Source organism: Nostoc sp. 'Lobaria pulmonaria (5183) cyanobiont' (assembly GCF_002949795.1).
In the GTDB taxonomy this organism is placed as follows: domain Bacteria; phylum Cyanobacteriota; class Cyanobacteriia; order Cyanobacteriales; family Nostocaceae; genus Nostoc.
This window is the reverse complement of record NZ_CP026692.1, coordinates 1941429-2056771: the sequence shown is the minus strand read 5'-3', so window position 1 is coordinate 2056771 and position 115343 is coordinate 1941429. Positions and strand designations below refer to the sequence as shown.

82 protein-coding genes and 2 pseudogenes (2 of these 84 cut by a window edge) are annotated in these 115343 nt (G+C 40.7%); 36 read left to right on the top strand and 48 right to left on the bottom strand.

Going from position 1 to position 115343, the window contains the following annotated elements; genetic code table 11:
* On the top strand, positions 1-143 hold the 3' portion of the coding sequence (locus tag NLP_RS08820) for a J domain-containing protein (protein ID WP_104906072.1). 559 nt of this gene lie to the left of the window's left edge; 143 of the gene's 702 nt are visible here — the last part of the coding sequence; its start codon lies beyond the left edge, outside the window; its stop codon occupies positions 141-143.
* 144 nt (positions 144-287) lie between these two features.
* On the top strand, positions 288-1160 hold the full coding sequence (locus NLP_RS08815) for a 6-carboxytetrahydropterin synthase (protein WP_104906071.1): 873 nt from the start codon (positions 288-290) through the stop codon (positions 1158-1160).
* Positions 1161-1220: 60 nt separating this feature from the next.
* Here the strand turns inward: NLP_RS08815 and NLP_RS08810 are convergent, their stop codons facing one another.
* The 3 genes from NLP_RS08810 to NLP_RS08800 are packed head-to-tail and all read right to left on the bottom strand — an operon-like array spanning position 1221 to position 3696.
* On the bottom strand, positions 1221-1778 hold the full coding sequence (locus tag NLP_RS08810; protein WP_104906070.1) for a Uma2 family endonuclease: 558 nt from the start codon (positions 1776-1778) through the stop codon (positions 1221-1223).
* A gap of 33 nt (positions 1779-1811) precedes the next feature.
* Positions 1812-2780: a PrsW family intramembrane metalloprotease gene (locus tag NLP_RS08805; RefSeq protein ID WP_104906069.1), complete on the bottom strand. Its 969-nt coding sequence runs from the start codon at positions 2778-2780 to the stop codon at positions 1812-1814.
* Complete coding sequence (locus tag NLP_RS08800) at positions 2773-3696, bottom strand: class I SAM-dependent methyltransferase (RefSeq protein WP_104906068.1); 924 nt, start codon at positions 3694-3696, stop codon at positions 2773-2775. Before NLP_RS08800 ends, NLP_RS08805 begins: the two co-directional genes overlap by 8 nt.
* 304 nt (positions 3697-4000) lie before the next feature.
* On the opposite strand from NLP_RS08800, the gene mscL reads away from it, so the two are divergent.
* Positions 4001-4432, top strand: coding sequence for a large conductance mechanosensitive channel protein MscL (gene mscL, locus NLP_RS08795; protein WP_104906067.1), 432 nt, complete (start codon positions 4001-4003; stop codon positions 4430-4432).
* 155 nt (positions 4433-4587) lie between these two features.
* On the opposite strand, the gene NLP_RS08790 is transcribed toward mscL, so the two are convergent.
* The gene (locus NLP_RS08790; RefSeq protein WP_104906066.1) at positions 4588-6264 is read right to left on the bottom strand and encodes a DUF3352 domain-containing protein; all 1677 of its coding nucleotides are present in this window, start codon (positions 6262-6264) and stop codon (positions 4588-4590) included.
* A 1091-nt stretch (positions 6265-7355) separates the two neighbouring features.
* Between NLP_RS08790 and NLP_RS08785 the strand changes: the two genes are divergently transcribed.
* The 3 genes from NLP_RS08785 (at position 7356) to NLP_RS08775 (ending at position 12605) form a co-directional block, all read left to right on the top strand.
* The gene (locus NLP_RS08785; RefSeq protein WP_104906065.1) at positions 7356-9977 is read left to right on the top strand and encodes a M1 family metallopeptidase; all 2622 of its coding nucleotides are present in this window, start codon (positions 7356-7358) and stop codon (positions 9975-9977) included.
* A gap of 500 nt (positions 9978-10477) precedes the next feature.
* Complete coding sequence (locus tag NLP_RS08780) at positions 10478-12202, top strand: ABC1 kinase family protein (RefSeq protein ID WP_104906064.1); 1725 nt, start codon at positions 10478-10480, stop codon at positions 12200-12202.
* A gap of 28 nt (positions 12203-12230) precedes the next feature.
* Positions 12231-12605: a hypothetical protein gene (locus tag NLP_RS08775; RefSeq protein WP_104906063.1), complete on the top strand. Its 375-nt coding sequence runs from the start codon at positions 12231-12233 to the stop codon at positions 12603-12605.
* A 58-nt stretch (positions 12606-12663) separates the two neighbouring features.
* Here NLP_RS08775 and NLP_RS08770 read toward each other — a convergent pair whose 3' ends face one another.
* From NLP_RS08770 to NLP_RS08735, 8 genes are all read right to left on the bottom strand, one after another.
* Positions 12664-13692, bottom strand: a complete 1029-nt coding sequence (locus tag NLP_RS08770) for an Npun_R2821/Npun_R2822 family protein (RefSeq protein ID WP_104906062.1) — start codon at positions 13690-13692, stop codon at positions 12664-12666.
* A gap of 16 nt (positions 13693-13708) precedes the next feature.
* The gene (locus NLP_RS08765; protein ID WP_104906061.1) at positions 13709-14599 is read right to left on the bottom strand and encodes an Npun_R2821/Npun_R2822 family protein; all 891 of its coding nucleotides are present in this window, start codon (positions 14597-14599) and stop codon (positions 13709-13711) included.
* Positions 14600-14602: 3 nt separating this feature from the next.
* On the bottom strand, positions 14603-15583 hold the full coding sequence (locus NLP_RS08760) for an Npun_R2821/Npun_R2822 family protein (RefSeq protein ID WP_104906060.1): 981 nt from the start codon (positions 15581-15583) through the stop codon (positions 14603-14605).
* Positions 15584-15586: 3 nt separating this feature from the next.
* Positions 15587-16546: a glycosyltransferase family 10 domain-containing protein gene (locus tag NLP_RS08755; RefSeq protein ID WP_104906059.1), complete on the bottom strand. Its 960-nt coding sequence runs from the start codon at positions 16544-16546 to the stop codon at positions 15587-15589.
* A gap of 28 nt (positions 16547-16574) precedes the next feature.
* Positions 16575-17807 carry a glycosyltransferase family 4 protein gene (locus NLP_RS08750; RefSeq protein WP_104906058.1) on the bottom strand — a complete coding sequence of 411 codons (1233 nt, stop codon included), beginning with the start codon at positions 17805-17807 and terminating at the stop codon, positions 16575-16577.
* Positions 17808-17874: 67 nt separating this feature from the next.
* The gene (locus NLP_RS08745; protein WP_104906057.1) at positions 17875-20115 is read right to left on the bottom strand and encodes an ATP-binding cassette domain-containing protein; all 2241 of its coding nucleotides are present in this window, start codon (positions 20113-20115) and stop codon (positions 17875-17877) included.
* 116 nt (positions 20116-20231) lie between these two features.
* The gene (locus NLP_RS08740) at positions 20232-21404 is read right to left on the bottom strand and encodes a glycosyltransferase family 4 protein (protein WP_104906056.1); all 1173 of its coding nucleotides are present in this window, start codon (positions 21402-21404) and stop codon (positions 20232-20234) included.
* Entirely contained in the window at positions 21401-22786 is a 1386-nt protein-coding gene (locus NLP_RS08735) for a glycosyltransferase (protein WP_104906055.1), read from the bottom strand. Before NLP_RS08735 ends, NLP_RS08740 begins: the two co-directional genes overlap by 4 nt.
* A gap of 415 nt (positions 22787-23201) precedes the next feature.
* Here NLP_RS08735 and gloB point away from each other — a divergent pair, with 415 nt between their 5' ends.
* From gloB to NLP_RS08715, 4 genes are all read left to right on the top strand, one after another.
* Complete coding sequence (gene gloB / locus NLP_RS08730; protein ID WP_104906054.1) at positions 23202-23975, top strand: hydroxyacylglutathione hydrolase; 774 nt, start codon at positions 23202-23204, stop codon at positions 23973-23975.
* 331 nt (positions 23976-24306) lie between these two features.
* Positions 24307-24765, top strand: a complete 459-nt coding sequence (gene rplI, locus NLP_RS08725) for a 50S ribosomal protein L9 (RefSeq protein WP_104909816.1) — start codon at positions 24307-24309, stop codon at positions 24763-24765.
* A 171-nt stretch (positions 24766-24936) separates the two neighbouring features.
* A complete protein-coding gene (gene dnaB / locus NLP_RS08720; protein ID WP_104906053.1) occupies positions 24937-26280 on the top strand; it encodes a replicative DNA helicase in 1344 nt (447 codons plus the stop codon).
* Positions 26281-26304: 24 nt separating this feature from the next.
* A complete protein-coding gene (locus NLP_RS08715) occupies positions 26305-26823 on the top strand; it encodes an alpha-ketoglutarate-dependent dioxygenase AlkB (protein ID WP_104906052.1) in 519 nt (172 codons plus the stop codon).
* A gap of 185 nt (positions 26824-27008) precedes the next feature.
* On the opposite strand, the gene NLP_RS08710 is transcribed toward NLP_RS08715, so the two are convergent.
* From NLP_RS08710 to NLP_RS08700, 3 genes are all read right to left on the bottom strand, one after another.
* The gene (locus NLP_RS08710) at positions 27009-27530 is read right to left on the bottom strand and encodes an FKBP-type peptidyl-prolyl cis-trans isomerase (RefSeq protein ID WP_199784785.1); all 522 of its coding nucleotides are present in this window, start codon (positions 27528-27530) and stop codon (positions 27009-27011) included.
* Between the two features lie 78 nt (positions 27531-27608).
* On the bottom strand, positions 27609-27932 hold the full coding sequence (locus NLP_RS08705) for a phasin family protein (RefSeq protein ID WP_104906051.1): 324 nt from the start codon (positions 27930-27932) through the stop codon (positions 27609-27611).
* Between the two features lie 327 nt (positions 27933-28259).
* Entirely contained in the window at positions 28260-28670 is a 411-nt protein-coding gene (locus NLP_RS08700) for a 2TM domain-containing protein (RefSeq protein ID WP_104906050.1), read from the bottom strand.
* Positions 28671-29203: 533 nt separating this feature from the next.
* Between NLP_RS08700 and NLP_RS08695 the strand changes: the two genes are divergently transcribed.
* Complete coding sequence (locus tag NLP_RS08695; protein ID WP_104906049.1) at positions 29204-30088, top strand: ParA family protein; 885 nt, start codon at positions 29204-29206, stop codon at positions 30086-30088.
* A gap of 421 nt (positions 30089-30509) precedes the next feature.
* On the top strand, positions 30510-33488 hold the full coding sequence (locus tag NLP_RS08690) for an EAL domain-containing protein (RefSeq protein ID WP_104906048.1): 2979 nt from the start codon (positions 30510-30512) through the stop codon (positions 33486-33488).
* A 74-nt stretch (positions 33489-33562) separates the two neighbouring features.
* Here NLP_RS08690 and NLP_RS08685 read toward each other — a convergent pair whose 3' ends face one another.
* Entirely contained in the window at positions 33563-34714 is a 1152-nt protein-coding gene (locus NLP_RS08685; RefSeq protein WP_104906047.1) for a histidine decarboxylase, read from the bottom strand.
* Between the two features lie 755 nt (positions 34715-35469).
* Positions 35470-38421 (bottom strand): isoleucine--tRNA ligase, encoded by a 2952-nt coding sequence (ileS, locus tag NLP_RS08680; protein ID WP_104909814.1) that lies wholly within the window; start codon positions 38419-38421, stop codon positions 35470-35472.
* Between the two features lie 808 nt (positions 38422-39229).
* On the opposite strand from ileS, the gene NLP_RS08675 reads away from it, so the two are divergent.
* From NLP_RS08675 to NLP_RS08655, 5 genes are all read left to right on the top strand, one after another.
* Positions 39230-40924 carry a multicopper oxidase family protein gene (locus NLP_RS08675; protein WP_234017254.1) on the top strand — a complete coding sequence of 565 codons (1695 nt, stop codon included), beginning with the start codon at positions 39230-39232 and terminating at the stop codon, positions 40922-40924.
* 404 nt (positions 40925-41328) lie between these two features.
* Positions 41329-41694, top strand: a complete 366-nt coding sequence (locus NLP_RS08670; protein ID WP_199784784.1) for a Lin0512 family protein — start codon at positions 41329-41331, stop codon at positions 41692-41694.
* A 509-nt stretch (positions 41695-42203) separates the two neighbouring features.
* Positions 42204-43562, top strand: a complete 1359-nt coding sequence (locus NLP_RS08665; RefSeq protein WP_104906044.1) for an aromatic ring-hydroxylating dioxygenase subunit alpha — start codon at positions 42204-42206, stop codon at positions 43560-43562.
* Positions 43563-43804: 242 nt separating this feature from the next.
* A complete protein-coding gene (locus NLP_RS08660; protein WP_104906043.1) occupies positions 43805-44143 on the top strand; it encodes a hypothetical protein in 339 nt (112 codons plus the stop codon).
* A gap of 855 nt (positions 44144-44998) precedes the next feature.
* Complete coding sequence (locus tag NLP_RS08655) at positions 44999-45931, top strand: polysaccharide deacetylase family protein (RefSeq protein WP_104906042.1); 933 nt, start codon at positions 44999-45001, stop codon at positions 45929-45931.
* Between the two features lie 212 nt (positions 45932-46143).
* Here the strand turns inward: NLP_RS08655 and NLP_RS08650 are convergent, their stop codons facing one another.
* Positions 46144-51522 (bottom strand): translocation/assembly module TamB domain-containing protein, encoded by a 5379-nt coding sequence (locus tag NLP_RS08650; protein ID WP_104906041.1) that lies wholly within the window; start codon positions 51520-51522, stop codon positions 46144-46146.
* A gap of 510 nt (positions 51523-52032) precedes the next feature.
* Positions 52033-52233, bottom strand: coding sequence for a hypothetical protein (locus NLP_RS08645; protein ID WP_104906040.1), 201 nt, complete (start codon positions 52231-52233; stop codon positions 52033-52035).
* Positions 52234-52866: 633 nt separating this feature from the next.
* Between NLP_RS08645 and NLP_RS08640 the strand changes: the two genes are divergently transcribed.
* On the top strand, positions 52867-54120 hold the full coding sequence (locus tag NLP_RS08640) for a DUF4912 domain-containing protein (protein ID WP_104906039.1): 1254 nt from the start codon (positions 52867-52869) through the stop codon (positions 54118-54120).
* Between the two features lie 84 nt (positions 54121-54204).
* On the top strand, positions 54205-55131 hold the full coding sequence (locus tag NLP_RS08635; RefSeq protein ID WP_104906038.1) for a phosphodiester glycosidase family protein: 927 nt from the start codon (positions 54205-54207) through the stop codon (positions 55129-55131).
* 167 nt (positions 55132-55298) lie between these two features.
* Here the strand turns inward: NLP_RS08635 and crtR are convergent, their stop codons facing one another.
* On the bottom strand, positions 55299-56360 hold the full coding sequence (crtR, locus tag NLP_RS08630; protein WP_104906037.1) for a beta-carotene hydroxylase: 1062 nt from the start codon (positions 56358-56360) through the stop codon (positions 55299-55301).
* Between the two features lie 985 nt (positions 56361-57345).
* Between crtR and NLP_RS08625 the strand changes: the two genes are divergently transcribed.
* Entirely contained in the window at positions 57346-57768 is a 423-nt protein-coding gene (locus NLP_RS08625) for a lysozyme inhibitor LprI family protein (protein WP_104906036.1), read from the top strand.
* A gap of 463 nt (positions 57769-58231) precedes the next feature.
* On the opposite strand, the gene NLP_RS08620 is transcribed toward NLP_RS08625, so the two are convergent.
* From NLP_RS08620 to NLP_RS08585, 8 genes and pseudogenes are all read right to left on the bottom strand, one after another.
* Positions 58232-58939: an actin-binding WH2 domain-containing protein gene (locus tag NLP_RS08620; protein WP_104906035.1), complete on the bottom strand. Its 708-nt coding sequence runs from the start codon at positions 58937-58939 to the stop codon at positions 58232-58234.
* A gap of 42 nt (positions 58940-58981) precedes the next feature.
* On the bottom strand, positions 58982-59686 hold the full coding sequence (locus NLP_RS08615) for an actin-binding WH2 domain-containing protein (RefSeq protein ID WP_104906034.1): 705 nt from the start codon (positions 59684-59686) through the stop codon (positions 58982-58984).
* A gap of 29 nt (positions 59687-59715) precedes the next feature.
* On the bottom strand, positions 59716-61257 hold the full coding sequence (locus NLP_RS08610; protein WP_104906033.1) for an FAD-dependent oxidoreductase: 1542 nt from the start codon (positions 61255-61257) through the stop codon (positions 59716-59718).
* Positions 61258-61515: 258 nt separating this feature from the next.
* Complete coding sequence (locus tag NLP_RS08605) at positions 61516-63543, bottom strand: pentapeptide repeat-containing protein (RefSeq protein WP_104906032.1); 2028 nt, start codon at positions 63541-63543, stop codon at positions 61516-61518.
* Between the two features lie 75 nt (positions 63544-63618).
* A complete protein-coding gene (locus NLP_RS08600; protein ID WP_234017253.1) occupies positions 63619-63843 on the bottom strand; it encodes a hypothetical protein in 225 nt (74 codons plus the stop codon).
* 157 nt (positions 63844-64000) lie between these two features.
* Positions 64001-64158 (bottom strand): annotated as a pseudogene (locus NLP_RS08595) (IS4-like element ISSysp3 family transposase); the annotation flags it as partial.
* A gap of 83 nt (positions 64159-64241) precedes the next feature.
* On the bottom strand, positions 64242-64670 hold the full coding sequence (locus NLP_RS08590) for a hypothetical protein (protein ID WP_104906030.1): 429 nt from the start codon (positions 64668-64670) through the stop codon (positions 64242-64244).
* Positions 64667-65521, bottom strand: coding sequence for an FAD-binding domain-containing protein (locus NLP_RS08585; protein ID WP_104906029.1), 855 nt, complete (start codon positions 65519-65521; stop codon positions 64667-64669). Before NLP_RS08585 ends, NLP_RS08590 begins: the two co-directional genes overlap by 4 nt.
* Before the next feature lie 242 nt (positions 65522-65763).
* Here NLP_RS08585 and NLP_RS08580 point away from each other — a divergent pair, with 242 nt between their 5' ends.
* From NLP_RS08580 to NLP_RS08560, 5 genes are all read left to right on the top strand, one after another.
* On the top strand, positions 65764-67548 hold the full coding sequence (locus tag NLP_RS08580) for a serine/threonine protein kinase (RefSeq protein ID WP_104906028.1): 1785 nt from the start codon (positions 65764-65766) through the stop codon (positions 67546-67548).
* Between the two features lie 176 nt (positions 67549-67724).
* Entirely contained in the window at positions 67725-68204 is a 480-nt protein-coding gene (gene bcp / locus NLP_RS08575; protein ID WP_104909813.1) for a thioredoxin-dependent thiol peroxidase, read from the top strand.
* 191 nt (positions 68205-68395) lie between these two features.
* A complete protein-coding gene (locus NLP_RS35765; RefSeq protein WP_325034728.1) occupies positions 68396-68734 on the top strand; it encodes a hypothetical protein in 339 nt (112 codons plus the stop codon).
* 565 nt (positions 68735-69299) lie between these two features.
* Entirely contained in the window at positions 69300-69926 is a 627-nt protein-coding gene (locus tag NLP_RS08565; protein WP_104906027.1) for a type I restriction endonuclease, read from the top strand.
* 3 nt (positions 69927-69929) lie between these two features.
* Positions 69930-71087 (top strand): cysteine desulfurase family protein, encoded by a 1158-nt coding sequence (locus NLP_RS08560; protein ID WP_104906026.1) that lies wholly within the window; start codon positions 69930-69932, stop codon positions 71085-71087.
* A 42-nt stretch (positions 71088-71129) separates the two neighbouring features.
* Here NLP_RS08560 and NLP_RS08555 read toward each other — a convergent pair whose 3' ends face one another.
* Both NLP_RS08555 and NLP_RS08550 read right to left on the bottom strand, forming a co-directional pair.
* Positions 71130-72911, bottom strand: a complete 1782-nt coding sequence (locus NLP_RS08555; RefSeq protein ID WP_104906025.1) for a GmrSD restriction endonuclease domain-containing protein — start codon at positions 72909-72911, stop codon at positions 71130-71132.
* Positions 72912-73019: 108 nt separating this feature from the next.
* Positions 73020-73979, bottom strand: coding sequence for a 1-aminocyclopropane-1-carboxylate deaminase/D-cysteine desulfhydrase (locus tag NLP_RS08550; protein WP_104906024.1), 960 nt, complete (start codon positions 73977-73979; stop codon positions 73020-73022).
* Positions 73980-74199: 220 nt separating this feature from the next.
* Between NLP_RS08550 and NLP_RS08545 the strand changes: the two genes are divergently transcribed.
* The 3 genes from NLP_RS08545 to NLP_RS08535 all read left to right on the top strand — a co-directional run bounded on the left by NLP_RS08545 (position 74200) and on the right by NLP_RS08535 (position 78457).
* Complete coding sequence (locus tag NLP_RS08545; protein WP_104906023.1) at positions 74200-75930, top strand: diflavin flavoprotein; 1731 nt, start codon at positions 74200-74202, stop codon at positions 75928-75930.
* Positions 75931-76047: 117 nt separating this feature from the next.
* Positions 76048-76569 carry a phosphate-starvation-inducible PsiE family protein gene (locus NLP_RS08540; protein ID WP_104906022.1) on the top strand — a complete coding sequence of 174 codons (522 nt, stop codon included), beginning with the start codon at positions 76048-76050 and terminating at the stop codon, positions 76567-76569.
* 151 nt (positions 76570-76720) lie between these two features.
* A complete protein-coding gene (locus NLP_RS08535; protein WP_104906021.1) occupies positions 76721-78457 on the top strand; it encodes a diflavin flavoprotein in 1737 nt (578 codons plus the stop codon).
* Between the two features lie 716 nt (positions 78458-79173).
* Here the strand turns inward: NLP_RS08535 and NLP_RS08530 are convergent.
* The 8 genes from NLP_RS08530 to NLP_RS08495 form a co-directional block, all read right to left on the bottom strand.
* Positions 79174-80295, bottom strand: coding sequence for a hypothetical protein (locus NLP_RS08530; protein ID WP_104906020.1), 1122 nt, complete (start codon positions 80293-80295; stop codon positions 79174-79176).
* 8 nt (positions 80296-80303) lie between these two features.
* Positions 80304-81386, bottom strand: coding sequence for a hypothetical protein (locus NLP_RS08525; RefSeq protein ID WP_104906019.1), 1083 nt, complete (start codon positions 81384-81386; stop codon positions 80304-80306).
* Positions 81387-81416: 30 nt separating this feature from the next.
* Positions 81417-82568, bottom strand: coding sequence for a hypothetical protein (locus NLP_RS08520; RefSeq protein ID WP_104906018.1), 1152 nt, complete (start codon positions 82566-82568; stop codon positions 81417-81419).
* Between the two features lie 605 nt (positions 82569-83173).
* Complete coding sequence (locus NLP_RS08515; RefSeq protein ID WP_104906017.1) at positions 83174-84481, bottom strand: CO2 hydration protein; 1308 nt, start codon at positions 84479-84481, stop codon at positions 83174-83176.
* A 102-nt stretch (positions 84482-84583) separates the two neighbouring features.
* Entirely contained in the window at positions 84584-86080 is a 1497-nt protein-coding gene (locus NLP_RS08510) for an NADH-quinone oxidoreductase subunit M (RefSeq protein ID WP_104906016.1), read from the bottom strand.
* 221 nt (positions 86081-86301) lie between these two features.
* Complete coding sequence (locus NLP_RS08505) at positions 86302-87015, bottom strand: carbonic anhydrase (protein ID WP_104906015.1); 714 nt, start codon at positions 87013-87015, stop codon at positions 86302-86304.
* Between the two features lie 51 nt (positions 87016-87066).
* Positions 87067-88944 (bottom strand): NAD(P)H-quinone oxidoreductase subunit F, encoded by a 1878-nt coding sequence (locus NLP_RS08500; RefSeq protein WP_104906014.1) that lies wholly within the window; start codon positions 88942-88944, stop codon positions 87067-87069.
* A gap of 370 nt (positions 88945-89314) precedes the next feature.
* Positions 89315-89500: a hypothetical protein gene (locus NLP_RS08495; RefSeq protein WP_104906013.1), complete on the bottom strand. Its 186-nt coding sequence runs from the start codon at positions 89498-89500 to the stop codon at positions 89315-89317.
* 84 nt (positions 89501-89584) lie between these two features.
* On the opposite strand from NLP_RS08495, the gene NLP_RS08490 reads away from it, so the two are divergent.
* Positions 89585-90019, top strand: coding sequence for a Uma2 family endonuclease (locus tag NLP_RS08490; protein ID WP_234017252.1), 435 nt, complete (start codon positions 89585-89587; stop codon positions 90017-90019).
* 854 nt (positions 90020-90873) lie between these two features.
* Complete coding sequence (locus tag NLP_RS08480; protein WP_104906011.1) at positions 90874-91194, top strand: hypothetical protein; 321 nt, start codon at positions 90874-90876, stop codon at positions 91192-91194.
* A 72-nt stretch (positions 91195-91266) separates the two neighbouring features.
* On the opposite strand, the gene NLP_RS08475 is transcribed toward NLP_RS08480, so the two are convergent.
* The 10 genes from NLP_RS08475 to NLP_RS08425 form a co-directional block, all read right to left on the bottom strand.
* Positions 91267-91590: a DUF2103 domain-containing protein gene (locus tag NLP_RS08475; protein ID WP_104906010.1), complete on the bottom strand. Its 324-nt coding sequence runs from the start codon at positions 91588-91590 to the stop codon at positions 91267-91269.
* 5 nt (positions 91591-91595) lie between these two features.
* Positions 91596-91922, bottom strand: coding sequence for an ATP-dependent Clp protease adapter ClpS (gene clpS, locus NLP_RS08470; RefSeq protein ID WP_094348337.1), 327 nt, complete (start codon positions 91920-91922; stop codon positions 91596-91598).
* 349 nt (positions 91923-92271) lie between these two features.
* Positions 92272-94302 (bottom strand): FAD-dependent oxidoreductase, encoded by a 2031-nt coding sequence (locus NLP_RS08465; RefSeq protein ID WP_104906009.1) that lies wholly within the window; start codon positions 94300-94302, stop codon positions 92272-92274.
* A gap of 473 nt (positions 94303-94775) precedes the next feature.
* The gene (locus tag NLP_RS08460) at positions 94776-97925 is read right to left on the bottom strand and encodes a beta strand repeat-containing protein (protein ID WP_104906008.1); all 3150 of its coding nucleotides are present in this window, start codon (positions 97923-97925) and stop codon (positions 94776-94778) included.
* Between the two features lie 1072 nt (positions 97926-98997).
* Positions 98998-103185, bottom strand: a complete 4188-nt coding sequence (locus NLP_RS34785; protein WP_234017251.1) for a DUF4912 domain-containing protein — start codon at positions 103183-103185, stop codon at positions 98998-99000.
* A 391-nt stretch (positions 103186-103576) separates the two neighbouring features.
* Entirely contained in the window at positions 103577-104683 is a 1107-nt protein-coding gene (locus NLP_RS08440; RefSeq protein ID WP_104909811.1) for a precorrin-8X methylmutase, read from the bottom strand.
* A gap of 127 nt (positions 104684-104810) precedes the next feature.
* Entirely contained in the window at positions 104811-104942 is a 132-nt protein-coding gene (locus NLP_RS35495; protein ID WP_267894911.1) for a hypothetical protein, read from the bottom strand.
* 38 nt (positions 104943-104980) lie between these two features.
* Positions 104981-105604, bottom strand: a complete 624-nt coding sequence (locus NLP_RS08435; RefSeq protein WP_104906007.1) for a hypothetical protein — start codon at positions 105602-105604, stop codon at positions 104981-104983.
* 3 nt (positions 105605-105607) lie between these two features.
* Entirely contained in the window at positions 105608-105955 is a 348-nt protein-coding gene (locus tag NLP_RS08430) for an STAS-like domain-containing protein (protein ID WP_104906006.1), read from the bottom strand.
* A 16-nt stretch (positions 105956-105971) separates the two neighbouring features.
* Positions 105972-106883 carry an ATP-binding protein gene (locus NLP_RS08425; protein WP_199784783.1) on the bottom strand — a complete coding sequence of 304 codons (912 nt, stop codon included), beginning with the start codon at positions 106881-106883 and terminating at the stop codon, positions 105972-105974.
* A gap of 300 nt (positions 106884-107183) precedes the next feature.
* Between NLP_RS08425 and NLP_RS08420 the strand changes: the two genes are divergently transcribed.
* The 6 genes and pseudogenes from NLP_RS08420 to NLP_RS08395 all read left to right on the top strand — a co-directional run.
* On the top strand, positions 107184-109091 hold the full coding sequence (locus NLP_RS08420) for a heavy metal translocating P-type ATPase (protein WP_104906005.1): 1908 nt from the start codon (positions 107184-107186) through the stop codon (positions 109089-109091).
* A gap of 77 nt (positions 109092-109168) precedes the next feature.
* A pseudogene (locus tag NLP_RS08415) lies at positions 109169-109259 on the top strand (IS1 family transposase); the annotation flags it as partial.
* 53 nt (positions 109260-109312) lie between these two features.
* Positions 109313-110173: a 16S rRNA (cytidine(1402)-2'-O)-methyltransferase gene (gene rsmI / locus NLP_RS08410; protein WP_104906004.1), complete on the top strand. Its 861-nt coding sequence runs from the start codon at positions 109313-109315 to the stop codon at positions 110171-110173.
* A 389-nt stretch (positions 110174-110562) separates the two neighbouring features.
* Positions 110563-110844, top strand: a complete 282-nt coding sequence (locus NLP_RS08405; RefSeq protein WP_104906003.1) for a GlsB/YeaQ/YmgE family stress response membrane protein — start codon at positions 110563-110565, stop codon at positions 110842-110844.
* A gap of 59 nt (positions 110845-110903) precedes the next feature.
* Complete coding sequence (locus NLP_RS08400) at positions 110904-111815, top strand: hypothetical protein (protein WP_104906002.1); 912 nt, start codon at positions 110904-110906, stop codon at positions 111813-111815.
* Positions 111816-112533: 718 nt separating this feature from the next.
* Positions 112534-115343 carry the 5' portion of a response regulator gene (locus tag NLP_RS08395; protein WP_104906001.1) on the top strand. It continues 832 nt past the right edge of the window, so only the first 2810 of its 3642 coding nucleotides appear in the window; the start codon lies at positions 112534-112536; the stop codon falls past the right edge of the window.

The window sequence follows — 115343 nt, the reverse complement described above, 5'->3', positions numbered from 1 at the left end:
ACAGCCTCGATCAAGTAGCAGATGGACTCGATGAATTAGGTTATTTTCCTTTGAACTACGATGAGCGTTATTTACACACAGGTCATGAACTATTCCGCATAGCTACGAGATTGCACTGTGAGGCACAAGTATCTGTTACATAGTTAGATTGGGTATCGGGCATTAGGCATGGGTCAATTTCGGTGAATGTCAAAGGACTAATGACTAATGACTAATGACTTAGGAATTAGTTTATGCTGGAAACAGAAAAAGATTAAGAAATTTTAATTTCTGCTCATAGTGTACTCATGCAATGCATTGTTAATCGCCGCGCCCAGTTTTCAGCAAGTCATCGTTATTGGTTGCCAGAACTAAGTGAAGCCGAGAATATAGAGAAATTTGGTGCTGGTACTAGATTTCCGGGACACGGACATAACTATGTTTTATTCATCTCCCTAGCCGGGGAATTGGATGAATATGGCATGGTGCTGAACTTGTCTAATGTGAAACACGTAATCAAACGGGAAGTTACCAGTGAATTGGATTTCTCTTATCTCAACGATGTGTGGGCAGAATTTCAACAAACTCTGCCCACAACTGAGAATATTGCACGGATTATTTGGCATCGGCTAGCACCTCATTTGCCTCTAGTCCGCGTGCAGTTATTTGAACATCCTGAACTTTGGGCAGATTATATGGGAAACGCAATGGAAGCCTACCTCACCATCAGTACTCACTTTAGCGCCGCCCATCGGCTAGCTCACCCTAACCTCAGTAACGAAGAAAACACTGAGATTTATGGTAAATGCGCTCGTCCCAACGGTCACGGACACAACTACCATCTAGAAGTCACTGTCAAAGGGAAAATTGACCCACGTACTGGCATGATCATTGATTTAGGTGCCCTAAATCAAGTGGTAGAAGATTATGTGGTAGAACCATTCGATCACACCTTTTTAAACAAAGATATTCCCTATTTTGCCGAAGTTGTACCCACTGCTGAAAATATCGCACTTTACATTAGTAATTTACTGCGATCGCCTATTGAAGAATTGGCAGCTAAACTTTACAAAGTAAAACTGATTGAAAGTCCTAATAACTCCTGCGAAATCTACTGTACGGAGTCTGAATCAGATTCAGTCAGCGCAACCGTGAATCAGCCAGTATTAGCACGAGTTTAGCCAATTGAAAATTAGGCATAGGACATAGGGAATTTATATCATCCCCATGCCCATGCCCAGCTAGAAAAGTTTACTGACTAAGCAATTAAAACCTGGTAGCAAAGGACTTGTCAGTTCATCTTGATTAAATAAAGTAGCTGCTAACTTTAATGCAGCCTGTTCGCATCGATAAACCTTAACTTTCTTCTGTATAGAGTCGCAAATCCAATATTCTTGAACCCCTTGCACTGAGTACAGCTTTAGCTTTGTTTCCTTGTGACGTTTCTCATTTTTTTCGCCGGGAGATAAAACCTCTACTACTAACTCCGGTGCGCCCGTAAGATGTCCAGCTTCATCTAGTAAGTTTTTTAAGCGTTCATGACTTGCCAATACCACATCAGGGATCACATTGTCAGAATCTGAGAAAATAATTCCAGGTGCGATCGCAGCCTGACCTAAACCAGTTTCATCTGACCAAATCTTAAGAACTGTAGCAATATTGACGCAGCTGGTTTGATGATCCCAGTTAGGCGCTTTAGTCACAAATAGTTTTCCATCAATAATCTCATAGCGATTTCTGCGATCGCCAGCAAATAGCTCTAGGTCAGCAGTCGTCCAACGCACTAGAGTTGTTTGCATAGAAACATCCTAGCTTTTTCTTAAATGATACTTTTAAAAATACCGACGGCGGGCAGAATGTCGCAAATAGCGATAAATGCCCCAGGCTAAAACTCCGAAAAAGAGATTTAGTAAAAATTGACTAACTATTAACCACAAAATATCAGTGTCAAAAAGCTTCGACGGACTCAAAGGACTAATAGTCCTGACTAAGAGAAACAGCCCGAAAATAGCATTTCCACCCAGCACAAGGGCAAACAGCACTAAACTTCTCTGCCAGTAACGGCGCTGGGCTGTACGGCCTGAAATCAGGGTAATTACAGGTTTACCTTGCACTTTTCGCAGTAATTGTTCCAGTCGCCAAAACATCCACAACAAAAACGGGAACAAGCCATAACTTAGGAAACGTAGGGGTAATGAGTAACCCCAAGCAATAGATAGGATATTAACTAGGGCATGACAGATTACAGAATTTAGCCAAGCCCTAAAAATAAACTTCTTGTCTCGATTTAAGCGATTTGTAGAGGAAATATAGATTCCTAAAGCATATCCCCAAGGCGCAGAGAACATAGCATGGGCTGGCGTACCGATAGTACGTTCAAAAATTGATGCTGTACCGTGGAAAAAGTAAATCCAGTTCTCTTCGGCAGTGAATCCAAGGGAAACGGCGATCGTGAACAGGAAAACCGTAGAGTGAAGTAATCGATACTTATGTTGCAGATAGTAGGTTGGGACAACAACCGCAGCTAACTTGCAGCCTTCTTCGATTGGGCCTATTTCCACAAGCTGCCGCAAGCCTGTACCAAGAAGCGATCGCTTAATCTGATGCCAGTTTACAAAAGAGCTCGCTACATTTTCAAAATCCGATTCGAGTCTAAGGGTTAAAAAACCAGATATTGCCCCAATGATAAAGAACATCAGTAACTTTAACAGAGGTGGGGCAAATGGCATCCGACAGTAGTAGTAGCCTAGCAGCAGCAAGGGTGGTATTGCTGCCCACAACACTAGAGATAAATTAGCCACTCACCTGAGCGATCGCTGTACGGTGACGGTGGGTATTGTTGGTAATAGTGGGAGTTTGGAAACCCGCCTCAACAATAGCTTGCTCAATGTCCAAAGCAAAATATTCATCTAAATAAGGTTCAGTACTTTTGAGCAAAGTCAAAATGTAGGCGGGCATTTTCTTGTAAACTTCAGATTTAGGATTCATATCCATGATTGCCAAATAGCCACCCGGACGCAACACGCGCCGCATTTCAGCTAAAATTTGTCGGGTTGCTGATTGGGGTAATTCGTGGCACATCAGGAAAATGGAAACTAAATCAAAAGAGGCATCAGGTAATCCGGTAGATTCCGCTTGGGCATGAAGCCAGTTAATTTTAGCTTGACGTTGCCCAGCGCGGTAATTAGCAACAGCTAAAAAGTAGGGAGATAAGTCTAAGCCTGTAATTTTGGCATGAGGATAAACTGCTTGTAGGGCAAAACTACTCAAGCCAACACTACATCCTACATCTAAGATGTCTTGCGGCTCATTGGGGATTTGAGTTTTCAGGATATTGTGGTAACTTTGGCGGAGCATCGGATCGCCTTGCGCTTCTTCAGCACTCTGCCAAATCTTAGCGTGGACAGCGTAAGCAGCAGGCTCTACCTCAAAAGCGGCTTGCCAACTGAGATTTCCGGTTTCGTAGGCATGGAATGAGGTGACGTAGTAATTAGGGTAGGAAAGCTGAGGATTTTGTACTTGAGCTAAATCGGCTTTCCAATCAAGGGCTTGTAGTGTTTCAACTTCTTGCGTCCAAGGCACACCAATTCTCTCGGCACGTTTAATCATCATTTGTCTAGCTTGATGCTTGGCTAGGTTAGCTAAAGGCTGGATTGCCAGTATGCCATTTACCAAACGAGAAGCTAAACCAGGATTAGTGTTTACAGCAGCGGTCATAAATCAGTTTGCATTTAACAGCCTTTTCTACTTATGACATACTTGCTGGACGGCAGTCTAGAAATGAATTGAATTGTATAACGGCAGTCTGCCTCCTTTGGCTTGCCCTAAGCAACAAATATTACAGAAGGTTGACATTTGGAGAGCAGCAAAGTTCTGAGAAAATGAGAATTATGCTGTTTACATTTTGGAATTTTATTCAAGACTGGTAAAATTTTGATACTTAGCAACATTTGTCTCAACAGGGATAGCAAAAAGCTGAGTGCCATCTATAGACAGTAAGTTAAGCTTATTGGAGTCAAATATGGCCAGAGCAAGAAGAAGAGCAAGTGGCTTTTTAAAAGATTTTCAAGATTTTGCCCTTAAAGGCAATGTAGTTGACTTGGCGATCGCTGTCATCATTGGTGGTGCTTTTGGCAAGATTGTCACTTCCTTTGTTGAAGATGTGATCATGCCATTGATTAATCCCTTGGTTAGTTTTGCTGGCAAAGACTGGAGAACAATCACCATTAGTCCAGGAATCAAGATTGGTGAGTTTCTTGGCGCAATAGTTGACTTTGTAATCATTGCCTTAGTTTTATTTGTAGCAATTCGAGCCTTACAAAAATTCAAGAGACAAGAAGAAGTCGCCGATGAACCTCTGCCAGATCCTAACCTTGTAGCCCAAGAAAGATTGACTGGCGCGTTGGATAGACTCAACCAAACCTTGGAAACTCGGAATAATCAAGTTTTGTAAGTGGGGAGTGGGGGGATGAGGGAAAAATCAATTCAAAATTCAAAATTCAAAATTGAAGAAAAAGACTGGGGGAGATGTAGCTTTAACTTCCCGTAGGGTGGGAGATGAGGAAGTGAGGGAGAAATATTCAATCCCCATACCCCATGCCCAATGCCCTACTTTGCAGTAGGCTTGAGAGCTAACAACATTTCTAATTCACTAGTAGATTTATCAGGACTAATAGCGGTAAAACCAATACCACGAATGGAATTCAGGATGGTGATGGTATCGGCGTTAGACGATACAAAACTATTGATCAAAGGCACAGTTTTAGTTTTATCCATATCTAGATAGAAATAGCCGCCGTTGGGCTTTTGCAAAGAACCAGTCACGGCTTTGAAAGCGTCGCTAGTGTCGAGAGATGGATTTTTGCGATCGCTAACAACCTCAGCAATTGGGCCACCAAGAGCTACAAATACAGTATCTTGATCTAGCCAACCATGTGCCAATAAAGCTCCTTGTCGGGGAATTTGCCATTCAGTTACGTCTTTACCACCGATATTTCTGTTGGCGACGTTGATTTGTTGGGTTTTGGCAAGGGTATCCAATTTTGTTAAGGTGGCTTCGGCAGTTTTGCGATCGCTAGTATCAAATACTAAAGCACCTCCAAAACCAACATTCGCTAACACTCCTTGATTTGATGGAATCGCACCAAAGGCGAATTCTCCATTCATCCAGCCAAAAATATCCTTATCTAAGTCTAGATTGGCGAATTTCAGTTGTCCTCGCGCTTGTTCGAGAGCTTGCTTCATTTCTGGATAATCTTTTGACTGCTCTACCAGCACTTCCCAACCACGGCTGATACCATTTCCGCTAATCAGAGCAAAGGTATCAGCAGGAAATTGCCCGACTATATTCCCAGGACTTGATTGATACTGAAATTTATTTAATTGTGGATCTAAATTAGCGATCGCTTTTACCCGCACTCCCGCATCATCAACACCAACACCCGCTACCACAGATTTTATCTGCTTGAGTTGTGTCAGGGTTTGTGGGGGTAACTGCTTTGCCTGCGGATTTACAGCGGTTAATTGCTGTATCATACTGGCATAGTCTGGTACATAAATTTGGGCGAGGCTGTTTTTAACATCCACTCCTTTAAGAATGCTGCTAGCACCTTGTTTACTGGCAAAAGAAGACTGTCCCTTAAACGTATCAATTGCTTTTTCTACAGCTTGCTTTTCGGGGGCTAATACCAACTGACTATCATTTAAAACTACGCTATACGTCGGCTTGCCATTTTGTGTAGTTTCGACAATTTTTTGACCTTGATAGTCAGATTCCTGTAATTTCACTCCTTTTTGTGACTTCAATTTGTTAGCAAAATTCAAGGCGCTGAGTTTGTCCTTGATTCCCACCACTATCAGGATATTTGATTCCTGCTGTAAATTTGTTGGTACATTAGGTGCCCCAGAGGGTACTTTTAACTGTGCTGGTTTTACAGGATTTGGTGGCAATACAGCAATCATCACACCACCAGCCCAAGGCTTTATGTCTTTTTCATAAGAAACGTTACTGTCACTGAACATTTGCTGATTGAAATCTTCCAGACCTTTTGCCACTAACTTTTGTGCTTCTGGAGTGCCAAACTGCTGTAATTTTGCCCAGGTTCGAGAGTCAGTAGTAATATAAGTTGCCATCAGTGCTGTTGAAGGTACTACTTTAGCACTGCCTAGAGCGTCTGAACTACCTCCTGATGGGCCTTTAAAGTACGTATAAGCCGCTATACTTCCGGCGACAACGACAGCAGCACCAACAGCAGGAATGAGAAATTTTGATTTACTTTCAGGCATTTTATTATCCTCTTTTGCTCAGATTGTCACCGAGATTTATACAAGTGTCACTGTAGAGTTTTCGGATTTATTAGTAATTTCCGCTAATCCATCGCTACTGGAGTTTAGACTAACCCATGACCAAAGGATTTAGCAGCACACTCGTTGACAAACTGCACATCTACCTCCTACTTGCTGAAAATTATTGCTTTTGATATGCATCATTAATTGGATCTTAATCAGAAATCTTCTCAGTTAAATATGATATTCAATCAGCAAATATCCAACTTAAAAGTGATTTTTCACTACAAATGGTGTTTCTACAAATGAAATACATAGCAATTCTATCTGATTTGTAAAAATTGCAAGGTCAAGATTCCTGACTTCTCTAAAAAGTTGGGAATCTCGTTGTTTACGAATGATTTAAGATTGCTATAGCACTTGGATCTCGCAGTCCATCTATGCAGCAAACAAGCTCGCAATTGCCGATTTTCAAAGGAGTTAAGAGGATTTGAGAAGTGCAACATCAATCTACAAGCGTTCCCTGCGATCGACTTTTACGGACACTAGCCAGTATGGGAGTTTTTACGGAGACAGAAATCGGTTATTGTACTCTCACACAAGTGGTATGCTGCATTTAGTTTCAACTCCAGTTGGTATTTACTGATAAAATTAGTAATCTTACAAATTAGCGGTCTAAAATTACTCTCAAAAATACTTCAACCAGATGAGGAGCGAATTTGCAAATGATATGCTGTTGATTTTAAACAAAATAGCGTGTTCAGCAGCAAGCTATCCTAAAGTTATAAAAATAATTAGGAGTATTTGTACTTAATGAGAATCTATCGAGGTGCAAGAGACTCTTGACTCAATGCCAAAAAAGTGCAAAACATCAGAAAAAGTAAATGTGGCAGGGATATGGAAAAAAGCCAAGGATCGGTAGCCGATCTTCGGAAGTTCGGGTGAGATTAATTTTAATCCCCTAATCCCAAAGGGGAGTTCTCACCTCCATAATGCCCTGTTGATTTGGGAAATACATCAAATACCGCTATTTTTCTTAACTACATCCAACCCAGCCAGACTTTTCAGGATTACAAGGTCAGTAAGCATCAATGTCGCAGTCTTATTTTGATACAGATAATAACGGACACAAACCTTTTGAGTTACCGGGAGCAAGACCACACTACAACCCCGATCGCCCCGGACAGGTAGAGCATATTTTCCTCGATCTCAGCTTGGATATTCCCAAGCAAAGCTATCAGGGCAGTTGTAGCATTAGCCTCTTGCCAATCCGTAATGGTATTGATCGTTTGACTTTGGATGCTGTCAACCTAAATATCGAGTCTGTGCAGGTGGACGAAGTGCCACAAAATTTTGACTATGACGGGGAACAGCTTTCCATCGAACTTTCTCAGGCAACCCAGATTGGTCAACGCTTGCTGATTGCGATCGCCTACTCGGTGACAAAACCGCAACGCGGTATTTATTTTATTCAACCAGATAAGCACTACCCAAACAAACCTACTCAAGTTTGGACTCAGGGAGAAGACGAAGACTCTCGCTTTTGGTTTCCCTGCTTTGACTATCCAGGACAACTGTCTACTTCGGAAATTCGTGTCCGCGTTCCTAACCCTCTCGTGGCGATTTCCAACGGTGAATTGATTAACACCACAGAAGATGGTGATTACAAAATCTACCATTGGTCACAGCAACAAGTTCATCCTACCTATTTAATGACTTTGGCAATAGGTGACTTTGCCGAAATTCAGGATGAGTGGAATGGTAAACCAGTTACCTACTACGTAGAAAAGGGACGGGAGGAAGATGCTAAACGCAGCATGGAAAAAACTCCCCGAATGATCGAATTTTTGAGCCAAAAGTATGGTTATCCATATCCTTTTCCGAAATACGCCCAAGTTTGCGTCGATGACTTCATCTTTGGCGGTATGGAAAATACCTCCACAACACTGTTAACAGACAGATGTTTACTGGATGAACGCGCCGTCTTAGATAACCGCAACACTGAAGCTTTAGTCGTCCACGAACTCGCGCACCAGTGGTTTGGCGATTTGGTGGTGATTAAGCATTGGTCTCATGCTTGGATTAAAGAAGGGATGGCTTCTTACTCTGAGGTGATGTGGACAGAACAGGAATATAGTCTAGAAGAAGCAGCTTACTATCGTTTATTGGAAGCTCGTCGTTACTTAAGCGAAGATAGCAGCCGTTATCGCCGTCCAATGGTAACGCACGTTTACCGCGAAGCTATTGAACTTTACGATCGCCACATCTACGAAAAAGGATCTTGTGTCTATCACATGATTCGCGCGCAATTGGGAGATGAATTATTTTGGCAGGCAATCCAAACATTTGTCCAAGAGAATGCTCATAAAACTGTAGAAACAGTAGACTTACTCAGGGCAATTGAAAAGGCAACCGGACGTAATCTTTTGTTCCTCTTTGACCAATATGTTTATCGTGGCGGTCATCCCGATTTTAAAGTAGCTTACTCTTGGGATGGGGATGCTAATTTAGCAAAAATTACAGTAACTCAAACCCAAGCTGCTGAAGATAAAAATGGCAGTAAAGATTTGTTTGATTTGAAAATACCTATTGGTTTTGGCTATACCCAGCAGGAAGAAGTCAGGAGTAATGGAAAACTCAGCACTTCCTTCTCAGCACTCAAAACTTTCACCGTCCGGGTGAATGAACGCGAACAAAGCTTCTACTTTCCCCTAGAAAATAAGCCCCAATTTATTAGCTTTGATGTTGGAAATAATTACTTAAAAACTGTAGCTTTGGAATATCCAATCGCGGAGTTAAAAGCACAGTTAGAATTCGATCCCGACCCGATTTCGCGTAGTTATGCAGCAGCAGCTTTGGCGAAAAAAGATGGGTTAGAAGCTATCATTGCACTGTCTGCATCGCTAAAAAATGACCCATTGTGGGGTGTGCGTGTGGAAGTGGCAAAACAACTAGCCCAAATCAATTTAGATCAAGCCTTTGATGGCTTAATTGCTGGGTTAAAAGATAAAAATGCTTATGTGCGACGATCTGTAGTGGAAGCATTTACTCAATTCAAAACTGCTGAAAGCTATAAAGTTGTCAGAGGGCTGTTGCAAAAAGGCGATCCCAGTTATTACGTGGAAGCAGCAGCTTCTCGTGTTATCGGGGCGATCGGATCGGCAAACTTGGAGGAAAAACCCAAGGAAGACAAGGTATTAAAGCTGCTGAAATCTGTTTTAGAAGAAAAGGCAGGTTGGAATGAAGTCGTGCGGAGTGGGGCAGTTGCTGGTTTAGCTGAATTCAAAACCTCAGAAGCAGCTTTAAATCTGCTAATCGAATACACCAAACTCGGTGTACCACAACCACTACGTTTAGCCACAATTCGCGCTTTAGGAAAGATTTCTGTAGGTCAAAGTCCGGCTAATTTGGAACGGATTTTAGAAAAATTAACAGAACTAGCCAAAGAAACCTTCTTTTTAACTCAAGTAGCCGTAGCCGCAGCATTAGGACAAATGGAAACACCCAAAGCAGTGGGGATTTTGCGATCGCTAGCTGAACAAACAGCTGATGGGCGTGTACGTCGCTCTGCTGAAGAAGAAATTTCCAAGGTACAAAAGAACATTGGTTCAGAAAAAACCCTGCGTCAATTGCGTGAAGATTTCGACCAACTCAAACAACAAAACCAGGAATTGAGAAGCCGTTTAGAAAACTTGGAGGCCAAATCTAAATAGCACTACATGACAATTAAAAGCAGGTAATTGGTAATTGTGGCAAAGCTATTAACAATTACCAAGGTTTTAGCTGATACTGTAATTTTATTGTGGACAGATAAAATATTTTATTTTCCACTGAAATCACAGGTATAAATAAACATAGTACCAAGATCCCCGAATTCTAAGAGAATTCGGGGATCTTTATGTTGTAAGCGGTTACTGAGTTTCAATTTGCATATATAGGTACATGTTTATATCTATATAAATTAAAGTTAAGAAAAGATAAAATCATCTAAAAGTTGGATAAGTAGTTGTAGTTTTATAAAGTATAATTAAGAAAAAGATAAACAAATCTAGGCAGTAATATAGGCTAAAATCGCTTCGAACACTATCCCCAAAGGGTAGAGTTCTAGTTGTTTTAGATAAAAGACTACCGCAATCCTGAACTTGCAACTAACTTGTGAGTCAGGAGAAAAACAATCATTGTAAATTTTTCAGTTGAAGAGGCAAAAAAAGGCGTGGGTCAGTATCAACCTGCTCAACTAAAACTCTATAATCCAGATGCGATCGCTCGCTACTATAGTTACCGTCCTTGGCTAGCCTGGGGACGACTGCTGAGAATCATCTTCTCCTTTGCAGGATTTATACTCAGTCTGAAGTGGGACGAGTGGCAAGATCGAGTTGAGCAGAACAAGGTTAAACGAGCTATCCAGTTGCGAGAACTGCTCACCCGCCTTGGTCCGACTTTTATTAAAGTTGGTCAAGCCCTCTCCACTAGGCCTGACCTGATACGCAAAGATTTCTTAGAAGAACTGATAAAGTTACAAGATCAGTTACCACCTTTCGATAATGCGATCGCTTACCAGATTATCGAAAGCGAACTAGGCCGTCCAATTCACGAAAGTTTTAGCGAACTATCACCTAATCCAGTTGCTGCTGCTAGCTTGGGTCAAGTTTACCGGGGTCGTCTGGTTAGCGGCGAAGAAGTCGCCGTAAAGGTGCAACGCCCCAACTTACACCCGGTAATTACACGTGACCTATATTTGATGCGTTGGGCAGCAGGTTGGCTAGCTCCTTGGTTGCCTTTAAATCTCGGTCACGACCTAACTTTAATTGTGGATGAGTTTGGCATAAAATTATTTGAAGAAATTGACTATATTAATGAAGGTCGCAACGCCGAAAAATTTGCTAGCAACTTTCACAACGACCTACAAGTAAAAGTTCCAGGTATTTACTGGCGTTACACCAATACACACGTTTTAACCCTGGAATGGATTGACGGCTTTAAGCTGACGGATACTCAACGCATTCGCGCAGCAGGTTTAGACCCAGAAGCGATCATCCAAATTGGCGTGACATCAGGATTGCAACAGCTTTTAGAATATGGCTTCTTCCATGCTGACCCTCATCCTGGCAATTTGTTTGCTGTGCCCGATGGTCGTATGGCTTATATTGACTTCGGCATGATGGATCAGTTGGAAGAAAGCACCAAAGAAACACTGGTAGATGCGCTAGTGCATTTGGTGAATAAAGACTATACCGACTTAGCCGAAGACTTTGTAAAATTAGGGTTTCTGACTCCAGATACGAATATTTGCCCGATAGTGCCAGCATTAGAAGCGGTGCTAGGAAACGCTATTGGCAAAAATGTCAAGGATTTTAACTTCAAAACTATTACCGATGAATTTTCGGAACTGATGTACGAATATCCTTTCCGAGTCCCGGCAAAGTTTGCCTTGATTATTCGTTCCCTAGTTACCCAAGAAGGTATTGCCCTTAGCCTCAACCCCAATTTCAAAATTGTTGAAGTGGGTTATCCCTATATAGCGCGGCGGTTGCTGACAGGAGAAGCGCCGGAATTACGGCGACGATTATTGAATGTGCTGTTCAAAGATGGTAAATTTCAGTGGCAACGGTTAGAGAATTTGATTGCGATCGCTCGTAGTGATAACAACTTTGATGTATTGCCCACAGCTCAGATGGGGTTCCAATACTTAATGTCCGAAGAAGGCAAGTTTCTCCGGCGACAGTTGGTGCTTGCTCTCACCGAAGATGACCGCCTGCACACCGAAGATGTGCAACGCTTGTGGAACCTGGTTAAAGATGACTTAAAACCGGATCGTTTATTAAATATAGCGATCGGGATTTTAACAGAGTTATCCAGAGAAGGTGCAGCCGCTATCCTGCCAAAAGCGACATTACTTGGGTCTTTTGCTGAGAACCAGTCAACAAATAAAAAGTAAAAAATCTTTAATAGAAATTGGAGTTTTAATGTACTATTTTCCTCTGCAACCGCCTTATTTTCTTTTACTTGTTGGCTTTTTGACTGCATTAACATCTGGTTTAGCATTATCTGGCACTTTGAAAGTAATTGTGCAGAACTGGCCAAGCGAACGAGCCGAAAATACTCAGCCACGTTCCTCACTGAAACAATTACTTGTACCATTTATCGGCATAACAGGCGGTACTTGTCTATTTATGTCTTCAGGTTTAGAGATATTTGGCTTTCCCTCATCCTTGGCTTTGGGAGTCGGTCTACCAATTAGTCTGTTTACTTGTTTGCTAGTTTGGTTGCAGTTGGGAAGTATGATGACCTTTATAGAACGCGAAGGTATGCAATCTTTAGATTTAGATTCTTTTTCTTAAGAAAGAGTAGGAAATTAATAATTTAAAATTCAAGAGAGTCTGAACCTCTCTTGAATGTCTATTGAGCAATTCTATGCTTGAAGTTGCGATACTTCAGCTTAATATTGTTTATTTTTTGTTGAATAAAGCTACTAGTGGACTTTTGCAGAAGTGTTAGCTTGCTGGGGCGCTTAAAGCTTTGAGGACGTTTTTCAGGTGATTTTAAATAACGATAATATAAGAAAACATCGCGGTAAGCAATATCAACATCTTCACCCCCACAAAGCCTCGTAAAAGCTGAAGAAGATACACTCATATAGTGTAAATATGTCAATTTCTGCCCTTGGTCATAAAGAATATTATCTACAACATCAAATTTAGAAGTCCAATGGCAACCAGTAGCTTTATCATGATAGGCGTAATTGTAGTAAGAAATTCCACTACGTAAAACTAAATAGTTGAGAACTGTTTGATCGGAATCTGCCCATGCGAGTGCATCAGCTTCACCTGCTTCTAAGTTTGCTAATAGATTTGCTAATTTAGCATCGTTCAAAACACCCTTTTTAGAAGCAAACCAACCAGAACAAAAAATTTGATTCCTAATATCTTCTATAGAAAAAATCTCTGCTAGCTTATCTTCTGTCCAGTTGAAAATATAATTTAAATCGGATCTATATTGAAAGTCATTCGTAATCCAATCATATTCATCTAACTTTTGATAAACATCATCGAGTGATTTCATCAATAAGGTATCTCCATCAAAGAAGATAAACTTGTCAAATGGGCCATCTAGACAGCAAAGTTTTCGATGTCTTTCTATGCGAAAATTCTCTGGCAAACCATATTCTCGCCATAGCTTTAACGCCCTTGGGTGAGCTTTCCAGATACGAGAGCCAAATTCTTCCCAGTAGGCTATAGAATCAGAATTTTCAAATAAAGTAACATTATTTCTAGATGCAATTTCTGCTTTTACTTTCTCTAGCTGGTCATTATATGGAATTACACAAACAGGAATTTTTCTACCAGCATTAGCTTCTATGCTGTTGAGCAAAGCAACTAGTTGATCGTAGACAACATCATTCGCTAAGGTGTAAATACCATCTATCATTGGGATACTCCTAATATTAAGTACGGGCAGAAACAAAGGGAAATAAACGGCGAGTCAGTTTTGGAATAAAGGCAAATTTACCCTCATGAAGATAGCGATAGTGTTCCCACAATTGCCAATAGGGACTACCAGTTTTCATCCGCGTACCAGCCCAGTGAAGATATTTTAGTCGTTGTCCTCGGTCATAGAGTGCGTAATCTTGCTGTTTAAAATTTTGCGAACCTGCCCAACTACCAGGCCCTCCCCCAGGAATTTTAACGAGATTTCCACGTTTAGAAATTAGTTTGAGAACAAGATAATTTAAAATTGGTTGGTCTGTAACTCCTTCAGAAAAATCGAAATATTCGCGATTTGCTGCACACTCGCGTAAAGCTTCATCCATTTGCTGTTCGGTAATAATTCCTTTTCTCGAAGCCCAAAAACCACTGTTGAAAACATCTTGAAGTTGGGCATCGGAAAAAATTTGCTGCTCTTTCACAAATGGGGAAAAAATATTTCGCAGCTTGTCATTAGCATGATGGTAATCACAGCAGAAGAAATCAACTTCTGATAGTTTGTCCAAATTGTCGGCAATTTTTTCAAAAACGACAATATCCGTATCAATATAAATAAATTCATCTAAAGGCCCAAACCACGCCACCAGTTTACGCATTTTGTTGGGTAAGGCGAGGAAATCTCGGTCAAAAATTTCTCCGATGCGTTTGGTAAAGGTATCAATAAGTTCTAAATCTGGGAAAATTTGGACGTTATGTAAGGTAGCAAGCTGTTCTGCTACCTTATGGTAATTGTCATTAAAAGGTATTAGATAAACGGTAACTTCTGGATCATAGTAACGGATGCTATTGAGGAGAGCAATAGCATTATCGATAACGCGGTCATTGGCAACTATATAAATACCCCGGCTCATAAATTATCCTTGGTTAATTAACTTAAATTTTCGCAAAGCTCTTGTAAGTAAATTTGCTACTGGAGCGTCATTATAATTTTTAGGAGGATTGTTAAATACTGGACGCTTTTCTGGTTCGTGTAAGTAACGATAATAGAGAAATAAATCTCGATAGGGAAACTGAATATTTTCTCCCGCACAGACTGCGTGATTAATATTAGGAGGAATACCAATGTAATGGAGATAAGTTAGTCGATTACCGCGATCATAAAGAATATTTTCTCGTTCCTCGAAGTGTTTAGAGCTAGCAGAACATCCTGTTTTTTCATTATCTGGCAGTTGGCAAGCAAAGTTATAAATAGAAAGATTAGACCTCATTACCATGTAGTTGATTAATGGTTGTTCACCAGCACCACCATACAAAATTTCTGACTCACCATTTTGTAAATGTGATATTAGCCAATCTCTTTTTTTTGATTCAAATAATCCTTGTTTTGCGCCATAAAAACCTGAGCAAAATATTTCATAATCAATGCGTTTTTGCTCAAAAACTTTTAGTAATTTGGGAGAATTAATATTATATATTTTACTAACGTCTTTAAATTGGAAATCGTAGACCACAAAATCATAACTATCTAGCTTTTCAAACACTCCTGCGAGTGAGTTCATCACCAAGGTGTCTGCATCTAAATAGATAAACTTCTCGAATGGCCCATCAAAAGCGCAAAAACGACGGTGAGCGCCATAAAGACGAGATTTACTCCGATTCAATCGTTCTGGGGCTGCTGCGAGCATAAATTGATCCCAGCGGTTGATTGATTCTTGGTCATCGTAAAGAAATACATTCGGGCGTTTAGCTATTTCGTCAGCAATCCGTTGTGTCCGATCGTCGAAAGGATAGATACAAACAGGAGTTTCTGGGCCTAAGATAACATCAATACTGTTGAGCAAAGCCACCAGTTGATCGAAAACATAATCATTGCCAAGGGTACAAATACCATTCATAATTTATGAGTGTTGATCGACAAAGTTTGATAACCAGTTAAGCAGGTTTAATTTGTGTAAAATGATTTGACGTGCTTCTGCGATCGCATCTTTGGCAGCATACCAAGCATCAGGTGTAGCTGTCACTTCTTGGATGTAGGCAATGCCTTTTTCATCTAAACTGGGCAACCGCAAAAAACTACCCGGTGGCAATAATTTATCAGCAGCCGGTCCACCATAGTAAATTGGTAAACACCAAGCAAGTAAACTATCCCAAAGTTTCTCACTCACATACCAATTATTATCAGCATAGTTTTCAATTGCCAGATTGTAATAGTATGGTGCCATGCCATACCATTTGTTGCTTAGTTCTCCCGAACTGTTCGCCCATTCTGGTAAGTTACGCCCATACAAATCAAATTTCATGCCACTAGATTGCAAAGATTGTAAAAAATCTAAACGCTGGCGATGGTTGGCTGTGCGGCTAATTCCCGAAGTAATCCAACTACATGGGGCTACTTTTGGAGGCGGTGGCATTTCATTTAAATCTTGAAATGAATTTGAGTGATACCAAATAGCAGGCATATAGTCAGGAATGGGAGCAAAATCATCGGGGCCAGAAACGTAGCCGCAATACTTCTGGGCTTCTTGATAATTATGATTAGTTATTTTTACAACCTCATCTAAAGGTGGTTCTCTGAGCAAATAAATAATCCGCTCTTTGTTGACACCACGCAGTAGAGATTCAACATTTACTACTGGTTTTTGTTGCTGTTTGCGAAAACTATCTAACCAAGATTTTTGTGGCGATGCTTGAGGAAAATCAAATTGATAGAGCAACATAAAATCTGGCTTTTTTGCCATTTTCAACATTTGGATTTTGTTCCAAACACCAAAGTAGTGCGGAGTTTGTTGCCATAACCAATCTTTGTTTTTAGCAAGACCTGAATAGCTGCTAATCATGCCAACAGTTTTAATAGTCATAAATCGTATTTATTCGGTTATTTTTCAGTTAATTTTTGTACCATTCCCCTAAAATTGGTGGATGCCGATCTTCTTCTACGTAGCTTAATATTTTGGTAATTCTATTCTCCCAAGAAAATTGCTGGGCAAAATCTATACTAGCTGCATAACCCTCTATTTTTCTGGGATAAGTTTCTAAAGTATGTTGAATAGATTGGGCAAGTTTATGAGGATTATCTGGTGTACACCAACTGGCAATCAAAGGTGATGTTTTGAATTCCATTAAAGGTGGAATCTCAGTTGCAACGATAGGAGTGCCAGCAGCCATGTACTGAAAAAACTTAACTGGGTTCGTGAAATCTGCTGATTTTCCAGCGCAGTGAGGATGAACCAAAATATCAGCTGCTTGAAACAAGCTGACTAATCGTTCTCGTGGAAGTATCCAGCCTAAGAATTTAACGTTTTCGACATTTTTATCTCTGGCTATTTGTTGATATGCTTGTACTTGTGCTTCTGTTCCTCCTGTGATGATAAACTGAATTTCTGGTAATTCTTTAGCAGAATCAATTAACAGATCGACTCCTTTGAAAGGATACAAAGCGCCTGAATAAACAACTAAATGCTTACGTCCATTTATCAGCAATTCTTGCCGCCACTTTTCGGCTTCTTGGGGCTGTCTGATTGAAAATGATTGATTGAATCCGTTATGTAGCCAAACTACTTTTTCCGGTGGCATTCCATTTTCTATTAGGCTTTGCCGGATGGGTTCTGACTGAGTTATGGCTATTTGAAAATAGGGACTGTGGACAATTTCTTGCTCAAATGTTCGGTCTTGAAAGTAGTGACGTTCATAGATTGTAGGAACTTTATTTTTGACTGCGGCTTTAACAAAGTTCCAATCTCGTGTGTGGACAACTTTAGTATGAGGTAGGATGTGAACTGGTAAATAATATTTAGTTACTACTGTACTGGAGTTAGTAAATTTACCACCGATTCGATCAATAGGCCAAGGCATTGGCAATGCCGCAACTTTGAGCTTTTCTTGCACATCGTAAAATTCGATAAATTCTCTGCCGGGCTTTTTGGGTTGATAAGGATAAATTAACGATAGTAGATTAATAGAATAATTTTTTTTATCTTGATAAATTAAAACTGAGGAATAGCCTAAGTTAGCTGCTGCGTTGGCACAAAGAACATCATGAATTTCGTGTGCTGTGTCCGGCTTTAATGATAACTCTCCGGTGTAAAAAATATATTGGTTTTTCTTTGAAGAATTTATCATTTTTTTGGGGATGATATGTTTTTCAAGATTTTAGTAGAAGTACTTTTGTTCCTAAGATTAACTAAAATTAAACTTTATTTTCAAAAAGCTTTAATACATCTAATAGGTAAATAGCATATTGATAAGATTCTGCTATTAATAGATTTTGTTTTTGGGGTTCGGATTCTAATTTATCGGCTAGTAAGCGCAGAGAGCTAATCAGAGGATAGAGACGCGTGCGAAACTCATCCGAAATATGACTAAAGTTTTGATACTGGTTATTTTCATCTTGATTTTGGTCTATATCTGACGATAACTGCCAGTTAATTTTCAGGTTAACCACATCGCTGAAGAGATCGATGGCGTTGAGAACTCTTAAGGCTGAGTTGTATGATTGATCAATTAATTCCTGCCGCTCTTGGGAATTGTCTACTAGATCGTCAACTAATAGTCCGAGGAAACCAATCATTGAATTAAGCCTTGTACGCAGTTCGTGAGAAATGCGGTTAAAGCTAGGATTAGTTTTGGTGGAAATTTCAGTCTGAGCGGCAAATTGCATTGAGTAGAGGCGTGAGTAGTAACCCCCTTTTTGTAAAAGTGTTTCATGGGTTCCCACTTCTACCACCTGTCCTTGATCTAATACGGCAATTTGATCGGCTTTTTGGACTGTGGAAAGGCGGTGAGCAATTACCAGGGTTGTGCGATCGCGACTTAAGTCGTCGAGTGCAGCTTGTACTAAACGTTCGGAAACGGTATCTAAAGCGCTGGTGGCTTCATCTAAAATCAAAATTTCTGGATTTTGCAGGAGGGCGCGAGCGATCGCTAATCTTTGCCTTTGTCCACCAGACAACATGACGCCGCGATCGCCAATTTGACTGTCGAATCCTTGAGGTAATTTATCAATAAATTCATAAGCATTTGCTCGTTTTGCTGCTGAGATAATTTCATCTTCAGTAGCTTCAGGTCTTCCATAAGCAATGTTATTTCGCACCGAGTCATTAAAAAGAAATGTATCTTGACTGACAATTCCCATGTGTGATCTCAGAGATTTGATATCAAAATCACGCAGGTCTCTGCCATCGATAGAGATACTACCAGATTTCGGATCGTAAAATCTCGGTAAGAGGTCAGCCAAGGTGGACTTACCTGCACCAGAACCACCTACCAAAGCGAGAGTTGTAGCACGGGGTAAAAATAAATTTACATCTTTGAGTACTAACTTTTCATGACTGGGGTAGGCAAAGGAAAGTAAATTAAAGCGTATTCCTTCTTTTAATTCTGTGTAGATAACATTACCGTTTTTCATAAACGGCTTGCGATCGCGACTTAAAAACTCACTCACTATTTCTACGCTAGTAGCACTATTGGCAAAGCTACTACGAAGACTATTTAACTGAGAGACCAAAGGCAGCAGTCGCAGTAATACTAATAAATATGTCAGTAGTACCGTTGAAATGAAAGAAATCTGGTTAGCAAAGAAAGTTTTACTTAAGAATACAATCATAAGTAAGGCTATAACTCCCATCACCTCACTTATCGGACCGATCGCTTGTGAGTTTACCTGAGATTCAAAATCTGCTTTTTCGCGATCGCGGATTAATTTAGTAATTTTTTGATATTCTCTGTCTTCATTGGCAGTTGACTTTACCAAACGAATTCCATTCAATGTTTCTAAAACACTGATGGAATAAGATGTAGACATTTCTGATAGTTGTTGACCAAATGCTTTCGCTCTACTAATTGTGTATTGATTGATTAATGTTATAAAACCCAATAAAATTGTGGCTGCGATTGTTAGCTGCCAAGAAATTGCTAATAATAAACCAACGAAAACTAAAATTGTAATTATTAAAATAATTAAATTGATAATACTCCCGATAGCGCTAGAAGTGCGGGCAGTTTCCGAACCAAGGCGATTAATAATATCGCCTACTTTCGTTTTTGAATAATAGTCTATATCAATATCTAGCAATAACTCTAAGCTAGCTTCGCGAATATCCGCATTTAATTTTCGAGTGAAAATACTCGATGTTAAAATACTAAAATAACTAGATAAGTTTTTTAATAAAATTATAAATATAATTGTTCCAGCCATTCCCAAATTCCGATAATTTTCGGGAAGATTATCAAATGGAAACATCACAGCTTTGAGAATCGGAGGAAAACCAGTTAAATTTACTGGTTGTCCGACAATTCTCAAAATTACTGGCACAATCAAAGTCACACCGACACCATTAAATAAAGCACCAGAAAATCCTAACAGCATCGTTAGGATAATTAAACCTGGATAGGGTTTGGCGAATCTTAGGATTAGTTGACCTTTAGACATTGGTTTTTATCATCATGATTTACTTATTGTTAACATAATTTATAAATTAATTAATGCTTTTGCTAATTGTTTTAGTTGCTGAATATCAATTTTTCCCTAATTAATCAATCTATTGCTTATAAATGGGCAATTACTGACTCCATAGTAGATGCCATTTTCTCTACGCTATATTTTTCTAAACATCTATTTCTCGCTTTTTTACCTACTTCGTTAGCTGTTTCTAAATCCTGAAATATTAATTTTATTTGTTCTGCAATTTGTTCTGGAGAAGCTGGATCAACTAAATAACCAACTTCATCTAAAATTTCGGGAATATCTCCTACTCGTGTTGCTAAAACTGGCTTTGCCATTGCCATACCATCCATGAGTTTAATCGGAAATTGTGCCCTTGCTACAGATGTATCTCGTTGAGGAACTACTACAATATGGGCCGCAGCCACGACTTCCGGCATTTGTTCTATTGACGTTTGAGGCAGCATAATAATCCACTGTCCCCAGCGCTCAATCAACTGTTCATCATAGTTATCGTAAGGATTACCACCAACAATCACTAGCCTGAAGTCGGATTCTTGTAACTGGTCAAGTGCTATTAAAACATCCTCTAGACCCTTGTGCGGTCGGGGCGCACCAGGGAACATGAGAACGCGGTATTCAGCTAAACCATATTTTTGGCGACTGATTTGCGGATCGTACTTTTGGGGATCAAACAAGCAAGTATCTTTGCCATTGGGTATATAAATACCACCAAAACGATTCAGCAAAAATTGAGTATCTGCTGTAATAGCGTCGGCATGATTGATCAATGACTCCATCCACTTTAAGTAAAGTGGATGGTCTGGATTCCTTAAAGCACCTTCTTTTTTTAGAAGTTCTCTAGCTAGCTGTTTCAAATTAGGGCGATACTGCCACTCATCGCCGCCATACCAACTTAATTCCCAATCATCAATATCTAAAATCACTGGTCTATGGCTGCGGATTTTGTTAATTAAAGCTACACCATAGCTTGTGGGTTTTGGTTTAACAGCGCAGATAATATCTCCATCTATCTTATTTAAAATTTGCCTGACAGAACCGAACAATTGTGGATAATTGCAGCCTGGTAGACAGAAGATTGCTAAATCAGATGGTGGCTCTGGATAAATATTTTTTCCAAATAAAAATCCTAATACTTCTACTTCATAATTTAATTTTTTAAAAATTTGACTTAGCAAATATGCTCTGTCAATTCCACCTTTAGAAAAGTTAGGTGTGAGGATTGAAACCTTTAATTTTTTATTTTGTTTATTCATAATAAATTAGGTGTCAGTCCATCAATATACAAAGTTTTTTGAGGAATTTTTAAGATTTCCTGGTAAAGTGTCAACATCTCTGAAGCAACAGTATCCATTGTACGTACTAGCTGGATACCTTGACGTAATTTAGCTAATAAATCGGCGTCTTTGGCTAAAGTGGCGATCGCTTCAGCCCATGCTTGGACATCTTTTGCTGGAACTAACCAACCATCGATGCCGTGACGGACTAACTCAGCAATTCCTCCTAAATTTGAACCGAGTACGGGAATACCCATAGCTTGTGCTTCTAAAGCAACTATGGGCCCAGTTTCTAACCACTGCGACGGTATTGCTAAAATATCGAAACCTGCTAATGCCTCTGGTACTGCTTCGCGTGAAAGTGGTTCAGCAATGCGAATCCGGCGATCGCTGCTCGCGATCGCCATAACTTTATCACGATTGGCAGCACCGTATTTTCCCGGATGAGTAGCATGAATAATTAACTCTACAGATAGATCATTCGGTAAACTATGTACCGCTTCTACTAAAACTTGTACCCCTTTAGTTTCTTGCCAGCGACCCAAAAAGCCGATTTTTAATGTATTTTGTGGTTTGTTTGGTGTTACTTCGCGTTTGAAAGTGTTAGCAACACCTTGCCGAGATACAGTAAGTTTTTCGGGAGGAACGTTGTTTGCAACAAAAGCATTGTATTGCCAATTACTCGTTACAACAATGCGATCGGCTAGTTTTACTAATTGCATTAAATTGCGTCTATGTTGAGACACTAGAGTAGGAATGCCAAGAGTTTTACCAAGTAGGCGTAGCTTAAAACTTTTAGAGGTAAGTAATTTTGTTTCTGCTGCTACCCCAACATCCAAGGGAGCTCGGCTTAAAGTCTTGAGCATCCAAGGTGCTACTTGCTTTGGTACTCCCAAACATTGACTACAATTAACAGAGTCAATCAGCCCATCGCAAGGTTCTTTGTCCCAGCGCATCATCGTACCACGCAGACATATAGGCTCAGGTATGTGAACGGTGACTACAGTAGCCATCCCTAACTGGCGGGCGAGAGCAAGATGATGTAAACCGCAGTCAAATCGCCATGAATGTTGATGGTATACGTCGGCTCGATTGTTTTCTAGCCAATTAGCAAAAGTTTTAAAGCCTCCGTGGGGTAGCTGTTTGTGTACCTGTATCTTACTGGGGTTAGGAAAAACAGGATAACGATAAACTGAGATGCCATTGTGTTCGTAGGTATCTTCCTCTGTACCTTGTTGAGGAGCAGCAACAATACTTTCGAATCCATGTACTTGTAAGCCATGCAGTAGTGAATCTAAGTATACTTCAACACCGCCTGATGAATCTGGAAAATACCAGCTAGTTGTATGGATTAGCTTCATCTATGAACCTGCAAAGAAAAAATTGGAAAGCTCATTTTTTTACCATAATTGATTGTTCTATTTTTCATTATTAACATCTATCTTTTATAAATAACCCGAAGTGAATCTATAAACTTTTGTACTAATTAGTAAGTATGTACAAATAAAAAATTTTCGATTACTGATTTTGGGTTTTGAGTAAATAAGACAATTTCGGGCAAAAATAACAGAATAAATCTAACTTAGCTTTTACACTTCCTCCCAGAGAAATTTTACTGATATGCCAAGATCATAATTTATAGTTACTTAGCATACTTTTAAGTATTATTACGGTTGTATACTATCATAGTATTTATGGACTTTCTCAACCTTTTCTCACTGATTTAAGATTGCTGATAGATTCCAAAGTATTTACTGGAAAGGGAGATATTAAGTAATGCAAGTAATCAGGCTTGAGGCACTCTCAGATAATTACATATTTTTGCTAGTAGATCGCCAGCAACAAATTGCTGCTGTTGTCGATCCAGCAGAGGCTGAACCAGTACTAAAGCAACTTGCACAGTTAAAAGCTGAGTTGGTAGCGATTTTCAACACACACCACCACAATGACCATGTAGGCGGCAATCTGCAATTAATAGAACACTTCCCGCAACTAACAGTCTACGGTGGTGTCGAAGATCGCGGGCGAATTCCGGGACAGCAGGTGTTTTTGGAACAAGGCGATCGCGTCCAGTTTGCAGGCCGCATAGCTGAAGTTATTTTTGTTCCCGGACATACCCGCGCTCACATCGCTTACTACTTTCCCCCCGAAAAATCTGGTGAGACAGGCGATTTATTTTGCGGCGATACCTTATTTTCTGGCGGTTGCGGTCGCTTGTTTGAAGGAACACCAACTCAAATGGTAGACTCTTTAACCAAACTGCGCTCTTTACCAGATGATACGCGTATCTGGTGTGCCCACGAATACACTTTAGGAAATCTACAATTTGCCCTAACTGTGGATGGCGACAATGCGGACTTACAAAAACGCTTCAATGAAGTGAAAAACGATCGTAGTCGAGGAGAAGCTACTATCCCCTCCCTGCTGGGAATGGAAAAGCGAACCAATCCCTTTTTACGTTGGGATCAGCCATCATTACAATCAACCGTTAAGGGTAGCGATGGAGTGCAAACTTTTGCGCGGATACGGGAAATGAAAAATAACTTTTAGGTATTGGGCATTGGGGATTGATTATTCTCCTCTGCTCCCTTATCCTCCATTCCTCCAACTTTCTAGCGCTAATAGTTGCGATCGCACCCTTCCTTTCGCTAGGATCTGTAAGCTTTAGGGTATGGGCAAAGCTACTTGGGACAATATACTCATTTCAGGAGTTCTAAGTTCTGAAAAAACACTTGTTATTCAGGACTCTTTACTCAGCAAGGGCTAAACGCCCCGTTGGCGCAGCCTCTCGTAGAGAAGAAAGCTAACAGCACTGTTTTAGTAAGCTATGCTGCCCAAACCCACCCAAATTAATCAGATTTTACAGGAAAAACGAAAAACGATGGCGAAACGCGTGCAGTTAGTTTTAAATCAGGATATCAGCAAGCTGGGAAAATCTGGCGACTTAGTGGAAGTAGCTCCTGGCTACGCTCGTAACTATCTGATTCCCCAGAAATTAGCAACCAATGCCACTCCTGGTATTCTCAAGCAAGTAGAACGCCGTCGCGAGCAAGAGCGTCAACGGCAATTAGAACTCAGACAACAAGCTCTTGAGCAAAAAGAATCTTTGGAAAAAGTTGCCAGCTTGACAATTGCCAAGCCAGTTGGTGAAAACGAAGCAATTTTCGGTACTATCACCACCCAAGATGTTGTAGATGCAATTAAGGCAGCCACCGGTCAAGAAATCGATCGGCGTGGAATTACCATCCCCGATATTAACCACCTTGGTACTTATCAAGCCGAAATTAAGCTGCATTCGGAAGTAGCGGCGCAAGTCGATATTCAAGTAGTCGCTAGCTAACTCAGTAGAGGGACAAAGGGACGCAAAGATGTGGGGGATGAGGATGAGGGAGCAAGGGAAGTAAAAGTGAATAACTCCTAACTCCTGTACAGACGCGATTAATCGCGTCTCTAATCCTACACAGACGCGATTAATCGCGTCTCTAGCAAAATCTCAAAACTAAAATCGTTTATGGCTGAAGAATTGAGTTTTCAAGGGCTAGGTAGCGATCGCCTCCCACCACAAAATATTGAGGCGGAAGAAGCGATTTTGGGGGGTATTTTGCTAGATCCAGAAGCGATTAGTCGAGTTAGCGATCGCCTCCTTCCCGAAGCTTTTTACATTAGCGCTCACAAAAATATTTATCAAGCAGCTGTGAGGCTCCACGCCCAAGGTAAACCCACAGACTTACTCTCAGTCACCAGTTGGCTGACTGACCATGAAATGCTATCCCGCATTGGTGGTAGAAATAAATTAGCAACTCTGGTAGACCGTACAGTGTCAGCCGTGAATATTGACGCCTTAGCAGGGTTAGTCATGGAAAAATACCTGCGGCGACAGTTAATTAAAGCTGGTAATGAAATTGTACATCTTGGTTACGAAACAGAAACCGAGTTACCACAAGTTTTAGATCAGGCAGAACAGAAAGTTTTCGCCGTTACTCAAGAACGTCCCCAATCGGGTTTAGTTCACATTTCTGATACTCTAATTAATAATTTCCAGGATATTGAAGATAGAAATCAAGGTATTGCCTTACCTGGGATTCCCTGCGGATTTTACGATTTAGATGCCATGACCAGCGGCTTTCAGCGTTCTGATTTGATTATTATCGCGGGCCGCCCATCAATGGGGAAAACCGCATTTTGCTTAAACCTTGCTCATAATATCGCCGCTTCTTATAAATTACCAGTTGCTTTTTTCAGCTTGGAAATGTCTAAAGAGCAACTCACACAACGTTTATTAGCTAGTGAAGCGCAAATTGAAAGTAGTTATTTGCGAACTGGCCGCCTCAGTCAAACACAGTGGGAACCTTTAAGTCGTGCTATTGGTATCCTTTCTGAGATGCCAATTTATATTGACGATACGCCGAATATTACAGTTACACAAATGCGTAGTCAGTCAAGAAGACTGCAAGCTGAAATAGGAACTGAATTAGGATTAATTGTAATAGATTACCTGCAATTGATGGAAGGAGCAGGTGATAATCGTGTACAAGAATTATCAAAAATTACGCGTCAACTCAAAGGTTTAGCGCGTGAATTATCTGTACCAGTAATTGCTTTATCTCAGTTGAGTCGAGGGGTGGAAGCACGCACTAACAAACGCCCGATGTTATCTGATTTGAGAGAAAGCGGAAGTATTGAACAAGACGCCGATTTAGTAATAATGTTATACCGCGATGAATACTACTCTCCCGATACTCCCGATCGCGGCATTGCAGAAGTAATTATAGCTAAACACCGCAATGGGCCTACAGGTACTGCGAAACTTTTGTTCAATCCTCAGTTTACAAAGTTTCAAAATTTAAAAATTTAGTCAGACCAAATAATTATTTGAGCAATGAATGAGCTTGATTTACTCATTAATGATGTATTTTTGCCGAATAGTCATTCTCTATTTAATAGTCTTGTATCCATAATTAACTGGGATGAGCGTATACGGGCACGAAAAACAGCTAGTTTTGGTTCACCATATAACTACTCAAATATTTCTTACGATTCATCTCCAATGCTGAATGAGTTACTTCCTATTATTGATAGGCTTGAAAAGCACTTTGGGTTTCGACCAAACAATTGTTTAGTCAATTATTACACAAATGGTAACTCAACAATGGGATTTCACTCCGATTCAATTGATGAACTCATGGGCGATACTGGTATCTCTATTATTTCGTTAGGGGCTGAAAGAATAATTACATTTCAGAATAAACAAGACAAAACTATTGAACATAGTTACTTACTCAAAAGTGGTTCTCTACTTTTTATGCCTCAGAAGACACAGCAATACTGGAAGCATGGAATTCTCAAGCAACCAGAAACATTCGGGCGTATCAGTTTGACGTTTAGGTTGTTGGTTTAGTCGCGGCAGTCCGATCAAAGTTACAGATACTTTTTCTCATATTTTCTAGCTATACTTCTGTCCCATCTGTACTGTGAAATACCTAATTTATCTGATAGGGCATTGGGCATTCAGAACAGAGAGAATAGAAACTTATTTTAATAGTTCCTTCTTGTTCCCAGTACCCAATCCCTAGTCCCTGGTTTTTACTTAACTCCCAGCAATTCCACTTCAAAAATTAGAGTTGCATTGGGTGGAATCACGCCACCAGCACCACGAGCGCCATAACCCAATTCAGATGGGATGATTAACTTACGAAGACCGCCTACTTTCATAGTGCTAAGTCCTTCATCCCAACCTTTGATTACCTGTCCAGCACCGATTTTAAAGCTAAAGGGTTGGCCGCGATCGCGTGAACTATCAAACTTAGTACCATCTTCTAGAGTGCCCACATAGTGAACTTCAACCGTTTGTCCAGGTTTGGGAGTCGCTCCAGTCCCCTCTTTTAACTCCACATACTTTAATCCAGAGGGAGTGGTTACGGCATTAGCATCAGACATAGTATTACTCGCAATTAAGATATTGTTTTCAGTTACAGTTGTGGACGCTGGCGGCGTTTGGGTTAACTCGGCAGCAATAGCAGTATTCTGTTTACTGCTTACTTGCCCTACAACCAAAAGCACAATACACACCAGCATGAAAGCCACGCTGAGGAAAATTGGTTTCAAAATCAGTTCTCCTTACTTAAGTATCCTGGCAAAAAGATTACCAACAGGACACATTTAGTTTAAATCAGAAAGGGCATTTTAACGCCAAAGCTTATTTTCTAAATCGCGTAATTGACGCTCTAAACGGTCAATTCTACCCCTTAATTCGTCCACTTCCGACTGGCGAGCCACCCCCAAATCCTGCATCATATTTCGCATTTGCCGTTGCATTTGGACATCCAAGTTTCCCTGTTCCGACTTTAACTGCTGGGCAATATCATCTATTACTGCCTTGGCTTGCTCAGGATTGAGCTTACCGTCTTTAACTAAATCATCGCTGACTTGCCGCAGTTTTTCTGCGACTATAGACGTTGTGCCAAGACCCACCATCATTAGCTGTTGCAACCAGTTGTTGTTGTCCATACTCCCTTCCTCTTACTTATTAACCAGCCGACCCTTGCTCCTGAGTTTAGGCAATCAAGCTTCTTAAAGCGTAGTTATTCTAGCCTACAGCTCTATTTTGGCAAATTCGCAAGCACAAGGATAAGGATCAAAGGGCGTGATTATACAACTCCTCAAGTTTAAGGTTGCCCAAATTTATCTATTTTGCGATGTCACAGGCAATTCCCTATAAATTGCAAAGCTCACACTCACCCCTTGCGGTGAATGTGAGCAGTTCATGGGAAGATTTTATCTAGAAGGAGGCACAAATTAAGATAACAGCGATCGCTGAATATCCAGAATTTATAGTTAAATTTGTGTGCGCCATTTCTGAAAAGCGATCTCGTAATCCTCTGATTTACTCTGATAAACACTCCACCAATGAAAAAATAGTCCTAATCCCCATCCTAATATTGGGAAAATAGCCCAAAAATAATTAGGACTAGTGATTAAATTTAAGAGAATGAGGAATAAATTCACCGCTAAGAAAGAAACAAAGTGTGTCCAGAAGGCTCTGCGTCGGAAAGTATTAAATGTGTGTTGTAAACGTTCCTCTTCTTGTTGAGCCAACCACTTTTGTTCAGTTGTTTCCAAAATATTAGAAGAAATACTTAACTCAGATGCCATTTCTAAAAGCTGTTCTCGTGAAAATTCACCTTCCTGTTTGCGAGTGAGTGCTTTTTGCAAGATTTGTTGGACATCTTCTGAATTGTAAGTCATTTTAATTACCTTATAAGTTTGTGTGTAAATGCGCCTTTGATTTCACGAAATTATCGATTGGCTTCGTTCAATTCAATTAGCAAATGCATCCACATTTTGCGCCCAATACTTAGTGATATTCACAACAGTATTATTTTCTCACAATTGATTTAGGGCTACTGTATTTGTCAATACCTCTATAATTGCTTTGATAAGAGCGATCGCTGTTACGGCATTAAGCCAAAGATTATTAGCAAAAAGATGCATTATGCGGTATAGGAGGCTGGTAGACCTATTCCAGGTAAACACCCAACTACATTTTGCTGCCTCAATCGAGTAAACATCGCTGAAATCACTCTTTTGAATGTCCGAAAATATTAAATTTAATGGAAGATTTAAAATATCAGCAGAAGTGTACGCTACCTAGTAGTCTGTCAAGTTTGATTTGATCGGTTCGTAGTTTGTGCTTTAACGCTAACTACAAACAATCTGCACCCCTCAATTATTTCTTGACAGACCAGTACATGGGAATGCGTCAATAGAGGACTCAATCAATGGGATATGTAATTGCTACTGCCAATATGAAAGGTGGTGTTGGTAAAACCACCCTCACCGTCAACTTAGCTACTTGTTTAGCTAAAAATCATGGCAAGCGGGTGCTTGTCCTTGATTTAGATAGCCAAATTAGCGCCACACTCAGTTTGATGTCGCCTTTAGATTTTGCCAAACTTCGTAAACAAAGTAAGACATTTAGGTATCTGATAGACGAAGTTATCAATCCAAACCCACAAGCAAAACTTACAATTCAGGATATCATTCAATCCCAGGTTTGTAATCTTCCCGGACTAGATTTATTACCAGGAGATATTGATTTATATGATGAATTTGTTGTTTCAGAAATGCTGCATCAGCAAGCAACTGCTTTGGGCGAACAGGACTTTGAAACGATTTGGAATCGCTTTGAAAGGGTCTTAATTAATAACATCTTAAAGCCAGTACGTCAAGAATATGATTTTATCCTTCTCGATTGCGCCCCTGGCTATAATCTATTAACTCGTAGCGCTTTAGCTGCCAGTGATTTCTACATACTTCCTGCGAAACCAGAACCTTTATCTGTAGTGGGTATTCAACTCCTAGAAAGGCGGATTGCCCAATTAAAAGATAGTCACGGACATGAAACCAAGATAGATATAAAAATGCTAGGAATTGTATTTAGTATGTCCAGCGCTAACCTGCTCACTGGCAGATATTATAAACAAGTAATGCACCGCGTTGTAGAAGATTTTGGTGTCGAAAAAATTTGTAAGGTACAAATACCAGTTGATGTCAACGTTGCTAAGGCTGTTGATAGTTTTGTGCCAGCTGTTTTAATTGCTTCCCAATCAGCAGGTTCAAAGGCTTTCTTGCAATTAACTCAGGAGTTGTTGCAAAAGCTATAGCTCTAGTTAATCATTGATGAACAACATGATTTCTGATTTATTAAATTAGAGATATGAACGTAAAGACGTAGTATTCCTACGTCTTTACAAGGGTTTCAAGCAATGAATAATTTATTTATGGAAATTTCTATGTCTATTAAATAGGTCGCAAATCTGAACCTTTCAATTTTTACAAAGGTCTGAAGAAAGAGAATTTATACTTACTCGGCGAGAAACAAGCTACATGGAATAAATCTCAAATCCCCAATTAAAATTCTCTATTCAAGAAAACTCTTTAGGCATGAGGTCAATCTAAAATCCGAAATCCACAATTTAGTAACAAATAAGTCATCTTTTCTTAAAGTTCAGCAGTTATACGGAAGCTATAATTGGTGAGATTCAGCTATTGAGTGAAAAGGTCAGTAAATCTCACTAAGAAACAATGGTTAGTAACGATTCTGCGCGGGCACAGAACAATCAGCACTTGCTAATGCGCCTACCACGGACTCTGAGTTATCTTGAAACTTGGGGCTTCGGGTTAACTGGTCATGTTGGATGGATTGGTACTGCCCCTATCATTCATGCAGCGTTAGGGCCGAAAGCTATCTTAGTTTGGTTTTTTGGCACGATTATTTCCTTTTTGCTTAACTTGCAGGTACAAAGTCTAGGTAGGCATTGGTCAGATGTCGCTGGAGGAACACCAAACTATACCACAAGGCTATTAAAGAACTTTCCTGGCTTAGGCCGTTACCTAGCATTAGGATACTTTTTTAGCTGGGCAGCAGCACCAGCACTGTATGCGATTATTCTCACTGACTTAATTAAAGCCAATTTTCAAACATTAGGTATTTCTTGTCCAGAAACTTTCTTAAAAGTCTTATTTACAGCGATTCCATTTATTTTAGCGTTCAGTGGCACCCGTGCTTTGGCACTCCTGCATTTATTTTTTGTATTCCCAGCGATTTTCTTACTGTTATTGTTTTGTATTCAAGGCGTATTATGGTTAGCCTTCTCATCTGCTAATTTTAATTTTCTCCTAACTAGTACACATAGCGTGAGCTTCCAAGAATGGGCAAGGTGCTTTTTTCTAGCTAGTTATTCAATTTATGCTTGTGAAACCACTTCTTCTTTTGTTGCTGATAGTCGCCACCCAGATAAAACTTTAAAGTTTTTAACCGTAGCTGCTTGGTTAATTCCTCCGGTGTTTCTAGGTGGTTCTTGGGTATTAATGTGTTCTACTCAAAATCCTACAACACGTGATAATGTTTTCTTAAATCTACTAGCGGCTTCTAAGCCTTTTTGGGGTGAATCTGCCTCTTTTCTAGTAACACTTCTGATTACTATATCTTGCCTTCTAAGTTCTGCTACAGCAGTTTCTAACTCTCCTCGGATATTATACCAGCTTGCCTTAGACAGACAGCTTTCTCCTATATTTGCATTATTTTCCCGTCAAGGTGTCCTTGGCCCTGCTATTTTAGTTACCTTTCTACTGAGTTTACTTTGTCTCAATTTGGGAAATGTATCTCAACTTGTCACAGTAGCAGGCACCTGTTATCTCATGTCCATTATGGGGATACATCTGGGATTATGGGTGTGTCGGGGCAAACCATACGTGTTATGGCCTTGGTGGTCACTTGGTTTTTTCTTGTTAGAAGCAGTAGTTCTAATAGTGGGAGGTTTAGCTTGCAATTGGAGATATTTCTTAGTGGGATTATTATTACCCATTATTTTGACGATTGGAGATTTAGTGCTACGTCGGTTAAGATTTGCGCCATTATACCCAAATTGGTGGACACAGCGTTACGATACTAAGTCTAGTAGAAATAATCCAGATTTTGTAGTATTACAAGTGATTGTTTTAGTATCATTAATTTGTATTACTGCCACAATCAGTTGGGTTCTTCGCGATTTTTTAGATAGACATTCTAATAATCCTCAAAATTCTTTCCTAGCAATTTTATTAGTGACGCTTTCTTTTACAGGGGTTGCGATCGCTTGCTGGACAACCTTACCACAAATTATTGCTATTGATGAAGCACGCAAACAAGCAAAAAACCTATTTGTTAAACGTCAAGAAGCACAAGAACAATTACTGCACAACAGTCTTCACGATGGACTAACTGGATTACCTAATCAACGATTATTTCTGGAGCGGGTGCAGCAGGCAATAGAACAGGCTAAACAGCAAAATAATTATTTATTTGCCGTACTTTTCTTAGACCTAGACCGCTTTAAAGTTGTTAATGACAGCCTGGGACATCTACTAGGAAATCAACTTTTGATTGCAATTTCTCATCGGCTAAAGTCAGTTCTGCGAGGCGAAAACATAGTTGCCCGTTTTGGCGGAGATGAGTTCACAATCTTAATTCAGGAAATTGAGGATATCAACACCGCCAAACAGGTCGCCGAGCGAATTAAAAAGGTGCTAGCTTTGCCATTTCAATTAAATGAGCATCGAGTGTTTACTAATGTTAGTATTGGTATCGCTTTAAGTGGAGCAGATTATGAGCAAGCAGCGCAGATTCTACGCGATGCCGATGTGGCAATGTATTCTGCCAAATCACATGGTAAGGGACGTTATGAGGTTTTTGACCCAAAGATGCACGAGCGTGCAGATTTGCTCTTAGAGTTAGAAACTGCTCTGCGAAATGCGCTGCTCAAGCAAGAAGAATTTCGCCTTAATTACCAGCCAATTGTTTCACTGACAACTGGCAAAATTATTGGATTTGAGGCACTAATACGTTGGTATCATCCAGAACGAGGACTTATTTCTCCTCAAGATTTTATTCCCCTGGCTGAGGAAACTGGAATGATTGTTAGTATCGGGCGATGGGTGCTTTATGAAGCCTGTTACCAAATGCACAAATGGCATAAACAATTTCCTAGCTCACAACATCTAACAATTAGCGTAAATTTTTCTGGTAAACAAATTACGCAACCTGATGTGTTTAAACAGGTTAAACATATTTTGCAGCAAACTGAACTGGAGCCATGCTATTTGAAATTGGAAATAACTGAAACCTTATTGATTGATAATTTTGAATTAGCTACCACTGTGCTTTCTCAGTTAACAGCGCTGAATGTCGAGATGCACATGGATGATTTTGGGACTGGCTATTCATCCTTGAGTTATCTACATCGTCTACCAATCAAAACCATTAAGATTGACCGCTCTTTTGTCACCCGTCTAGATAGTCGAGAAGAAAATTTAGAAATTATTCAAGCGATTGTGACATTAGGCCATAATTTAAATATGTCTGTAACAGCAGAAGGCATAGAAACTGTAGATCAATTAGCACAATTGAAGGCTTTAGAATGTGATTATGGGCAAGGGTATTTTTTCTTACCACCTATGGAACGGGCAGAAGTAGAAATACTCCTTGCTGCTAACTTGTGCGGAAAAAACTTTTTAAAAAGATAAAATCTTGAGAGCAAATTCTGTTTAAAGAAACACCTTGTTAAACTGGGTGATTAATTTCACTTGACAATCTATTTTTAGTATAGTGCTGAGTGTAGCTGAAAATTATCTACGTTATCAAGCAACCCTTCTTCTAACAAAAGTTCGTTGACAAAAGTATCAATTTTGTGCCGATCGATATTTTGCATGACTATAATGTGTACCCAATTTTCAAAAATCGCTAACTGCCACTTTTTAATTAATCTTTGAGAAGGTTTTTGAAACACTACGGTATTGGAAAATTTATTGAGCATACATGGATATTCTCTGATTTTAAGTTGTTGGAAAAGATATTGGGCATTATCTATACAGGTCTTTGCTTCTTTCGCTAATCCATCATAACCTCTTGTTTGCATTGCATACCAGAGAATCAGAGGGGTATGACCGTTTCTAGAACCAAGAATTGTTGTATCTGATGAACCAATATATTCAATTGCTGTTTCAACTTTTATTACCCATTTTTTCTTGGTTAAAACTACACCGCAAGGCAAGGGAGAACCAATGAATTTAGCGGAAATAGCTATACTATCTATGGGTTTTTGAAAGTTAACTTGCGGAGCGCCATCTAGAAAGGGTAATATTAATCCTGAAAGGGCAGCATCACAATGAATGTAGTAATCTTTAATCTGATTGCGCTCTAAAATTTCGATAACTTTGTCTAAGTTATCAATTGCACCTTTAACAGTAGTCCCAATATTTAAATTGACGATCGCAGGATAATTACGATTTTCGCTAATGAGTTTTTCAAAATGTTCATAATTCATCTCTCCATTAATTTGTGAGTTAACAATATTATGTTGGATGCGGAATAGTTTTGCTGCTTTTGGTATGGAGTAATGAGAGTCTTGTGATGAGTAAAGAATGCCATCAGGGTAGATTTCTCTTGCTAAGAATATTCCATATAAATTACCTTCAGTTCCGCCAGCAGTAACATAACCCCAAAACTCATTTTCTGGAATTTTATAGAGGTGAGCAAAAAAAGATAATACTTCTTGCTCAAATTTACGAGAATGGAGACCAAAATCTGGTTCAATATATGGATCTCCAGCATTATTTAACAGAAAATTGAAAAATTTAGCGATCGCACTGTAATCACAACTTAAATTATATGGATATCCTGCATGAAACTGCGATCGCTGTTCTATTTGCAGCAAAAAATCAGCCAATTCATTAACAATTTTATTTGACATATCTCTGCATCTCTTAAATTTTGATTGAGTTAATGGATGTTTTAAACGAAATCACACGTATTAATCCATACCTTCATTTTTTATTAATAATCTTCCCTTCAGCTTTTTAATATGAAGATAATACAGGGAAAACACTGATAAATATTCAGTAATAATACCCATTTTTTTGTTGCCAAAGTATATTACACTTAGAACTTCTGTTCTGTATGAAATAACCATAATGCGTATTACATAAAATATTTTTCAGCCGGTGACTGCAACCTGATTTAATCAGATATTTAATATTGTGCTATTTACGTAATTTCTAGGACAGACTCGCCTATCCAAACGAAGTCCGCTTATACAGACTTCATCAAGCTAAAAAGGTATTTCTATTAATTAAATATGTATTAGCGCTCTTTCATCACTCTCAGAAAATAATAATCGAAGCAGAAAACTGAAACTATTACTAAATCAAGATTTGAGGCTTTATTTTCTAATATAAATTCCAAAATGCAGATAAAACTTGGAAAGTGGAGTTTCGTAAGCCTTACAGCGATTGCTTTATCCAAGAGTAATGGAAGAGGGTTAGGGACTTCCAAAAAAAATACTCAACTACTTATTGTGGGGTGGGCGTCTCTCCCGCCCATAACCAAAGGCGGGCATCTTGCCCGCCTTTGAAGTAGTAGTAACTTATTTGTTGGAAGTCCCTAAGTGCATTTAGCCTTCTGTAGGTTAGTGATTTATAGTCTGCTAGCACCGTAAGATTTTTGCTTTTAGAACTCTCCAGCTAAGGCTGCAACACACCGTTCGCAAATTAAGGGATGTTCTGCTGATTCTCCCACATGAATAGAGTAGTTCCAACAGCGATCGCATTTTTGCCCATCTGCCTTCACCACACCAATTCCCCAGTCTTCTGTCTGTGCTGTATATTCTAATCCTTGCAATCCTTGAGCAGAATCTAATAATTCCACTTGGGAAGTCAGCAATAAATATCGCAGTTCGTCAATCCCGTTACCCTTAACAGGGTTAAAGGCTTTGATAGCATCACCTAATTGTTTGTCAGGTATATGAATCAAAGCTTTCGCCTCCAGGGAAGAACCAATGAGTTTTTCGATTCTGGCTTGTTCCAACACCTTATTAACATCGGTGCGGAGTTGTCGCAGCGCTGACCAAAATTCCGCTAAATCTGAATTACGCCATTTTTCCTCAACCTGTATCCAACCAGCTTCAAACACTGATTTGTAAGGTGTTTTGTAAGGGAGATATTGCCAGATATCTTCGGCAGTATGAGATAACACTGGTGCGATCGCTCGTGCTAAATTATCTATTACTATCTTCAGCACTGTTTGACAACTGCGACGCCGGAAGGCATCTTTTGCACTGATGTAAAGCCTATCTTTGGCCACATCTAAATAAAAGTTGGATAAATCCACCACGCAGAAATTCTGCACTGTTTGGAAAAAGCGGAAGAATTGGAAATTCTCAAAGGCTTCAGTGACTTCCTCAAATACTTCGGTGATGCGGTGCAGCATATAACGGTCAAGTTCTGGCAATTCCTCAAAAGGAACTGCATCTTTTTCCGGGTCAAAATCATCCAAGCTACCCAACAAAAACCGCGCCGTATTGCGAATTTTCCCTCTAACATCATTCATTTGCTTAATGATGTTTTTGCCAATGCGGACATCGCCGGAGTAGTCAACCGATGATACCCACAATCGCAATACATCTGCACCGTAGGGCGGTTCTACTTTTTGATTTTTTCCGCCTTCAATGATTGTATTTGGATCGATCGTATTTCCTTCTGACTTACTCATCTTTCGGCCTTGTTCGTCCAAAGTGAAGCCGTGAGTTAAAACAGTTTTGTAAGGCGCAATGTCATTTACTGCTACGCTGGTAAGCAAGCTGGATTGAAACCAACCGCGATGTTGGTCAGAACCTTCCAAATAGATATCAGCAGGGTAGCGTAATTCTGGACGCTGTTGGACGACAGCTGCCCAAGATGACCCAGAATCAAACCATACATCCATTGTGTCTGTACCCCTGCGGTAAGACTTGCCATTATTACGATAGGATTCGGGTAATAACTCCTCAACTGATAATTCCCACCAAGCATCGGAACCAATTTCAGCGATGATTCCTTGGACGTGGTTGATAATTTCTTCATTCAGCAGTGGTTCTCCCGTGGCTTCGTCGTAGAAAACGGGAATCGGTACACCCCAAGCACGTTGACGGGAGATACACCAATCAGAACGTTCCGCCACCATTGGCGTAATCCGATTTTCACCTTGGGCTGGAATCCATTTTACCGTTGCGATCGCCTTTAGCGCTTCTTCTCTAAAACCCTCCACGGAAGCAAACCATTGTTCCGTGGCGCGGAAAATTGTCGGCTTCTTCGTCCGCCAATCATAAGGGTACTTGTGGGGGTATGGTTCTTCCTTCAACAAAGAACCAGCCGTACTTAAGGCATCAATCACCGCCTGATTCCCATCACCCAGCACATTCAACCCAGCAAATTGTCCCGCTTCTTCGGTAAAGTTGCCATTGTCATCCACTGGTGCAAGGATGGGCAAACCGTAGCGCTGACCAACAATGTAATCTTCTTGACCATGACCGGGAGCAGTATGTACCAATCCAGTACCCGATTCAGTAGTGATGTAATCACCGCCGACAACAATCGGACTTTCGCGGTCATATAGAGGATGACGATAAGTAGTATGTTCTAAATCATTCCCTTTGAACGTGGCTTTTACAGTTAACTCAACTCCTAACGTTGAAGATAAACGTTCGACTAAATCAGCAGCAACAATGAGATAGCGGAACCTCACCCCCTCAGTCCCCCTCTCCGTTAACAAAGAGGGGGAAGCTACTTCCTCACTCCCCCTCCCTGCTTGCGGGGAGGGGGTTTGGGGGTGAGGTTCCACTTCTACCACTGCATAATTTAAATCTGCATTTACCGCCACAGCCAAATTCCCCGGAATTGTCCAAGGTGTAGTCGTCCAGATAGCCACACCTAAATCTGACTGATATTCAGCCAACAGTGGTTTTACAACTTCCGCCAAACTTGTAACTGCAAAAGCTGCATAGATACTACGGGAAACATGACCTTCAGGATATTCCAACTCAGCTTCAGCTAAAGCGGTATGAGAACTAGGACTCCAGTGAACCGGCTTCAAACCGCGATAGATGTAGCCTTTTAAGAACATTTGACCAAACACGCCAATTTGAGCCGCTTCATAAGCCGGCTTCAGAGTTAGATAAGGGTTATCCCAATCACCCCAAATACCGTAGCGTTTAAAATTGTTGCGCTGGTCGTTTACCGTCGCTAGACTAAATTCTTTCGCTTTCTGTCGCAGTTGTAAAGACGTTAAATTTTGTCGTTCTGCTGATTTCATGTTCTGCAAAACTTTCAACTCAATTGGCAATCCGTGACAATCCCAACCAGGGACGTAGCGAACTTTACGCCCTTGTAACATTTGGTAGCGATTAATAATATCTTTGAGAATTTTATTTAAGGCATGACCGATATGGAGTGAGCCATTAGCGTAGGGAGGCCCATCGTGCAGTATAAATAATTCGCCGGGGTTATTTTCAAAGAGGCGATCGTAAATTTTATTTTCTTCCCAAAATTTTTGGATTTCTGGCTCACGCTTGATAGCGTTTGCCCGCATATCAAAGTTAGTCTTGGGTAGGTTTACAGTATCTTTGTAACTTCCTGATTCGGTCACAGTCTCATGCCTAAAATTAGGTGTGCAGGTTTTATCAATTATAGAAGATGGCATAAAAACCAAAATATGCTACTTTACCTTTTTCCAAGAGAAAGCTCCTGCCATAATCTATTGATTTGGCGGCGATAGGGCAGTCGCTTCAAATCGGCATACCTTGCATTTAGCTGCAACGCTTTTAGGCGATTAGGGGACTAATCAGCAATTTTGCGGAGGTTGAGAGTTAATCAACACAAAGTAGTATACTTCTCTGGGTTCGCCTATTACCTATCCAAAGATTTCGTTTTATTAGAAGAACATTCCCTAAGAAAAGGTCAACTATAGGACTTACGCATTGACACAAAATACATAGTAAGGCTTTAAAAACCACATCTGTCGTAGGGGCACAGCAATGCTGTGCCCCTACAGCGCGGGTTTACTGATCATCAAAGAACAATTAATAAAGGCTGAAACGACCTATTTTCGTGAAACATACTATGATTAATTTGTACAGTGCGTAAGTCCTAAACTATTGCAAAAAATAAATCATTTTTTTTGAGTTCTAAATAAGTTATTTATGTTTTAGGTGTAATTCACGGAATTTTATTTAAGTACACTGAAAATTATTCCTAGTAAAAAACTAGACATAAACAACATTTTTTAATTGGATCTCCACCAGCTTACTATCAATAAGAATTTTTGAAGGAGTAAATTAATTATGACTAGCAAGTTGTTGCTAAGTAAGTGGAGGCGAAACTTCAAACTGTATCTCCCCTTTGTATTTATTGTAACACTACTGGCTGGAATCATCTTTTCCAAATTGAGTTTAACTATGGCTGCTGATTCGCGGCTAGATCCAAGAACTCAACCGAAGTTCATCAATTCGCTGCCGTCTCTAGGGAGAATAGATGCTACAAAGGGTGGTCACTTCGATGTAGAGATGGGAGAAACTAAGCAATGGCTTGGACTATATAGCAGTCCTGGTGCAGATGGCATATATGGTACAAAGGATGATGCACGCTTGAATACAACAGTTTGGGGGTATGGCTTAAGAGGGCAAAAGGCTGTTACTTACCCAGGTTCCACATTCGTGACACGAAAAGACGTACCGATTGAAGTGCTGTGGGACAACAAACTACCCAAAACCGGACATATTTTTCCAGTAGACAAAAGCATTATTTCAAAATCGGTTGAAAACGCTCTCCAAAAAGGGCTTGTACCTACAGTGACACATCTGCATGGTGGTCATACTGAGTGGACTAGCGACGGATATTCCGAAGCTTGGTTTACTCAAGATTTTTCCCAAACCGGACCCAGTTGGGTTAAAAAGAACTATAGTTATGCAAATGACAACAGGCGGGCAGCGACACTTTTATATCACGACCACATTCTCAGTAACAATCGTTTAAGTCTATACGCTGGTCTTATAGGCTTCTATTTGCTGAGGGATAACAACGAAATTAATTTAATTAATCGCAACATTTTGCCTAGTGGCGACCACGAGAAAGAACTCATCATCCAGGATCGAGATTTCACTGCCAAGGGTCAGCTTTATTACCCACCTGGTTCAAATTATCCAGATGCTCCATATCCAAGTGTAGTGCCAAATTTCTACGGTAATTTCATCCTAGTAAATGGCATGGCATGGCCAAAGCTGGCGGTTGAACCGAGAAAGTACCGTTTACGCTTGGCAAACGGTTCAAATTCGCGCTTTTACAATCTGAATTTCAACGACTCAAAGGAAAAGTTTTACGAAATCGGCACTGAGCAAGGCTTATTAGAAAAACCAGTCGCACTTGACAATTTAGTTCTGGCTCCAGGTGAACGCGCTGATGTGATTGTTGATTTCACTGGCGATGCGGGAAAAGAGTTCATCATCAGAAATTTCGATGATAAAGCTGATTCTGAGCTTACAGGTCAGATAATCAAGATTGCGGTCGAGCAACCCCTTTCAAATGTTCCAAATGCGATAGTTGATACTAATGAAAGTGATGGACTGACAACACAGTTGCTACCTAATAAGATTACACCTCCTGCTCAAACCGGACAAACTCGGCAACTGGTTCTTTTTGAAAATACGGATGAATATGGTCGCAAGCTCCTAGAGCAAGGTACATTGGCAGACGGCTCATTGCGCTATGACGAGCCAATTACTGAGAAACCAAAACTCGGCACAACTGAAGTTTGGGAATTATACAACACGACACAGGAGCCACACCCCATTCACTTGCACTTGGTTTCCTTCCTGATTCTAAATCGACAGAATTTTGCTGGCAGTGCAATCCCAGTTATTAAAGACCCTCGCAAGACTAAGCTATTTCTACAAAGCGCTGGGCTAATCGGCAATCCTGAGCCTCCACCACTTTATGAGAAAGGTTGGAAAGACACTGTAGTTGTTTACCCAGGTGAAGTTGTTCGCATCATTGCCACTTTCGACAAACCAGGGTATTATCTCTGGCACTGTCACATTTTGGAACACGAAGACTTCGATATGATGCGACGCTTTGAAGTTGTGGCAACTCCCTAGTACCGCAAGGCGGAAGTCAAAAATCAAAAGGTTTGTGAATTAAGCTTTTCAGACATTTTGGATGGTATGTTTATTTACGCCGTGCTGTATTAGTGGTCTGTCCCATTAATTCTGAGAATTAAGAGAACGAACCGCAAAGACGCAAAGAGCGCGAAGTTAAGAGGTAAAGAAGAGAAATTTAAAACTGATTTACCTATCAAAACTTTTGGGACAGACCATTAGTAGTTTGCCAATCTAGAATTGCTGGGTGAGGGGAGCAGGGGGTAGGGTGTATGGAACTGGAGAAAGTCTCACTACACCCCACAGCTTCTGACTTTTCCACATACCGTGAAAAGTCAGGTTTAGTCCCCTTTGCTTGCAATCAAAAGATAAAGTGAAAGGTGCAGGATTTATTGGAGGTAGTAATGGCGCGTAAACGCTTGATTATCGAGATGGGGATGGGAATAGATCAGCATGGACAAGAACCGACAGTAGCAGCATCTAGGGCAGTACGGAATGCGATCGCTCACAATGCCTTACCTGGTGTTTGGGAAGTTGCAGGTTTAAGTCACCCCAATCAAATGATTATAGAGGTTCAAGTAGCAGTGCCCTATCCAGAACAAGTTAGGGAAGAAGAGGTACTCGCTGTACTACCATTTGGGCGCAAAACTCTCACCGTAGAATCTGGAGGGATGGTAGTTCAAGGGCGGGCGATTCCTGAACTCAACGATAAAAATGACGAAATGTTGATTGCGATCGCTGCTGTTACAGTTCTAATCGAAGATGAGTAGCTGAGGTAATTCCTCTAGAAACAGCAAGTTATAGAAAAGTTATTAAGTTATTCGCCCGCCGACTTAATTTGTGTAGGGGCGATTTTTAATTGTCAAGTATATTTGCTGATTACTTGATCAAAAAGCCTCATTTCTTTATAAAAATACCTGTTTACTTTCTCAAAATACTTAAATGCTTTCTCAAAATGACCTTTGACTTATTCAAACCCCAGTTTGCTTTCTCATTTGGGTGTTTTCCGCAAGCAAAATGAGCTTTGACTTACTCAAACCCCAGTTTGCTTTCTCATTTGGGTGTTTTCCGCAAGCAAAATGAGCTTTGACTTACTCAAACCCCAGTTTGCTTTCTCATTTGGGTGTTTTCCGCAAGCAAAACGAGCTTTGACTTACTCAAAATGCTTGAATGCTTTCTCATGGTTAATTTTTGAAGTTTCACTCTAGAAATGTTCTATCTCTGGGACTAAAAATTTTCTAATCCAAAAGTATAAAATAATAGAAACCTGGAGAAAACTATGTCATTAGAAACAGAGACACTACAGGCGACACCACCAACTTCTACTTTTGAGAAACTTGAGGATAAGCAAGAATTTGACTGGAGGCAATGCTGGTATCCCGTCACCTTTGTAAAAGACTTGCCTGCCAATCGCCCTCATGGCTTTTCCTTGTACGATGAACCTTTGGTTTTATTCAAAAACAAAGATGGACAATTTATCTGTTTAGCAGATCGTTGTCCTCACCGTACAGCTAAACTTTCTGATGGACAAATTATTGACGGCAAAATTGAGTGCTTATATCACGGTTGGCAGTTTGGCAGCGATGGTCAATGTCTGCACATTCCCCAATTAGCAACAGATGCAAAAATTCCAGTCAATGCTTGTGTGCCATCCTTTAAGGTTGTGGAACGCCAAGGTATGATTTGGGTATGGGCTGGCGAAAAAGAAACTGCTGTTGATGAAATTATTCCAATTTTGCCAGATTTAGATAAGTCAGGATTTGTGTGTGCAGACTTTATATTGGATCTGCCTTATGACCAAACATATCTAGTAGAAAACGTCATCGATCCTGCTCATGTTGCTATTAGCCATAGTGGCACTAGAGGGGGTGGTAATCGGAAAAATGCCCAACCGCTAGAAATGGAAGTGCTAGAGAATTCGGTTCAGGGGGTTAAAGGCAGGTGGCGGGGAGCTAACAAATCAAATGAAGCCTGGAAGTATATTGATTTTGTTGCTCCAAGTCTTGTGCTAAACACTGCTTATATTGAAAAAAAAGATTGGACATTTGGACTAGCTTTGTATTCGATTCCTTTAGGTAAAGGGCGATGCCGTCTTTTAGCTAGAGGTTATCGTAATTTCATGACTTGGGGAGTCAAGCTGAGGCCGCGCTGGCTCGATCACTTAAATACGAACAAAATATTAGAGCAGGATTTGCCTCTGATTGCAGGACAACAGGCAGAAATTGAGCGCTTGGGAAGAAGTCTCAAAGAATTATATTTGCCGTTGAAAACATCTGACACATTAGTGATTGAGTACCGCAAGTGGCTAGATAAATTTGGATCGTCTTTGCCTTTTTATCACGGCTATTCCACGTGGAAAAATGTTGAGAATGACGAATTGAATTCAAAGCCGGTTTTGCTAGACAGATTTTCGCGACACACACTTATTTGTAGTTCTTGCAATCGAGCTTATCAGGTGACAAATAGGGTCAAACAAGGTTGTATAGGGGTAGCGATCGCTCTAGCTGCTGTAGCAATACTTGCAGATGATTATAGAATCAGAATCGCAGCAATATCAGTTTCCATAGCAGCAATTGTCATGTCTGTTATGGCTCATACACTCAAAACTCACTTTCAGCACTCTTACACTCGTCATTAAAATAGCTACTGGGAACATTTTGTAGTAAGCACTAAAGTGCTTACTACAAATTTTTCATTACTAGCTTAGAGATTGTACCGATACATGTGTAGTAAGTTTGCTCACCTTAAACGATTTGCTCAAACCTCAAGTCTTGTTAAGTCACAATCGAGTTAATGGCTTTGCGCTAAAGTAAAAATATTGGGATAAAAATCTCTGGCAGTAAGTTCAATAGACCAATAATCTTTACCACTGCGGCGATCATGTCTCAAGAACATAACGAATCACTCCAAATTCAGGAGATCACCAAACTCAAACCGAAACACTTTGCTGATTTAGTCAGATCGGCACAATTGGTTTTCGACCCTACAGCCGGAGTTTCGGGAAGAACTATCACAGTTGACTGGGAACAATTTGGAATTCCCCGTGAAGTAGCGGACAATCTCAAATCACTTGGTCAGCACTACCAGTATGCATCTCCTCACATCCCTGTTGAAGACATTTGGAGTAAATTAACTCCAGAAACTCGTATTTGGTTCGTTAAAAATAAAGATCGGTTGTGGCAGCTTGAAGAAGCTTTCCCAGCCCTTGACGAAGATTGAAGAAGGCAGAAAGAGAGTAAGAGGTTGGAATTTAGATAAGACTTCTATACGAGACCGAAGATTTTAGTGAAGGACTTTAAACTCTTCCTCCCTCTGCTCACAGCAGGAGACAGAGAGTAGCATTCCGCCTATCTTCTCCCTTCTGCCTCTCTCTACAAGGATAAGCAAAAACTGCGATCGCAAGCAAATAGCGAATATTGACATTACTAGTTGCAAAGTCCTTAACTCTATTGGTCAACGACTACTTAGCATTTCTCCAGGTTACGGTTATACTGCAATACGCTTGGGTTAAGGCTAAAACTCTTTATCAAAGTCAACTTTTTTAACGAACCGCAGAGGCGCAGAGAAGCCAGTGCGCCCTTGCGGTTCCCCGACTTAAAGCAACTGGCGCGAAACAGAGAGAAGAGAAAAAATGCTTAACTGAACTGTATTGGGTTATACTGTTATCATTGCTGTCTCTACTGGTCAGCTAAATCTACTGAGTATTATTTTATTCAGTTTAAGAATCGTAGCAAATTAGTACAGATTAAATTGAGACATCCTTTAGCTGGAATGTTTCAAGGTATTTTATTGTTTTCTTTTTTCTTTCAGCAAGAGATATATTAATTACAACAGGCTAGTACCGCAAGGCGGAAGTCAAAAGTAAAAAGTAAAAAGTAAAAAGTATTATGGAATAAGCTATTTAGGGCTTTTCAATGGTCTGCTTATTTACGCCGTTCTGTACTAGGAGTAATATCAAGTCTGGGTAATTACAGTTTAATAAGTAATTAAGCAGACATGATGAGATAAGGGATGGTAACATCAGGGAGAAACCAATCTCCAATAACCAATAACTAATATTTGAGGAGATTTAATGTGTCTAGCCGGAAATTATCTTTGTTACTAAAACTAATAATTATTATATTGGTTACTGGTGCTAGTAGTTTAGGTATCAGCTTGCTTTTAACCACAAGCGGATTTGAGCATTTGTTGGGAATTATCAAGCCAAAAAGCGAGAGTGCTAAAGCGAGTCATAACAAACTGATGAGTGCAGATGCACAGAATATAAGTCCAGTCAAAAACCAGATGAATGAAGTGCCAAAGGCATTTCAGGGAACAATCGTTTATCAAGGGAAACTAAAAGCAGATGAGAAAGTTATTGCCCTAACTTTTGATGATGGCCCCGGCCCCAAAAATACGGCACAGATTTTAGAAATTTTGAAGAAAAATGATGTAAAAGCCACATTCTTCATGATCGGGCAAATGGTGAAATATTTTCCCCAAGTTGCCAAGCAAGTGGCTGCTGATGGTCACGTAATTGGTAATCACACATGGCATCATTGGTATCGCCACATGGACTTAGCTACTGCGGCTAGTGAAATCGATCGTACAGCAGAAATCATCTACAAGACTACTGGAGAGAAAACTACTTTATTTCGTCCTCCTGGGGGCTTTCTGAATAATGGACTAGCCGAATATGCCAAAAACGAGAAATACGCTGTCATGATGTGGTCAGAAGAATCGGGAGATGCTCAACGTCGTTCGCCTCAAGTTCCAGGACTAGTCAAAAATGTGCTGAAATATGCAAAACCCGGTGCAATTGTATTGATGCACGATGGCGGGGGCAACCGTTCCAAATCTGTCAAGGCTTTACCAGAAATGATCGCAGCTTTAAAGGCCCAAGGCTATAGATTTGTGACAATTCCCCAACTACTAGAAATACAAGCCCAAGAAAAAAGTGTGGAAACAGCAGCATCATCTGTGGTAACAAATCAAGAACATCCAAACCAACAGCTTAATCATCAGTGATATCCTGTCCAGGTAATTAGTTAGTTTATTGGCCAGCAATGCGATGTGTCGGCTAACAATGCAATTGTTTCGACTAATACCAATTCAATTAATGATTGCAATACATCCTTCGGTAAAGACGCGATTCATCGCGTCTCTACAAATGATCTATTTGTCGTTTCAAATTGGTATAACAATGCGATTGTTTCGACTGACAATGCCAATGCACCAATCTAAAATCGGGTTTCATACTCAACTTGGAGTTGATTTTCATCCCCCAAATCAGTTGAGCCTCGCATCAGAATTTCGTCATTGACTCGATAGAGGACATTGTAACGGAAAGATTCATCGCTAGAAAGAGCGCGTGATAAAGAGGCAGAGAAATTTTTACTAATATCAAACACACCTTCCGCTGATAAATTAAGAATTGAAGCTCTTGATGTTTTTGATTCTTCATTAGTAATAGATGGAGTCGGAAATATCCGAAATTCACTGAAACCAACAGCCTGTCCGATCGCAGTGATAGTTCCTTGTAAACCACCTAAAATGGTAGAACTAGCGAAATTAGTCAGCCCTTGGCCTGCATCTGCTTGACCGAAAGAACCCAGAATTGAGCCACCCAGCAAAGCAACTATTTCTCCCTTACTACGGCTAGGTTCGCTCGTCAGTTCTAGATTCTCACCCAATTTACTAGCTGGCCCGTCCACCCTAGCTTGAACGGTAACACTACGTAGAGTCCCAAAGTTGTTTACAGAAACATCGCTGACTTCAGAAGACAATGGTGATTCTAAAGTTTGAGTGTTCCTTGCTGATGCTTCTGGTACAATTGCCGTCAGTCGGACATCCAAAGTCGGGTCAAGTCCAAGACTAGGAATAAACCGCGCAGTTTGTTCATAGCCCCGCGCCAAGGTGAACTGAGTGGAAAATAAGCTCAGTCCTCCTCCTGTCAAACGAATGACTCCTTCAGGAAGCGGTTTAGCTAATGTACCATTAATGGTCAAGTCACCTTTAGCGTCAAACCTCAATAGGGGCTGACTCAATGCCGCTCCTCCTGGTACAAAGCTGAGTAGGGACTGAGTTGTAACCCGAATATCTTTGCCTAAAATCAACTTTAAATCTGCAAACTCTACAGGTAAATTGGGTGGAGTTGCGGCGCTAGTGCTTCCATCCACTGTAACTACTGGGTTAGCGTTATTCTCTGCTGTCGGTGTGACATTAGGGTTAACCTCTTGTCTATCTAGATTTATGACCTTAGTATTAGCATCTGCTGTAGCTGCTGATTTTTTAGCAGTAGTAGGCGATTTGCCAATAATTACCTGACCATTACTCAGTTGAATCTCTCCACCAATTACAGGTTTTAAGGCTGTACCGCGAATCACGACATCGCCACCAACACCACCTTCATACAGTCCTGCAAGCTTAAAATTGAGTTTGTCTGCTATTGATACTGTCAGGGGATTCGCTGCGGCTTGTTGAGCATCAAAAATTGGCAAGATGCCTGATGCAGTTACTTGCCCTTGATTGTAATTACCTTGGATATTTTCAACGCTTATCGTTCTACCATTAAATAGTGCTGTTCCTGTGACATTCGTTAAAGGATCGGATAAGGCTTGAGCGCGAAAAGTTGCATTATTAAGTGTGGCGTTGCCGTTGATAACTGGTTCGTTTAAAGTACCTCGAACATTTAAATCTACTTTTCCTTGACCGTCTACCCAAGCGACTTGATTATTGGTAAGCAGATTTAAGAGTGCCAATCCTTCATTTTGCACATTGGCGTTGATGCTGATTTGATTGCTATCCGGTTGCACTTTGGCAAAAGGCAAAGGAGCTGGTACGCTACCTGTAACGGCAACTGGCTGCGTTCCTGTTACTAGTAAGGTACTATCAAAATTCAAGCGAGCTTTGTTGTAATCAAAGTTCACCTGTCCTGTTTGTACGGGTTGTTTATTAAGGGTCGCATTCGCTAGCGCCACTTTCCCTTGAACTCTGGGGTCTTGCAAACTACCTGCTAAAGTGGCATCAGCATTTACATTACCAGTGATATCTACGGGGTATTTTTCGATAAAAGGTTCTAAAAGTGATAAGGGCAGACTGGCTACATTCAATTTTCCAGATAGTTGCTCAGTTCCTAACTGTCCTGAAAACGCCACCAGTCCTTGATTTATCCCCACACTCAAGGGCGAAAGGGTGACGATACCATCGGCAAAAGTGCCTTGAGCAACGACTTGATTGATGGAATAATTACCCCATTGCCAGTTAGCACCTTGGAAATTAAAGCCAACATTCAACCCAGATTTTAACGAGCCATTGGCTGTAATTGCTCCGCTTAAAGCACCTGTTAATTCTGCAAGGCTGGGCAAAGATGGTGTTTGTTTTGTTTCAGCTTGCTGTTTTTTGGCGATCGCTGCTGTAATATTCGAGAAATATGCTAACTGTGTTTTCAAATCTGCATCGGGCAAGCTGATAGACTCAGTTGGAAGCGCTTCTGCTCCAGCTAAGGTTGGAGGTTGTAATCCAGTACCAAGGTCTTGAAAATCGAAGATATTAAACGCTTGTAAAAGTCTCTGGATTTTGGCTTGGGCAAAATTAGCTTGGAATTGAAATTGCGGGTCATTCCCTGTTTGCACATTACCACTAAGGGCGATGTTGCTATCGCCAATCCGTAATTGACCATTAGCCAAGCTAGCCGTACCATCGGCATAATTGATGCTGCCGCGAAATTCATCGGCTGCAACTCTGGCAACACGAGGCCCTGCGATCGCCACGTCTCCCGCTATGGCATAATTATTCAGATTGACAACTAAATTACCCGATAATTGCCCCGCCAGTGGTTTCAATTGATTGTTAGGTAAAAAGCCACCAACAAGAGCGATGGGAAACTGTTGGGCGTTGATGAGCAAGTTATCTCCCTCTGTTCTACCTGTGGTGACAGCCTCATCGCGTTTAACTAAAAATGAAGTTGGACGATAATCTGCACCTAAATTAAGGGCAATCCGATCTTGTTTCCCAGCTAATCGCAGACTTCCCCCTTGTCCCCCTTGAAAATTCACGTTTCCGGTTAGAAGTGGGTCAAACGCCAAGTTACTCACATTGAAATTCCGCAACCGGATATTCCCATTAGCTTGCGGTACATCTGGAGTACCTGTAACTTTTCCATTAAAATCCAGTCGCCCTGCTATTGCTACGTCACCAGGAACTTTAAAGCCAGTATTTTGTAAGTTGAAATTCTGCGCCAGTACATTTAAATCAAATCCGGCAATTTGGGGTGCGCCAGTTGGGGGAGACTGAATAGCGATCGCACCATTAGCACTCAATCCTGAGGTACTTGCGTTTTCAACTATAATCTGCTGTCCATTCCACTGAAATTGTGCAGTCAGCGGTTTTGCCAGCTGCGCTACTCCTTGGGGAAGGCTGATTTCTCCGGCGGCGCGAATATCTGCAAGCTGGAAAGATTGGGTTGTGCCTGCTAACTGAATATTACTATTCAGCCGTCCTCGCAGTTGTGGTGAGAAACGGCTGAGTTGAATTTGAGAAGTCTTCACAGATCCTTGCCAGCGTTGTTGTGCAATTTCACCTTTGGCCCTGATTGTCCCACCTGCCACGTTCACAACCGCATCGGGAAAGACGATATTTTCTCCTTGTTTGGTAACAACAATTCGTCCGGTGGTGGGATAGGTGGCACTAGGCGCTTGCACCCGTGCTACTGTTTGCAGATTGCTGAGAGTGCCGGAAATATCGGCATTTGCCGAGACATTCCCAATGGTGATCGAGGGTGAGGAATTGTAGGCTTTAGCGATCGCATCTCCTGGTATATTTTTTGCTTGCACAATCAACGCCACCCTACCTTGAGGTGCAAGCTGAACTCGTCCGCTAGCTGTGACTTGCCCTCCCACATCTGGATTTGCTTGAGAGCGAGAAACATTAACGTTTAACGGTGTTCCCAGAGAACCAGAAATTTTAGCGTTCGCAGATATACTACCAACATTAATGGGAGTGGAAATACCGTAACCTTGAGCGATCGCATTTCCTGGGATACCTTGAGCTTGAATATCTACGCCTACCTGACCTTGGGGAGCGAGTTGAATTTGACCATTGGCTGTGATTTTCCCCCCGACTGGTGGCGTTACCTGAACATTAGAAACATCAAGTTTCAAGGGCTGTTTGCGAAGTGAGCCAGAAATTTGGGCTTTTGCTGAAACATTGCCAACTGCGATCGGTAGAGTAACGCCATAGCTGCGTGCTAGTATATCTCCTGATATCCCATCAACTTGAGCATTAAATATTACCCCATCTTTGGTTCCCAGATTAGCTTGACCGCCGCCTGTAATTTGACCACCAGCTGCGGGGACTATTTTCAGATTGGAGACAGTAAGTTGAGACGCAGTTTGAGATGCATTCAAGCGGAAATCAGTATTGACAGTTTTAAATTGAACGCGGTCAACTTGAATCGGTTTTGTATTATTTACTGTACCACTGACGACGGGTTGCTGAAGTGCGCCTAGTATTTTAACATTTGCTTGAATTTCGCCACTAGCTGGGACTGACGAATTTACTTTCAGGGTATCTAAGATATTTTTCGCACTAACTGGTTTGATCTGAGCAGAGACATTAAAACCTGTTTGAGTATTAATTGTTCCATTAGCCAGAATGGGAACTTTGCCAAAGTTCGTACTCAGATTATCTAAAGTAACTGTCTGACCCTGAAATAGAAATTTCCCATTAAAATTAGAAATCGGTTGAGGAATATTTTGAATTTTAGCGGTGATTTGATTAGCTGTAGCTGTTCCCGTAATTGCGATGTCTGATAGTTTGGGTGGAATCTGAACTCCTAAATCAGCATTTAAATACCCAGCTTGCAGAGCGATCGGTAATTGAATTAATCTAGCGATCTCAGATGCTTGTAAATTTTGTGCTGAAAGTTGGAGGTTAGTTTGTTGAGCTTTTAGTTGGGTTTCGCCAACGATTTTAACAGCGCCTCCCCTGATGAGTTGAGTATTGAAGTCATAACCGATCCTTTGATTTCCATCTGAAAATCGGGCAATACCACCAACTTGATCTAATATTACTGAGCCTTTCGGTTTAGTTGGTGCAGTGAATGGCATCAACTCTATATTGCCATCTTGAATTTGAAGTGACTGCAACTCAGTTTGAATAAAACCTTTTCCTTCCCCAGCCTTAACTTGGGCTGTCACCCAACGACCATCTTTATCCTGTTGAACATAGACATTGGGTTGAACTAAAGTGACATCTAATACCAGTTTTCGGCTAAGAAGGAGTTGCAACGGCGAGAACTGCACCTCTAAAGCTTTTGCGACCACCTGATCTTGATCGCTGGCAGTTGCTGGTATCGATAAAGAGCTAAATCTCAGACTAGAAAGCGAAAAACGTTCAACGTTGCCAACTTTTACTGAACGCCCCAGTAATTGCTCAAGATTTTGCTGCACTAACGGTGCTAAATCTTTGTATACATAGTTTCTAGCCCACCAAGCACCAACTATAATTCCAATTAGCAAAACCCCACCCAGAGCCAAACTGGTACGTCCTAAAAGCAGGAGCCACAGACGACGATTAGATGGTTTTTGATTGTTTTCTGAATTTGGCGATCGCGTCATGATTGTTACCAATACCAGTACTTTTTTCTGGAGTGAGGCGAGAGACAGGTTAGTTGCAGTTGTATAACCAAGTTACAAAATATGGTTTCACAATATCATGACTTACGCAAGAACTTTGTGGCAAGCTGCTTCTATTTTTTAGGAGAGGCTGCGCCAAGAAGACGCATTTGCAGTGCATCTATGTTGTTTTATGATTTTGTGTAATTCCTCAATCTATTTCGATTAATAATTTGTTGATTATCAGATATTATTTTTGTTGGTTTTTAGATTTTGAAACTTTGCTGGTATTAGGAAAATTATTTATAACTTCCTAAATTTGAACAGTGTTTATTTTAAGGAAATTCTATAATCATTTAAATTGATATCTTTGAGATATATTTTATTTACTTAATATCGTTTCTTTGTGAAGTTGCATATATTTACCCCATAGCAACAAATTACTAACAAGATTCCCGACTTCTCTAAAAAGTCGGAAATCTGAGCTTTTCTATTTCTCCTTTGCAAACCCAATCAATCATTATCAGCTGGGTCGTCAATCATTTCCGGTACTAAAGCTGGGTTACTTCTACGTTCTTGTGGTGATTGCTCTCGAATAACATCGTCTATTCTCGCAGGGTGTTTGATTTTGTCCAGTACCTCTGGACTTAATTGTGATGGATCACCTTCTGGATTAGACTTTTCAGCTTGACTAGGAACTGTTTCCTTATTCATAACTATTTCCCTAAACCCTAATTATATGCCAAGCTTAAGTTCTTCTATGGTGGGCTACACACTATCTTGGGACTTAATTTCACATAACGGTAGGTGAGAAAGGCGATCGCTCAACGAAACAGAATAAAGGTGTCAGTCGCCAGAATTCAGAATGAATTTTGAACGAAAGAGCGGATAGCGCAGCCTAAAGCCTTCTCTGTCTCCCGCTCCGCTCCTGAATTGTGGTTTTTGGCTAACCCAGAGAGCTATGTCATGAAAGCTTGATATTATTGCCATTGCTCAACACTGAAATCAAGACAAATGTTATGAAATCATGACAATTAGATCCCAGAAGGGCTGATAAATTCGTGAAACAGGCAAAAACCTACTTCTTACCCCTTGATCCCTAGATATGCTTAGTGGTTAATATAGACTTAACAAACAGAAATCCTCCGATCCCAAAGAAATGCTGATTTCGGCATTATAAGGAATTGAAAGGATATTGGCTCGATTTAAAAACAGATTAAAAAACTTAAAAACTGGGCAAAACCAGGAGTCAGGAATAAGAAATTCATCTGGAATGGATGAGATTTTATATAGCATTCTTTAACCAGGGGAAATCATTTACCGCTTAAACTACTGGAGGCCAAATTAATGGCAAAAGAACGCCCGCCACTAGAGGAGATGACCTTACGCCAACTACGCAAAGTTGCTAGCGAATATAGCATCTCTCGCTATAGCAGAATGCGTAAATCACAACTGTTGACATCAATACAAGAAGTCCAGCGTAGCAAAAACTTACTCAGTCCATCTCGTTCATTGGAGGCACAAGAAACCGTGGAAGCTGCAAAGTTTGAATTAGGTCAGGAAGATCGTACTGGCGGATCTTTGGCTGACGTTGATGAAGGACTGGCAGATTTGCCCTCTGGCTATGGTGAAAGCCGGATTGTACTTTTACCGCGCGATCCTCAATGGGCTTACACTTACTGGGATATTCCCAATGAACACAAAGAGGAACTGCGTCGGCAAGGCGGACAACAACTGGCACTACGGATTTATGATGTCACCGACATCGATATCGAATATCAAAGCCCACATAGCATTCAAGAATATCCTGCTGATGAACTAGCTAGAGAATGGTATCTACCAGTGCCAGTTAGCGATCGCGATTATACGATCGATATTGGCTATCGTGCTGCTGATGGTCGCTGGTTAGTACTAGCTCGTTCTAGTAGAGTACACATTCCTCCCGTCTATCCTTCTGACTGGATTGAGGATGTCCTCATCACTGTAAATTTTGAAGAAGATTTACGTGGCACAACTCAGTACGAACTAGTTCCTCCTGCCAAGAAAGTTGCAGCTACCGCCAATGGCAATGCTGTTGTAAATGGCAACGGCAACCCTATCTACGACGAAATCTTTGGTTTAGCGGAATCTGCCGAAGCACAAAGGGTTGCTGGTTCTATCTTCGGCTCCCAACAAGGTGCAGTGCGTCCTGAACAAGCCATTAGCTCCTACATTTTCCCATCTGGTGTCGGTCTGTGGGCAACTCCCACTATGTCTGGCTTAACCGCTTCCGGTGCAGGAATGTCAGGTGTTGGCTTCTCGGCTTCTGCCGTACCAGTGCGTCCGCGCCAGTTCTGGTTAATTGCCGATGCTGAGTTGATAGTCTACGGTGCAACTGAACCCGATGCTACCGTAACCATTGGTGGCCGTCAAATTCAGCTAAACCCAGATGGAACATTCCGCTTCCAGATGTCCTTCCAGGATGGTTTAATTGACTACCCAATTTTGGCTGTAGCTGCTGATGGTGAGCAAACCCGGTCAATTCAGATGAAATTTAATCGTGAGACACCATCTCGGAATACTAACACCAAAGAAGAAGCTGTCTTAGAATGGTTCTCTTAAGTTTTGGCTCTGAGATTGACTCCAGACTGAAATTTTAAATTATTCCCCGCTATAGTAATTCTGTAGCGGTTTTTTTATATTATTATGTCTACAAAAAAAATATTTTTGTTATTTATCTTGATAATCAGTGCAAGCTTATTATCAGGTTGCCAAAAGATAGAAGCAAATTTAGTCCCAAAAGCGTCTAAAAGTTGCCCTGGCAAAGATGCCAACTTCAGTATTGATTTTTTTAGAACCAATAATCAAGGTAAAAAAAATTCCAAAGGTATTAACAATGTGATTATTTTTAATCCCAAATCACCAGATTTAGATTTCAAAGTTAATGTTGGTCTATCTCATAAACTTTACGCGAAAGATAGTAGAGGTAAACTACGTAAAGAATATGTAGCAAAACAGTTTCATGAACTCATCGCTGATGAAAATGCCAAGTTAAACGGACAGCTACCTATTGCCGCAATTAATGCCGACTATATAGATACTGATGATAAACCACAAGGCTTAAATATTTCTCGTGGCGTAGAGTATTCAGGAGCATTTAAAAATAAACGTTCTTCCTTTGGGATATCAGGAGGTACACCCCAGCAGCGACAGGCTACTATTCAAGCTGGCAGAAGAGAAAACGATATTCTCAATTACAATTTAGTGGGCGGTAATGGCAGATTTTATCGTCAGGGTAAGTTTAAAGATATTTGTGAAGATTTGGGAGAATTTGCTTGTAAAAATGCAACTAATCGCTCTCTGGCAGCTATCACTAATCAAGGCTATGTAATTTTATTAGTTAATGACTTGAAAGCTAATTCAGATATTGAATTATCTCAACTTAATCGAGAGTTAATGCCAGATATGTTTGATAATGTCTTGGAAGGTATTGCTAGCAATAACTGTTTAGGTAAGATTCAAGAAGGGATTTTATTTGATGGAGGTATGTCTCCAGGATTGTATTACAACCAGAAAACTTATGTAGAAAACCTTGGGCCGATTGGTTCAGTTTTTTTAATTTACAAAAAATAAAAATAGTTATATTCCCACAGTTACTGCACCCCTCCCTGATGCTTTCGCGAGGTGGGGTGATTCGGGTTTAATAAGTCATTAAGCGGATCTGATATAATTACCCAGACTTAATATTATTGATTATTTACAAATGACCAAGAACTAATGACTAATTCACGAGTTAATGCTTATTTACGACTTTGTGATTCATCGGAAATTTTAGTTTTTTGATGAGAAAAGCGAATTCCTACAAAAATATCGTAAATAAACTCTAAAAAGTCTTTTTTTTGTAGTAATCCTGAAGTTTGATAACAGCCTTTTTCATCTAACAAAGGCTTCATTAGATAATATGTAGACTGATATTTGTACCAGGGAATACAAGTCCATAAATGATGAATTAAATGGTAGTTCTGACCTAAAATCAGGATGTTAAGAATTGGGCTGGGGTATACACGAGCATTTTTCCAGCGATCGCGTTCAACAAAGGGACGATGGGGCAAATAATCAAAAAATAAGCCTAATATTAATCCCACTATACCAGAAGGTACAACCCAAAAATTGAGAACGTACATTAAAAAATGATATTGAACTGAGATATAAACAATGGCAACAACAATTAAGCGGCTAATTAACCATTCCCATAGCTCATATTTGCGCCACAGTCGCCGTCGAAAGAAAAATACCTCGTGAGACAAGAATCGAAATGCAATCAGCCACAGTGGGCCACCTGTAGAAACAAAATGATCTGGATCGTCTTTGGGATGGTTGACATGAGCATGATGCTGCAAATGTACTCGTGTAAATACTGGGAAAACGAACCCTAGCATCAAGGCGCTACCATGCCCTAGCATGGCATTAATGACTCGATTGCGGTGGGCAGATTGGTGACAAGCATCATGAATTACTGTTCCAGCACAATGCAAAGCAATAGTGTTAAAACTAAAACACAGCCAGTCTGGCCATTGCCAAAGCCAGTAACCACAATGAGATGACACCAGTACTGTCACGGATGCAAAAAACAGTAGTAGTGTAGGATTGAAATCACCGGGAGGCGCTAACAATTCCTTTGGTGGAACTTTCAGTAGTTTATGTGTTTCTGAAGTTACCGTTATTACTTCTGTATCTACTACGTCTTTAAAGATGACTTCCAAGTTGTTGCCATTTAGCTTTTTATAGTCATCAACGGCTGGGTCGATGATGATTAGGCTTTTGTCCGGGATGTCAAAAAAATTAGGATCTAAAGAGGTCATAATTTTCCTGGTCTTGATTCGTTGATAAAATGGGTTTGAAATCCCAAACTCAGCCAGCACAGAATAGATTTCTTGCCCCGATTAGAGAGATGAAAAGATTGAAAATTTAGCCAATACTCTTCTCTATTCAAATTAGGTATGGACTGTAAGAGATAGGGAATATAAAAAATTTTGAATTCCTTGCTAAACTACACACATAAACAAAATATTTGATTTTTCATTTTGGTAATTAGTCCTGTTACTCATAATGCCAGCCACAACGGCATACATAGATTTTGGTTTGATATCGACATTTAGCGATTTGCCCAGGCAATGTTTTTTCCAATGTGCTGAAATTGTGCTTTGTTATTGCTTTTGTAAAAAATAATTTTCAACAATATAAAGAATACAGTTATTTTAACGATCGACGCAAGAGTTTTGTCGGAATTTGACGTATAATAAAAATCTTTTAGACATAGATATCACACTTTTAACAAAAATGCATATTTTATTTGCTTAAATAAAGAAATCATCTTTTTCCTAACCGATGCAATAAGTATATATACTTGCGATCGCTTGCCCCCTTTTAATTCCGTGCAGTTGCTTGCTGTCTTCTTCTTTTAACCAAAACTCCATTACGGGAGCGTACTGGTAGCCAGAATAGAGAAAACTTAGTACAGCTAACCCTGAAGTTCGTAGCGAATGGACTCAAACAAACTTTGCGCTCCTCTGCGCTATACTCTGCGTCCCTCTGCGTTTAAACTCAAACCCTCAATTGGTCACGAATTTACGAAACTGTGTACTTAGCGCGAACCATAACACCTACAGCAGAATTCAGAATTCAGGAGTAAAACACTTTTTATATCTGGGTAACAGACGAATCGTTGTATACTTCACTTTCCTTGAAATCTGCTGTATTTTTGGAGCATACCAGTTCCTAATCTGATAGTGAGTTCGACACTACCTAAAATATTAGATTTCTATACTTAACAATAAAGGTTTTGCTATGCGTCAATTATTACTAGTTTTGTCCAGTATACTAACTCTCAGCAGTTTAAATACCTCCGCCATGACAATAGCAGACACAACGCCTGATTTATCTGAGATGCGCTTAGTTCAAAAGCTCAACTGCAATAATCCTCAAACTCAAGCAGCAATTAATGAATGTACGAAGTTATCTTATCAGAATGCAGATAAAAAACTAAATCAAGTTTATCAACAATTGATATCTACATTAGAAAGCCCTAGAAAACAGAAATTGATTGCTGCACAGCTAGCATGGATAAAATTTCGAGATAATAATTGTGAGTTTGAGAGAAGCAAATATGAGGGCGGAAGTATTGCCTCTAGCATTTATTCTGGTTGTTTGGAAAATACTACAAAACTGCGTACCCAACAATTACAAGAATATCTCAAAACTGACCCTTAAGCCTGAAGTAGGGGCGCACAGATGTTATTGATGTAAATTAAGCTGAAAGGCAGTCTAAAAGGAGCTTTTAGAGATTAGTAGGAACTTACGCAAAAAACCTCTCTAACTCTTATTCCTCTGTGTTCTCTGCGTTTTCTGTGGTTTGATTTTCCGTTACCTGTGCGTAAGTCCTGATTAGATTTCTTGCATGAATCAAAAGCCCTCACCCTAAATCCCTCTCCCAAGCTTGGGAGAGGGACTTTAAAATTGGCTCCCCTTCTCCCAATTTTGCCAGAAGGGGTGCGGGTATGTAGCAAGAACCGATAGGGTGGGCAAATTTTGCATTTGTGCAAAGGTTAAAACTCTTTGTCAAAGCCAATTTTTTTAACGAACCGCAGAGGCGCAGAGAACACAGAGAAAAGGAAAAAATCCTTAACTGAACTGTATTGAGATATAAAGTGTGTTTTACTCCTGAATTCTGAGATTAGCGCAAACCTAAAATTTCGGAAATCGCCGCTACAATATCCAAATAAAAGTTGCCTTTGACTGCTCGAAATAATTCAAATTTAGAGTCAGGGGCACCAAAAAACGGTCTGAGAAACCATCCTAACTGCATACCAACAAAGGCATAAAGCAATAACCAGGATCTTAAAATAGTGGTGCGGGTTTTTTTGCCAACTTCATCTTGTTCAGAAAGTAATTGCATTCCTTCATAAAGGAATTTCACGCCAAATATGCCTGTAATGCCAAAAATAAATACATTCAGCAGTTTAAAAAATTGATAAGAATCGGGTGTAGTAATCAGAAAAAATAGCGTAACTGGTGCCAAGCTAAATAAAAGTACGCTAATCACTGATACAGATGTGAGTAATACAACGAAATGCTGTAAAATACTGCTCCGAGAACCAAACAAAACATTGAAAAAGAACAAAGTCGGGAAACAAATAATCAGTGTGATTAAATAGAATACCGGAAGCTTAATAGCACCCGATAATGCCTGTGCCCAACTGTGGGATGCACCGATAATTGCTCCATAAAGGGCAAAAAATATAGAACTAGATACAAACAAAGAACTGATTTTATTTTGTAATCGCACTCCCTGACGAATTTCTTCTAAGAATGATTGGCGATCGCGCAGTAAATTAACCAAAACAGCAAATTGTTTAATTCCGCGATTTTGCTTTTCCGGCATAATTTTATAGGTTGTATATTTTCTGGAATTACTAATGAATAATTAACGGAATCCAAAGAGATAGCTAATAGATTTAATGACGCTTAAATAGAAATTACCTTCTCTTTCACGGAATAGTTCAAAAGCAGAACCAGGTGTGCCAAAAAACGGTCTGAGAGTCCATCCTAACTGACTGCCTACGAAAGCGTAAAGAAATAGCCAAAATTGTAAAATTTTCTGGCGTGTTTTGCTACCTTCATTATCTTGTTCTAAAACTAAACTCGTGGCTTGATATAAAGACGAAACACCAATAAATCCAGTTATGGCAAAGATAAAGACATTTAACAAAATTAGAAATTGGTAATTATTGGTAGTAATCAAGAAAAACAGTGTGATTGGGGCAAAGCTAAATAAAAGTACGCTAGTGACTGAAACCGCAGTTAAAACTAATGCTAAATGCTGTGCAAAAGTCCGCTTGGAACCAAAAATAATGTTGGCAAAGAACAACGTCGGGATACAAATCAAAAGTGTGATTAGATAAAGGGCTGGGAGTTTAATGGCGGAAGATATAGCTTGCATCCAGCTATGGTATGCACCAATGATTCCGCCATAAGCAGCGATAAATAAGGAACTGCAAACTAGCAAAGAAATTATTTTATTTGGTAATCTCGTACCTTGACGAACTTCCTCTAGAAATCCTTGGCGATCGCGCAGGAATCCAATCAGCACTGCAAAGTATTTGATTCCTGAAGATTTCCGTTCAATCATGTTATCCTCACACCGATATTATTCTAAGTTTAATCTGAGTAATCACCGCCAGAACCATACTTCCAAGCATCAATCAAACGATGCCAATAATATTGTTGTTCGTTCGGTTGATTGTTAATCCATGTTTCTAGCATTGGACTTAGCAAAAGCAAGGCAGTGTATACACCTAAATTACTGTAATGTAACATCCAATCTAACAAACTTGCCAAACCTACTTGCGGAATTATCTTGGCAACTAATGCAGGATGATAGAAACCAGTTTTTAACAGTGTTTGCGTTAGTGCCGAAAACTGCACTATATCTTGTAAAAATGGTTTTAACACTGGTGTACCCAACTGTTGCATTTCTTGAAATACTGCTGAGAGTAATTGGTTAATTTGATCTGGGGCAATTTTCTGATTTACACCAACACTCATCGCCCTTTGAAACAACCAGGTAACAGTCAAACTTGGCTGATAAGGTTGCAGCAGTGTTAACGCTTTTGCAGATAATTGTTCTGTTTCTAGCGCTTCATAAATGCCATAAGTTAAACGCTTCAGGTGACGCACCATTGCCCCAAAACCACCAAAACTCAAGGGAGATTGACTACCACTGCTGTCTCCGGCTGGTAGAATGCGACTCCAAGGGGTTTTTAGCGGACTTTGGCGATAGGTGGGAAAGAAACCAAATAGTGCCCGTTGAAATTTCAGGTTGCTCAATTCCACTCCCTGATATTCTGGTAAAAGACGCAGATATTCCTCAAATAGAGCTTCTAAACTCAAACGTTGGGGATGTGCATCCATGTAGGTAAATAAGTAAGTGGTTCTCCCATCCCTGGCTGGGAAGGCTTCCCAGAAGTACTGGCATTGATTCTGCAAAGATGTGAATGATAATAACAAGTCGCCTGAGTTATTTTCTGGAAAACCTTGGGCGCAACTTCCCACAACCAAGCATAAAGCGTCTGGTTTTTTGCCTTGGCGTGCTTGTTGGGTTATGGGTGAAAAATGTCCCATCGCGTCGATTAATAAGCGAGTTTTGAATTGCTTATTTACCATCACCCCGTCGGGATGAACCACTGCTTCGGTAAAGGGTGTATTTTCTAACAACTTTCCCCCAACGGCGAGAAATCGGGTTTTCAAGGTAGCTAGTAGATAAACTGGATCTACGCCAATATTCAAAACATCCTCGACCCAAACTTCTGTACCGCCAGCAAAACTAACTCGTGCTGGGTTATATTGAGTGGCGATCGCACTTGCTAATTCTTTCTCAGTCAGCAAGTTCAATTCCACAAACACATCTAATTCTTTGCGAGAAATATTCCATTCTTGTTCTCTCCCTCGCAAAATACTCCGTTCCATCAATGCTACCCGCAGTCCCTTTACCGCTAAGGCGCAACCAATTAAAATGCCTAAAGTGCCACCGCAGATAAGCACATCGAAATCTACAACACCTAAAGGCTGTTGACTTTCTTTAACTAACGTTGGGATAGGTGCGGTGTTTTCGCGCACAGATGTGAGGATGCGATCGCCTTGGCGCAACCCTCCGAAAACATCGCCGGGTAATTGGGAAAGAATTTCTTCAGTTAAAGACATTTTGGAAAAACTTAACTCTACATTCCAAAACTACCTGAGAATGAAGAAAGTAGATATGATCATGGTCAGATAAATCGTAATTAGAACAGGACTGACGCAAGAGAGATCCCCCCTAACCCCCCTTAAAAAGGAGGGAACCGAAATCAAAGTCCCCCTTAAAAAGGGGGATTTAGGGGGATCTAAAACGTTTTGCTACCGACCAAAGAACTTTTAAAATATCCTCTTAAGGATTTTTTATTCAAAAGACCTCACGTTAAATTATCCTAAACCGAATAGTTTAGAAATCGCAGGCAATAATTTATTAGTCGCTTCAACTAGAGAAGCAACAGCAGGTAAGCCGGTAAATATTCCCTTCAACATGGTGATTGCAGTTTTCGCCGTCTTTTGCTTAGTGGATTCTTGAGGATTTTTACCCGCTTCTGCCAAAGTGTTCACCTGTTCTAGCGCTTCGGCTTTGTCTTCTTCTGGCAAATATGTGGATTGGATGATTGCATCTTGCAACTGCGACAATAATTCTTTGATTCCTGGTTTATCGGCATCTGGCGCATCAGGTAACTGATTGAGGGCAATACTCACGTTACCGCTAATGTTTCCTAGATTAGCAATAGAATTATTGCCAGCGATACCGCTAACATTACTGCTACCTTGAATATTGATGCCACTGATATCAGACATGATGGTATTTCCTTGTGTATTAAATTTAGGCTGCTGGAATGCAGTTTGTATCGTAGTTACTAACTGACTAATGTAATTATCTTTTTCTACCAGCAATAATTGCTGACTCTGCGATAAAGTTTTGAGTTGATTATAATCATCAAAATATTCGGCACTCAGTTGAGATTTATCGCTACTGGGTGCGGTTTTGGCTCTGAGCAAGATTTTATCATCGCCGCGTTTCTCCATTGCCACGATTTCTAACTCGGCTTCGGGATGGTTTTCCGCAAGGTTTTTGAAAGCTATGGCAACAGCGCGGGGGTCAACGCCTTGATTATGGTAAAGGTCGAGGGTATCAAAAATTGGCTTGATAAAGTCGGCAAAATCCCCGTCCTCGAATACGTCTTGTTTATTATCAGGTTTGCGGAGAGGGTCAGGGTCTTCTTTTGTGGGTAAACGCATAAAGACATATTCACACCTCACCCCATGCAATTTAGTTGTATTTGTAATGCCCCAATCTTCAATGTAGGCGCCGGTAAGGGTTGCACCTGTTAAATCTGTGCCGTCTAGTTGGGTTTGCTTCAGCTTTGCTCTTGACAAATCGGCATCTTGCAAGTTGGCTTCACTGAGATCGATGCCGATAAAACTGGCATCTGCTAGGTTAGCTTTTTTTAAGTTGATACCCCGCAGGTTTTCACGGTCAAATTTTGTATCTTGTCCCTGTCCTGTAACCAGCAGTTGACGTACTTGTGAGTTTTGAAGATAAGTTGAACCAGGACGAACACGGTCAAGCATTTTGGCTTGATGCCAACGGCTACAGATAAGAATAGTGTTTCGGAAATCTGTACTTTTGAGTGTGGCTTGGGTGAAATCAGCATTGGTTAAATTAGCGCCACGAAAACTTGTACCTCCTGTAGCAGCAAAGGCGATCGCGATATTGCGAATTAAGGAGTGTTTTTGATCTCCTTTCATGGCTCGCCAGCTGATGTAGATACTAAATAACGTTCCGGCTCCGGCTACGGCTACGGCTACGGCTACGGCTACGGCGAAGGCTCCGGCTCCGGCTCCGGCGAAGGCTACGGCGAAGGCTCCGGCTACGGCTACGGCGAAGGCTACGGCGAAGGCTACGGCGAAGGCTCCGGCTCCGGCGAAGGCTCCGGCTCCGGCTCCGGCTCCGGCTCCGGCTCCGGCTCCGGCTCCGGCTACGGCGAAGGCTCCGGCTCCGGCTCCGGCTCCGGCTACGGCTACGGCGAAGGCTACGGCGAAGGCTCCTAAACCAGCTATTATTCCTTGGCGAATCGTGATGACGAAAAAGACAATCAATGTGATTAGAGTAACCCAGGCTGCAATTTGGATCTCACGGGATGAGTTAAATATCTGCAACACCAAGTAACCATTGACAGCCCATAAATATCCTGACAGTCCTGACAATAAGAATGAGATAATAACTAAACCAATTGCCCAACGCCGTTGCAGTCCTGCTTTGGCGTGACTGAAGTTTGCCCCTATCAGGTTAGCGTTAGTGAAGTTTGCCCCTCGGATATCGGCATAGCTAAAGTTTGCACCCGCAAGGTCTTGTCTACCTTTGAAGTTGCGTCCTCGGAGATTTTGACCGGAGTAGTCTTCAGCCATGTTGCACTTTATAGAAGTGAGCAAATTTTACTACACGCTCACCCCTGTACATTTAGGAATGGTTAGATATATTTATTAGTTGAGGTTCAAAGGTGCAACTTCGAGGATAAAAGCCGCAACTTCGAGGTTTAGAAGGTCATTGTTGAGCCTTAGAAGGTCAACGTCGAGCCTTAGAAGATCAATATCGAGGATAAAAGGTGCAATTTCGAGGATTAAAGGCGCAACTTCGAGGTTTAGAAGGTCAATATCGAGCCTTAGAAGGTCAACGTCGAGCTTCAGAAGGTCAATATCGAGCATCAAAGACTCATTTCTTGCCCTTTTATATTAAAACGCGATGTGCGACTTCATATTCTGACCTCTCTCCTTTTCAGCTATGGTGCATACACAAATCTGAAATAGCTTACTCACTTGGTTTTTCGCGTCAGTTTTACCCCACCCTAACCCTCCCCTTATAAAGCTACGATGTACACACAAGTTCGCCCAGAGCGAGTTTCCAGCCAAAAAAGGTGGATTCAAACTGCTCAAGTCCGCGACTCAAAGTAGTACGGGAGGTTTTTGAGACTTGTAACCAGACCAGCCACCAAGCCCTTGCATAATCCAAGTAGCCCAATGCATCGGGGGGATTAAGGGCGTAAATCCAGGGTTTGCGCTTCATTACCAAGATGTGTGTACACCGTAGCCCAAATTAGGAGAGGGATTTAGGGTGAGGGCTTTTGATAAACATAATTTTGAGCCACTTTCCAGTAGCGCGAAAAGCGTTTTAAGTCAATATAGCCGTCATAGTCAAAAAATGGTTCTACCTGTAACACTTCCACTGCTATAGAACGCTCCATTTGATTACAGATATCATCAAATCGGGGGCTGGGACTATCGGCTGTGACAACTAAATTGGCATCATGTTCTTGAGCAAAAGCTAAAATTTCTTGTGCTACATTGCCACGACGAATAACAACAGGTAACTCTAGCAAACATTCGTAGATAAAAGTCAGACGTTTAAGACTCAATTGCCATTCCTCTATCAAAGCCTCATCCCAAACCCAGATAGCTGGGGCATCGGGATATTTTTGCAATGTGGGATTATTTGGACTGAGGCAATCTCCATGTACCCAAACAATTGGTTTATTCATTTTTTACTTTTCTTTCCACGTTGCCAACTTTGGCTATTGGCTTGTTTGCTAAATTCGCCTTTGGGAAAAAGTCGCTGTTCTAATTCTTCATAACTGCCTTCAAAATCACAATGACCGTAAAGGGGACATTTCTGACAATAAATACTTTTGGTGTAGCGTTCTAAGTTTTCACGGTTGAAAAAATACGGTTTCTGACTAAAAGTGCTAGTAACCCACTGCCATGACATATTATTACTAGCAGGATCTCCATCTAAAAGATGTTCAAGAAACCATTTAGCTCCTGCTTGCCAACGAATACGCCGCCAATGGACAATATAAGCCGCTAGCCACATTCGTGCGTGGTTATGTAAATAGCCAGTTTCTCTCAAATCACCACTGAAACTGTCAATGCAAACTCTGCCTGTAGTTCCTTCTCTAATATCTTGCGGCAATTCGGGTGCATATTCGCTCACAGTGTAACCAGTTTTGTAATCTTCCTGGTCTTTCCAGATTTCATCCCCCAACTTCATATACAGCCGTTGCCAATAGTCACGCCAACCTAACTCGTTAATTAGTTTTGTCGCATCATCTTGGTGTTGTACCTGGTCAAGGACGTAATCTCGAATTTCTCGCAAACTCAAAACGCCATAGCGGATGTAAGGTGAAAGTCGCGTGACTGCACCTGTGAAGAAATTACGTGTTTGGGCATAGCGGAGGGGATCGATTTTTTGCAGCGCTTCTTCTGCTGCTTTGCGTCCCCCTAGAGTTTCGCTGATGTGGTCATCGCGTTCTGCTGCACCTGGGAATTGTTCGCGCAGGTAGGCTACCAACTCATCGCGGTTGGTAAATTGGCGTTGCATATCTTTAGTCATGTGAACGTTGAAGTGTGGAATAAATAAACAAAATATTTGTAGGCTAAGTCATTATTATGGTGGATAAATATAAGCGATCGCTCTCACCCTGATGAGAGAACTTTTTTCATGGTAAGCAAATATAAATGGGTGCGTAGCCTAGCAATAACCACAGGCATCGTTCATTGTCCTAATTTTTACTGGTGACGTAAATATCCCAGTAAGGCTAGACTATCAGGGCAAACTGTGTTGCAAAAAACACCATGAACCTCTGCAACAATCCCCACTGCCCAAGACCTCAAAATTCTGAAAATATACTATTTTGTCAAGCTTGTGGCTCAGAATTGCTCTTAGAAGGACGGTATCGAGTGACTCGCCAATTAGGCGCTGGTGGTTTTGCCAAGACATTTGAAGTCAACCACGGTAACACTCTCAAAGTCTTAAAAGTTCTAATGCTGGATGATGCCAAGGCAGTATCGCTGTTTCAGCAAGAGGCACAAGTCTTAAGCCATCTGAATCATCCAGGAATTCCAAAAGGAGATGGGTACTTTGCCTTCTCTCCCAAAAATAGCCAAGCGCCACTATATTGCTTGGTAATGGAGAAAATCGAGGGGTTAGATTTGCACCAATATATGGAACAACGAGGTAATCGCCCCATAGATGAAAAATTAGCACTTTTATGGCTAACCCAGTTGACAAATATTTTGCATGAAGTACATCAACAGAACTTTTTTCATCGAGATATCAAACCACCAAATATTATGCTTAAAGCAGATGGACATCTGGCTTTGATAGACTTTGGTACAGCAAGAGAAGTTACATCAACCTATCATCAAAAAGCAGCAGGGCAAAATATAACAGGTATTATTTCACCAGGCTACACACCACTAGAACAAGCCAATGGTAAAGCTGTACCACAATCAGACTTCTTCGCCCTTGGTCGGACATTTGTTTATTTACTTACTGGCAAGTCTCCAGATCAATTTTCTGAAGACCCGCGAACTGGTAAGTTAATGTGGCGAGACAGTGCCTTACAAACATCTAAACAGGTAGCTGGTTTGATTGATTATCTGATGGAAGCATTTCCTGGCAAGCGTCCTCAAAATGCCCAAATGATTTTGAGGTGTCTATCAGAAATTAATTCAACTGTACAGTCATATTTTCTTTATTCTTCAGGATCACAATTACCACCTACAGAAATAGAAAAGCCTAGACAAAGTAGGCAAGTTAAAACGTCAGCAGCTACTCAAATTCAATCTTCAAAAACTAAAACTAATATATTTTCTAGTAAGACTGCCCAAATTACAGGTGGAGTAATTGGTTTCGCTATACTATTTTTAATTAAATTCGGTAGTCGAGAAATCTATAAGCCTTTTCAGTCTCATCCAAGTCAGCCAGTGGTAACTTCAACACCAACTGAGCTACAAGCAAGTAATTCTGAGGAATCAGCAAATAATTCTGAGCAAGCAAGTACTGATTCAATGAGTCAACAACCTTCTATTTCCGAGGAAAATATATCTTCAGGTGTTCCATCTGGTTGGAATAAGTTTGAAGGTGGTGGTGCAGAATTGTGGTTGCCTCCAAGTTGGGAAGGTGGCGATCCCAGTCAAAATCTAGATGCAATGATTAGAAAAATAAAAAGCCTTGGTTCAACCTGGGAAGGGTCTGCTCAAATGCTGAAACTAAACCTTTCAGCCTTTTCTATCTTGGCTTTTGATTCGTACAAGGGTGAATCAAGCTTCCCAACTAGTGTAATTGTCTCCTATGAAAAAATACCTATCAAGATGAATTTAGAAACTTATTTACAAGAGACACTTAATAAGTTTCCTTCTGATATTCGGGTGATAAATGTAAAGACAGGATCTATTGAAGGTTATGAATTAGGAAAAATAATCACAGAAATACCGCTTCGGGGTGCTAAACAAATATACTATTTAATTAAAGACAGAAGCAGTATTAGGGGTGTAATTTTTTCTACTAGTTCCAATGAATTTGAAGGACGCTTACCAGTATTTGAAGCAAGTGTTCGTACCTTCTCAGTTAAGTAGTAGCTTGGAAGTAAAAATTGCTTCTAATTGTTTGGGTTTTGCTATTGTTCAACCAAAACTAATACTATTCGTAATTAGTGGTTACGTGTCATCGCTCAATATACTCAATATATGTACTGTACAATTCTAAAGCGATGTCTACAAGCTACGCTTACGCAATCTCTCCTACCTTCATCATGAGCAACATTCCCCAAGTCGGACAACCAGCGCCAGATTTCTCCACCCCTGACCAAAATGGCAATGCAGTCACTCTCGACGACCTCAGCAGTCAATGGGTTGTCCTCTACTTCTACCCTAAAGATGACACACCCGGTTGTACCACCGAAGCGAAAGATTTCACCGAGTTGTATCAAGACTTCAGCGCACTGGGAGCAAAAATCTTAGGTGTAAGTCCAGATTTGGGTAAGTCCCATTGTAAATTTATTAGCAAACATAACTTGTCAATCACCCTTTTAAGTGACCCAGAACATATTTTGATTGAAGCCTACGGCGCTTGGCAATTGAAGAAGTTTATGGGCAAAGAATATATGGGTGTTGTTCGCTCAACCTTTTTAATTTCACCGGATAAAATTATTGTCTATGCTTGGCCTAATGTAAAAACAAAAGGTCATGCTCAGGCAGTTTTAACTAAATTGCAGGAATTAGCAGCCACTTAACGCAACTGGATGCTAAAAACTGCTAGCGTGATAATTAAAGTCAGGAATTAAACTTTTTGCAAGTTTAAATAAACATGATTCAAGTTATCCAAGCTCAAAATGTCACTCTTGCCTACTTAAAGAAAAAATTTGCTTTATACAAATCTGAAGATGAGCAATTTTTTACAGAGTGATTTGACTACATCCTTGAAATGACTGAATTAGAAAAGCAATATTTAGACAGAGTTAAAAATAACTATCTCAATGTCCTTGAAAATGCTCCTCTTTTAGAAGAAGCTGTAAAATTGGTAGTATTATCTCCGTTACTAGATTTAGCTGGTTTTTATCGTTCTCCTTTTTATATTGCTACAGAAGAAAGTGTAGAGATTAGCGAACAAGTTATCATTGATAATAAATTAAACACCGAAGAGAGTAAAGAAATCATTAAAGGTAAAATTGATGTCTTGGTTCTCCAAGAGCAGATATGGTTACTGGTAATTGAATCTAAGAGGTCTAGTTTTCCTTGGCAAAGGCGATTCCTCAAGCTTTGACTTATATGTTGGCAAATCCTCAGCCTGAGCATCCTGCATATTCCTTAGTAAGGAATGGAGAATATCTCCAATTTATCAAGTTGATAAAACAAGATAAACCAATGTATGCTTTATCTGATAGATTCACTTTATATAGACGTGATCATGAATTATATAAAGTTTTGAATATACTAAAAAAAATAGGTCAATTTTTAAATTAATTATCTTTGCTCTTTCTCTCTAGTGGTGTGTCAAGCTGAAATTGATGAATAAGCAATTTAGTAGTAAGGACTTCAGTTCTTATTTACTAGGCACTAAAGTGCTTACTACAAACCCTCAAAATTATCTTGACAGACCAATATGTTAATACTGTAACAGTGTCATAATAGTTAAACTGCGTCCACGTTGAAAACCGTAGTTCTGTATGAATAGAAAAACCCTCATCCCCCAGCCCCTTCTCCCAATATTGGGAGAAGGGGAGCCGGAAAGAAGTCCCTCTCCCAAGTAGGGAGAGGGATTTAGGGTGAGGGCAAAAACTACGGTTCTCAACATAAATGAGGTTTATATTGCATTTCTTAAATAAATTATGGTTCAATTTATCCAAGCACAAAATGTCGGGCTTGCCTATTTGGAGGAAAAATTTAGTCTACAGCTAGCAGAAGATGAGGCATTTTTCACAGAATGGTTTGAAAATTTACCGGAAATTACAGATTTAGAAAAGCCAGATTTAGACAGAATAAAACTTCATTATCTCCGTTTAGTCAAGCATCCTCCTTTGTCAGAAGAAACGGTAAAATTAGTAGTTTTATCTCCTTTACTCAATTTAGCTGGATTTTATGATGAGCCTTTTTATATCAGAGGCGAACAATCAATAGAACTTTCTGCCGAAGATGAAGGAGAAATTATTAGAGGTAGAATTGATATTTTAGTTATTCAAGAACAATTCTGGTTGTTAGTAATTGAATCTAAAAGGTCTAGCTTTTCTCTTTTAGAAGCTATACCTCAAGCACTTGTTTATATGCTAGCTAATCCTCATCAAGACAAACCTAGTTTTGGATTAGTAACAAATGGTAGTGATTTTATTTTCTTGAAACTGACAAAAGAAAATCAGCCAAAGTATGCTATGTCTGATAAATTTACGCTTTTGAAACGAAAAAGTGAACTTTATCAGGTTTTAAGTGTATTAAAAAATTTGAGTCAAATTTTGAGTTAATTTATGTCTATTCGCCCTATCTACCTTGATTGTCACGCTACCACACCTGTAGATGAACGGGTATTAGCAGTAATGCTTCCTTATTTTACAGAACACTTTGGCAACCCAGCTAGTATTAGTCATGTTTACGGTTGGGAAGCAGAAGCTGCTGTGAAGCAAACACGAGAAATTTTAGTAGCAGCAATCAACGCCACACTAGAAGAAATTGTTTTTACGAGTGGGGCAACAGAAGCAAATAATCTAGCTATTAAAGGTGTTGCCGAAGCTTATTTTAAAAAAGGTCAGCATATTATTACTATTGCCACTGAACATAGTGCAGTAATCGATCCTTGTAATTATTTAAAAAGTCTCGGTTTTGAAATTACTATTCTCCCTGTCCAAAAAGATGGATTGATTGATTTAATTGAGTTAAAAAACGCTTTCCGTCCTGAGACGATTTTAGTATCGGTGATGGCTGCAAATAACGAAATTGGCGTGTTACAGCCATTGGCAGAAATTGGGGAAATGTGCCATGAACACCAAATTCTATTCCATACCGATGCTGCCCAAGCTATTGGTAAAATTCCCTTGGATGTGCAGGCGATGAAAATTGACTTGATGTCACTCACAGCACATAAAGTATATGGCCCCAAAGGTATTGGAGCGCTGTACGTCCGCAGGCGCAACCCCAGAGTACAACTAGCTCCCCAGCAGCACGGCGGCGGACACGAGCGGGGGATGCGCTCTGGTACATTGTATACACCGCAAATTGTCGGCTTTGGCAAAGCTGTAGAAATCGCTTTGGCTGAACAAGAGACAGAAACCCAACGCCTCACTCAGTTAAGACAAAGATTGTGGGAACAGCTTTCGCAAGTTGAAGGAATTCATTTCAACGGACATCCTCAACAGCGATTGGCGGGAAACTTGAATATCAGTGTTGAGGGAGTGGATGGAGCCGCACTTTTGCTAGGATTGCAGCCAGTAATGGCAGTTTCTTCTGGATCTGCTTGCTCGTCAGCAACTACTGCACCTTCCCATGTTCTTACAGCACTGGGACATTCAGAAAAGCTAGCTTATGCTTCGGTGCGGTTTGGTATTGGACGGTTTACTACAGAAGAAGAGATTGATATTGTGGCGAAACATGCGATCGCTACTATTCAAAGTTTACAGAATAAACGGTAAGCATGAAAACCAGCAATGCCTCTTTTTAGGAAAATCGCTTTTCTAAAAATGGATATTATCTGTGGGATTACCCATATCAAAAACCTTAAATTCAATTCCTTCTAACTTCAGCTTCAAAGCCTCTAATAACAGGTTTACCCTTTCTTCAATAAAAATAGTTAGGGCGTGTTCAGGAAGTGCATCGCCTCTTGACCATTCAAGAATGATTGTCGGTATAAGATGAGAGCGTAGCACTGTCTCTAAACCAGGCTCGTCATATTCTTTGAGATAATGTAATGGATTTCTATCGCTAATTTTCAAATTAGTTATTTGAGACAGATAGGCAATATTCATCAAGCTGTCAGATTCTATTTGACTAGCAATACCACTCTGTTTAATAAAGTTAACTGGAAATATATGGTGCAAGTTAGGCTTATCTGTTAGCAAATAATAAACATCAGACAAAATATCTCTATGAGGTTTTGCCCAATCTTGCGGCTTGTGGTTTGCATAAAGTGATAGTATTGCTCTGGATAAGCGACCTCTATAACTATAGAAAGATTTCCTGAGAGAATTCTTATCAATATCAAATTGATTGAATGAGTAAGTACTATTAGCCTTTTGCTGATTAACAAAGTCTATATGTTTCCAGAGGTGAGAAGTGTTTGTTAGTAACTCTGCATTATGAAAACTATAATACCAAAAATACTTACCTAGAAAACTATAATCTGGTTTATCATTCCGATAAAAGTATGCTGTGATAGTCAGGTATAAATATCGGTAAGGAATTAATCTTCCACCCTTTATATGCAAAATATTATCAAAGAAATCAAAAGTTTTAGCAACGGCTATTTTAAAATCAGACCATACAGCTTCAATATGCTCTGTTTTTAGCTTATTAAGATACATATCAGTAATATTTTGTATCCCAGCTTCGGGAAATTCAGATTTTACTACTACAGCTAGCATTTGGAGCAATGTCCAATTATCAATACTGGCATATTGACTACTAGAAATAGTTTTTTTAAATTTATCAAATAATTCCCGAAGATAGAACCCAGAGATATTATTTGTCTTATTTTCAGAACGAAAAGTCTTAGCAACCACAATATCAAAGATATCCAAGGGTTTGCCAGCTTGATTAATCCGCTCAAATATTTGACAAACTTCCGCAACTTCAATACCTCTTAACTCAATAAAGGAAATTTTGTAATTAGCCAAAACTTCCCTAATTCTCCTAAATTGTTGCATATAAGAATGATCAAATTCTCTATTAACACTTACATAAATATTTCTTTCTATTTCCCCACGGTCTTTAATTATATCTATTAAGCTGACAATTAGTTTATCTTGATAACGTTGTTTTTTTCCAATATTTGCTTTTAGCTGACCATCTCTATCGTCTATTTCGTCCCAAAATAAAAACCTTTTTGCATAGCTGGTGTCATCAGTTGCATCAGTAAGTTCAATAGTCAAATCTATATATAGTGTTGGATCAAAGTTTTCGTTATTAGCAATCTTACCCCCATAGATTGATGTTAAGAGAGAAGTTGTTCTTTGTTGTCCATCTAAAATGTACTGATACTCATTAGAGTAAAAATTATCAGCAAATTTTATACCACCTATTTCCCTATGACTTTCTAACTTGGTATTAGTTTTCCAAATTAGAATACTTCCTAAAGGGTAAAACTTATAAATACTATCCCAAAGTTTTTTTACATTCTCTTTCTCCCAAACAACATCTCTTTGAAAAGTTGGAATTTGATACTTGTGTGAGAGAAGACTTTCTAAATAGAGAGGAATACTCTGAGCATCCGGTTTAATACGTTCAGTAGATGTAAACATAGAATTAACCTTACCTAACTTTGAGTAAATATCAAGATTGGCCTCTGAATTTCACTGGTTGTAGTAAAATTCCATACAAAGCTAACTGATATTTAATTAAGTGGCAACTCAGATTTTAGAAAATCTCTGCAAACTTTTCTCCATGCCAACGTTGCCTTGTAAGCCGCCTGTGTGTACCAGCAGTAAGGAATCGCCTCTACGAAAAAATCCCTGCTGTAGTAAATCCATCACTCCGTAAAACATTTTAGCGGTATATACGTAATCAAGGGGTACGTCATGTTCCTGTGTGAACTGCTGGCTGAACAGTATTAACTCGTCGTTCACCTTTGCATAACCACCAAAGTGGTAATCACATACCAATTCCCAGGAAGCGGGAGAACTATATGGTGCAGGTAAATCAGAGGCGAGGTAATTTGTCAACAAAGTTTCAATTTCTTGTGCAAGAAATGCGCCATTCTTCAATACAGGAAAAGCGATCGCTCTTTGTCCTTCATGCAACGAAAGCGCAATACCTGCTAGTGTGGTAGCTGTACCGCAAGCTACGCATATATGATCAAATGCGTAGGCGTAGCCAGCCGTAGGCATCGCACGATCAATTATCTCTGTACAGCCGCGCACACCATTTAAATTACTCCCACCTTCAGGAATGATAAACACCTTACCGAAACGTTGTTGCAGAGATTCTTCTAACGCTGGTGTATTGCGCTGTCGATACATCTCGCGGTTCAGATAGACAAGCTGCATACCCTGTTGTACAGCAAAACTCAGCGTCGGGTTTAACGGTAGCCTCTCCTCTCCACGAATTACCCCGATAGTGCGAAAACCGCAAAGATTACCAGCCGCCGCAGTTGCATAGATGTGATTAGAATAAGCGCCGCCAAAGGTTAGCAGCGTTGTGAAATTTTTCTCCTTAGCCTCCAAAAGATTGTATTTCAGCTTAAACCACTTATTGCCGTTAACCCACGGGTGCATAAGATCGAGGCGCAGCACATACAGATCAACACCAGCGTGACGGGCAATTTCGCTGTTGATTTGTTGTATAGGAGGACGAAGAAAGGTTAACGACATGCGTAAACATTCTAACTTAGTATTTACCTTTTCTCACGCTCATTATTGAAGATAAAAGTAATGATAAACATTGAACAATTCAATGGTAAATCAAGTTAAATGATGAATAAAGATTTCTGATGATTAGCTTTATAAATTGGCATTTTACTAATTGAGTATTTCAGGTAAATATAAGAAACATAACACTCGCTCCAGATAATATTCTTTTTGGAGAAAATAAATGGTTGCACTCACACAGCTTACTCAAGTTATTTCCAATCCTGGGCGTTTGACGATTGAAACTGTTGAAATTGCTCCTGAAACGACTGCTATACGTTGTCTCGATTGGGATAGAGAACGTTTTGATATCGAGTTTGGTTTACGTAATGGTACAACCTATAATTCTTTCTTAATTCAAGGAGAAAAAATTGCCTTAGTTGACACATCTCACCGCAAGTTTGAGCAATTATATCTTGAGATACTGGTGGAATTAATCGATCCGGCTAAGATAGATTACTTGATTATTAGCCATACAGAACCTGACCACAGTGGCCTAGTGAAAAATATTTTAGAATTAGCTCCCTCCATTACTGTTGTTGGTGCTAAGGTAGCTATTCAATTCCTAGAAAATATGGTTCACCAGCCTTTTAAATCAATGCAGGTGAAAAGTGGAGAGCGATTAGATTTAGGCAACGGACACGAATTAGAATTTATCTCTGCACCAAACTTACACTGGCCTGACACAATCTTGACCTATGACCACAAAACTTCCATTCTCTACACCTGTGATGTGTTTGGGATGCACTATTGTGATGACCACACTTATGATGAAAATATTACCTCAATAGAGGAGGATTTTCACTATTACTATGATTGTCTCATGGGCCCCAATGCCCGATCTGTCTTAGCAGCTTTAAAGCGGATTGAAAAGTTAGAAATAGGAACAGTTGCTACGGGACATGGCCCTTTATTACAACACTATATCTCGGAATGGCTCGGACGCTATCAAAACTGGAGTTTAGAACAAGCAAAAACAGAGACTTTAGTGTCTCTATTTTATGTTGAAGATTACGGACATAGCGAGCATTTAGTCCGTACCATAGCTCATGGATGCGCAAAAACAGGCGTAGCAGTCGAATTAATAGACCTCAATACTGCCGAGCCTCAAGAAGTTCGAGAATTAGTTGCACAAGCTTCTGGTTTAGTAATTGCAATGCCACCCCAATCTTCGGCGATCGCTCAAGCTGCTTTAAGTACAATTTTAGCTGCTGTTCACAAGAAGCAGGCAATTGGTTTATTAGAGTCGGGAGGTGGAGAAGATGAACCAATTTACCCATTACGTAATAAGTTTCAAGAACTGGGATTAACTGAAGCTTTTCCACCTATTTTAGTTAAGGAAATCCCTACCCAAGCAACAGAACAATTTTGTGATGAAGCGGGGATAGATATGGGTCAATGGTTGACCCGCGATCGCACCATCAAACAAATTAAATCTATCAATACTGAGCTAGAAAAAGCTTTAGGGCGGATTAGCACAGGATTATACATCATCACCGCCAAAAAAGGAGAAATTCAGAGTGCGATGTTGGCTTCTTGGGTGACACAAGCGAGTCTTGAGCCTTTGGGAGTGGCGATCGCAGTATCCAAAGATCGGGCAATTGAATCCTTGATGCACGTTGGCGATCGCTTTGTTTTAAATGTTTTAGAAGAAGGCAAATATCAAGGATTAATGAAACACTTTATTAAGCGTTTTGCTCCTGGTGCAGATAGATTTGCTGGAGTGAAAACATATCCAGCTAAAAATGAATCGCCCGTTTTAGCTGAAGCTCTAGCTTACATGGAATGTGAAATCACTAGCCGCATGGATTGTGGAGATCATTGGGTAATTTATAGCACAGTCCAAACTGGAAGAGTCGCCAAGCTAAATGCACTTACCGCCGCCCATCACCGCAAAATTGGCAATCATTACTAATTTGTCATTTGTCATTTGTAATTTGTCATTCTCCTTTATTTCCCCTGCTTCTTACAGACGCGATGAATCGCGTCTCTACCCACCCTTGTACGCGATTCATCGCGTCTCCCAACAACTATGTATAAATCTGTTGAAAACACCCCGATTACCATGTACGAAATCAATCGGGCGCGCGTTGTGCGAACCTTGGAATTTATCCAAGATATAATTGTAATTTCTTTGTGTATCGGTTTATTTAGCTTCATGGTGCTTCAGGTGAGAGATATGTTTCTCTCCTTACTTCCGCCTCTAGATTTTCATGCTGTTACTGCCGATATTCTCTTTTTACTTATCTTAGTTGAGTTGTTCCGACTGCTGATTATTTACCTACAGGAACATCGAGTATCTATTGGGGTAGCTGTTGAAGTTTCCATTGTTTCTGCTTTGCGAGAGGTCATTGTTAAAGGTGTTCTAGAAACAAGTTGGAGTCAAGTTTTAGCAACTTGTGCCTTTTTATTAGTGCTGGGAATACTACTGTTTCTCAGAGTTTGGCTACCCCCGACCTTTGAAGGTATAGACCCGGAACAAGAAGCATCTAAACGCTATAGAAGCCGAGCCAAGTCTGAATTAACACAAACCAATGGTCAACATAATTCGTAATTTATAATTCGTAATTCGTAATTGAAGAATACAAGCCCATAATATTCCTCAATAAAGACATAAAAATGTATAGCATTATTATTTCAAATTACGAATTACGAATTACGAATTACGAATTATTTGCCCAATTCCCAAATTAACAGAGGTTATTATGTCTACTGTCACATTAACGTCCAACCATAGCAGAGATGTACAAGTTGCTGAAATTGGTAAAAATACTCTGATTATGCGATCGCGGACTTGGGACAGACTAAAATTTGAGGTGGAGTATTCCCGCCAACGGGGAACTACAGCGAATTCTTATCTGATTCAAGCTGATAAAAAGGTTTTAATTGACCCTCCCGGCGAATCTTTTACCGATATTTACCTTGAGCAACTAGCACAACATCTAGATTTCATCTCCCTCGATTATATTGTTCTGAGTCATGTCAACCCGAACCGCAGAGCAACCTTGCAAGTATTGCTCTCTCTGGTTCCTCAAGCCACTATCATTTGTTCTCGCCCCGCCGCCAATGCTCTAAAAACTGCCTTTCCCGAATTTGAATCACCTATCCAAGTGATGCGATCGCAGGATACTCTAAATTTAGGACAAGGACATCTTCTATCATTTATCACCGTACCAACTCCCCGTTGGGCCGATGGACTTTGTACTTACGATTCTGCTACAAAAATTCTCTACACAGACAAACTTTTTGGCGCTCATATTTGCGAAGATACTTTGTTTGATGAAGATTGGAAGGGATTAGATGCGGAACGTCGTTACTATTTTGAATGTCTCCATGCGCCCCAAGCCAAACAAGTTGAAGTAGCCTTAGATAAAATATCGCTTTTGGGAGCTAGATGTTACGCCCCAGCACACGGCCCGGTTGTCCGTTACAGCCTCAGTCGTTTTACCTATGATTACCGTCAATGGTGTCAAGGGCAAAAATCTCAAGAGTTGAGTGTCGCTTTGCTTTATGCTTCTGCTTATGGAAATACAGCAATTATGGCGAATGCGATCGCTCAAGGTTTGATTCAAAATGGAGTTAATCTAGAATTAATCAACTGCGAACTAGCCGATTCTGCACAGATTAACCGCATTGTAGAAACCTGCGATGGCTTGATTATTGGCTCACCCACTTTAGGCGGCCATGCACCGACTCAAATTCAAACTGCTTTAGGAATAGTTCTCTCGGTGGCGGCTAAAACTAAGTTAGCAGGGGTGTTTGGTTCTTATGGTTGGAGTGGCGAAGCAATTGATTTAATCGAAAGCAAGCTCAAAGATGCTAATTATCAACTAGGATTTGAAACCATTCGGGTGCGTTTCAGTCCCACTCCTGAGATTCTCCAGCAATGTCAACAAGCCGGTGCTTCCTTTGCCCAAAACTTGAAGAAAACCAAAAAACTGCGGACTTCCCGCCAGATTGTCACAGAAACCCATGTAGATCGTACCGAACAAGCGGTGGGACGAATCATTGGTTCTCTGTGTGTTGTGACAACTCGTGATGAAGAAACTCACAAAGGGGTTTTAACTTCTTGGGTATCGCAGGCAACTTTTAACCCGCCAGGAATTATGATTGCGATCGCTAACGAGCAAAATGCAGATTTAATGCATCATCCTGGTGATAAATTTGTACTGAATATCCTTAAAGAAGGAAGAAATGTGCGGCGCTATTTTTCTCGTCATAGCACTTTAGGCGATAATCCCTTTGCAAATCTTGACACAAAAACTGCTCTGAATGGTTGTTTGATTCTGAATGAGGCATTAGCCTATTTAGAATGTACAGTGCAAAATCAGCTGGAATGTGGCGATCGATGGTTAATTTATGCTGTCATCGATGGCGGTGAAGTGTTGGAAAATGATGGTGTCACGGCTTTGGAACATCGGAAATCTGGCAGCTATTATTAATCTGACTGTTCACTAAGTAGTAGTGCAAAATTAAATATACATTTGTGATTGCGAATGAAGCGTTCGCAATGACATAAATAATTTTGTCTAATATCATGTCCGTTCAAATGTCATTGCGTTCGCCCTTGGCCTTCCCGTAAGGTACGAAGTGAAGCAATTACAAGGACTCTGCAATTGCTTCACTTCGTTCCACTCGCAATGTATATATTAGGGGTAATTTGCCGGACATCATACAACCACTTATTGTCTAAAAAACCTCTTTCTTCGTAGAGCTACGGTATACACACAAGTCTTATAGAGCAATACGCTTGGGTTAAGGCTAAAACTCTTTATCAAAGCAATACCTTTGCCAAAATAAGAGCCTACAAAAATTTTGGCAAAACTGGCAAAATGACCGATACATGAGCATTGAGCTGAAAAGGGAGCTTGGACTTTCAAACCCTTTATACTGCGGGCAATATATAAAAAAACCTTGCGCTCAACCTAGAAGGAATTTTTAGGACTTATTGTTTTTGCCAAGCCTTAGAGAAAAGGGAGTTAATACATTAACTCACCCTCGTAAATTGGCAAAGGTATTGTTGGTGGATACCAATTTCCTGGTCGCATACGTAGATAGAGTGGCTGGTGGCTACACATTTGTTACGCTGAATTTATCTTAACTCAGGCTACACTTCTCCTTGAGACTTTGTTAAATATCACTCAAAGCTTGCTTATCGCTATAAACATTGCCTGGCAAATTGGAGTGAATAATTACATTTGTAAAGCATTACAGGACATGCTTTTTGTGAAATTGGTTCAATTATTGTTGCCTCAAGTTTGCCGCTAGTAACCGTTTTATTTTGAAGTAGGGCGATCGCTAAGTCAATCGGGTAATTCTTGATGTTTAATTTTGATGTGGTCTTTTCATCTGGAACTATTGTAATACTTACGGCTTCTTTTGTTATTCCTTTTTGGTTGTCTACTTGGTTGTTTACTTCCGTTTTAATCTGATTTGCAAGAGATTTTTCTACCTCCAAAGAACCGTTTAGGAATATCCAAGCTGCTTCGTTTTCTTTTTTTAATTTTTTAAGCTCTTCAATTCCAGATAATACCTTTTGTGATGAGGGGGGTTGATTTTGCAGATGAAATTCAATTGTTTTATCTCGAGTAACGGACAGGCATATCTTTGGCTGCAAGTCCGACCACGCTTTCCAAACTATCCCAGTCAATAATAGTGCTGTAATTGCAATCAAAACAAGTCTAAATAAACTTATTTTGTTTCTTACAGGTTTGCCGGGAGGATATTTATAGTTTTTAAGTTCTTTTTTTTTTGGTAATTGATACTCTGCTAATTGAGGCCTTAGTGTAATCACCAATGGCTCTAGCACTCTAAAGTTGTTGTCTGGCCCAGATGTAACTTTTAGCAAATCAATCACATAGGAAATACTGAGCTTATCCTCATACCAAAACTCCCGATACTTCTCTTGTAGATATCGATGTACTTGATCGAGATGACTTTCTCCAATTTTATATTGCATTTCGGGCAAATTTTTCTGAAAAACGAGTCCCTCCACCCAATAAATTTCTCTCCCAACTGCATCTTTTAATACTTTATTTCCCTCTTCTCCTATGTCGTTGTTTCTGGCTTTAACCGAACGAAAAACAACAGTAAAGTTGCCAACTTCAGATCCATTTACCTCACGAATACTTATTCGCCCACTTTCAGTAAAATCTTCTTCTGTAACTTTAGTGAGCAAACTGCGAATTTTAGCTTCAGAAATGAAATCAGGTGCGACTACAGTTTTGTAGTCGATTGACTGATTTCGGCTAACGAGAAAAGTCCAAGCTTGAATTGTCATAATACTTATTATCTAGATTTAAAAGAGGGTACTTTAGCAAGGTCAGAGTCAGGAAAGTCAGCATTGAATTGTTTCTTAATTTCCTGACATTTACTCAGAATTTGTTCAAATGCCTCTTCACTCGATGAAATTTCATCTAATCTTTGCTTCTTGTTTCTCAATAGATGAAACCCAAAATAAACAATGGCAATAATCAGTGTGAACCCCATGCTAAATGGAATGAGAGCAATACAAAGTCCAATGCCAATCCAATCCCATACTGTGAGTTTAAAAGGCTTTTGTTTCGATCTGCCTGGATTTGGTAGCTTATCCGTCAAAGCAAAAGCTAGGGGACACTCTACATTCATTGGATGTGGATTGACAGAAAGCTTCTTCATCTGTCCATCAGGTTGTAGGACTGCAAAACCCTTACCTAAAGAACTGACAGGAATCAAACGTACTGGACAACCTACTTTCCTCCTATTGTCAACTACGTTATAAAATTCAGGAACATTATTCAGCAAGCGTTTTTTTACATCTGCTAGAGAGTAGCTACCTTCAAGTAAGTCCCACTTGCTAATGATGAAATGAACGGGAATATATTTATTGCATTTATCGACCATTTGCATGAGGGCCGATAGGTCTTCATTTAGCCATCTGAAAACAACCTTATTAGTTAAGTCGCGATCCTGCATCATAGAAAGTAGCTTTTGACCATCTAAGATTACTAAAACTGCATCCGCTTCTTTAACGTAGGTTTCCAAATTATTGTAACCGCCGTAATTTTCTTCATCTTCTGTTGATACGTCTGTGATTAGACCTCCTTTATAATCAACATAGGTGATTTTACAGGCTGGAATCTTAGATATTCCTGAGTTATTTACATAGGCAGTTAATGCCCATTCAGAAATATTTCTAGTGCCTAAAGGCCATTGCTCTCCTGTAGTCAAATCTGCAAATATCTTATTCAAAACCATTCTTTTAGAATTGTCTTGAACATCTAGAGAAAAGCCAAACTTTCCTTGTGTTGAAAATACCTTGAAAAGACTAGCCAAGAAGATGGTTTTACCAGAGCCAGATGCTCCGAGAGTAATAATACTGTAGTTATTCATTGCACCTTTAGGGGATTTATTGATATAGGGCTAAACTAATTTAGACTCGGGAAAACTATCTATTAAATCTTTCTCAAAATCATAAAAGACGTTCATTGCGTGTATTAGAGCAGACTGTTCGTCTTTAACGGATTTGAGCGTAGTTTCTTTCTTTTTTCGAGATCCTTTACTTATTTTTTCATTAATTCCTTTTATTCCCCCTTTCACCAAAGAAGTAACCATTGAAGTTGCTTTAGTGAACAATCTAGCCATTTTGATTTCAGCCGCATCGTCGTCGAACTCTAGCAGTAGTCCCAATCCCTCTAATCCAACCCCTAAAAAATCTAGACCACCAACTAATGCGCCAACCACAATATTGCCATCATCTATCTTCTGAATTTGTTGTTCAAGTTGTTTTTCTTGTGCTTGTTTTTGATGATGCAATTGTTGTAGTCTATCTGGCAAAACACAGGATATAGGCGCTTCAAGCAAAAAGGGAAATGGAATCTTACCTGGATTCTTTTTCATACTTCCATCTGGTTGCAGAGTAGCAAATTCTAAACCGATAGCACTAACTGGAATAATTCGGACAATAGAACCTGCTTCACCTCGACTTTTGATTAATTGTGCAAAAGCAGGAATAGTGAGAAGTTTTTCATGTATCTGAGATAGGGTAAACTTCTGATCCAGAACATCCCACTTAGTAATAACAAAGTGAACTGGAACTGTAAGCTTCTGCATCCGTTTGAGAATACTGGGTAAATCCGTACTTAAAAATACATTGGCTCGTACTTGATCGCTACCATTCAGCCAAGCATATATTTTCTGACCATCTAGTAATCCTAAAATCGTATCAGCTTGCTGTACGACGTTTTCCAAGTCCTCATCTTTCTCTATATCAGTTAGGCGACCTCCAGCATAGTCAAAATAAGTGAATTGACAAGCATTGTAGTTATCAAAATCTTCTGTTTGAACTTTACAAGTAAACGTCCATTCGGAAATATTTTTTGTTCCAGGAGGCCAAGTATCGCCAGTCAATATCTGTGTATAGGTGGAGTTTAGTAATTTTCGTTTGTCTGGCTCTTCAACATCAAGCTTAAAACTAGAGTTTTTCTGAGTTGATAATGCCTTAAACATACTAGCGAGGAATACAGTTTTTCCTGCGCCTGATGCCCCTAATGTAATAATTTTGAAGTTTTTCATGGTGCAATTACTCTATTGGTTCTCTTTGAAATGCTACAGTCTCGTTCAGGTGAATTTCGGAATTAAGTTCGCGATCGCATTAAGTTCATATCTATAGATATCTCCAGAATGAGGTATCAACCCTGACTACACAAGTCTTTTATATTGTTTTTTGGAGATGTTTTATAGCGGTTCCCGCATGGGTGAGGTACAAAAAAATAGATCCTCGTAAGGGCGCACAGCTGTGCTACCCCTCTCTTTCACAGTCCAGTCAATGTTGACGTTGCAGTGGATGGTTTGCACACTTGTCACAGGCGGGGCGATCGCCGTTGTTATGTGTCGGGAAATGAGCCTTAAACGACATTTCTGTTACACAGGAAGCAAGCCCAAGAGAGTAAGTGCGAGCGCACTTTTGACAAAAAATTATTATGAAGCTTAACTGAACTGTATTGTCTTATAGAGTTGACAATCAATACGGTTCGGTTAAGGTAAGAGACGCGATGAATCGCTCTTTCTACAATAGACCTCTTGCATAAATCAAAAAAAAGAACCACACCCCGCATTTGCTTTACTCAAATGCGGGGTGTAGTTATTCGCGTTTAGTAAGTAATCAAGCGGACATGATATTATCGATAATCTTGACTTTGAATGCTTCCTAAACGAGCAGCATCACGAATATTGTAGTCATTACGGGTAAAACGATTTAGCTGCATTTCAAAGAAATCTCGGTTAGCTTGTAAATGCTTGGGATTTTGGTCATCTAATGGATATAAAAGTGCAGTTCGCAAGGCTTGAATTACCGCAGAAGTGACACAGTACATTGAGCGTTGAAAACTAACTCCTAACTGAATTAACATATCTTCTTCACCCCGGCAATGTTGGCTGTAATAATCAACAAGATATGGTGGTAAAAAATGCAGCATATCTTGCATTAATAATGTCGGGGGAATGCCAGCAGTACCTACTGGAAATACATCAGCGTAAAGAATGCCATAGTGAAAGTCTTTCTGGTCTTCCGGTACTTGACGCGCTTGAGCATTATAAGATTTTGTTCCTCGGAAGGGTGCAGTGCGGTAGAAAACCGCTTCTACATAAGGTAATGCAGCTTCGTATAGCCACATGAAACCCTTAGATTTGGGGACAATTTCGTAGCATTCACCACGAATATAAACGTGATGGTAAATAGGACGACCTGCGATCGCAAATATACCATTAACTAAGAAGCTCATCGCCTCTGGCACACTGCTAATCGTACCTTCGTCATAGCGGTCGGACATTTCAAAGAATACCGGGGCCATGACTTCCCAGAATAAGCCCAGATTAGCGTAGTATGACATCTGGCGGCACTGTTCCAAAAACATATCGGGGAACAGCTTGTAAAGCCCCAGCATTACAGGGTTGCCTTGGAAGTAAGCTTTAATTGCCCGGTCAGCGTTGGCTTTGTATTCTGCTGAATCTAGGTAAGGGTCAAATTGTCCACCCATTCCTCTGTGCCACAACATCGCCCGCATACAAGCTTCTGCAAATTCCATGTTAATGCGATCGTGGAACAAGTGATGCAACAACTTCGGCATTTTAAAAGTTTCACCCTTGTCGATAAATGCCAAAAGTTCTGGATGTGCAGTAGCTTCGCCGCGCCAAATTCGTAAATCGGCATCATCGCCAGCGTAATGATTATGCAGTTCTAAATAGTCTTTGGGTAAGAAGTATTTAAAGAAAGGAAGCGGGTTTAAAAATTCGCGTTCGGCAATATAAAGTAGGTCACGCCAGTAAAAATCCATCGGCACAGCATAAGCTTTGTATAAACCGATGATTTGCATCAAATTTTCTGGAGTATCGGGTAACATTGCACCGCCTGCTTCTAAGCGGTGAATTACTTCAGCAAATTCGTGATTAGAAGGAGGTAATTTAATTGCTGTTTTAATTGCAGTCATGGTAATGATATTTACTCAATTGCGTAAACTTCTAGCGAATCGAATTCAAAAACTCTGCGCTACTTTGCGTTAAACTTTGCGTTCCTCTGCGTTTAAAAACTCTTAATTATTTACCACTTCAGAGATAACAGTTTTTTCCAAAGAGGGAATTGCAGCCACCATTGTTGTAGTTGTGGATTCACTCCAACGTACTAACCAAGTGGGTTGTACTCCCAAAAAGATGATGAAAGCTGCCAAAATTAAAGCTGGTATTTTCTCAGACCAAAGAACTTTGGGATAGTAGGCGAAGTTATCCAGTCTGCCAAAACAAGTGCGGTTGAGGAGGATAACAAAATAAACTGCGGTTAATCCACTAGCGACTACACACAAAATTGTCGGGAGGGGAAAGATAGAGAAACTACCTTGAAAGACGATAAATTCTGCGATGAATCCTGTTAAACCGGGAATACCTGCGCTAGCCATACCGCTTAAAACTAGTAAAGCGCTAATTAGCGGTAAACCGCGTATGGGACTCATTAAACCATTGAGTTTATCTAACTCGCGTGTACCAACTTTGGCTTCAACGACTCCCACCAAGTGGAAGAGAATGGCTAGGATAATACCGTGGCTGAACATTTGGGCGACTGCACCAACGAGTGCTAAGGGAGTACTGGCGGCAGCACCTAGCAAGATATAGCCCATGTGACCAACGGAACTGTATGCTACCATGCGCTTGATATCTTTTTGAGCGATCGCAATTACTGCGCCATAGATAGCGCTAACTGCTCCCCAAATTGCTAAAGTCGGTGCAATAATACTCCAAGCATGGGGAAACATACCCAACCCAAATCGTAGCAGTCCATAGGTTCCCAGCTTTGCCAACACCCCACCGAGAAGAATGGCAATTGGTGCTGAAGCCTCAACATAAGCATCGGGTAGCCAAGTATGGAAGGGAACTAAGGGAATTTTAATCCCAAAACCTAACACTATTCCTGCTAATAAAAGAATTTGTTTGGCTGTTGATAGATTTTCTGTAGAGACTGCATCAAAAGCAAAATTGGTAGAACCACTCAACCACACCATACCTAAGAATGTTGCCAGAATTAATGCTCCCGAAACAGCAGTATAAATTAGGAATTTAATCCCAGCATAACCTCGTTTTTTCCCTCCCCAAATGGAAATCAGTAAGTAAAAAGGGATTAGTTCTAGTTCGTAGAATAGGAAGAACAGCAGCAAATTTTCCGCTAGAAAAGCACCTGCAACTCCTCCACTCACTAATAAAATCATGGAGTAAAACAACCGGGGTCGTTCAGTTTCTTTACTACTGCTGTAAATAGAAATCCACGTGAGTAGGCTATTTAACACCAACATCAATATGGAAAGTCCATCAACACCTAATTGATAGCTCAAGCCAAGAGTTTCATTCCAAGGCAAATACTCTTGAAATTGCATTCCTGGATTGCTGATATCAAATTTTAGCAGGATAAAAATGTTCCACAAGAGAACTATCCCTGAAAAAATTAATGCTATTAAACGAATGCGATAATTAGGAATACTTACAGGTAAGACTGCTATGAAAATAGCAGTGAAGATTGGAAGCCAAATCAAAACACTTAACATGGAAATTTTGTCCTTTGTCCTTTGTCCTTTATGACTCAATACGCTTAGGTTAAGAGAATAGTAGGTTGGGTTGAGCGATAGCGTAACCCAACAAAGTCTCGATAATCTTGGGTTTCGTTTCTCAACCAAACCTACGTCTTCGTCCTTTGTCTTTTGTCTTTTATCCTTTATGACTTACTCTTTAGCCAATGACTAATGACTAATGACAAAGGACAAAAAAGCTAACTTACTATACTAATTTCTCCCGTATCTAAATCGTAATAGCCACCGACTATTTTCAGCTTTTCTGCTTTGATTAACTCAGATAAAACTGACGATGATTTCAATTTTTGAATTTGCGCCAAAATATTTGCTTTACAAACAGTTTCTACCATATCTCCTGATTTATCTTTTGAACTTTCTACACTTGGTTTAATTGCTTCAAGCAAACTTCCAATATTTCCAGGTACTGGAGCACCTTTAATCGCCGCTTGTATTGCACCACATCTTTCATGCCCAACGACCATGATGACTTTGGTACCTAATACTAAACTACCAAATTCTAAACTACCAATTTGCTGTGTTGTGGCAATATTACCAGCTATCCGGCAAACGAATAAATCTCCAAGTCCTTGGTCAAAAACAATTTCTGAAGGGACTCGTGAATCTGCACAACCGAGAATAGAAGCGAAAGGCTTTTGACCTTTGGCAACTTCAACTAAACGTGAATAGCTTTGGTCAGGATTACGACGTTTTCTTTTGGCAAACCTTTCATTTCCATCTAATAACTCTTGCAGTGCCTTATCGGGCGTAATATCTTCTTCTACTGGTGTTTTTTCGGCTGCAAGTAAGTTTGAACCAAGTCCGGCTGTCAATACACCTGTACCGATCGCACCTGCACCAAACTTGAATAAACTTCTTCTGGAAAGACTTATCTGCGGATGTCGTATGCTCATGGAATTATCCTCACAATATTAAACTGTTAACTTTTAGTCGGATAGCTACTGCTACCTAAGTGTCGAAATTTGAAAAACAAAATTTAAAAACTGTATTCCCCAAAATGGCCAAGTTACCCACATTCCTAAAAAACTCACTCCTAGAAGAACAGTGAATGCATAAAACTGGGTTTGTCCAGAGGTGCTGTATTTAAGACCTTCGCCACCTAATAGCGAAAATAAACCAACGAAATTAACAATCCCATCAATCACAAAGCGGTCAATCATATCAGCAAGTTGGGAAATTTTGGCAACGCTGAAAATTATCGTCATCCGATAGAGTTTTGGGGTGTAAAAGTCGTATGCCAGTAAATCTTGTAATCCTTGCCAAGGGAGACGAATCGGTTTGGGAATATTGCCTAAATAAATTACGCCAGTGATGGTGCAACTGAAAATATTCGACAAAATTAAAAGTAGTACGACATCTTTATTTAGGCTTGCCCAATCGGGTAAAAGTGATAAGCTTTGCAACACTAAAGGAAGATGTAGACTGACACCAAGTAGAATCATTGTTGGCAGAATCATCGGCCAGTGGGCTTCAGGCGATCGCTGACTCATTTGTGTCGCTTTACCGCCAAAAATTAAACCGAATTCTCTGGTTAAACTCACGGCTGTTAAAGCATTTACCGCTATCACTACTCCCACTAACCAAGGTTGCGTTTCCCACAACCCATCTGCTAGTTTCACCAACGCCCAAAAGCTACCCAAGGGTGGAAAACCAACTAATCCCAAAGTCCCGACGATAAAAGCAATTGCCGAAATCGGGCGACGCGTCCACAATCCGCCTAATTGGGTGACATCTTGGGTGATGCTATTCCAAATAATTCCCCCAGTACTCATCACCAACAGGGCTGCGGATATGGCATGGGTGAGTACTAACAATAGCGCCGCTTCGTCTTGTTGCACTCCCACGGCAATGAAGACTAAACCCATGTATGCACTGACAGAATAGGATTGGCAGCGTTTAAGGTCAATTTGAGCGATCGCAATTAAAGAAGCACCCACGGCTGTCACTACCCCAATGGCCACCATAGCGGAGGAAACTATCGGCGACAGACTTAACACAGGTTGCAATTTAATCAGCACCCATGCACCACTAGCAACTACTACTGAGTTCCGCAAAATCGTACTGGGAACAGGGCCTTCCATTGCTTCATCTAGCCATAAATGCAGGGGGAACTGGGCACATTTACCCATCGGCCCGGCAATTAAGGCTAAACCTACGAGTGCAATCGCTGTCGGGTTAACGTTCGCAGTAGCCGCCCATTCAGCTAATTCTGGATAATTCCAAGTTCCGGCTAAAGGCCATAATGCCAATACGCCCATCAGCAAGAATAAGTCTCCCACCCGCTTGGTTAAGAAAGCGTCTCTTGCACCTGAAACTACCAACGGCTGACTAAACCATAAGCCAACTAGTAGGTAGGTTCCCAGCGTCAGGACTTCCAAAATTACATAGCTGAAAAACAAGTTATTACACAAAGCAAGGGCACATAATCCCGCTTCAAATAATCCCAACAAAGAATAGAAGCGTCCCCAACCCCAATCCATTTCCATGTAGCCGATCGCATAAATCTGCGCCAGCAAATTCAAGCCAGTAATCACAACTAAAGCGCCGACACTCACCGAGGATATATCCAAAGCAATAGTTAGGTCTAAACCAGCCGTAGATAACCACGGAATAAATACTTCTTGGGCTGGATAATTCCAAGTTGCTTGTAAGGCGATCGCACTATGTACAAACGCCAAAAATGTCATCACCAAATTTACATAACCCGCCGGTCTTGGCCCCGTTTTCCGAATGATCCCTGGCGACCAAGGCACGGCTAACAAGCCACCGATTAAGGCATAGCACGGAACTAGCCAAACAGTCTCAAGTAGAAACTGAGCCATCAACTCACCTCTATTATTGTCATCAAAAATTATGGGTTTTAAATCAACTGACGTTGATCCCAGTTAACCCAGCAATGTCTACGACGGGCTATTCGGCGTCGTAGATAATGCAAATTTATCTTTGCTTAATTTTGTTAGAAATAGCTTACCGTTATATCTGTCACAATGGAATTATTTAATTAAATAAATTTGAGATAAGAACTCTAATTATTTCTTATCTAATCAACTATTTAAGTAATGAATCATAGCTATTAATTTTTATCTATGTATTGGTTTAGGGATGAATCAATAGTTATCATTAGTTTTATCAATTGATATAAATGACAAGAGACGCAATCAATTGCGTCTCTAAAAATCGACTAAATGTAATTTATATTTGGGTGATTTTGTCAACTTGCCAGTGAGAGATAGTAACGGCAGGTGGTGAGTCAACTTGACTAATGGGGGCGGGTTTCATGTCCCGGTAGTCCAGCAGTTGGACTAAGATCAGGTAGGCGATCGCTAAAATGATCGAAATCGCACCTGTAAGAATGGCAATTATTTTCGAGCGTTCCATCAGTATTTCCTGTAATGCAAGTAGAATAACTGTATTGAGTCATCGATGAGAATTGCGTAGGCGTAGCCCGCCGTAGGTATCGCTATGACTGCAACCACAAAAAAATTTACTTTTGCAGAGTATCTTAAGTATAACGATGGCACGGATACCCAATATGAATTGGTAGATGGAGAATTAATTCCCATCAGCCTTGGCACTGGCAAGCACGGTGGCATCTCCAAGTTTTTAGAACGAAGCAATGATCATGAAAGTGCCAAAATAGGTCAGAATTGGACAGCACAAAAGTTTTCTGTGGGAGTGCGTTCGCCACGTGGAGGATGCTGGGACACCTCACGAATTCCAGATGTAGTAGTATTACCAACACAGCAGTGGTCAGTACTTTCTAATCGAGAAGCTGTAATCGAACTTAACGAAACTCCCCCCATATTAGTGGTACAAGTCGTCATCGAATCTACACAAACCACAGACTATCGCAGCAAACATTCTAAATATGCTGTTCTGAAAATTCCCGAATACTGAATTGTTGACCCGATTCAAGAGATAGTTATAATATGCACCCTAGTAGAAGGGTTCTATGATGCTGTTGCATTCCGAGGATAAGAACGCATCATTTCTTTTACTTTTCCACAGTTGGATTTGAGTGCCGAACAAGTCTTGGCAGGACAGAAGTGAACTTTCAATTACTGCCAACCAATTTGCAGGCGGCATAGTGGACGCTAACGTGGATGCCTTCGGCCATCTTTCGTTCTAAAATCTTCCACAAGCCGCAGTTGTTCAATCAGAGAACTACCCATAATTTTCCTCCCCTCAACACTTGCAATTTTACCTGTTTTAGGGGATGAATCAGCCCTGGTAAGGGGGGTAATTGAACTTGTGTATACACTGTAGGATGCATCGAGGGAGGATGAGGGCAGTTAATTTTACTTAAAAGATTTTGATTTTTTAAGTAAGATTAAGTCATAAGTTAATTACAACAAATGCTGCAATCATTTAAACCTTTCTTATACATGAAGAAGCAATTGTTGCAAAGTATTAAGCATTTGCAGCAATTGGTTATATATTTTTGGGAAATACTTAAACCTTTCTTATACATGAAGAAGCAATTGTTGCAAAGTATTAAGCATTTGCAGCAATTGGTTATATATTTCTGGGAAATACTTAAACCTTTCTTATACATGAAGGAGCAATTGTTGCAAACGCTTCAATTTTGGCAACTAGTCATGAAGGTTAATTGAGTTATGAGTGCTGAGTTACAACGCCAAATTTTTCACTCAGCGCTTTTGAATCTATTGAGGTTTGTAAATAATTTGTATCTCTGCAAGGAATATTCCTTTAGACTAAATTTCAACTGAAAAATGTGGGAATAAACACAAATGCATTCGTTAAATATATTTTGTCACGAATTTGTAGTTGCTGTTTCCTTTGTAGCTTGCATTATTGGACTGTTGTTACTGTGGAACAGTAAGGAGCAAACAAATGAGATCGAAGAAACAGAACAGATTCTGTTTAGAATGAGCTTTAGTTACTGGCTAGTTTACTGTGTAGCTTTTGGCATCGAAAAAATAGTTTTACCCGATTGGGAATCTGTAGTCATGACTTTGAAAATAACTACGGCTCTGTCATATTTCTTAACTTTTTCTTGTATTGTTAGTCTGCCGCTACACAAATTTGCAGTACATCGGGTTGAGGAATAGTTATTGGGCATCTCTTCGGCAACTCTTGGAGACGCTACGCGAACGCTCAGGGCAAGTGGGGATTGGGCATGATTAACATCTCATGGCGATCGCTAATGCAGCTTCTAGTTTATCCTGGGGCAAAGTTGTCAAAATAAATACCTCTTGTACCGTTTTCCCCTGCCGGGCAATGACTTTATAGCCGCCACGAATGGGTACTGAAACGCGCAGTTGCATTTTGGGACAGTGACCTTTTGACCGCCCAATCACTCCTGGCGTCACAGTTTGGATACCATCGTGCTGACAAAGACGTTCTAAAATAGGGATAAGACCAGAAAGGTGTGTTGAGTGATTCCAAACCAGTCTGGCGGCTTTTTGTGAAGCCGTGCGGAGAGGATTTACGGTGGGTTTGTCCATGATAATTAAGCTGCTTCTAGAGGTGCCATTGTCAAACCTGCTCGGCGCAGCTGCTGGTGATAGAGTTCCGCAGGTTCTTGGGGCCCGACCCAGACGATCGCTTGACCTTCATAGTGTACCTGATTAGTCAGATCCCACGCGCGATCGCCACTCATCCCCGGAATATATTTCATCAAACATTCAGACACGTGTTGGAATGTATTAAAATCATCGTTTAATACAATCACTTTGTAATTCGGATAAGTCTTACGGATAACTTGATTAGACCGTTCAGGAGCTATAGTTGGTGCTGTGGACATCCCGTAAACATCTGCTGAAAGTGTCATAACCATAAAACAATTGGTCAAGATGATTTTACAAAACTACACTATAAGTAATTAGTTTAGTTCATTGTTTAGTTGTCCGTTGTCATTTGTCCTTAACCAATGACCAATGATATCGTGTCCGGCTAAAGACTTATCATTTAGACCACACTTCTCTACGAGACGCTGCGCGTAGCTTGCTTCCACGAAGTGGTACGGCTACGCTCAGTGACCGAAGGTCTGGGGGCAGGGGTAAAGAGGCTTTTGGGATTTTTGCACAGATTCGGTAATCATAAGTGATTAACCGGACTTGATATGACCAATGACCGATCACCAATGACCAATGACCAATGACAAATGACAAATGACAAATGACTATCTATTTCCAATTATCCCAGTTTTCGTTAAAAATAGATGTATCTGGGAAGGCGGTAGGGTTGCCATTTTGTTGCAAAAGCCGTTTGAGTGCTTCTAGTTGTAGCTCTTGTTTAGGTAAGTCATCAACTAGTTGGTAAGGTGCGATCGCATTTTTGAGTGCAAAACTAGCCACAGTTCCCGCAGCTGCGCCAGATGACCATTCAAATGAGTGTACTCGATAGGCAGCAGCAGCAATGTGACTAGTCGCAATACTTTTGCCACCTACCAGCAAATTATCAATTTTCTGAGGAATCATCGCCCTCAAAGCAATTTGGAAGGGATAAGCAAGACCTGCACCACGTCTTTCGCCTGGACGTTCTGTGTTCCCAGGGGCTTCTGGGGGACTATTCACCATGCAAGGATGGAAATCTATAGCGTAGTGACCAATACCCACAGCATCGGGGAAGATGGTAGAACGAGTCCGTCGCATTGCTTTATCTGGTGGAACTTTACCGTCAATTACTGATATTGCTTCTAAACCTGCAACTGCTGCTCGTAGCCGACGATACATATCTGCTGGCAGAGTCTTTGAGTAATACTGATCATTATAATCTCGGCGGGAAATATCAATTTCCCCAATACTAAAGCCTTCAGCTTGTCCCCAACTGGGGCGGCCAATGATCCGCCGTCCTTCTCGCATATAGGGATATTTTGATAAACCATGTATTGTCCCCATTGGGGAATTTAAACCGGAAACAAAGCGGTTATTGGGTTGCTGCTGCTTGACACCATCTCCTAGTTGAGAATCTGTAGTCCCAGCTACCAACCAGTAATAGAAAGATAAAGCATTTTCCTCAGCCTTACGCAGGGTTTCTGTCCGCAGTCCTCCCATCCAACCCCCTGGCTCTAACTGTCCAGTCGCTTGTAACTGTTGGCGGTTATAAATTAGGTTATCCTGACCAGTTCCGGGGCGGTAGTCGTTACCCCAAGTCCAGTTTTGCATCGAGATATCCCCTGGTGTAGGTGCAGTAAAACTGACACCACCGAATTTTTCTGATTTCCCTTTCTTTGGACTCCATATTCGACGATAGGTAAAAACTAAATTAAAGTTAGCCAGTCGCTTCAATTCATAGCTAAAATATGGCGCATATTGTGGATAAAATGCAGGCATTGTCTGCGGTTGCGGTTCCTTGGTGGCCTCCATTGCAAAGGTGTAGGTAAAGCCTTGAGGACAATAAGGGTCGTTGTTGGTGCTAGAAGCAGAAGGTTCTAGGTAGGAACGGGCATCAATACCTAATCGGTAAGGAACATCAGCAAGGGCAATAATTTCTCCAGTTTCGCTAGCGTCTACGACATACCATTTAGGAGCATCCTCTTTCACAGCTTTGGGGATGAAACGGACAATAGTTTTAGTAAACCGAGATGAGTTTTCGTAGCGATAAGCATCTTCAATGCTTTGAGATAACGTAAAAGTATTAAGAGGTGGTGCGCCTTTTGGTGGTTGATGTTGAATTGCGATCGCACTATTAATTATTTTGCCATCAGCAGCGATTTCCAAATCCTTAATTACCGTGTTGGGAAACCATTGCAATTTCCCTTTGCCCTGCTTTTCGGCATCTTTAAGCATCTGGGTCAAAATTGTGTGAGCATCGCGGGGAAGAAAACACGATTCACTTACCCAGCAGTCACCGGGGTTAAGCTTACCGTATTTACGCCCAATGCGGTTTCGTAATTCCAGATAGCCGCGAGAATAGAATTTGAGAGCTCGCTGAGTTGGGCGTTCATCTAACGCAGATGTCCCTTGAGCAGAAATTTGTCCTCCCAACCAATCAGTAATTTCTGTGAGACAAACTGTTCGCCCTGCTAGCAAACCCTCGTAAGCTGTGGCTACACCAGAAAGTCCACCACCCACAACTAAAATCTCGCAATTTACACTTTTGTCTGGGGTTCTCGGTGGTGCGGCGATCGCCTCATCAAATATAACTAAGCTAGATATTAAATTGAGACCGATCAACGATGTCAAGCTAAAAGCTACTTTGTGTCTGTGCTTCATAGTAAAAAAAACCACTCCAAATCCTGTGTCACCTTGTAGACGTTAGCATTTAGGAAATGTCTAACTCAAGCAATTTTTCCAGAGCAAAAGATACCCAATGCTAAGTTTTTGTTAAAACCTTAACAATTTTAAGTAATATATTTTACTTTTAGGGAGTGTGTTGAAGCTTATCGACGCATCTCGCCCGAATCTTGAAAACCGCATCACTTCGTTGAAATGTGTCGATGCCTTATGCAGTAAGGCTTTCAGGCTGCAAAATGGAGAAATTTGGAAAATTTTTTCCGGTTTTCCAGAGATGCGTCGATTTGGCGCAAATTGTTGGAAACCATAGACATCTGGTGTTAAATATGCGTTATCCAGAACCATTGTGGAAACGTAGCAGTGCTACGTCTCTATTGAAAAATTTAATGGGAGGTGCTTAAAATATAACCTCCCATTCCGTACCTAAAGTTATACAAGAGCGCTAATTACGATTAAACAACCACAAAATTCTTTTCTGTTAGTGACAAGCCAGCAGACATTTGTGCAAATTTTACCTGAGTAAACCCAGACGCACTGCCATCTCCATCAAAGAACAATGCACCTGTAATATTGTCATAGATAAATCGTTGATTGCTCGTGGTTGCAGATGTTCCGAGGGTAAACTGACTTGTCTTAAGTGAAGGTGTTGATAATCCGCCACCAAAACCAACAGCCGATATCTGAATCAGTTCATTAGTCGCGTTGAAGTCATAAATATTATCAACGCCTTGATTGTAACTATTGAAAGCAAAGGTATCAATACCAGCTCCTCCAATTAGGCTATCATTACCATTGCCACCTGTGAGGTAGTCATTGCCATTACCACCTTTGAGGGTGTTCTTACCAGTAGCGCTAGAGGCTGTGAGGTAGTCATTGCCATCGCCTCCATCCAGTAGATTATCGCCTGATGAATAATCAACAATCAAGCGATCGTTACCAGCACCACCGTTGAGGGTGTTATTGCCAGAGACAGTATAAGCTCCGTATGAGGAATATAAGGAGGCTGAACCAGCGGCTGTAAGAGTATCATTGCCATCGTCCCCAGAGAGTAAGTTATTGCCTGATGAATAATTAGTAACTAAGTTATCGTCACCAGCGCCACCATTGAGGGTGTTTTTGCCCAAAATAGCAATCAGAGAGAAATTGCCGCGATAGTCGTCGTAAAAACCAGAGACGTCAAGAGAATCATTACCATCGCCTCCAGAGAGCAGATTATTAACATTTAAATTCAAATCATTTGAAGCATTAGCACTCAAATAATCCTTACCTGCACCGCCGAGAATCGTGTTATTTCCACCTGCCCCATCTATCGTATCGTTACCATTGCTCCCCACAATCAAGTCATCGTAGTCTGTACCAAAAATATTTAAGCGTTCAATATTCTTATAGTTAACCCGATTCGTGCCCGATGTAATCGAGCCAGTATTAGTAGTGGCATTGAATGTCGAAGTGATTACCTCGGTAGCATAATAGCTACCAAACGACAACAAGTCGTCACCACTGCCCCCGTCTATTGTATCATTGCCACCATCGACCCCATTGACCCCATTGACCCCACCGATCGTATCGTTGCCATTGCTCCCCACAATCAAGTCATTGTAAGCCGTATCAAAAATATTTAATCGTTCGATATTCTTGTAGCTAACCCGATTCGTGCCTGATGTAATCGAGCCGATATTAGTAGTGGCATTGAAAGTCGTTGTGATTCCTTGGGTAGCACCATTACCTAACGACAAGTAATCGTCACCACTGCCCCCATCTATTGTATCATTGCCACCATCGAACCCATCTATTGTATCATTGCCACTAGTCCCGACAATATTGTCATCATAGGCTGTAGTTCTGATATATAGTTGTTCGATACTTTTGTAGCTAACCCGATTTGTGCCTGATGTAATCGAGCCGATATTAGTAGTGGCATTGAATGTCGAAGTGATTCCGCTCGTAGTATTGTAGTAATTGATGGACAAGGAATCTTTACCTATCCCTCCATCTACCGTTTGAGTTACTAAGGAAGAGGAGGCTGTAGATGGGGACGTAAAAGAGAAGCTGTCATTGCCATCCCCTCCTAAGAGCAGGTTATTACCTGTTGAATCAGTATTCAATTCATCGTTACCAGTGCCACCATTGAGCGTGTTATTACCAGAGGCGGCATAGGCATTAAGAGAATCATTGCCATCGCCACCAGCGAGTAGGTTATAGCCTGTTGAACCGTCAGCACTCAAGGAATCGTCACCAGCGCCACCGTTGAGGGTGTTATTGCCAGAGGTGGGATTGATATATCTGTTCTCTAAGAAGTCGAAATACGCAGAGATGTCAAGAGAATCATTGCCATCGCCACCAGAGAGCAGGTTATTACCTTTTGAAGAGCTAGCACTCAAGCGATCGCTACCAGCGCCACCGTTGAGGATATTATCGCTTGTTGAATCAACACTCAACTCATCGTTACCTTCACCGCCAAAAATCGTATCCTTGCCACCGCCCCCAGAGAGATAATCGTTGCCATTAGTCCCCACAATATTGTCATTGTAGGTTGTACCTGAGATATTTAATCTTTCGATATTCTTGTAGTTAACTCGATCCGTGCCCCCTCTAATCGAGCCAATGTTAGTAGCAGCATTGAAAGTCGAGGTGATTCCCCCCGTAGTATAGTTGAAATAGCCGGACAAGGAATCTTCACCTATCCCTCCATCTACCGTTTGAGTTACTAAAGAAGAGGAGGTAGTAGAGGGGGCCGCCAAAGAGAAGCTGTCATTGCCATCCCCACCAGAGAGCAGGTTATCGCCTGTTGAACTGTCAGCAATCAAGTAATCGTTACCAGCACCACCATTAAGGGTATTATTGCCTGTTGATGAATCAGCATTCAATTCATCGTCACCAGCACCACCAACGAGAAAGTTATTGCCCGTATCACCAATGAGAGTGTCATTTCCCGCGCCACCAATGAGAGTATCATTTCCCGTACCACCGCGCAGCAAATCGTTGCCACTCTTGCCGTCGATTTTGTCATTACCCGCCTCACCATTGACGACATCATCTGAGTCGTCTAAACCCGTAATGTTGTTGTCGAGGTCATTAAGAAAAGTCACCGTGTTCTTGATGCCCAGGTTGGTATCAGTGGAGTTGGCATCCAGGACATTAAAGCTGTCGGTGATACTAGTTTGCCCTCCAAACAAGATATTGCCAATCGCTGGTGTTGCCCCAGAAGCTTTCAGATTCTTGAAGTTTTCTAATTTGAAGTTTTGCAGGATGACTATGGTCTGACCTGCCTCTTCAAAGCCGATTTCCAAATTGCTGCCATTCTGAGTAAGGAGCAAGTTTTTGGCACTAAAGAAGTCAAAGTCGGGGAATTTTAGGGTGTCCACTTCGGCAATGACTGCTGCCGAGGTATTTACGCCTTTACCTATGCCACCGAAATCAGTGATTGTATCAATGCCGTTACTGAGGTTGTAAACAAATTGATCCTTACCGCCACCACCAATTAAGGTGTCGTTACCATCGTTACCTGTGATGGTATCGTTACCTGCAAGACCCTTAATCGTGTCCGCGTCATCACTACCTACTAGGGTATCGTTACCGTTGGTTCCAATGATATTTGCCATAACTTATTACCTGAGTAAATCGATTTTTTTAGTAACTTCAGTTCTCAATCTTGAGTTTAGTGACGTTTTCGGGGACTAAAATCTACCGAAATTTGATGTTTCCGGGATACTTTATACTTCACCATTGAAGCTCATCAGTAAATTGATTGAAGATTCACCAGATAAAAAGGCTTGTACATATCACTTATTTAACTATCTCAGACTATCTAAGTCTTAAGCACTCTACAAATTAATGAAGGTGTGCATTCAGGATAATCGGTCATTTCAGGCTTTTTTAATCATCTTTGTTCAATACAAATCACTGAATAAGCATTGAAAAATTCAGCTTTAATGCCTAAAATCCACCCTTCATATTTGGTTTTTGCCAGCGCCTAAGTCTTACTACCTTGAAAATAATCAACAGTTGACTCTTACCCGGTAAAAATATTTTGATACCCTCCTTGTGGGCTATTCTATGTGGGTGTTTAGCTTGAAAATAGAGAACATCTCAATAACCTTACAATAACACTACAGTAAATTACAGTCAATATTTTACTTACATATTTATACTGAAATACTTATATTGGCATACTGTTTACATTATTTGCCGATAAATGTATTTATAAATACTGAGTTTTGTGTATTCTTCATATCATTTTAGTTTCTAGGCAATAAACCCGGATTTCTCACAAGTGAAAAATCCGGGAGTGCTACTTCAGAAATTATTTCATCTTTCCCAATTGCCTTTACAAGACTTACCCACTCAGAAAGAACGCGCGCTTAAGGATTGGAGTAGTGTATTTTATCCATCTTAGGACTTACGCATTGACATAAAAGACAAAATATGAATGATTTGAAAAACCACATCTGTCGTTAGGGCACAGCATTGCTGTGCCCCTACAGTGCAGGTCTATTTACTATCAAAGAATGATTAATTAAAGCCTGAAACGACCTATGCATGGTAAATGCATACCATAATTAATTTGTACAGTGCGTAAGTCCTACATCTAAAAACTGCTATATAATAAAATCCCCCCTTCCTATACCCCCTAAAAAGAGAGAATCGGGTTAGAGGGGATAACTCAGGGTAATGTTAGCTTTCGGAAGTTTCCTGAGAGAACTTCTTATGGATAGTTCTTGGGGATTCCCCATCAGCAGCTACCGTTATCAGATAGTCCATTAAACCATCTGAAAAGGGAAGACGTAGGTGAAAAGTCCCATCGGGTTTAATTTTGATGGCATGACCACCAATGTTTACGCTGGTATTTGGTTGAGTTGCTCCGTGAATAATTAACTCAGCATCAGCGACAAACCAGAAATCTCCGTAGGAACGACTGAAAACCCGGACGTTAGCGGAACGGGCGATGAGTAACCAACGGTCGCCATCAGCGATATAGCCAATTTCAACCATATAATCGCGATCGCTCACCGGAATCGCCACAAAGCGATCGCGTGCTACTTCTTCAGATTCATACTGCTGGACAAGCTGGGGACTTTGATAACTCAAGTCAATCCCGGTTACATCATAGAGCCGCACTACTAGTTGGGAACTGCCCTGTTGTCGCAGTGCTTCCGCCTGAGCTTTGGAAATATTCCAAGAAACATAAGCCCACTTGGGAGTGCGGGGTGTGAGGAAAATACTGCTCTCTTCTGGAGCAGTTTCTTCTTCTACATTTGCCAAGCCAACAGCTGCTTCGCTTACTAATGCTACATTTTCACCAGTGGAATCTGTTGTCGAATTTGTCGGCGCTGGACTAAAGACACGAACGATCGCAGAACGAGCAATGAATAACCAGCCTAGTTTACCGCCGTAGGCATCGCCATCAGCGACATAGCCAATTTCAGCTATGTAATCGCGTTCGCTGATGGGAATTTCCACAAAGCGATCGTGTGCAGTCTCTTCACATTCATACTGCTGTACCAGCTGCGGAGTTTGATAACTCAAATCAATGCCAGTCACATCATATAGCCGCACTACCAATTGAGAGCCGCCCTGTTGTTGCAGTGCTGCTTTCTTAGCTTCGGAAATCTCCCAAGAGACATCAGCCCATTGGGAAGTGCGGGGTGTGAGGACAATACTGCTTTCTTCTTGGAAATCTACCAAATCAACATCTGTTTGATCCGCGATTGCGACATCATCAACTACGGGATCTGGATTTACAGCACTGAAGACACGAATAATTGCAGAACGGGCGATGAATAACCAGTGTTCGCCATAAGCGATATAGCCAATTTCAGCTAGGTAGTTGCGATCGTTGACGGGAATTTCCACAAAGCGATCGTGTGCTGTTTCCTCACATTCATATTGCTTTACTAGCTGGGGACTTTGATAACTCAAGTCAATGCCAGTCACATCATACAGCCGCACTACCAATTGAGAGCCGCCCTGTTGCCACAGTTCTGCTTTCTTGGCTGCGGAAATCTCCCAAGATACATGAGCCGATGTATAAGTATGTGGTGCGAGCACAATACTGCTTTCTTCTTCACCGATCTCTTCTTGAGTATCTACCAAATCAATATCTGTTTTATCTGCGATTGCGACATCATCAACTATCGGATCTGGATTCACAGGACTGAAGACACGAACAATTGGAGAACGGGCGATAAATAACCAGCGTAGTTTACCGCTGTAGGCATCGCCATCAGCGATATAGCCAATTTCAGCTATGTAGTCGCGATCGCTGCGGGGAATGTCTATTGAGCCGTCGTTTACTGTTTCCTCAGATTCATACTGCTTTACTAACTGTGGAGTTTGATAACTTAAATCAATGCCAGTCACATCATACAGCCGCACTATTAATTGCGAGCCGCCTTGTTGCCGCAGTGCTGCTTTTTTGGTTTCGGAAATCTCCCAAGATACATCAGCCGATGTATGAGTATCTGGTGTGAGCATAATACTGCTTTCTTCATCTGCATCAACCAAACCAGTAGCTGTTTCGGCTGCGGTCGTCTCATTTTGAGCATCCGATCCAAAGGTGCTAGCCCAAGCACCAACTCCTGCGCCTGCTGCTAAAGCCGCCGCTGCGGCCAAATCTGTGGAATTAGCTTCAGCAACACCTTGCCCGACAGTCGGCTCGGCTGGAAGTTCTTCCTCTGGCAAATTTAAAGTGGGTTCGGCTGCGTCCGCTACCACATTCAAGGCATCTTCACTCAATAAATCTTCTGTAAATTCAGGTAAATCGAGCAGTGAGGATGTTTCTGTCGCTGATGCTTCCACATCATCTGCCACTTCCTCAGACTCCGCTAAGGGCAATTCATCTACTGAGGCTGTATCTTCAGTTTCTGTAAATTCAGGTAAATCGAGCAGTGAGGATGTTTCTGTCGCTGATGCTTCCACATCGGCTGTCACTTCGTCAGATTCCGCTAAGGCCCATTCATCTACTGAGGCTGTATCTTCAGTTGAGGTGATACTCTCTAGCCAGTTCAATTCTGCTTGAAGTTCCTCATCTACCTCATCTTCACTAATTGCTGTGTCCCAATACCCAAAATCAGAGGTTACTTGTGGCACATCTGATAATTCTGGGAGTGGGGCTGTCACCTCAGATGAAGACAGTTCTATATCAGATATCTCTTCTGGAATATTACCCAGGTGAGGATATGAAGTATTGACTACAGCCGCTGGGGCTTCTATATACCATGCAACTTCATCAGACTCAGGAGTATTTGTCTCCGTATAATTATTTAACTCTACTGTCTCATCGATTGCGTTTGTTTCTGTTTCTTTGTTGCTAAAGGTAGACCAAGTAGCCGCCCCGATGCCTGTTGCTATAGCCGCACCACCTAAGGCTGCGGCTCCTAAGTTGTTATTTTCCGAGCCATTAGCTACGCCTGATGTCGCGCCTTCATAGAGGTTAGAAGTACCATTACTTGTCTCCTGTACTAAATTTGCTGTCCCCTGAGTAGCATTTTGGTTCAGATCGGATTGTGTTTGAGCGTAGATGTTGAAAGAAGTGCGATCGGGGGTTTCTTGCTCTGGGAAGTGCGGTACTGCCTGCTCCTCCAGCGTCGCTCCATTCAGGGAAGAACCCGTGCTAGTCTCGATCGCCGCCGTTTCTCCATTGGGTGGATGAGGATTTGATTCTGGGAAATTGTCTCCACTGGGTGGATGAGGATTTGATTCTGGGAAATTGTCTGTTGTCTCAGCGGGCAATGGACGTTTTCTCAGAATCCACCATACTGCAGATCCACCTACAGTGATAAAAAAGACAGGTAGCAGCAACCACAATGGTGTTTCTTTATTTACAATTGGAGTGCTTTGTGCAGGAGCAGCCACAAAGGGCTGTTCGCCAAATACAGAACTAGTGGCACTAGGGGAAGGCGTAGCCGCTGGTGTCGTCTGGGCACTGGGGGAAGCCGCAACAGCAGGTTGTAAGACGCTGGCTGCGATCGCCTCGGCTTCGACAGTTCTACCTTTTTCTATAGCCTGCTGTCCTGGGGGTGCTAGGGTAAAGCCAAGAAAATCTACTGTGGTTAAACTCTGATTTTTTTTGTAAACGTAAACTAAAGGTTGCGAAAAAGGATATTTAGCATCATCTGGTAAGGCTTGATGTAATTGCAGAACTCGCACCCCTTTCAACTTCGACACCTGATTAGCTAACACATAGCTGATGCCGTCTTTGCCCAGTTGTTTGATGATTTCTGCGGTATTATCATCAGTTACTTGGGTAGCATTGGCTCCTGTAGCAAATTCAGCACTTTTGAAGGCTGGATAAGTACGAAAAGTATTGCGAGTTTCACTGGCGATCGGGCGATCAATGAACCGAATCTTCCCTGAAGGCCCTCCCAGTTGCGACCAATTTGTAATTTGTCCGCGGAAAATCCGGGCAAATTGCTTACTAGTCAAGCTTCCTTTGAAAGGATTGTCTGCACCAACCACGATCGCAATCTTCTCACGCTGCAAACGAATTTGCTCTAGTCCTTGGGCTTTTTCTGCTGGCGTCAACCCGCGCCCCATTGCGACTATATCGATTTTGCCATCTAGCAAATTTTTCAGGGCTGTCTCAGTGCCGTTAGCAGCAACTTCAACCTTTTTACCAGCAAACTGTTTTTCAAAACTTTCTTTCAGGCTTTGGTTGATTGCACTCAAGCTACTGGAACCGTCAATCCGCACTATCGATTCATTTTGCCCTGTTTGTGGCAGTGGCGAAGAGGTAGCTTCCGGTGTAGATTGTGCCAGCATCGGTGCTGATACCACTAGAGATGCTGCCATCGGGGTTGTAGCTAAGGCAACCCATAGTATCAGCCTGACTATCGAAGTATCTTTTTTTTCTTGTTGCCACATAAGCCCCTTAATTAAAGTAAAAAATAGAAAGCCTGTCAGTCCTAAATCGCGATCTTTATCTTTATAAAGATTATGGAGGAGACGGGCTAATTATACATCTGAGTTATCTTTAGTTCTAATTACTTCAAAGCACTTATGCCGATTTATACTTCGCCGTAGTTTGGATAGCATGATAATTTATACTCTAATTGCCAAAGTCTGTTTACTATAAATTTTTCTAAGTTAGATTGCAACTTATACCAAGTTGGTAACTTCTGGACACAATTATGAATTATTGAATTACTAAAACTGGTAAAGTGTAGCAAATTCAATATTATTTAACAATATTATTTTCAGTAGTGCTAAGTTCTAAGTAGCCTCCTGTCTGAACTGAATACTTATTGTTCAGCACTTATTTGAGATAACAATGACAATCTGGCTTATCAATCAGTGACTCAACCAAGGCATTTAGGGCAGTTGCAGCTAAAGCGCCACCTCCCAAAGTCCCTTCAACTGTAATATAAGGTATCCCTTGTTGCATCAGTTGTCGCTTGGCTGCGGGAGCATGGCTAAAGCCAATAGGCATTCCAATAACTAATGCAGGCTGAATTTTTTGATTAGCGATCGCTTCACAAACTTCTATAAGGACTGAGGGAGCATAACCAATTACCAACACACAACCTTGATTTACTTGCAGCAATTTTGATCGCCATTCTCGATGTTGCCAAAAAGCAACTTCGGCTTCTGTGGCAGTGGTAATGTGGGGATTATCAATCAAGGTTTCAGTGCGACATCCCAAGTGAAGTAATCGGGTTTGATCTAAAGCCGCAGCAACCGTTTGAGTATCGACAACAATTTGACAGCTTGAAGATAAAGCTTCTCGACTAGCTGCGATCGCATCTTGACTCAACTTGACAAAAGACACCAAACTGACATCGCCACAAGCCAAAACCAACTGAGAAATTAAGTGTTGTTCAATTTCCGAACGGTGAGACAAATCAGGTAGTAAGCGTTGTAGCGATTCTGTAAAAGCTTCAGAGTGGTTATGAATTTCGGCATCTAAACCACTCAAGAGATTTTCTAATCCCCCTAATCCAGCTTGGGTTTCGACATCGAGTAACTTGAGTTGTGCCAAAACTTCCGCCTGGATAATTTGACAATGGCGATCGCGCCCCAATAATCCTTCTAGTGCTGATGCAGTTTGTCGCAGTTGAGAAATTTGTTGCATCACTGCGTGATATTGCTGCTGGAGTTGTCCCATGAGGTTAACAGTTGTGTCAGCTTCTGGTTTAACCTCCAAAATTTGACGGATGTGGTTTAGCTGAAACCCTTGCTGCTTGAGTGCCACAATCCGTTGCAACCTGAGAACATCTTTTTTGGTGTAGAGACGGTAATTACTGTGCGATCGTAGTGGTTGCGGTAACAGTCCCAATTGATGATAATGTCGCACCATTCGCGGAGTTAAACCGCCGCCTACCAAGTGTGTTAACTGCTTAATTGTCAGATCGCTGCTTTTAATTTCCACGAATTACGGTTTTAAAGAGGTTAATTGTTGTCGAGGGGGCGTGTTTAGGAAGGGCGATCGCTTTTAACCTAGCTTAGTACAGCATTTAATTAATTTGTAGCGAATTAAATTTGGCAATATTTTACAATGCCAATGCATCCCGATGCAATGTGAATGCGTCTCCCTGCAATGCCAATGCATCCCGATGCAATGTGAATGCGTGCCCTTGCAATGCCAATGCATCCCGATACAATGTGAATGCGTTCCCTTGCATTAAAAACGCTACGCTTTTAAAAATTGTACTTAGTTAAACTACCTAAGAGGCGATAATTTTTTTTGTATATTAGCTGCTTGGATGACGTTGTTATTGCTCGTAAATACCTGAATATCTGGAACAACAGCATAATCCATGTCATGTGTGATAATTTTAATTTTCCCTGCTCCTGCTCTGCTAATAGCTTCGAGAAGTAGTAAATCGTAGCCGTCAACAGCTTGAGTTTGAAATCTGTTTAGTGCTGCATCGGTTGTTGCGTCATCTACTGTCAGATTAACAGGAACAGCAAACGTCTTAACCTGACTCCAAGCTGACTGAACTTCGGCAACAACATTCATCCGTTCATTTGGGTAATTATGACGATATTCCTTAAATGGCAAAGACCCATGTGATTTTGTATAAATGTTATATTCAGTTTTCTCAATGATATGAGCCAATTCAGCCAAAATTAGCCCAGAATATGTCAGTGTGGCTCCATTTACAAGAGCTTGATTAATATATTTCAGATAATTGCTGAATCTGGAAGTTTGAGTACCAAACCCAGCATTTGTATACGTCTGCCAAAACCAGACGTTGGTATCTACAAGGAAAATATCACCCTGCTGGGGATTATCAGTTTTGATATCGATGATATCAGCTTGGATATTAAGATTTACCACCATGCTTTAAAAAGTTGCAGCCTGCTCTGCGATCGCTGCATCCACCGCATTACGAAATTGCTCATCGGAATAGTAATGCTTCGCATTGGCAATCACACGCTCAAGAACATTCCACCCCTCAGAACTTATAGCGGTGAACTCAACCAGTCGATTCAGGTTATCTGCTGGAATATCTTTCAAGAGATGAGCGATCGCAAGGTTGAAAAAGGGAGACGCAAAGACCTGAACTCCAGTAAAATCCAATTCTACAGGGTTGCCAGAAAGCAGAACTGGATGAATCTGGTCATATAGCTTCTGCCCACTCTCAGCGCTGATGGCGTATTTCCCGACGAGATCAAAAATTTTGTATGCCATTCCTCTATCTCCCTATTTAAAATAACCGCTTCTTAAGTTGATGAGCTTCAGTTGCTAGGCAGTAGTAAGATTCATCACACCGAATTGCAATATTAATCAGGGTTCCCTTGAAATTAGTACATGTGTTCTTATATATAATATTATCGCCTATATTGACATATCCGTCATTACTAAAAATTGTAAGGTTTCCATGATTTTTTACGATGAACTCTTGCAATAAATTTAAGCCTGCGCCACGGGAGATACTGTCTTGCTTAGTGCTATTTCCCGGCTCGAACGCCCACTGTAGAGCCTCATTAGCAGTCTTGTCTAAGTTCTGAGGTAGAGAGCGAACACTAGTAGGGATACCAATACCAAAGTCGATGACCGTCAGATGAAGAAAACCAAGTTTGGGGTAGTGCTGACCGCAGCTGAACACCCCCACCGCAGATTGACTATGATCAAATGCATTGAAATATATCTCTAAGACTCGCCCTGTAATTGCATCTTGTAGTCTTGGACTGATGTTGACCCAACCTTTGCCCAGCCAATTATATTTCAGGTAATCTGCAATAGCACTCATATCCTGCTGAAGATCATTCCGGTAAGGTATTGAGTTGCCATCCCACGGTTTCGTGTTAAAACCGAAATCATACAAGAAGCCATTCTGAGCTAAGTTCATCCGAATTTTGTCTGGAAGTGTATTCCAATCGAAAGCGAGAGAGCCGCCACGAGCTTCGACAAGACGGAATAGTCCCCCCAAAAAAGCAACGCCGTAGTGTCCCAAGAATTCGCAGTAGTGAAAATCTACCTTGATATTTAAGCAATCTTGGGGTAACTGCTCAATTTCATCCCTAAGTTTAAATAACTTATTAAAATGATGGGGATTATCATCAATCTTGGTTACATAAAGAATTAAATTTGGTTGATTTTTAGTCTTTAACAGCAAGATAACTCCGACTATTACAGATATTTATTAGTTATTTATATCTTGAACTTTAAAACTGGTATCAACAACATTTAGCACTTTTTTGCGATTGTGGAGCGTGCCACAGGCAATCGCTTTCATCCTCTAATAAGAAATTTGAAGGTTTACAAATTAGCGCACCATACCTAAAATAAAACACACACTACCATAAAGAATAACTCTGCGAATCTAGCCACTCTTGGAGCATTTTTCACGCTAAACCTTGACATTAACATTAATGTCAAGGTTTAGCGTGAGAGAGTCCCTGTTAATTCACCTCTCATGCTCTACCCCCAACGTTTCACCCAATTCACCAGAGAACACGCAGATACCGTAGCAGCTCTTTTATGTGGGTTGCTGCTATTTCTCGGATGGTTCGCCTTGCATCTCGGCGCTTTGGGATTAGCACTGCTGCTCCTACCTGCTGCTTACGTGATTGGTGGTTATGAAAGTGCGCGGGAGGGATTAACCACCCTTTTCAAAGAAAAAGAACTTGATGTAGATTTGCTGATGATTGTCGCCGCCATTGGTGCTGCTAGCCTTGGCTTATGGCGAGGAGAATATCATTTAATTATTGATGGGGCAATTTTGATTCTGATCTTTGCCATCAGTGGCGCACTAGAAGGCTATGCAATGCAGCGAACTGAGCGGAGTATCCGTAGTTTGATGAGTTTGACAGCAGATACAGCAAGGGTTTTGTATCAAGGAAGAGAAGAGGAAATTCCTATCAGTCAGCTAAAAGTGGGTGATGAGATTGTCGTCAAACCTGGAGAGTTAATTCCTACTGATGGAATAATTTTATCTGGTTACAGCACCCTGAATCAAGCTGCAATCACAGGCGAGTCTTTACCTGTAGAGAAAACAGTGGGTGCAGAAGTATTTGCCGGTACACTCAATAGCTATGGTGCATTGCAAATTAAGGTACACAAACCAGCCCAAAGCAGTTTAATCCAGCGGGTGATTCGTTTGGTAGAACAAGCAAAGACTCAAGCACCTCCTTCACAAGAGTTTATCGATCGCTTTGAAAAAGGATATGCCAAAGTCATTGTAGTAGCTGGGATATTGCTGGCAACTTTACCGCCATTTCTCTGGGGTTGGGATTGGGAAACGACGATTTACCGCGCTCTTACTTTTTTGGTGGTGGCTTCTCCCTGTGCGCTGATGGCTGCAATTATGCCCACCCTGCTTTCAGGAATCGCCAATGGTGCAAGACAGGGGATTTTGTTTAAAAATGGGGCGCAGTTGGAGAAGATTGGTAAAGTCCGAGCGATCGCATTTGATAAAACTGGTACTCTAACAACAGGACAGGTGCAGGTATTTCAGATAGTTTCAGTTAGTGAATACACTAGCAATGATGTATTAATAGCTGCTGCCAGTGTAGAATCATCTTCCGAACATCCCATCGGTAAAGCAGTTGTGCAGGCAGCTATTGATTTAAATTGGGTTGGTGCAATCGAAGTGCAAGCCTTACCTGGACAAGGAATTGTCGGAATTTCTCAAGAACAACAGGTAATTGTCGGGAATGCCATTTTTGTGCAGCAGTATGTGACAAATTTACCTGAAGAATTGCAAGAAATAGTTCAATCTTGGGAGCAAGAAGGTAAAACTGTGGTTTGGGTAGCACGGGGAGCAGAGGTGATGGGTGTAATTGCGATCGCAGATGAGGTAAGAGTTGAAGCAGCCGCAACCATCAGCAGATTAAAGAAACTGGGAGTTGAACAAATTGTCATGCTAACCGGGGATAATCAGGAAACTGCTCACAGTGTCGCCAAAGCAGTAGGAATTGATCGGGTATATGCCCAACTTCTACCAGAAGATAAGCTGAATGTTATCCGCAGTTTACAGCAACAATATCAAACAGTTGCAATGGTAGGCGATGGCATTAATGATGCACCAGCTTTAGCGCAAGCATCTGTGGGTATAGCAATGGGAGTATCTGGTAGCGATGTGGCATTGGAAACCGCAGATATAGTACTGATGGCAGACAGGTTAGAAAAAATTGCTGTAGCGATGCATTTGGGCAGGCGATCGCAACTCATAGTAAAACAAAATATAGTTGTAGCGTTGAGTTTCATTATGTTGCTTTTAGTCGGCAACTTTCTCGGAAATATTAACTTACCCATCGGCGTGATTGGCCATGAAGGTTCCACAGTGTTAGTTACCCTGAGTGGACTAAGATTATTGAAATAAGATAGGACGCAATACAGTTCAGAATGAGCAACAAAACCCAGATGTAGAGATGCGATTTATCGCGTCTTAAAAGACCAGAAATACCCGAAATCACTGAAATTGATGAATTAGAAACTTTCGTCGGGTCAAAAAAACAAAATTTGGGTATGGAGTGTGGCCAATACTCAATTCGCATTAGACGTAAATTATTATTTTGAACTTTTAACTCTTAACTCTTGCTCATGCAAACCGATCCAAAACCAGGAACACTTTACGTTGTCGGCACACCAATTGGCAACCTGGAAGATATCACCTTTCGGGCGGTACGAATTTTGCAAACTGTGGATATTATTGCTGCGGAAGACACGCGTCATACTGGCAAACTGCTACAGCATTTTCAAGTCAAAACACCCCAGGTGAGTTACCACGAACACAATCGTACCAGCCGTATTCCAGAATTATTAGAGCATTTAGTTAATAATAAAGCGATCGCTCTTGTGAGCGATGCTGGGATGCCAGGTATTTCCGATCCGGGATATGAACTGGTGAAAGCCTGTATTGAGGCGGGAATTCCAGTAGTTCCGATTCCTGGCGCTAGTGCAGCAATTACCGCTTTGAGTGCAGCTGGACTACCAACAGATCGATTTGTCTTTGAAGGCTTTCTCCCAGCTAAAACTCAACAGAGACAAGAACATTTAGAATCTCTGCAAACAGAATCTCGCACATTGATTTTCTACGAATCGCCGCACCGTTTGCGAGATACTTTGCAAGACTTAGCTCTTGTTTGGGGAAGCGATCGCCAAATTGTGTTAGGACGGGAGTTAACTAAATTGTATGAGGAATTTTGGCGGGGGACAATTGCCCAAGCGATCGCTTACTACACTCAACGAGAACCCCAAGGTGAATATACATTAGTAGTAGCGGGAATTCCAGCCAGTCAGCCCCAACTGACAGAAGAAGAATTGAAAGCCGAATTGAAACAGTTAATTAGTCAAGGAATATCGCGATCGCAAGCTAGCCGTCAGTTAGCAAAATTTACTTCCCTTCCCCGTCGCCAACTTTATCAACTAGCTCTTTCTATAGTCTTCAGTCCTGAGCCTTAAACGGCTGATATCGCTTTTTTTAAAATCAAAAATCCAGATGTGAAAAGTATATACTTCTTTATTCTTTCTTCCCTTTGTGTCTTTCTCTACGAGATACTACGCTTACCCCTACGGAGAAGCAAGCTACACGTCGTATCTCATCTAGAAGGCGATTAGCTTCCTTATCTACATTTTTTATGATGTCAAATAAGACTGCTATACAAATACTTGAATGTACAGAATGTTACTAATTTATATATTCATCGTCAAAGACCACCTGGTGAATATTCAAATGATGTCTAAAGATTTTTGATATTAGTTCTCTAGATAGATCGGAAATTTTGGAGGCAAACTTTAATATGAAAGAGTCAAATGCAAACAAAGCAGATTATCAGTGAAGGAGAAATTCTATGACTAACATTATTGCTTGGTTGGTTTTGGGTTTAATTGCAGGTGCCTTAGCTAAGTTATTTTATCCTGGAACCCAAGGTGGCGGTATTATCTCTACCATTATATTAGGAATCCTTGGAGCCGTATTCGGTGGTTATTTGGGTCAAGTATTGTTAGGAAGTAGTTCGGGAGCAGCAGCTGCATCTGTAGGAGCTTTATCTCTGCCAAGCATTTTATTTGCTGTTATTGGTGCAATGATCCTAATTTTCCTTTGGGGTTTACTGACTCGCCGAGCTGTGTAATTGCCTCAAATTTAGGTAACAATCTTGGGAATCACTTCTAACTGCAATAAACCGATAAAATGACATTAGAAAAAGAGCGAAGAACTATAGGAGTTTTCGCTGGGTATTCCGATGCACAATTGGTACTTCAGGAACTAAAAGCTTCTAATTTTCCAATGAACAAAGTTTCTGTTATTGCACGGAATACAGAAGAAAAAACTGATATTGCTGGTGTTGAAATTATAGAAAACACTGGCAATACATCCTCAAAAGATACTGCTGGAGCCGTTGCTAGTGATGCTTTCGGGAGTATTACTGAATTATCAGTTAGTGTAGCCCTCTTAGTTATTCCTGGTATAGGCTCAGTCATTTTAGCTGGATCGGAAGTAACTGCGATCGCTACCACCTTAGCAGGTGGTTTGCCTGCTTTGTTCCTAAGTTTAGGAATTTCTGAAAAGCAAGCACAGGGTTATAGCGATCTTGTCTGTAAAGGTTACTATTTGGTGATAGTGACCGGTATAGACATAGAAATTCGTCTTGCCAAGAGGATTTTTAATCGCCGTGATATTCAACAATGGGGGGTTTATGAGCCATACTCGACCCCAAATAATCGCTATAGACACGCACTTGGTGTTTTTTATCGGCGTCAAGACGCCGAAGGAGCGCTTACTGAACTGAAAACCGCTGGCTTTCCGATGAGTCAAATATCAGTAGTTGCTAAAAACACAAGTGAAATAAGTGATATTATTGAGGCAAATATCAGCAGTTCCCAATATAACTACACTAATTTAGGAATTTCTGATGATCTAGTCAGAGATTATGAGCATCATCTGACCCTTGGGCATTACTTGTTAGTACTAAAAGGTACTGATATCTATGTAGCAGGTGCAAGAGCTATTTTAGAGAGTAACAAGATTCAACATTTTAGTATCTATAGCCAATCAGAACTTGATGCGGCTAGAAGCGATCGCCAGGTTATTACCAACTTCTAGTTAATATCAATAGCTTTTATGACACACCATAATTGTGCATATTCCTAATAATTTATAGTCTAAGTAATACTTTCGTACTATAGATATATACTTTTATGGGTATAAGTTGTCTTTTTAAACCTTACATTTCCTGTGGAATTATACCGCTTGCGATCACTAAGGTTAAGGTTGCTGTGTATATTGATGTACAATGGCATAGATATCATATTCTACAGCAAAAGCGACTATATTTGGTGTTTATATAAATTGTGTTTTTATGAATTTAATTTTTAATATCTGGCTGTTTAATTTTACTATCAACCTTTTTATTAATGCCAAAGTTATTTAACCATTACAATAGAACTTTAAGAAACACCATTTTTTAGTGAAATGTAATATTAAGTTTATAATCTAAGCACAAGTCTTTAATTATCTATCGCAAGATTCAATTACAAAATCAGGTAGTTGCTTCTTTTGAAAGAAGTTATGCTCAGAACAATTTGTTGTTAAGAAAATTGTCAAAATGCTAGATAAAAATATTATGATTTAGATATATAATTATTAAAATAGCCTTACATTTGTAAAAAATGAGGATAAAGAATGATAATTGGCGTGCAAAAAACTAGATAGATTCTATATAAACTAAATTAAATATGATATGGCCAATTTATTTTGGATAGCCAAAACATAATCAAAATAGCCTTAAAAACAGAAATAATTTGAATACCTGTTTGGAATAATGTTGAACCGTTTGAAGATTGGAACCAAGATTGGAGCAAGTTTTGCCTTGAGTTTGGCAACTCTGGCCACCATTGGTCTAATCTCCTACCAAAGCACCAATCAGCTAATTGAAACTTCGAGCAAAGAAACCCATACTTACAAGGTGTTAAGTCAGCTTGAAGACCTCAACTTGCAACTGACAAATGCTGAGACTGGGCAACGCGGTTACGTTCTTACTGGAGAACAGCGCTATTTAGAACCTTATAATGCAGCCATTCAAGTACTGGATCAAAAACTTAAGGTTCTTCAGAATTTAACAGCAGATAATCCCAAGCAGCAACAGCAGCTGGATATTTTACAGCCATTAATCACTCAGAAGTTGGACGAGCTTAAAGAAACTATCGATTTGCGCCAGAACCAAGGTTTTGAAGCTTCTGTGAAGGTCGTTTTGACAGACCGGGGCAAGCAGCTAATGAGTGAAATCCGCAAAGTTATCCAGACGATGGAACATGAGGAGAATACACTGCTGAAACAGCGCTCTGAAAAGGCACAAGCAGCTGCTCGGCAAACACTTGCCAGTATTGTTTATAGTATTCCCTTATTCTCATTGCTCTTAGCTTTGATCGGATTCGCCCTGACCAGACATATCTCAGTACCGCTGAAGCGAGTTTCTGATTTGGCTCAAAAGGTGGCGGATGGCTATTTATCGGTCAGTTTACCAGATAGCGATCGCCAAGATGAAATTGGTGTGTTGACACGCATCTTCAACCAGATGATCGTTAATTTGCGAAACACAACTCAAAAAAATGAGGAGCAAAACTGGCTAAAATCTAACTTAGCTGAATTTACCCAGATGCTCCAAGGGCAGCGAAATCTGGAAAACGTGTCTCGAACGATCTTGTCAAATTTAGCACCACTGGTTGGGGCATCACAGGGCGTTTTTTATGCGATGAACTCTATAGACGACCAGCCGATCCTGAAGTTGTTGAGTAGTTATGCTTACAAAGAGCGGAAAAACCTAGCAAATCAGTTTCGCTTGGGTGAGGGATTAGTAGGACAATGCGCCCTAGAAAAACAAAGAATCCTCCTCACGGAAGTTCCCAGTGACTATATTCGTATCACTTCCGGCTTGGGAGAAGCACCACCTCTAAATATTATTGTGTTACCCATAGTATTTGAGGCGCAGGTAAATGCTGTAATTGAACTTGCCTCTTTTGGGCCTTTTAACCAGTTACACCTGACATTTCTAGAGCAACTGAGTGAAAATCTGGGTGTATTTTTAAATAACATAGCCTCACAAGTGCAAACTCAGCAACTACTTGAAGAGTCTGTTGCTTTAACAGAGGAACTGCAAACCCAGCAAGAAGAACTACAGCAAAGCAATCAACGCCTGGAAGAACAGACGCAAGACCTAGAGGAATCACAATTTCTTGTCAAGCAGTCTAACGAGGAATTACAACAATTAAATGAGGAGCTAGAAGAAAAGGCAGAATTATTAGAAGTTCAAAATCGAGAAGTTGCCCGCAAGAACCAGGAAGTTGAGCGGGCGAGGCAGTCTTTTGAAGAAAAAGCTGAACAACTGGCGTTGTCTTCCAAATATAAATCGGAATTTCTCGCGAACATGTCCCACGAACTGCGGACACCGTTAAATAGCCTGTTAATTTTAGCAAGGCTGCTCGCGGATAACTCTCTTAACAACTTGACTGACAAACAGGTAGAGTACAGTCGGACTATTTACTCGGCTGGGACTGATTTGCTGGAATTGATCAATGACATTCTAGATTTGGCAAAAATTGAGTCGGGTACTATGTCGCTCGATATTGAGCAAATTGCTCTTGCAGATTTGGTGATATCTCTAGAGCAGACTTTCCGACAAGTTGCCCACAATAAAGAACTCAGTTTTACTATTCAACTAGATGAGAAGTTACCCCCAACAATTTATAACGACTCCAAACGTCTGCAACAAGTACTGAAAAATCTCCTATCTAATGCCTTTAAGTTTACAGAACAGGGAGGTATAAAGTTACAAATTAGCATGGTAGATGAGGCAGCCCAAGTTGATAAGCCCACGATCGCTTTTGCCGTCAGCGACACGGGCATAGGCATTCCAGCCGAAAAGCAGAAGATTATTTTCGAGGCATTTCAGCAAGCAGATGGCACTACCAGCCGCAAGTACGGGGGGACTGGATTAGGTTTGTCCATCAGCCGTGAATTAGCTCAACTGTTGGGAGGGAGAATTGAACTACTCAGCCAACCAGGCCAGGGAAGCACCTTCACGCTTTACTTGCCCAGGCGACAGGAAAAGAATGGTCAAAATATCACCACACCACCTCTTGAGCCAACCACCTCTATCCCTACAGCATCGACCATAAAAGAAGTGTCAATGGTGGAAAACAGACCCACAAATGTGGACATCTCTCCATCAGTGAAAGTGCTTCCCAGCTTACCCAACGATATTCCAGATGATCGGGAAATAATTCAACCGGGCGATCGCATTCTGCTAATTATCGAGGATGACGATAAGTTCGCCCGCATCTTACTAGATATGGCGCGTCAGCAGGGCTTTAAAACTATTGTTGCTTTACAGAGCAAACAAGGTTTAGCACTAGCAGAACAGTTTAAACCCAATGCGATTATGCTAGATATCCACATGCCAGAGATGGATGGTTGGACGGTGCTGGATCGTCTGAAGCATAAACCAGATACCAGACATATACCAGTACACATACTTTCTGTTGATGAAAGACAACAACGGGGATTACAGCTAGGAGCGATTACCTATTTACAAAAACCCGTGTCTCCAGAAGCGCTAACTCAGGTATTGACTGA

Coding starts and splice junctions, on each gene's coding strand:
- NLP_RS08815 (WP_104906071.1), top strand. CDS start 288: ATGCAATGCATTGTTAATCGCCGCGCCCAGTTTTCAGCAAGTCATCGT.
- NLP_RS08810 (WP_104906070.1), bottom strand. CDS start 1,778: ATGCAAACAACTCTAGTGCGTTGGACGACTGCTGACCTAGAGCTATTT.
- NLP_RS08800 (WP_104906068.1), bottom strand. CDS start 3,696: ATGACCGCTGCTGTAAACACTAATCCTGGTTTAGCTTCTCGTTTGGTA.
- mscL (WP_104906067.1), top strand. CDS start 4,001: ATGGCCAGAGCAAGAAGAAGAGCAAGTGGCTTTTTAAAAGATTTTCAA.
- NLP_RS08790 (WP_104906066.1), bottom strand. CDS start 6,264: ATGCCTGAAAGTAAATCAAAATTTCTCATTCCTGCTGTTGGTGCTGCT.
- NLP_RS08785 (WP_104906065.1), top strand. CDS start 7,356: ATGTCGCAGTCTTATTTTGATACAGATAATAACGGACACAAACCTTTT.
- NLP_RS08775 (WP_104906063.1), top strand. CDS start 12,231: ATGTACTATTTTCCTCTGCAACCGCCTTATTTTCTTTTACTTGTTGGC.
- NLP_RS08770 (WP_104906062.1), bottom strand. CDS start 13,692: ATGATAGATGGTATTTACACCTTAGCGAATGATGTTGTCTACGATCAA.
- NLP_RS08765 (WP_104906061.1), bottom strand. CDS start 14,599: ATGAGCCGGGGTATTTATATAGTTGCCAATGACCGCGTTATCGATAAT.
- NLP_RS08760 (WP_104906060.1), bottom strand. CDS start 15,583: ATGAATGGTATTTGTACCCTTGGCAATGATTATGTTTTCGATCAACTG.
- NLP_RS08755 (WP_104906059.1), bottom strand. CDS start 16,546: ATGACTATTAAAACTGTTGGCATGATTAGCAGCTATTCAGGTCTTGCT.
- NLP_RS08750 (WP_104906058.1), bottom strand. CDS start 17,807: ATGATAAATTCTTCAAAGAAAAACCAATATATTTTTTACACCGGAGAG.
- NLP_RS08745 (WP_104906057.1), bottom strand. CDS start 20,115: ATGTCTAAAGGTCAACTAATCCTAAGATTCGCCAAACCCTATCCAGGT.
- NLP_RS08740 (WP_104906056.1), bottom strand. CDS start 21,404: ATGAATAAACAAAATAAAAAATTAAAGGTTTCAATCCTCACACCTAAC.
- NLP_RS08735 (WP_104906055.1), bottom strand. CDS start 22,786: ATGAAGCTAATCCATACAACTAGCTGGTATTTTCCAGATTCATCAGGC.
- gloB (WP_104906054.1), top strand. CDS start 23,202: ATGCAAGTAATCAGGCTTGAGGCACTCTCAGATAATTACATATTTTTG.
- rplI (WP_104909816.1), top strand. CDS start 24,307: ATGGCGAAACGCGTGCAGTTAGTTTTAAATCAGGATATCAGCAAGCTG.
- dnaB (WP_104906053.1), top strand. CDS start 24,937: ATGGCTGAAGAATTGAGTTTTCAAGGGCTAGGTAGCGATCGCCTCCCA.
- NLP_RS08715 (WP_104906052.1), top strand. CDS start 26,305: ATGAATGAGCTTGATTTACTCATTAATGATGTATTTTTGCCGAATAGT.
- NLP_RS08705 (WP_104906051.1), bottom strand. CDS start 27,932: ATGGACAACAACAACTGGTTGCAACAGCTAATGATGGTGGGTCTTGGC.
- NLP_RS08700 (WP_104906050.1), bottom strand. CDS start 28,670: ATGACTTACAATTCAGAAGATGTCCAACAAATCTTGCAAAAAGCACTC.
- NLP_RS08695 (WP_104906049.1), top strand. CDS start 29,204: ATGGGATATGTAATTGCTACTGCCAATATGAAAGGTGGTGTTGGTAAA.
- NLP_RS08690 (WP_104906048.1), top strand. CDS start 30,510: ATGGTTAGTAACGATTCTGCGCGGGCACAGAACAATCAGCACTTGCTA.
- NLP_RS08685 (WP_104906047.1), bottom strand. CDS start 34,714: ATGTCAAATAAAATTGTTAATGAATTGGCTGATTTTTTGCTGCAAATA.
- NLP_RS08675 (WP_234017254.1), top strand. CDS start 39,230: ATGGCTGCTGATTCGCGGCTAGATCCAAGAACTCAACCGAAGTTCATC.
- NLP_RS08670 (WP_199784784.1), top strand. CDS start 41,329: ATGGCGCGTAAACGCTTGATTATCGAGATGGGGATGGGAATAGATCAG.
- NLP_RS08665 (WP_104906044.1), top strand. CDS start 42,204: ATGTCATTAGAAACAGAGACACTACAGGCGACACCACCAACTTCTACT.
- NLP_RS08660 (WP_104906043.1), top strand. CDS start 43,805: ATGTCTCAAGAACATAACGAATCACTCCAAATTCAGGAGATCACCAAA.
- NLP_RS08650 (WP_104906041.1), bottom strand. CDS start 51,522: ATGACGCGATCGCCAAATTCAGAAAACAATCAAAAACCATCTAATCGT.
- NLP_RS08645 (WP_104906040.1), bottom strand. CDS start 52,233: ATGAATAAGGAAACAGTTCCTAGTCAAGCTGAAAAGTCTAATCCAGAA.
- NLP_RS08640 (WP_104906039.1), top strand. CDS start 52,867: ATGGCAAAAGAACGCCCGCCACTAGAGGAGATGACCTTACGCCAACTA.
- NLP_RS08635 (WP_104906038.1), top strand. CDS start 54,205: ATGTCTACAAAAAAAATATTTTTGTTATTTATCTTGATAATCAGTGCA.
- crtR (WP_104906037.1), bottom strand. CDS start 56,360: ATGACCTCTTTAGATCCTAATTTTTTTGACATCCCGGACAAAAGCCTA.
- NLP_RS08625 (WP_104906036.1), top strand. CDS start 57,346: ATGCGTCAATTATTACTAGTTTTGTCCAGTATACTAACTCTCAGCAGT.
- NLP_RS08620 (WP_104906035.1), bottom strand. CDS start 58,939: ATGCCGGAAAAGCAAAATCGCGGAATTAAACAATTTGCTGTTTTGGTT.
- NLP_RS08615 (WP_104906034.1), bottom strand. CDS start 59,686: ATGATTGAACGGAAATCTTCAGGAATCAAATACTTTGCAGTGCTGATT.
- NLP_RS08610 (WP_104906033.1), bottom strand. CDS start 61,257: ATGTCTTTAACTGAAGAAATTCTTTCCCAATTACCCGGCGATGTTTTC.
- NLP_RS08605 (WP_104906032.1), bottom strand. CDS start 63,543: ATGGCTGAAGACTACTCCGGTCAAAATCTCCGAGGACGCAACTTCAAA.
- NLP_RS08590 (WP_104906030.1), bottom strand. CDS start 64,670: ATGAATAAACCAATTGTTTGGGTACATGGAGATTGCCTCAGTCCAAAT.
- NLP_RS08585 (WP_104906029.1), bottom strand. CDS start 65,521: ATGACTAAAGATATGCAACGCCAATTTACCAACCGCGATGAGTTGGTA.
- NLP_RS08580 (WP_104906028.1), top strand. CDS start 65,764: ATGAACCTCTGCAACAATCCCCACTGCCCAAGACCTCAAAATTCTGAA.
- bcp (WP_104909813.1), top strand. CDS start 67,725: ATGAGCAACATTCCCCAAGTCGGACAACCAGCGCCAGATTTCTCCACC.
- NLP_RS35765 (WP_325034728.1), top strand. CDS start 68,396: ATGACTGAATTAGAAAAGCAATATTTAGACAGAGTTAAAAATAACTAT.
- NLP_RS08565 (WP_104906027.1), top strand. CDS start 69,300: ATGGTTCAATTTATCCAAGCACAAAATGTCGGGCTTGCCTATTTGGAG.
- NLP_RS08560 (WP_104906026.1), top strand. CDS start 69,930: ATGTCTATTCGCCCTATCTACCTTGATTGTCACGCTACCACACCTGTA.
- NLP_RS08555 (WP_104906025.1), bottom strand. CDS start 72,911: ATGTTTACATCTACTGAACGTATTAAACCGGATGCTCAGAGTATTCCT.
- NLP_RS08550 (WP_104906024.1), bottom strand. CDS start 73,979: ATGTCGTTAACCTTTCTTCGTCCTCCTATACAACAAATCAACAGCGAA.
- NLP_RS08545 (WP_104906023.1), top strand. CDS start 74,200: ATGGTTGCACTCACACAGCTTACTCAAGTTATTTCCAATCCTGGGCGT.
- NLP_RS08540 (WP_104906022.1), top strand. CDS start 76,048: ATGTATAAATCTGTTGAAAACACCCCGATTACCATGTACGAAATCAAT.
- NLP_RS08535 (WP_104906021.1), top strand. CDS start 76,721: ATGTCTACTGTCACATTAACGTCCAACCATAGCAGAGATGTACAAGTT.
- NLP_RS08530 (WP_104906020.1), bottom strand. CDS start 80,295: ATGACAATTCAAGCTTGGACTTTTCTCGTTAGCCGAAATCAGTCAATC.
- NLP_RS08525 (WP_104906019.1), bottom strand. CDS start 81,386: ATGAATAACTACAGTATTATTACTCTCGGAGCATCTGGCTCTGGTAAA.
- NLP_RS08520 (WP_104906018.1), bottom strand. CDS start 82,568: ATGAAAAACTTCAAAATTATTACATTAGGGGCATCAGGCGCAGGAAAA.
- NLP_RS08515 (WP_104906017.1), bottom strand. CDS start 84,481: ATGACTGCAATTAAAACAGCAATTAAATTACCTCCTTCTAATCACGAA.
- NLP_RS08510 (WP_104906016.1), bottom strand. CDS start 86,080: ATGTTAAGTGTTTTGATTTGGCTTCCAATCTTCACTGCTATTTTCATA.
- NLP_RS08505 (WP_104906015.1), bottom strand. CDS start 87,015: ATGAGCATACGACATCCGCAGATAAGTCTTTCCAGAAGAAGTTTATTC.
- NLP_RS08500 (WP_104906014.1), bottom strand. CDS start 88,944: ATGGCTCAGTTTCTACTTGAGACTGTTTGGCTAGTTCCGTGCTATGCC.
- NLP_RS08495 (WP_104906013.1), bottom strand. CDS start 89,500: ATGGAACGCTCGAAAATAATTGCCATTCTTACAGGTGCGATTTCGATC.
- NLP_RS08490 (WP_234017252.1), top strand. CDS start 89,585: ATGACTGCAACCACAAAAAAATTTACTTTTGCAGAGTATCTTAAGTAT.
- NLP_RS08480 (WP_104906011.1), top strand. CDS start 90,874: ATGCATTCGTTAAATATATTTTGTCACGAATTTGTAGTTGCTGTTTCC.
- NLP_RS08475 (WP_104906010.1), bottom strand. CDS start 91,590: ATGGACAAACCCACCGTAAATCCTCTCCGCACGGCTTCACAAAAAGCC.
- clpS (WP_094348337.1), bottom strand. CDS start 91,922: ATGGTTATGACACTTTCAGCAGATGTTTACGGGATGTCCACAGCACCA.
- NLP_RS08465 (WP_104906009.1), bottom strand. CDS start 94,302: ATGAAGCACAGACACAAAGTAGCTTTTAGCTTGACATCGTTGATCGGT.
- NLP_RS08460 (WP_104906008.1), bottom strand. CDS start 97,925: ATGGCAAATATCATTGGAACCAACGGTAACGATACCCTAGTAGGTAGT.
- NLP_RS34785 (WP_234017251.1), bottom strand. CDS start 103,185: ATGTGGCAACAAGAAAAAAAAGATACTTCGATAGTCAGGCTGATACTA.
- NLP_RS35495 (WP_267894911.1), bottom strand. CDS start 104,942: ATGCAAGGGAACGCATTCACATTGTATCGGGATGCATTGGCATTGCAA.
- NLP_RS08435 (WP_104906007.1), bottom strand. CDS start 105,604: ATGGTGGTAAATCTTAATATCCAAGCTGATATCATCGATATCAAAACT.
- NLP_RS08430 (WP_104906006.1), bottom strand. CDS start 105,955: ATGGCATACAAAATTTTTGATCTCGTCGGGAAATACGCCATCAGCGCT.
- NLP_RS08420 (WP_104906005.1), top strand. CDS start 107,184: ATGCTCTACCCCCAACGTTTCACCCAATTCACCAGAGAACACGCAGAT.
- rsmI (WP_104906004.1), top strand. CDS start 109,313: ATGCAAACCGATCCAAAACCAGGAACACTTTACGTTGTCGGCACACCA.
- NLP_RS08405 (WP_104906003.1), top strand. CDS start 110,563: ATGACTAACATTATTGCTTGGTTGGTTTTGGGTTTAATTGCAGGTGCC.
- NLP_RS08400 (WP_104906002.1), top strand. CDS start 110,904: ATGACATTAGAAAAAGAGCGAAGAACTATAGGAGTTTTCGCTGGGTAT.